Here is a 115,343-nt window from a genome sequence, read left to right as displayed (position 1 = left end):
TTACCGTTGGTTTCCAACCAACGGTATTTAAATAATTCTTTCTATATTAGTAAAACTCATCATTCATTCCCCGAATAAACATAACATCCCGATAAATTTTATTAAAAATTAATGCTTGTAAAAACATACGGGAGTGCTGTTTATGGTGTAAATGCATTAACCATAACCATCGAGGTAAGCATCAGTGGTGGCAACAAATATTTTATGGTTGGGCTGCCTGATAACGCAGTTAAGGAAAGTTTGCAACGCGTAGAAAGCGCCATTCATGTAGCAGGTTTCCGAATGCCCAGGCAAAAAATTGTTGTTAACCTTGCGCCTGCCGACATCAGAAAAGAAGGTTCTGCGTATGATTTGCCTATAGCAATTGGGATTTTAGCGGCTTCAGGTCAAATCCCTGCCGAAGAACTGGAAAACTACTTTATTATGGGTGAGCTTTCTTTAGATGGTGTAATCCAACCTATAAAAGGGGCTTTACCAATTGCCATACAGGCACAGCAAGAAGGTTTTAAAGGTTTTATACTGCCGAAGCAAAATGTTCGGGAAGCTGCCATAGTTGATGGTTTAATTGCTTATGGCGTAGAAAGCCTGGCGCAGGTAATCGCATTTTTTAAAAAAAATGAACCCTTAGAGCAGGTTAAAATAAATACCAAAGAGGAGTTTCTAAAAAACATAGACAATTATGAACACGATTTTGCCGATGTTAAAGGGCAGGAAAACATTAAGCGTGCTTTAGAAATTGCCGCCGCAGGAGGGCATAACGTAATTTTAATTGGCCCACCTGGGGCTGGAAAAACCATGCTGGCGAAGCGCTTACCAACTATTTTACCTCCCTTGAATTTATATGAAGCCTTAGAAACGACCAAAATACATTCTGTTGCAGGCAAGCTATCCGCTGCAGATGCCTTAATGACCATCAGGCCATATCGATCGCCACATCACACAATTTCGGACGTGGCTTTAGTTGGTGGTGGAATGAATCCGGCTCCGGGAGAGATTTCTTTGGCACACAATGGGGTGTTATTCCTCGACGAACTTCCGGAGTTTAAAAGAACAGTTTTAGAGGTGATGCGGCAACCATTGGAAGACAGAAAAGTAGCCATTTCGAGGGCTCGTTTTTCAGTAGAATACCCCGCAAGTTTTATGCTAGTAGCGTCTATGAATCCTTGTCCCTGTGGTTTTTACAATCATCCGGAAAAAGAGTGTGTTTGTGCGCCGGGCGTAGTGCAGAAATACCTGAGTAAAATTTCAGGGCCTTTACTAGACCGTATCGATTTACATGTGGAGGTAACACCGGTAAATTTCTCTGAGCTGGCTTCATCCCGCGAAGCGGAAAAAAGCGAACAGATCAGGGCAAGGGTAATTAGGGCACGAGAAATTCAGGACCATCGCTTTGCCGATAAAGACGATTTGCACTATAACGCACAAATGAGTCCGAAAATTGTGAGGAAAGTTTGCCAAATCAGTGACGCTGGAACATTATTGCTTAAGTCGGCGATGGAAAGACTAGGTTTATCTGCACGAGCTTACGACAGGATTTTAAAAGTTGCCCGCACCATTGCCGATTTAGATGGAAGTGATACCGTTGAACTGGAACACCTTGCAGAAGCCATCAACTACAGAAGCTTAGATAGGGATGGTTGGGCAGGATGAAACCCCGAAATACTATAATCCTCTTGACATAAGCTCCGCCCGAATCTTTTTTATATTGTTAATGTTCACAATTACAATTGGCAGCAGTGCTATAGGTATTACAGTTAAGGCGCTAAAGCCTTTTTTAAAAGCTGTGATTAAGTTGATAACAAATAATAATGCTAAAGCAACCGCAAGTATCGAGGTCATCACTTTTATTGATTTCTCCGTTTTAAGTAAATCTTCATTACTCATTTCAGCTAAATTCTTCTCTTTCATTGTATTTTTTTATTAAGAATTAATTCCATGTTTTTTACCGAACCTAAGGGAGCAATTTTAATCCTTTTACTCCCCTTGGTCAGATAAAAATAATATACACTGTTAACATCAATCAGGTAAACTACTTCAGATTCGCCACCGCTGTAATTTAAAACATGATCATACTTAAGGGTATTGTTATTAATCCGTTTTGCCAATTTTTTCCCTTGTCCAAGGCCAATACCAATAAAGAAAGAAAACAGGCCGCAGGCAAAAAGAACAGCAAAAAAACTTGTGAAATGATTTGCAATCTGCTCTTCACTAAGCGATTCAGCATTTTTTAAACTCGATAATTTTTGCGCCCATTTTTTATCACGTTTTTTAGCTAAAAATGCAGGATAGGCGTACAAAACGATTGCGAAAAGCACGACCCCAACAAACGCAACCAGATTAGATGTTAAGGTTGCAATAGGGCTAATTAAAATATCCATCAGGCTAGAATATTTTAAAATATTAATGTCAATCTGGTAATAAAAAATGCTCTCTTTAAGTATACCCAATACCACAAGGAAAAGGTAGCCAAAGGGAAGTAGTTTTTGTAGGTTTTCTGAGAATTTCATCTTGATAGCGTTTAGATAAAATTGTTAAGGATACCTTAATCAATTCGTATTTGCCCGCAAAATAAAAAATTATCTCAAGCATTTACCTAAGCCTGATTCGCTATCCATTAATCCGAACAGTTTATATCTTTTATCACATTGACCATAAGCTCAATTAACAACCCTATCATAAAGAAATCAAACAACTAATAATCAATATATTAAAAACGTATCCCAGTAGAAATACCCGATGTTCTTGAAGCTAAAATACGCGCTTCATAATTTGCTTGGCACAGTGATTGTAATGTGCCTGTTACATTTAACTAACCGAATCTGGCAACTACCTGGCAGGTTCACTATGAAAAACAAAACATGAAAAAGACAGTTCAAATTTTTAGCATGCTTTTAATAGCATTAACCGTGATGGTATCTTGTAAGAAAGATACAGACCCTGCAGACCGGGATTTCTTTATTGGTACTTACAATGGAACGGTTTCTTACCGAAACAGCGAAACCACAATTAATAGTTCTGACGGGAAGGTAACTGTAAGTAAGGTTGGCGAAACTTATAACTTTTATTTCGGCAGTGGCATTCCTGATATAACCGGAGTGAAGTTTGAAAAAACCGGCGATAACAGTTATGTAAGTATTGGTTCTGGTTTAACCGGTATTAGCATTGATGCCAGCACCTTAAAAATGCTCGTTTCTAAAGACGGCCAAACCTGGACAGCCAACTGTACCAGATAGTAAAAAAACAAAAAAGTCACGGCATTTTACCGTGACTTTTCATTATAACTCATCTTCTTCGTCCTCTTCTTCAGGCACGTAACTTTCAATTGCCTGTCCAATAGCATTTACTTCTTCGTCTTCCTCAAAAATTGGCAGTTCCGTTTTATAATCCATCTTCAGCCAGATTGCCGAAGTATCCTTAATAATCTGAATATATTCTTTGCCATCCTTAAAGATGGTATAAGTATCATTTCCTTCCGGAAAAACCGAATAATTTATTTGGTCTAACGCTATATCAAATGGTTCTTGCATCGCTAATATTTTTCTACGAAGATAATGCTTAAAAGCGTATTATTTAAGCGCTCTTAATTTGAAAAGCAACGGTACAGTATTTCATCGGCTTTACAGTCCCGCCATTCACTTCAATCTTTTTGTTAGCTGTAGTAAATAACCCCCGCAGGTTTTAAAAACCTGCGGGCGTTGAAAGGATATCCGGCAAAAAGTATTTCCGCTGCTGTCGGGTTTATAACGAGCGGTTCGCTCCAGCAAAATGTACTAACTAAAAAATTACCTGCCTTTGCTTAAAATCTGCTTCAATTGTATTACTTTACGCCTAACATTTACCCTACAGAAAGAAAGATGAAGTTAACGTTTTGGGGCGCTGCGCAACAAGTAACAGGAAGTATGCACCTGCTCGAAGTTGGACATTATAAAATACTGATAGATTGCGGCTTAGATTATGAGAAAGAGACCTACCAGGAAGAAAATCAGCAATTCCCTTTCGATCCGGCCAGCATTAACCTCGTTATTTTAACCCATGCACACATCGATCATTCGGGCAATTTACCTACACTTGTACGCCTCGGTTTCGATGGGCAAGTGCTTTGTACACCACCAACTGCCGATTTAACAGCCATATTACTTTTCGATTCTGTTGAGCTGTTCTTAAGAAAACAAAGCCGAAAACCGCGTACTAAACGGGGTAATTTCAGCGGGCCAAAACCCTTATACCTGCACAAGCACGTAATGGATACCATTGATAGGTTCGTAACCATTGCTTTTAACAAACCCTTCAGCATTAATGGCGATATCAGCCTAACATTTATTCCGGTTGGACACTTATTAGGTGCTGCAGCAGTGGTTTTAACCATAAATGAGAATGGCGAAGAAAAGAAAATCGCTTTCTCAGGCGATATTGGACGGGAAAACTATCCGGTTTTAGTTAAACCTGAAGTTCTTCCTGAAGTCGATTATTTTGTTTGCGAATCTACTTACGGTGGGCGTTACCATACAAAAGACCAGACACTGGAAGAAAGACTGGTAAAAGAAATTGAAGAGGCTTGTATCAAGACACCAGGACGATTAATCATCCCTGCTTTTAGCATCGGCAGAACGCAATCGCTGGTTTTTGCATTGAACCAGATTTTCACAAAAAACCTATTACCGCCAGTTCAGATTTTTGTAGATAGCCCAATGGCCATTCAAGCGACCGATGTTTACCGTAAACACCATAGCCTTGTTAACCAGGAAGCAAAGGATTTCTACAAAACAATGGGCGATGAGTTTGAATTTGAGCATCTGGCCTACGTTCAAACCATGAAAGAAAGTAAAGATGTTTCCAATTATTTCGACCCGTGTATTATTATCTCTTCTGCCGGGATGCTCGAAGGCGGACGTATTCAGGATCACCTTTATTACAACATTCAAAATTATTATTGTACAATTCTTTTCATTGGTTACTGTGCTAAAGGAACTTTAGGCTATAAACTGCTAAGCGGTGCACCAATTGTTCGGATAAAAGACCGCGAAATGATGGTTTATGCAACAATCCGCCAGACGGATTTGTTAAGTGGCCACGGCGACCATGACGATTTAGTTAAAACGGTTAAACAAACAGGCCAACCGAAAAAGGTTTTTCTGGTTCATGGAGAGGATAAAAACTTGCAAAGTTTAGCAGCAGCGCTACAAGAAGATGGTTTTAATGTTGTAGCACCCGAAAGAGGGGAGATGTTTGAGATTTAATGTACCTTGTCCTTTTTGAGCATAGCAAAAATCTATAACACAGTTGTCCAAAAACGGTAAGGGACCGGGATAAATTAAAGCCAACTTTCTATCGCTTGCGGATTCTTCATTGCATTTAGAATGACAATAAAATAGACTATTTGCTCCCATCTAGCTCAGCTAAGCAAGAGACGAGCGCAGATCTTCCATTCTCCCTATTACATTTTACCTCATTTCCTTACCTGGCCATCACCTCTTACCACCCATTTATAACTGGTAAGCTCTTCCAACCCCATGGGGCCGCGGGCATGAAGCTTCTGTGTACTTATGCCAATTTCTGCACCTAAGCCAAACTGTGCGCCATCGGTAAATCCTGTTGATGCATTTGCATAAACCGCAGCAGCATCTACTTCATTTAGAAACCTCGTAATATGTTCAGCATTTTCTGTAATAATGGCTTCACTATGTTTTGAACTATAATCAGCAATATGATTCAAGGCTTCTTCAAAGCCATCAACCACTTTTACCGCAAGTTTTAACGATAAAAACTCTGTACCAAAATGTTCTTCAGTTGCGTGGTGTAATAATTCTTGCGGATAAGAGGCGGCCAAAGCTTCATAACTTCTTTCATCAGCAAATAGCTCCACATTCCCATCCGCCAAAGGCGAAAGCAATTGTCCTAAATCATTTAATCTATTTCGATTAATCAGCACACAATCAAGCGAGTTACAAACACTTACTCTTCGGGTTTTAGCATTAAAAATAATAGCTTTTCCCTTTTCCAAATCTCCAGACTCATCAAAATAGGTGTGCACTATGCCTGCTCCGGTTTCAATTACCGGTATTTTGCTGTTTTCCCTAACATAGTTAATCAGCGACTGGCTTCCGCGGGGAATTAGTACGTCAACATAACCCCTTGCAGCTAACAAAGCCTCAGTAGCCGATCTGTCAGGCGGCAATAAAGTTAAAACATCAGGACAGATTTGATGCTTTTGCAGCGCATCTTGAATCACCTTTGCAATGGCCTGATTGGAAAAAGCAGCGTCACTTCCACCTTTTAAAACCGCTACATTTCCTGTTTTAAAACATAAAGCAAATACATCAGCAGTAACATTTGGCCGGGCCTCATAAATTACGCCCACAACGCCTAATGGCACACGAACTTTTTGAATATGCAGTTTGTTTTCTAAGGTTTTATCCGAAAGAACCTCGCCAAGCGGGCTATTTAAACTCACCACATTTTTCACATCACCTGCAATATCTGCCATTCGTTGTGCTGTCAGCTTAAGTCTGTCGTATTTAGGATCTTCACGGGGCATTTTAGTTAAGTCCTTTTCGTTTTCCGTTAAAATCTCAGCCGTTCGTAAAACCAATGCATCTGCCAAATCAGCTAACACCTCATTTATTTTGTGTTTGCTTAGTGTAGCCATTGTACGGCTTGCCTTTTGTGCCTTTTCGAAGTATTGTTCGTAGTTCATTTTGTTAATTATTAACCGCAATGTGCGCTAAATTTTTACAAAGGAAATTAAGATAGGAAACGTGCTCTTTGCTGCATGCGTTGCATTTCCTTGTGGTGAAATTTTTATATCGCCGAATAAAAATAATCGTAATGCACCAGGGCCTTTTGTTTTTTCAGGCCTATCCGCTCTTTTGCCTTATCCGAGCCATACTCTGCTATACCCAAACCAATAAGCTGGTTACTTTCATCAACTATTTTAATAATATCTCCTTTTAAAAAATCCGTTTGTATTTCGATAATTCCCACCGGCAATAAACTTGTGGCCTTACCTGATGTTAAAACCGTTTTCGCACCATCATTAAGTTTTACAATTCCTGTTGCTGAAGTTTCTGAATGGGCAATCCACTTTTTCTTTCCCGATTTTATTTTTTCGGGCACAAAACGGGTATGTACAATTTCCTTATTCAGCAAAGAGGTAAGTACATTATCGGTAGTTCCATTAGCGATATGAACATTAATGCCCAGTTTAGCTACTTTTTGCGCCATGGTTGACTTTGTTATCATTCCACCGCGGCCAAATGACGACTTACCGGTTTGTATAAATGAAGCCAGATTAGAAACCGAACCTGTAATCTCTTCTATAACTGCCGAATCTTTCAGCTTAGGATCACCATTATAAATACCGTTAACATTAGAAAGAATAATCAATGCGTCTGCATTTAGCATTGAGGCAATCAATCCGGCCAGTTCATCATTATCGGTAAACATTAATTCGGTTACTGAAACCACATCATTTTCATTTACCACAGGGATAACATCGTTCTGTAGCAAAATCTGCATACAGTTTTTCATGTTCAGGTAATGCGCCCTGTCGCGAAAATCCTCTTTGGTTACCAAAACCTGGGCACACTTAATTTTATGCGGTTCAAAAAAATTAGCATAGGTATTAATCAGTTTAACCTGACCTATAGCCGCCAAAAGTTGCCGGGTAGTTACTGCATCTTGCTTTTCAGAAACTTTTATTAAACTTCTTCCGGATGCCACTGCACCCGAAGACACCAGAATTACTTCAATACCTTGTTTCTTTATTTCAGCAAGCTGATTAACCAGGTGCTGAATTCTTGATTCGTCGGGCAGTCCGTTTGCCTGAGTTATTACATTCGACCCAACTTTAATAACTATTTTTTTATACCCTAATTTCATTTTATGCCGAAAACATTTGTCGGAGCAATTTAGCATCTATTTTTTTCAATTGAAATGAATATTAATCTGACAACTGATTTTTACGAAAATGGCAAATTAATATGCTGATGTCGGCTTCAAGCAACCGTAATGAATAAAATCTACAAGAAAAAATCATTAAATTGCATTAAACCTTAACCAAACCACCATGATGAAACGTATCTTTCCCTCGCTGATTTTGCTGGGTACAATTTCAGCTTGTAACCATCCACAAAAAGAAGAAATGAAACCAATAAAATGGCCCGATGCCAAACCTCCTATTGCAGCAATTAATCCGCATAAAAGAATTATTCATGGCGATACTGTAATTGACAACTATTACTGGATGATTGACTATTTCAAAAAAGGGCCCGATAGCACAAAGGTGGTCGATTACCTAAAAGCGGAAAATAAATACCTTGATACCATGATGAAAGGAACTGAAAAGTTTCAGGCTGATTTGTTTAAGGAAATGAAGGGCCGTATTAAGGAAAAAGACGAGTCGGTTCCGGTTTTTAAGAATGGTTATTTCTACTACACTCGTACGGAGGACGGACAACAATATTATAAATACTGCCGCAAAAAAGGCAGTTTGACGGCTAAAGAAGAAATTTTACTAGATGTTGATGCGCTTGCAAAAGGGCACGCTTATTATAGTGCAACAGGTTTTAGCGTTAGCCCTGATAATAAACTGCTCGCTTTTGGTGTCGATCAAGTTTCACGAAGGCAGTATACCATACAGGTAAAAAACCTCGAAACAGGCGAAATTTATAAGGATGCCATTGCGAATACCGAAGGTGCGGTGGCTTGGGCCAACGATAATAAAACCTTTTTCTACACCTCGAAAAATCCTGTAACGCTTCTAAGTGAAAAGATTAAAAAGCATGTTCTGGGTACAGATGCCAAAGCTGATGTTGTGGTTTACGATGAAAAAGACAATTCGAATTACATCGGGGTGATGAAATCGAAAAACGGCAAACACATTTTTATTGGTTCGCAGGGGACGCTAACCTCTGAGTACAGGATGATTGATGCTGACCACCCTGAGGCTCCGTTTAAAGTTTTCTCGGCCAGGTCCAAAGATGTTTTGTATGATGTTTTACCTGTTGACAATAAATTTTATATCGTAACCAACTGGAATGCAAAAAATTTCCGCTTAATGGAATGTCCTCTGGATAAAACAGAAAAAGAAAACTGGAAAGAAGTAATTCCAAACCGAAAAGACGTATTGTTGGAATATGGTGAAGAGTTTAAAGACTACCTGGTTTTATCAGAGCGTAAAAACGGATTAACGGCACTTCGCGTGATGAAAAACGATGGAAGCGATTATTACATCAAGTTTGATGAACCAGTATATGCTGCGGGAATAGGTTCAAACCCTGAGTACAACGGTAAAACGCTTCGGTATTCATATACTTCGCTTACCACACCTAACTCTACCTACGATTACGATTTAGAGAAAAAGGATAAAAAGTTAATGAAACAGCAGGAAGTTGTTGGTGGATACAATCGCGATGACTATGCAACAGAACGTGTTTTTGCGACTGCAAAAGACGGCACAAAAATTCCAGTTGCCATTGTTTACAAAAAGGGTTTCGAGAAAAATGGAAAAGCACCATTATTACTTTACGCCTACGGCTCTTATGGCTCAAGCACCGATGCTACATTTTCTTCACCAAGGCTCAGTTTGCTTAACCGTGGATTTGTTTTCGCTATCGCAAACATTCGTGGAGGGCAAGAGATGGGCAGGCAATGGTATGAAGATGGTAAACTGATGAAAAAGAAAAACACATTTACCGATTTTATTGCCGCAGGCGAATATTTAGTTGAACAGAAATATACTTCTAAAGGTCACTTGTATGCCCATGGAGGTAGTGCAGGTGGTTTGTTAATGGGTGCTGTAGCAAATATGGCTCCCGATTTATGGAATGGTATAATTGCCGATGTTCCTTTTGTTGATGTAATAAATACCATGTTGGATGAGAGCATTCCATTAACAACAAATGAATTTGATGAGTGGGGCAATCCGAAGAAAAAAGATGCATACGATTATATGAAGAGTTATTCTCCATATGAAAACGTAGAGAAAAAGGCTTATCCGAATATGCTGGTAACTACAGGTTTACACGATAGCCAGGTACAATATTTCGAACCGGCAAAATGGGTTGCAAAACTTAGGGCAACGAAAACGGATAAAAATGTTTTATTGCTTAAAACCAACATGGATTTCGGACATGGTGGTGCATCAGGCCGCTTCGATTATCTGAAAGATGTATCATTGAGATGGGCATTTTTATTTGCCCTAGAGGGAATTGAAAAGTAGGATTATTAAGTTATTTCTTTTATAACGAATTGCATTGCAATCATCGAACTCAAGGGTCGATGATTGCAATGCTTTATTAAATAAAATGTTAATCGCCCCAAGAACAAGGATCGATCTATAATTTCAGCAAAATCCAGCCCGATAAAGGCTTTTCATTGTCGAGAAGAATGCTATAATAATAAACTCCCTCAGGCAGTAGCTTCCCTTTGTAGGTACCATCCCAGCTAACGGTTTTTACTGTTGACTGGTAAACGATTGCACCATATCGATTGAATACCTTTACATAAACTTTACTATATGAATCTAAGCCCGGAATATTCCATTGGTCATTTACACCATCACCATTGGGCGTTATCCCATTCGGAATGGAAAGCTTTTCATATACTTTTACGTTCATATCATCACTACTAATGCCACAGCCATTTAATGAGGTAATGGTTAGGGTGTAAGTCATATTTTTTGTAGCTGAACAAACCGGATTAAGTACTGTAGGGTCGTCCAGGAAATCAACTGGACTCCAGTTATAAGTTACTGCTTTTTCATTTGTTGTCGCATCCAAAGAAATTGAATTCCCCACTACCAGGCTTTTATCAGGGCCTGCATTGGCGACAGGAAGTTTATTTACAGTTACAGTAACCGTTCCGGTGGCGGGGCAGGCACTACTGGCATCATAAACACTCACGGTATAAGTGGTGGTTACTGATGGAGTAGCCACAGGATTGGCTACGTTAGCATCACTTAAACCTGTTGCCGGTGTCCAGGCATAGCGAACGCCACCGGAAGCAGTTAATGTTGTTGCACTCCCTTCACAAATAGTAACATTTTCACTTATTGCGCTTGCAGGCCGTGTTCCTATGGCTACATTAACATTTGCTGAAGTTTCACATCCATCAGTAGTTTTAACTTTAACTGTGTAGGTACCAGCGTTATTGTCTGTAACGCCAGTTAATGATGGGTTCTGCAGCGCAGATGTAAAATTATTTGGCCCTGTCCAGCTGTAGGTTGATGTAGCAGCACCCTGAGCAACAAGGTTTAGGGTTTCACCTACACATAACGGGCTATTGCTGCTTGGTGCTGGTGCGGGCAAGGGATTAATGTTCACGGTTAAAACAGAAGAGACAATCCGACATTGTGTATTGACAAAATTAGCAGATTCGCCAACAGCAAGTCGGTATAAATAAGTTCCTGAAGCAGCACCTGTTAAATCGACACTTGCTGTGGTATTGGTTGCCCCAGGGATATCTGTCCAGCCAGCACCATTAATATTGCGCTGCCATTGATAAGCCGGTGTAGTATAACCGCCTGCCGATGATACCGACGCCTGTAGGTTAACCACTCCTGTACTTCCTTCACAAAAAGTAAGGCTTGATGAAGCGCCCGAGTTTAATCCGGCCGTAATGCTCGGCCCATACGGACTAAAAGTAATATCATCCAATGCCAAATCGTTTGCGGGTGCACCGCCAGCACTGTTGTTCCGCATTCTTAAAACCACATCAGTTACCCCGGCTGGAGTAGAAAAATTAAAACTTTTCTTAACCCATGTTGGCCCTGACGGCGTTAAAGGAATTTGGCCTGTGGTATAACTCTGGATGATGGTTCCATCTGTTTTTTCAATCGTAAAGGTAATATTAGGCGGGCTGTTATCGCTCGATCGGAGCAAATTAACAACCCAGGCACCGAATTCGTAAGCTGTATTGGGACAAAGATTAGAAACCGTGGTTTTATAGAAATAATCAGTTGTTGATACACTTGCATTAACTACCATCATGTAGCCATAAGTTCCGGTAACACTACCTGTATGATCTTGAGTAGACCACCAGACATTTCCAGATGCAGCCGTACTTTTCATAACCGTGTAAGAGCCATCGTTGGGGAAGGCTTGTGCCACGTAGGTATAACTTGTGGTTCCTGCCGGCAAAGCACCGGCATAAGTTGCAGTTCCTGTCCCAAAATCGATGTTCACAATCGGATCACCAAGCGATTGTGCCCAAACATCAATCGAAAAAAATGTAGAAAATACAGAAAGGATAAAGAGCCGTTTTAAGGTGTACATAATCGGAATTGATTTATAAATATCTCTGAAAGATAGACGCCTACTATAAGTCAGACGACGAATGGAGAATATGTATCGATAAGTAAATCAGGCAATACCAATATTACACCAAAGCGAAAATCAGCTAAGAATAGTTATGTATCTTTGCCCTCCAATGGAATACAACGTTCATACTTTACCCAACGGCATTCGTTTGTTACATGTGCCAACGGCTTCGACCATATCTCATGCCTGTATCATCATCAATACCGGTTCCCGTGATGAGCCTGAACAAAAAGCAGGGCTGGCACATTTTATTGAACACCTTATTTTTAAGCGTACGGAAAAACGAAGTACCAACCAGATTTTAAACCGTCTGGAAAGTGTGGGTGCAGATTTGAATGCTTACACAACCAAAGAATATACCTGCGTTCATGCTTCCTTTCTTAATCCTTATTTAGAACGGACCTTAGATCTTTTCAATGACATTATTTTCCACTCCACTTTTCCTGAAGAGGAGATGGACAAGGAAAAAAGTGTTATTCTTGATGAAATTGCTTCCTATTTAGACCAACCGGAAGAGGCTATAAATGATGATTTCGAAGACATGCTTTTTGCTGGAAACGCCTTAGGTAACAATATCCTTGGCACAACTGAAAGTGTAAACAATTTTACCCGGGAAGACGTAATCAACTTCAGGAAAGCAAATTACCGGACAAACGAAATTGTAATTGCTGTTTTAGGGAACTATAGCTTTAACAGCATCATCAAAAAGGGATCGAAGTACTTTGCAGATGTTGAAGAAAATACTCCAAATTTAGCCAGAGTCAAACCAGCTATTTTAAAGTCGGTTACCACTGATATCTATAAGCCGATTATGCAGTCGCACTGTATTTTAGGTACGCAAACTTATTCCACACACCATAAAAATAAGGCTGGATTAATGTTGCTCAATAATTATTTCGGAGGAAACGGGATGAGTTCGACTTTAAATCTTCAAATCAGGGAAAAGTATGGTATTGCTTATACGATAGAGTCTAATTTTTCGCCCCTCAGCGATACTGGAATATTCTCCATCTATTTTGGAACCGATAAGGAAAAGCATCAAAAAGCATTGTCTTTGATTTTCAAAGAGATGAAAAAATTACGTGATAACCCGCTGAATGATTTACAGTTGCAAAAGGCAAAAAACAAATTTATCGGGCAAATTGCTTTAAGTGAGGAAAACAGAATTGGTTTGATTATCTCAATGGCGAAAAGCCTGATCGACCATGACAAAATTGATTCGCTGGAGCAGGTTTTTGAGAAAATCAACCGCGTAACCGCTCAGGAAGTTGCACAGATTGTTGATGAAGTTTTAGCGCCCGAACAGCTGAATATTTTTACTTTCAGTCCATTACTGGAATAATTGCTATTTTTGTATCGATTTCCATCATTGCGAGGGAAATAAAAAACATAACACATAATGAAATTACCTATAGTTGCATACGGAGACCCGGTTTTAAAAAAAGTTGGGACTGATATAGACAAAGATTATCATGAATTAAAAGAGCTTATTGCAAACATGTTCGACACCATGTATTACGCCAATGGTGTTGGGCTTGCTGCGCCACAAATTGGCTTGCCAATCCGCTTGTTTATTGTTGATACCGGAACCGATGAAGACGGAACACCAGGCTACAAAAAGGTTTTTATCAACGCACAAATTTTAGAAGAAACCGGCGAACCATGGAACTTTAATGAAGGTTGCCTGAGTATTCCTGATATCCGCGAAAATGTTTTACGCAAACCAAATGTTAAGGTAAAGTACTTTGATGAGAACTGGGTGGAACACACAGATGATGTTGATGGTATGCCGGCACGTGTTATTCAACATGAGTATGACCACATTGAAGGGAAGTTATTTACTGATCGGGTAAGTATACTACGCAAAACCATGCTTAAAAGTAAACTCGACGCAATATCAAAAGGAAATATCAAAACAGATTATAAAATGAAATTTCCGAATAAGAGTAAGAAAAGATAAGACTTGAGGGAAGAAATTAAAGGGAAAACGAAAACGTTCTCCCTTTTTTTATTCGTTTTCGCTTCGCTTTCTATCCCCGTCAAATATTTGCTGCATAAGCTTACCCCAGGCAAAAGGATTGAGCAAAGGATTGGTTTGAACCATATTTTTGTTAACCATCCTGTCGAAATTATATCGGTAATTCTGACTGCCAATTTCACCGCCATCTCTCGGTAATGTTTGGATTAAGCCATTAATCGATGATTTGGAAAGATTTCTTTTAGCAATTGCCAAATCATCATCGGCTAGTTTCATCGATAAGAATTCACGGGTAAATTCTTCTGTAGTAGCCCACGGAAAAACACGAACAGTTGGTAAGTTAATTACATCTGCCTTTAATTTAACCATTATGGTATACTTGCTATCGGGTGTACTTTCAGGAATAATCGTCGAAAATTTCTTGTAACCTATTGCCGTAAATAAAATGGTATCGCCCGGATTCACAATAAACGTAAAATAACCTCTATAATCTGCTGCAACTCTTTTACTGTTTGCAGAAAGATTTGTTATAGTAACATATGGAATAACATTGGTACTGTCAATATCTGTTATAATCCCGGAAAACTGTATAAGTTTATCCTTGTCCGCTTTTTGTTGAGCAAAAGTGGTTATGGAAAAAATAAGGCAAATAAGGACAATACAATATCTCATTAAGACAAAAGTAATTTTAATACTTAAAACCGCTTGTTAAATATTGTTAATCTTGTTCTGCCATATTAACGGCAACTACCGAGGTAATTTCAGGAACAGCTTTCATTATTGCTTGCTCAATGCCTGATTTCATGGTCATAAAACTCATAGGGCACGAACCGCAGTTACCTAAAAGCTTTAGTTTAACCACGCCATCTGATGTAATTTCTTCAACAGAAACATCACCTCCGTCAGCAATTAAATATGGTCTGATGGTTTCTAATGCCTGTTCTACTTGTTCTGTTAAATTCATTATGTGCTTTTTAAAATATAAAAATAGTAATTTTTTAGCAATTAGCTACCTGTGCGTTACTTATGGAAATTTGTTGTGCAATTTTACTCGCAATATCTCCAAATATAGTATCCAATACCGGATTTTGATTTAATGTTGCCGGTTTCCCACTGTCTCCGGCTTCGGCAATACTTTGAATAATTGGAATTTCACCTAAAAACGGCACATCAAATCTTTCAGCGAGCTTTTTGCCTCCGCCATTACCAAAGATGTAATACTTATTTTCAGGCAATTCTGCCGGTGTAAAGTAAGACATGTTTTCGACAACACCCAATACCGGAATGTTTATTCCCGGCATGCGGAACATTGCTAAGCCTTTGTGTGTATCTGCAAGCGCAACCTGCTGAGGTGTGGTAACAACCACCGCTCCGGAAATAGGAAAGCTTTGGGTAATAGTAATATGGATATCGCCAGTTCCAGGAGGAAGATCGACAATTAAATAATCCAGCTCGCCCCAGTTAGTATCGTTAAATAATTGTTTAACAGCGTTGGATGCCATTGGCCCACGCCAAGGCACAGGCTGATCAGGATCGGCAAAAAAACCTAGCGACAATAACTTTATACCGTATTTTTCTATCGGAATAATTTTGGTTTTACCGTCGGCGGTTTCAACAGCGCCCGGTTTTGCATCAACCAAATCAAACATGGTTGGTACCGATGGTCCATAAATATCGGCATCGATTAAACCAACTTTAGCTCCATCTTTAGCTAAAGTAACCGCCAGATTACTCGAAACTGTAGATTTTCCAACACCACCTTTTCCTGATGAAACCAAAATGATGTTTTTTATGTTATCAAGTGATGATGAATTGGTTGGCTGGGTTACCCTTGAAGTTACATTGATATTAATTTCAGCTTCAGCATATACAAAATGCTTAATTGCATTGGTACAGGCATTTTTTAACATGTCCTTCATAGGGCATGCCGGGGTAGTAAGTTCGAGTGTAAAGTTTATTTGTGTATCAACTATTTGTAAATCCTTAATCATGTTTAAGGTTACCAGGTCTTTTTTAAGATCCGGATCTTCTACATTTTTTAAAGCATCTAAAACTTGCTGGGGACTAATCTGCATCGTATTAATTTAAATTCAAAATTAACAAAACATAGCCATAAATACTTTTATTTAGGGTTTTAAACTGTAATTTTAACACGAAATAAACATTTAATTGTTACGTTTAAGCAATTAACCATTTTAACGACTGTATGCGCATACCTAAAATTAACATCCCTAAAAAATATTTAAAAATTGGTGCCTGGGTTTTAAGTGTTTTTTTAATTGTTTGCATTGCTCTGGGCGCTATTGCATACAGTAAAAGGGAAGCCTTACTCAAAAAAATGGTTGCCAAAGCAATCACGAAAGCCGATAAGGATTACAACCTAAATGTTAAAATTGGTTCTGCTGGCTTTACCGGCCTAAGCACTGTTAAAATGACTGCGATTTCTGTTGTTCCTAAAGACCGGGATACCCTTACCAATATTTCTGAGCTTAGTGTGGGTGTAAAATTATGGCCTTTACTATTTGGCAACGTAAAACTCGCCGAACTTAAACTTAACAACGGTTTTGTAAGTGTGGTACTTAAAGATTCAACAACAAATATCGATTTCATTTTAAAGAGAAAGAAAAAAGACAGCACGACCACTAAAAGCAAGGTGAACCTTGCTGATATTGCCAGCAACATCCTTAACGAGGTATTATATAAAATTCCTGATGACATGGATGTTAAAAACATGGTTTTTAAGTTTAACGATAATGATACGGCTAAATTAAATTTTGCAACTGTAGCAACAATTGATGGGGGAGACTTAAAATCGACTATTGATGTGAATAATGGAGAAGCTACCTGGCATGTAGATGGAGAAGTTGACCCTGGAAATAAGCAGTTAAGCATTAGTGCTTATGCTGACGGAAAAAAACTGGAATTACCCTACCTGAACAATAAGCTTCATGCAAAACTGAGCTTCGATACCTTACAAACTGAGCTTAAAAATGCTAAATTTAGTGGCGACGATTATAAAATATCGGGCTCATGGTCGGTTAAAAACATGTTGATTAACCAGCCACGTATTGCAAGCAATGATATAATTGTTCAAAGTGCCAAGCTCGACGCAGATGTTCTGGTAGGTCCAAATTATATCGCTTTGGATAGCAGCTCTACAGCTTATTTAAAAAATGCTTCTATTCATCCTTATGTGAAATACACTTTAGGAAAGAACAAGATATATGAGTTAAAGTTAAATGCCGAAGAGCAGGATGCACAGGCCATTTTTCAGGCTTTCCCTCAGGGCTTATTTGAATCGCTTGATGGCTTAAAAGTGCAGGGTAAAGTAAAGTACAACCTGAATTTTTATCTTGATACGGCGATTCCTGACAGTGTGAAGTTCAGTTCGACCTTAACTCCGGTTGATTTTAAAATATTACAATGGGGGAAAACCAACCTGCAAAAGATAAACAGTCCTTTTGTTTACACCCCTTACGAATACGGCAAGCCGATGCGCGATATTACTATCGGCCCGTCTAATCCTAATTTCACACCGCTTAACGCCATATCTAAAAACTTCATTAATGCCGTTTTAACGGCTGAAGATCCCTCTTTCTTTACCCATAATGGTTTTGTTGAAGAGTCTATCCGTAAATCAATAGCAGTAAACTTTAAGGAGAAAAAGTTCAAGCGTGGCGGTAGTACAATTAGTATGCAGCTGGTTAAAAATGTTTACCTCAGTCGCCAGAAAACCCTCGCCCGCAAAGCGGAGGAAATTTTAATTGTATGGCTCATCGAACACAACCATCTGGTAAGTAAGCAGCGTATGCTTGAGGTTTACTTTAACATTATGGAGTTGGGCCAGAATATTTATGGTATTGGTGAGGCATCAAGGTATTATTTCGGAAAACAACCTGCCGATTTAACAATAGGTGATGGGCTTTTCCTGGCCAGCATTGTACCAAAGCCAAAAGCATCGATGTACAAATTTATGGCGGATGGAAGTCTAAAACCTTACATGTTCAACTATTTCAGGTTTATGGGAAATATCATGGCACGAAGAGGTTTAACGCCAGCAGACACCTCCGGTTATGGTTTCTATAATGTTCGTTTAAGGGAAGGCTTACGCCAATACCTTGCGCCAGATACCGCAGTAGTAGATACCACGGCTTTTGACGGTGATGATGATATGGATGTTGCACCTGTGGTAATGCAGGATAAAAGCAAAAACCTTTTCGACAGGATTTTTGGTGGTGGCAAAAAAGACACCTCAAACCGTTCGGCTATTAAACCAGGCGATACCACCAAAACCAGAAAACAGTTAAGACAGGAGCGGAGGGAACAACGAAGAAGAGAAAAAGAGCTGGAGAAAATTCAATAACGGGGCTAAAATTAATAGCCACAACCATACAATTAAATAAATGCATAAAATAAAAGTAGAAGATAAAGAATTTGAAATCTTCTTAGAAAACGACACCATTAGCAAAAGAATCCGCTTACTAGGCATTCAGATTAACGTAGATTATGAAGGCAAATGCCCTTTATTTATTGGCATTCTTAATGGCAGTTTTTTATTTATGGCCGATTTAATTAAAGAAATTACCGTGCCCTGCGAAGTTGCCTTTATGCGTGTTGCATCATATGATGGAACTTCAAGTTCGGGAAAAGTAAAAGAATTAATTGGTTTACCTGATGATATTGAGGGTCGTGATATAATCATTGTTGAAGATATTGTTGATACCGGTTTAACATTAACCCATATTGTAAAAACGATAAAGGAGAAGAATCCAGCCTCATTGAAAGTAAGCTCCCTTTTGCTTAAGCCAACTGCCCTTAAGCACGAAATAGAAGAGCTTGATTACATTGGTTTTGAAATCCCTAACGAATTTGTGGTCGGCTACGGATTAGATTACAATGGCCTTGGTCGTAACCTGACTGATATTTACAGAGCAACCGAAGCATAATTTTTAGATTGTATTAATTTATTTTTCGCACCTTTGCTCAATAATTCCTAACACAATGACCATACACAAAGAAGGCTACACAACTATAGCTTTAAGCATATTATTTATTTTCATCATTAATGCATTTGTTGATTACAAATATTACGATGTAACCTGGCTACGCTGGTTTGTTTATATCTTTTCAGCAGCATTGTTTATTATTGTTTTACAATTTTTCCGTAATCCCAGCCGCAGTTTTTCATCTGGTGAAAACCTTGTAATTTGCCCTGCAGATGGTAAGGTTGTTGTTATTGAAGAAACAGAAGAAGGTGAATATTTTAAAGATAAAAGACTACAGGTATCAATTTTTATGTCGCCTGTTAACGTTCACATTAACCGTAATCCAATTTCGGGTGTTGTAAAATTCTTTAAATACCATCCGGGTAAATACCTTGCTGCATGGAACCCTAAATCATCTACCGAAAACGAACGTACAACAACTGTTGTGGAGCATAAAAATGGTACGCCTGTATTGTTCCGCCAGATTGCCGGCGCCTTGGCACGAAGAATTGTTTGGTATGTAAAAGAAGGCGATCAGGTTGTGCAAACCGAGCAGTTTGGATTTATTAAATTCGGTTCAAGGGTTGATGTTTTTCTTCCTGTGGGCACAAAAGTTAATGTTCAGCTTAATGACGTAGTTAAAGGTGGTATTACCACTTTAGCAACATTAAGTTAATCATACTAAAGAAGACTTACAAAGTTTATCAAGCAGTTCATTTTAAACTTTGTAAGTCTTCTCTCTTCATTCAATTCCCGTCTTAGTCGGTGCTATCATTCCCCACAGCCTTTTCTCCAGCCGAACCTGTAGACTTGTCACTGATTAATCGCTGCGTTGGGTAAGCAAAATCAGATTTATTCCGCATTACAATTTCCATAATCTTAAAGTTAATTTCCTGTTTTATGGCCAAGTAATCGTTATAAGCGGTAATGGAAACAAAATAAATCACTTCAATGTTTAAGGCAGAATCGCCAAAACCCTCAAAGTAAGCATTTCCGTCATTACTGGTATCTTCATGCTCACGAATATATGTCTTTATTTCATCAACAATATTTTTAATGGTTTCCGCATTGGTTTCGTAAGTTATTCCGAAGGAAAATTTTACCCGCCTGAAATTTCTTAAGCTCATATTTTCCAAAACACCATCAATCATTCCCTTATTAGGTATTGTTGCCATTGTTTTTTCTGAAGTACGGATCAAAGTACTTCTAAAGCCCACTTTTTCTACCGTTCCTTCAACACCATCAACTTTTACTAAATCGCCTACTGTAAAAGGCTTATCAAGGAAAATGGTAAATGAACCCAAAAGGTTTTCGAGGCTTTCTTTTGCGGCCAAAGCTATTGCTATACCACCAATCCCCAAACCAGTTATTAACGTTAAAACATTTACCTCAAATACAAAGCCCAGCAGGGTAAAAAAACCGATAAATACAATAATCGTTTTAAAGAGTTCTTTTAAAAAGGGTACAAGTTGGTCATCCGCTTTGCTTTCGGTAAGCGATGCACGATACATTAAAACATGCGAAATGAAGTCGATAATGCGGAGAAAAATCCAGAAGATAGAAAGAATGATCAGGAACAAAAATATCCTATCGATACACTCACCAATGGTTACAGGAATATGCTCCTTTGTTTTTCCAACTAATCGGCTAAAATGAAAAACGGTTACTTCCAGCGGATGTTTTAACTGATTTATAGATAGATAAAGCGTAGAAAACAAGATAAAAACCTCAATAGGTTTTAATAAGAGCGCAACAAACGTATCATCATGAGCTTGTTTCGAAAAGCTTTTAAACAATTTGAAGAGTAACTTACTCAACAGCCTTGAAACGATGGTTCTGAAAATTAATCCCACCAACAGAATCCCACCAAATAAACAATAAGCTTTTACCGAATTACCCCAGAAAACCTGCTCAAAAAAAGATGAATTTAACATAGTGGATTTAAAATTATCTCACAAAGATAGCGTAAACAAAAAAACCTCCACGATTTTGAATCGTGAAGGCTTATATCTTGTAATAAAGAATATTATTTTCTTAAAGATTTAATACGGGCAGCTTTACCAGTTAATGAACGTAAATAGAATAATTTAGCTCTACGAACTTTACCATAGCCATTTACTTCCACTTTCTCGATGTTTGGAGAATTTACAGGAAAGATACGCTCTACACCAACACCGTTGCTCATTTTACGAACAGTGAAAGTTTCGTTTGCACCTGCGCTGTTACGTTGTATAACAACACCTTGGTAAATTTGAACACGTTCTTTATTACCTTCGCGAATTTTATAGTGTACGCTCACTGTATCGCCAGACTTGAACGCAGGAAAATCTTTTTTCGCGATGGCCTGCTCTTCAACAAATTTTACTAAATCCATGATTTTAAGCTATTAAACCAACTTTCTTTACCTTGAAAATCGGATTGCAATATTAGGGAATTTTTTTGATAAAAAAAAGTCTATTTTAATTTTTTCCACAATCTTTTAGAATTCCACATTCGATTAAGCTAAATGCTTCTATTCCAAAAGATCAGGACGGCGCTGCTGAGTGCGTTTTAAGGCCTGTTCATGGCGCCATTCGTTTACTTTTGCCTCATGCCCGCTAAGCAAAACATCAGGTACTTTGTGTCCACGCCAATCGGCCGGCCGGGTATAAACTGGGGCATCTAAAAGCTCACCCTGAAAACTATCTGAAAGCGCAGAAGTTTCATCATTTAAAACTCCAGGAATTAAACGAACCACAGCATCAACTACTATTGCCGCGGGCAATTCTCCGCCACTTAAAACATAATCGCCAACAGAAATTTCTCTGGTTACAAAGATATCCCTTATGCGTTGGTCGATACCTTTATAATGCCCGCATAAAATGATGATGTTTTTCTTGATCGAAAGTTCATTTGCTGTGCTCTGATTTAAGGTAACACCATCCGGGCTCATGAAAATAATTTCATCATACTCCCGCTCCGATTGGAGTTTCTCTATGCATGCCGCAAATGGCTCAATACTCATTACCATGCCACTACCACCACCGTATTGATAATCATCTACGCTTTTTTGTTTGTTTGTGGCATAATCCCTTAAATTATGAACAATAATTTCTGCAATTCCTTTTTTCTGCGCTCTTTGTAAAATGGAGTGGGCAAAAGGACTTTCAAGCAATCCGGGTAAAACAGTTATAATATCGAAACGCATGCTGCAAATTTATTTTTAATTATCCAGATAAACATCGAGTAAGCCTTCGGGCAAGTCAACAGTTACTATTTTTTCCTCATCATCTATTTCTATAATGAAATCTTCATTAAGCGGGAAAAGCACTTCAGTTTCTTTATATAAAACAGTGGCAACAAACTGTTGCGGGTATTCATTAACCGCTAAAATTTCACCAAGCTCACCTAAGTTTTCATCAATAGCAGTAAAGCCCTTAAGATCGGTATAGAAGAATTCATCTTCATCACGTTCAGGCATTTGGGCAATTGGTAAATAAAGCTTTTTTTTCAAAAGTGTTTGCGCCTTATCTACATGATCAACATCATCAAAATTGAAATAACCTGTTTTATTGGCCTGTAATTTAGCTGATTCAACAAAATAAGGAACCAGTTTGCCATTCATATCAGCAAACACAACATCAAAATTAAGTTGCTCATATTCATCGAATTCGAAAAACACCTGAACTTCACCTTTTAGCCCTCTGCTTTTTGTAACGTAACCTATATAAAATGCTTCTTCGTGTTTCATAACGATATTGATTTTGTCATTCTGAGTGCGAAAAACCTGTTGGCATATCCAGATTCTTCGTACCTAAGGATGACAATTTTAGTAAAAAAAATAGCGTTCCGAAACCGAAACGCTATTTCCTGAAACAAAATAATTAAATTATTCTGCTCCTTCTTCTTTTGTAGCTTCAGCTGCAGGAGCTTCCTCAGTTGCTTCAGCCTCAACAGCTGGCGCTTCTTCAGTAGCTTCTTCAACAACCTCTTCTGCAACTGGTGCATTTTTAGCTGCGATTGCTGCTGCTCTATCTTCTTTTTTCTTAGCTTCTGCTGCTAAAGCCACTTTACGTGCATCAGCTTTAGAAGTTGCTAAACCTTCTGTTTTACCAGAAATTTTGTTCGCTTTAGCTTCTAACCAAGCTGTGAATTTCGCATCAGCTTGCTCTTGAGTTAAAGCACCTTTTTTAACACCACCTTCTAAGTGTTTTTTGTATAAAACACCTTTGTAAGATAGGATAGCACGAGCTGTATCAGTTGGCTCAGCACCTTTGTTAACCCAGGCTAAAGTTTTTTCGAAGTTAATTTCGATAGTTGCAGGATTGGTGTTTGGGTTATAAGAACCTAAACGCTCAATGAATTTACCATCACGTGGAGCACGTGAATCTGCTACTACTACGTGGAAAAAAGGTTTTCCTTTTTTACCGAATCTTTGCAATCTGATTTTAGTTGCCATTTTCTCTTTTGTTTATGTATTCAACATATTTCCCGGAACTTCGTGTTGCGGGCTGCAAAGATAACTAAAATACTGTAAATTAAAAACATAGTTTAATTTCTTTGTTTTCTGGATATTTGGCCAAAAATATTTGCAGATACAATATGGAAAGAATTGCCATTGATATGGATGAGGTAATTGCCGATGCCGTTGGAAAATTTATTAAACTTTATAACCGCGATTACAATGTACCGTTAGATTTGAAAATCGATGCCGGAAATGAAATTTACCATCATGTTCCCCAGGATGTAAACCAAAAATGGTTTGAATACATTAACGAGCCCGGCTTTTTTCGAGACCTTGATGTTATTTCCGACAGCCAGCGTGTAATTAAAGCCTTGCAGGAGAAATATGATGTTTACATTGTTTCGGCTGCGATGGAGTTTCGAAATTCGCTCGTTGATAAGTATGATTGGCTTGCTGAACATTTTCCCTTTATAGATTGGCAGCACATTATGTTCTGTGGAAATAAAATTGTTGAGGCTGACATTATTATCGACGACCGAACAAAAAACTTCGTGAATTTTAAAGGCCGCAGCTTATTATTTACTTCTCCACACAATTTATTAATTACAGAATATGAACGTGTAAATACCTGGGAAGAGGTTGCAGGATTGTTACTCTAAGGTTCGAAAGGAAAGCTTATTTAAGAAAGGCTTGCTTTAAAAATGTAACATTTTAAAAAAGTTTCGTTCTAATCAGAAAAAACCTAAGCTATGTTAGTAACAACAACGCCTTCTGTTGAGGGCACAAAAATTGTAAAATATATCGGTCTTGTAACCGGCGAAACAATTATAGGAGCAAATATTTTTAAAGATTTATTTGCCGGGATAAGAGACATTGTTGGTGGCCGCTCTAGTGCTTACGAACAAGTGTTACGTGAAGCTAAAGATACTGCCGTAAACGAAATGCAGCAATATGCTGCCGCTTTAGGCGCAAATGCAATTGTTGGTGTAGATTTAGATTATGAAACTGTAGGGGCCGGAGGGAGTATGCTGATGGTAACTGCAAGCGGTACTGCTGTAATCCTTGAAAACTTATAAATAATTTTCTGGTGAGGAGTAGAATTACTGCTCACCAGAAAAACAGTTTAAAAAGAAAGTATATCAATTAGTTTTAACCAGGTTGTACTTACTTTTTCTGCGTCAATATGCTTTATGGCGTGATCGAATGGCGTAAAAACCATTTCTTTATTAACCTGACCTGCCATAACACTCCGCTGGCCGTTTATTAAACCTTCTACAGCAGAAACCCCAAGTCGACTAGCCAGAACACGATCCATACAGGTTGGTTTTCCACCACGCTGAATGTGACCTAAAACCGAAACCTTAGTATCGTAATGAGGATATTTCGATTGTAAAATTTCACCAACTTTAAAAGCACCACCCGCATCATCGCCTTCAGCAACAATAATAATTTTTGAGGCTTTATCTTTCCGGCTGTGCTCAAGCTTGTGGAGCACATCTTCAACACCCATATTGGCTTCAGGAATAAGAATTGCTTCAGCACCCACACCGATACCACTTCGTAAAGCAATTAAACCAGAATCCCGCCCCATAACTTCTACGATAAAAAGCCTATCGTGAGATTCTGCTGTATCCCTGATTCTGTCAACCGCATCAATTACAGTATTAATCGCCGAATCATAACCTATGGTAAAATCGGTTCCGGCCAAATCGTTATCAATTGTACCAGGCAAACCGATTACAGGAAAATCATGTTCGTTAGCAAAGATATTTGCTCCCGTAAATGTTCCATCACCACCAATAACAACCAAAGCATCTATACCTCTTTTTTTCAGGTTTTCGAAAGCCGTTTTCCTTCCTTCTGGTGTCCTGAAAGCATCACTTCTTGCCGTTTTTAAAATTGTTCCGCCGCGTTGAATAATGTTCGCAACAGATTTACGATCCATCGGCATGCAGTCATCATTAATAAGACCTTCATACCCGCGAAGGAAACCTGTTACTTCGATGTCGTAATAAATGGAAGCCCTGACAACAGCTCTGATTGCGGCATTCATGCCCGGAGAATCTCCTCCGGAGGTTAAAATACCAATGTTTTTTATCTTACTCATTTGTTTGTTTCTTGAAGGCAGCTATTCCGCTGTCTAAAAATTTTATATAGTTTTCGGCATTATAATCTGCTCCCTGAGGTGGCACCAAAACATTTCCATCGCCATCTACAATTACATATTGTGGTTGAGAGTTGCTGTTAAAAGTCGAAGCCTGGAAATCGCTCCATTTTTTCCCAATAGTAGTTATTTTTTTCTTGCTAAAAGTAGAGGTATAATGTTCTTCAACAGGCAGTTCTGTTTTATCGTCGACAACCAATTCTGCCATAACAAAATCGTTTTTTAACCTTCTTGCTACTTCTGAATTTGACCAGACATTGTTCTCCATTTTCCTGCAATTTACACAATTCCATCCGGTAAAATCAATTAAAACTGGCTTGCCTAATTCTTTCGATGCTTGTTTAGCCTGATCGAAATCATAATATGGATCAAAACCTTTTGGTGTAAGACGATGAAAAAGTTCTGCATATTTTTTCTCATTTATTGATCCTTTTGAATTACCAGATGGCTGCGAGGCCTTCAAATTATTCAAATCAAAATCTTGAGTTGCAGTTGGAGGCAAAAATGCGCTAATTGATTTTAGCGGCGCTCCCCACATTCCTGGAATCAAATAAATTACCCAGGCAAAAACTAAAATAGCTAAAAATGTACGGGGTACTGACAAGTAAGGTAAATCACTATCATGAGAGAATTTAATCTTACCCAATAAGTAAATACCCATCAAAATAAATATAGCGATCCAAATGGCTAAGAAAACTTCTCTATCAAGTAAATTCCAATGGTAAGCTAAATCTACGTTTGATAAAAATTTAAATGCAAATGCCAGTTCGACGAAGCCTAATACAACTTTAACGCTATTTAGCCAGCCGCCAGATTTCGGTAATGATTTTAACAATGACGGAAACAATGCAAATAATGCGAAAGGAATTGCTAATGCAAAAGAAAAACCTAACATCCCTATTGCCGGCCCTAACCTGTCGCCCTTAGATGCAGCGTCAACTAATAAAGTTCCAATTAGCGGGCCTGTACAAGAAAATGATACCAAAGCTAAGCTAAAAGCCATAAAAAAGATGCCCATTAAGCCTCCTTTATCTGATTTTGCGTCGATTTTGTTTACAAATGTACTTGGTAAGGTAATTTCGAAAGCCCCCAGAAATGATGCCCCAAAAGCCACTAACATTAAGAAGAAAAAGGCATTAAATATACCGTTAGTAGAAAGTGCGTTTAAGGCGTCTGATCCGAAAACAATGGTTACCAACATCCCTAAAGCAACATAAATAACGATAATGGATAAGCCATAAATTACAGCCTGGCCAACAGCCCTACTTTTTGTGCCTGCTTTTTTTGTGAAAAAACTAACTGTTAATGGTAGCATTGGAAAAATACAAGGCATTAAAATTGCTGCAAAACCAAAAATTAAACCTTGGATAAAAGTTCCCCAAAGTGTTAATTTTTCTGTGCTGGCAGCTTTTACCGAAGTTGTTTCGCTTTTAGTTACCGTATCTTTGGATACCGAATCTTTTACTACACTATTTGCTGCACTGTCCTGAGCGGAGCCTACATCCGTAAACTGAAGATCGTCTGGTACTGTTGCTGTAGTATCTTGCGCAATATTGGCGAAGCTATGTGATGCCGGCAGCGCAATGAACATTGCCGCAAGCATTAGCAAAAATAAAACCTTTTTCATTTTGTGTGTGTTTAAGCTGGCTAAAGTACGTAAAACACATTAATCTAAAAGCAAGCTCAGCATAGATTTTACTTTAAACAGAAAGAGTTCCGCAATTTCGGAACTCTTTCTGTTTTATAATCTTTTCTATTTAACCGGGATACTAAATTCCACTTCTTCCGGTGGCAGGCACTGCTTATCGTTACAAACCATAAACTCAACCTTACCCTTAACCGCGGTAACACCCTTGTTTAACTTTATCTTTTGCTGAAAAATTACCTGATCCTCGAAATAACTAACATTCATTTTAAAGGTATCTTCGTATTTTACAATTGCTTTAGGTTCTGTTGTTTTTCCAACTAAACTAAAATCCTTTGATGGCGAAAAAGTGAATGTAGTTTTTACTGGCCCACCGCTTTTAACATTTTGCGAATAAATATGCCATCTGTCTTCAATAGAAGCCTTTATATAAAGCGTTGCTTCCGTTTTACTGGTCTTTTTAGCGACGTAGGCCCAGGTTACCGGTTTTTCAATTTGAGCAAATGCCCCAGCAATGGTAAAAAGTACCATCGATAGTACTAAAGTGATTTTTTTCATTATGTGTTTAATTTGTGTGTATGTATTCTATTTCTTTAAAATTGAAGGTCTGCATTACTCCGTCAATTTCCATTTTAAGCAAGCCATTGTCTTCAACATCTCTTATATAACCTTCAAAAACCCGACCATTCTTACTGTAGTTAGCCTTTTGGTTATAATTAAGCAATCGCTTGAGGTATTCATTTTTCAAGGCCCCGTATTTACCCGTTTTCAAATGTAGATAGTATTTCTCCATATAAACGAATATTTTTTCCATAACTCGCTCTAAATCTATCTCTTTATGTAAAATTTGAAATACAGATGTTGCTTTTTTGCTCAGCTCATCATTAAAATAAGACTGGTTAATATTCAAACCCACTCCAACAACCGTCGATTTAATGGTAGCACCTGTCAGTGTATTTTCGATTAGTATGCCACCCATTTTCTTTTTATTGTAATAAATATCATTTGGCCATTTAATCACAACCTGTGAAGGCAGGAATGTGGAAAGCGCATCTGAAACAGCCAGACTAACCGCCATATTGAGGTAAAACTGCTTATGCAAGGGCAAAAAGGCTGGTTTGAGAAAAATGCTGGTACTTATATTTTTTCCAGGTTCTGTCTTCCAAACACTCTCTTGTTGTCCCCTTCCGGCAAACTGATGGTCTGCCATAATTACAGTTCCTTCAGGTAATGGCTCGGAATTTGAAGCCAGTTTTTTCAAGTAATTATTAGTAGAATCAACCTCTTTTAATTTGATTAAATTTTGACCAACAAATAGTGTCGAAAAAGTGTTATTTTGCAAGTGTTGAATTTATATTGATTGTAATTCCAAAATTAAAGCATTTTAATGGTAAAAAAGAAAATAGTAGCCCTTTCTACATACCTTTCTGAGTTAGCTGTACACGGCATACAAGAGAAAAAAGGAGAAGATATTGTGCGGTTGGACCTAAAAAACATTCATACATCAGTAGCGGATTATTTTATTATTGCAAGTGCGAATTCGGCCACGCAGGTAAAAGCTATTGCTGACAGCGTAGAAAAAGAAATATATAAAGCCACTCAAACTGACCCGAGACATAAAGAAGGTTTCGAATCGGCCGATTGGATCATTCTAGATTATTTTGATGTGGTTGTGCACATTTTTAAAACTGAAAAGCGCCACTTTTATGGCATTGAAGAACTATGGGGAGATGCCGAGAGCACAAATTACCAGAGCGCCTAACCATAATCATACCTTTTGAACAAGACAATGAACGATAATCAAAATACAAACGAAAACAATAAACCCGGGAAAAAACTACCAAACATCCCTAAAAAGCCACAAAAAGGCTCAAAGTTTAATATCTTTTGGGTTTATGCAGCCATTATAATCGCAATTGTTGCTGCACAATTTTTATTTACAACGGAAGGTGGCAAAGAAGTATCTTACAGAACTTTTGAAACCAATATGTTGCTTAAAGGCGATGTAGATAAAATTATTTCTTATAAATCTGATGATATTGTAAAGGCTGAAGTTTACATCAAAAAAGATAGTTTAAACAAGCCAGAATATAAACAATACAAAAGTACAAGCAGTTTTAATACCAATACAGGGCCAACAGTCTATTTCATTGCCGGCTCTCCTGATGCATTAGACAAATTATTAGCCGATTCTCAAAAAGATATTCCGAGTAATCAAAGAATTTTAGCACAACCAACAACTAAAAACAATCCCTTGGCAAGCTGGTTCTTAACCATTATTGTTCCGGTTTTACTTTTAATTGCTTTCTGGATTTTCATGATGCGCCGCATGGGCGGTGGTGCTGGTGGTGGTGGCCAGATTTTCAACATTGGCAAATCAAAGGCAACACTTTTTGATGAAAAAAACGATGTTAAAACTACATTTAAAGATGTTGCCGGACTTGAGGGGGCAAAAGAAGAGATTCAGGAAATTGTAGAATTCCTTAAAAACCCGCAGAAATATACAGTTTTAGGGGGTAAAATACCTAAAGGCGCTTTGTTGGTAGGTTCTCCGGGTACCGGTAAAACTTTGCTGGCAAAAGCGGTTGCTGGCGAGGCACAGGTTCCTTTCTTCTCTTTATCAGGTTCTGATTTTGTTGAAATGTTCGTAGGTGTTGGTGCTTCCCGGGTTCGCGATTTGTTTAAACAAGCAAAAGATAAATCTCCTTGTATTATTTTTATCGATGAGATTGATGCCATTGGACGTGCCCGCGGTAAAAACGGTGTTATGGGCGGAAATGATGAACGTGAAAATACATTAAACCAGTTATTGGTTGAAATGGATGGATTCGGCACTAACACACACGTAATTATCCTGGCTGCAACAAACAGAGCTGATGTTTTAGACAAAGCATTGTTAAGAGCTGGCCGTTTCGACAGACAAATTTATGTTGACTTACCAGATGTTCGTGAGCGTAAAGAAATTTTTGAAGTTCACCTAAAGCCAATTAAAATGGCCGAAGGTTTAGATACAGAGTTTCTTGCCAAACAAACACCAGGATTTTCGGGAGCGGATATCGCTAATGTTTGTAATGAAGCCGCTTTAATAGCCGCCAGAAAAAATAAATCAGCAGTTGATAAACAAGACTTTTTAGATGCCGTTGATCGAATTGTTGGCGGTTTAGAAAAGAAAAATAAAATAGTAACACCATCAGAGAAAAGGGCTATTGCAATTCACGAAGCTGGCCACGCAACAGTAAGCTGGATGCTAGAACATGCTGCACCGCTAATTAAAGTTACGATTGTTCCACGTGGACAGAGCCTTGGAGCTGCATGGTATTTACCTGAAGAAAGGCTGATTGTTCGCCCTCACCAAATGCTTGATGAAATGTGTGCTACAATGGGTGGTCGTGCTGCAGAAAAGGTAATCTTTGATACAATTTCTACCGGCGCATTAAGCGATTTGGAAAAAGTGAACAAGCAAGCCCGTGCAATGATTACCATTTATGGCTTAAACGATAAGCTTGGAAACATTACTTATTACGATTCTTCGGGCCAGAATGAATACAACTTTAATAAACCGTATTCAGAAGAAACGGCATTGCTTATTGATAAAGAAATCTCAGCATTAATTGAGAGCCAGTATCAAAGAGCAATTAATTTACTTGAAGAAAATAAAGACAAATTGATTCAGCTGGCCGATATTTTAATTGAGAAAGAAGTGTTGTTTAAAGATGATTTAGAAAACATTTTCGGAAAACGTCCTTTCGGTACTGAAATAACCGAAGAGCTGGCAAAAGGTGGCACAAATAATGTTCCTCCAGTAGAAGCTTAAATTTAAAGCTTAAAGAGCTTTTAAAACAAAACATTTATGCATATGTTTGAAACCTCGGATTTATTAAATCCGAGGTTTTTATTTTTAAAGGATGGCCGAGAATACAACTGCGAAAGAACAGATGCTGAAAAAGATAAGGAAAGCGCTTTTAGAAAAGCGTGAAAACCCTTATCCTAATTTGGAAGAAAGCCCCTTATATATTAAAAACATTGATGAGCTTGAAGTATTATTTGCAGAACAACTAACCGCTGTTTCGGGTAATTTTATTTTCTGCGAAGATGGTATCGATTTTATCGAAAACATGCTACATCTGGCCGATAAGTTTAAATGGCGCAAAATTTACTGCTGGGAACCGGAACTTCAAGCGTTTCTTGCAAAATATGAATTTCCTTTTTATCAAACGGATAAAGATTTTGAGCAGGCAGAAGTTGGCATCACCATGTGTGAAGCACTAATTGCCAGAAATGGTAGTGTTATGGTTTCCAATGAAGGTGCAGCGGGTAGAAGATTAAGCATTTTTCCACATCATCACATTGTTATTGCCAGAACAAGTCAATTGGTTTTAGACTTAAAAGATGCCTTTCAGCTATTGAAAAATAAATATGGCCATCAGATTCCGTCGATGATCAGTAATATCACCGGGCCAAGCCGTACTGCTGATATTGAAAAAACATTAGTTTTAGGTGCCCATGGCCCTAAAGAATTATTTGTGTTTTTAATTGACGATTTTTCTTAATTTATTTTCTTTTATAATTTATAAACCATAGTTTTATACTACATACCATTTTAGTATATGGTATTATAATTATGAGCGCAACAATAAATACGGTAATTATCGGAACTGGAAGCTATATTCCTGAGAATATTATTTCCGGTAGCGAATTTTTAAATTCGACTTTTTTTGAGAACGGGAATCGTTTAGATAAAGAGAATGCAGAGATTATACATAAATTCTCCGAAATTACTGAAATCGTTGAACGTCGGTATGCATGTCCGGAATTGTTAAGCAACCACATTGGAACAAAGGCTGCAGAAAAGGCAATCGAAAATGCAGGTATCGATAAAGAAACCTTAGATTACATTATCTTCTGCCATAATTTTGGTGATATTCCGCTAAACAGTAACCGCACCGATGTTTTACCATCACTTGCATCAAAAGTAAAGCAAAGGCTGGGCATATTGAATCCGGATTGTGTGGCCTACGACATTATTTTTGGTTGCCCTGGTTGGGTTCAGGGAAGCATTCAGGCCGATTATTATATTAAAAGTGGCGATGCCAAAAGAGTTCTTGTAATCGGAGCCGAAACCCTTTCTCGTATCATCGACCCTCACGACAGGGACAGCATGATATTCTCGGACGGGGCAGGCGCTGTAATTTTTGAAGGTGTTTCTGATGAACAAAAAAAAGGTATTCTTTCGCACAAAACGGAAACACATGCGGTGAACTACAGCAGCCTTTTAACTATGGGCAAAGGCTCTCATCCTGAAGATGCAACAGGAAACTATTACCTGAAAATGAATGGCCGCAAGCTTTATGAGTTTGCTGTTGTGCAGGTTCCACAGGTAATCAAAAAAGCCATCGATAAAGCCGGATTAACAGTAAGCGATATCAATATTGTATTTGTTCATCAGGCAAATGGCAAAATGGATACAGCTATAATGAAGCGTTTATTTAAACTTTACGGTGCTGATACTGTTCCCGAAAACCTTGTTCCAATGACAATCAGCTGGCTTGGAAACAGTTCGGTGGCAACCGTACCAACTTTACTTGATTTAGTTTTAAAAGAGCAGGTTAAAGGCTACAAAGTAAAAAAGGGCGACATCGCCGTGTTTGCTTCCGTAGGGGCAGGTATGCACATTAATGCTTTTGTTTACCGATTTTAAGAGCCGATTCGTTTTAAACCTGTTTTAGCCTGGCTTTCGATACTATTTTCGTACTCATGATTTTTCATAGAAATCGCAGTATTGAAAGCTTCTTTAGCTTTGGCTTTATTATTTTTCTTTTCGTAAACTTTACCCATTTGTAAAGCTGCGTTTGCTGCGAAGTAATACTTCAGGTTTCTACCCTGATTTATGGCTGCCTGATAATAAACCAGCGCCTCATCATCTTTACCCAAATCATCGTAGATACGGCCCAAGCGATAATTAAATTCCGTTTTATCTTTATCCGAATTGTAATCCGTTGTTTTCTTATCGCCTAATAACTGCGCCGCTTTTGATAAATATCCGCCATCAAATAACAATCTTGCCTTTAACAAATCAAGGGTAGGGGCAGGAGCGCCAGCTTCATTTTGAGCCTGCTTATCCTTTTCATTGTAGGTATAACCCGTGCTTGTTGCTTTTGATACAAGGCTTGAATAGCCGTTTTTATCTCCTTTTAATAAAGCAATCCACGCCAGGTGAAGGTTTGCATCTTTAATGTAATTAGCTCCTTTATTATTTTGTAAAAATTTATTGAAATAGTTTGCAGCCGATAGGTCTAGTTTATTGAGATGAGCCACCCCCTCTAAATAATCAAGGTATGGAAAAGGTTGATAAACTCCTCCTTCAGGTCTTTTAGCCAAAATAGTAATTGCTTCATCATTATGAGCCGTTTTAATGCATACATAACTTTGCAAATAAGATTTTAGCAGACTTGTGTCCGCTATTCGATCGGTATATTTCATTGTTTTAGCATAAGCAGATGGGCTATGAGCAACATCGGCCAGCACATAAGTATAGTAGAAAACCACCTCCTCATAAAATGGCTCATAAGAAGAGGTCTGTAGGTTTTCCGTTAGTTTATCAAGCATTGCCAAACCCGTCTGCATATTTCCTTTTATACCAAAAGTTGCCAGCGCTGTTTTTAAAGCGCCATCTGGAAGATTTCCTAAAACGGTATTTACCAAACCAATACCTTTATTATTTAAGAGGAACTCGGGAAATTTTTTAGCATTATCCTGCAACATAGCATTCGCACGCCTGATTTCCATTGCCGCATTGAAATATTCACCGAAACGGCTCCTTATTAAAGCCCACTGTAGGTTTATTTCAGCTTGTGCATATAAGTAGTATGGCGAATTTTTATCATCGTCGCTTATTTTATTTAATCTCGGCGATTTATTTGACTTTAACCTATCAAAATCGGCTTTACTGCCTGAGGTTATTAATGTAAAGTAATCTACATAATTCTCTAATAGTGGAATAATGGAATTATTTGGTCTCTGTTTTTTCTCTGTAGAAATATATGCCCTGGCATTTCCAAGTTTAAGCTCGAAAATACTTTTATAGGCGTTTAAACAGTTAGCGTTAAAATCAAAATTTGCGAATAGTTGTTGAGGATGGAGAAGCGTTAACAGAAAAAAAACAGGTAGGAATCGTAAGTTTTTAGTCATTGTTGAAGTCGAATTCGGGTGTTGAAATTAGCACACAAATACTGTACCTCAATTAGCATCTGGCTGCAATTAAATGTGAAAAGCCTGTAAACAAAAAAAGTCCCGATTGCTCGGGACTTTTTTATGCTATTTTGAAGATTAAGCTTCAGCAACTTCATGAGTTAATGCCTCATCAACCAGGATACGTCCGCAATGCTCGCAAACAATAATTTTTTTGCGCTGACGGATGTCTAACTGGCGTTGTGGCGGAATCTGATTGAAACAACCAGAGCAAGAATCACGGTCGATTGTTACTACAGCTAAACCGTTAACCGCATTTTTACGTAAACGTTTATAAGCAACCAGCAAGCGTTCATCAATTGTTGGCTCTGCTTTATCAGCTTTCTTAAGTAAATCTTCTTCTTCTTTTTCAGTTTCTGCAGTAATTACTTCTAATTCAGATTTTTTAGTTTCTAAATCTTTCTTTCTGCCATCTAAATCAGCTTTTGCTGCTTCATAGATTTCTGTTTTCGAAGTGATTTCAAAACCATGTTCTTTAATTTTCTTTTCAGAAACCTGGATGTCTAAACCCTGGATCTCAATTTCTTTAGTTAATGCATCGTATTCACGATTGTTTTTAACTTCTTTTAATTGAGTGTCATATCTTTTTATAGCTGCCTGAGCATCTTTAATTGTATTTTTACGGGTTACGATAGCATCTTCCAAATCATCAAGGTCGGCCTTAATTTTCTGAATTCTGGTCTCCAATCCTAACACATCGTCCTCAAGGTCGGCAACTTCCATTGGTAATTCGCCTCTAACCTGACGGATTTTATCGATTTTTGTGTGGATATTCTGTAATTCGTATAAAGCTTTTAGCTTTTGTTCTACGGTTTGTTCCATTAAAACAAGTAATTTATGGGGTTTGTATTTTGCTCCGTTAAACGGATTGCAAAGTTAGTAAATTTTTTCTGAATAATTTCAACCAATAAATTTGAGGTAAATTGTTCAGTTTCAAAGTGTCCGATGTCGGCAATGATAAGTTTTTCCTCTGCATCAAAAAACTCGTGATATTTGAAATCGGCCGTAATAAAAGCATCGGCCCCGGCTGCAATGGCTTCTTTTAAAAGAAAGCTTCCGGAACCACCGCAAACAGCTACTTTTTTTATCCTTTTTGGTAATACACTGGTGTGCCTAACCACTTTTGCTTGCATTCTGTCTTTAACCATATGCAGGAAATCGTAAGCTTCCATATCATATTCAAGCCAGCCAACCATTCCGGAGCCAACAAGGTTATGTTTATTTTCAAGGTTATATAAATCGTAAGCAACTTCTTCGTATGGATGGTTTTCAAAAAGCGCAACCAATATTTTTCTTTCTGATTGAACCGGATAAATTACCTCAATCCGCACTTCCTGTTCGTGGTGGCGAACACCTTTTTCACCTACAAAAGGATCGGCATGCTCATTGCCTTTAAATGTCCCGATGCCATTGGCATTAAAACTTGCTTCACTGTAATTGCCGATATTTCCGGCTCCGGCATAAAAAAGAGCCGAACGAAGCTGTTCCGCTTGCGCCTGCGGACAAAAAGTTACCAGTTTTTTAAGCAGTCCTGATTTTGGAGAAAGCACCTTTATTCCACTTAACCCCAGTTTTTCGCAAATCCTGGAGTTAACACCTGTATGAACAGCATCGAGGTTGGTATGGATAGCATAAAGCGCAATGTTATTTTTAATTGCCTTTAAAACAACACGCTCTACATAGTTTTTTCCATTTAATTTTTTTAGCCCTTTGAAAACAATGGGGTGATGTGTTATAATCAGATTACAACCTGTTGAAATCGCCTCATCAACAATTTTCTCTACACAATCAAGCGCTACCAAGGCTGCCCGGATTTCCATGGCCGGATCGCCAACAATCAAGCCTGAGTTGTCATAATCTTCCTGGTAGTTTAAGGGCGCTATGCTTTCGAGGTAGTTCGTTATTTCTGATAATCTCATGGTATAAAGATAGAAAAATTGAGGATTTTGTTCTTGCAAGATGAATTAACTGTCGGGTTTCTCGTTAGCGTTAAAGAGCATGGGCTTTGGTTAATAAACCCGACAGCAACAAAAAGCCCGCAAACCCGGTTCTTCACCGGGTGCGGACTTGTAGTGTATGGCGGGAGGCAACGTTAAAGATTGTGCTGCCTTTGCTTTTCAAAAAAACGGAATTACTGAAAACCACCCATTCTAACCATTTGCAAACTTTCGAATGCCATTTTCTGATTATGCTCGAAAGCCAGTGTTTTGTGATTGATGATATCGACAATTGAGCCAATGAAACATAAACCAACCGTTAAAAGATACAGAATGCCCATTCCTATCTGGCCGATAATGAATCTTTGCAAACCTGGCACTACGAAAAGGCCGATTAAACAAAAAATCAACATATCTGACGGGTTTTTCCTTTTGCTACTGTAAACCATAAGGAAGTTGCGCAATTGCTGTTCGGTTAAACCGGTAGTTGCTTGTTGTAAATATGAGTATTCCTCTGGTGTTATACCTGGTAACGACATTAGAGGTGATTGATATATATCCATGATTTCTACGTGTTTGTTGTTAAATATTTTTTACTCGTTTTATTCTTTATTAATGTTGTAACTCTATACGCTATAATTATTAAAGCTGGAAAACCTAACCAATGCTCGGAAAAACTCCTGGCAAATTCGCCATGTAAAATATGACTTATCGACCTTCCTAAACCGCAGCCCGGGCACCAATCGGCAAAACCTAAATTCGCCAGCGGACAAAGTGTAAAATGATGCTCGTTAGCGTTTGAGCTTGCCAATAACACTAAAGCCGTTATCCAGAAAAAAAGTTCTAAAGGAAAGCTTCTTAAGTGTTTCATGTTTCGCTTTTTATATAATTTAGAAGTAAAGGAAAAAGTTTTGTTACAGAAAGATACATTAATTCGACCAACCCTAAAAAATAAACGACCAAGTGCTTTTTGGGTTCGAACAAAAATTTTGAAACCATCCAAAATATAGCTGCAAACTTAAAAAAACCTTTACAGAAGTTTGCGGTTAAATATAAAAGATAAGCTTATTTTTGTGCCTTGAATATTCGCGATTTAATAAACAGATACAAAACCGACGATAGGGTAACTCAATTTACCAAGGCGTTGAATGTTGCTAAAAACCCTAAAGTCCAGTTGAAGGGATTAGTAGGTTCGGCAGATGCAATTGTTGCCCTGTCATCTTATTTTATACTGCATAAACCTATACTTTTTGTTTTGCCCGACAGGGAAGAGGCGGCCTACTTTCAGTCAGATTTAGAAAGTGTACTGGATAAGCAGGTTTTATTATTTCCTTCTTCGTACCGGAAATCGTTCGATTTTACACAGGTAGATACAGCAAATGTTTTAGCCCGTGCTGAGGTTTTAAATGAGCTTAACCACAACTCAGAATACGGAAAGTTGGTTGTTTCTTATCCTGAAGCCATTGCCGAAAAAGTTATCGACCGCTCGGCACTAGAGAAAAACACCCTTGAAATAAGTATAGGTGCAAAGCTCGGTATCGATTTTATAAATGAGTTTTTAATTGATTATGATTTCGACAGAAGGGATTTTGTTTACGAGCCGGGGCAGTTTTCTATCCGCGGGGGTATTGTAGATATTTTTTCTTTTTCATCTGAATTACCTTACCGGATTGAATTTTTCGGAGATGAGGTAGAAAGCATCAGAAGCTTTGAAATTGAAAGCCAGCTATCCGTTGCCGATGTTAAATCGCTTACCATTGTTCCAAATGTACAAGCCAAATTTTTAACGGAAAGCAACATCAGTATTCTCGATTATATTGACAGCGATACCCAGCTTTGGTTTAAAGATGTTGCCTTTACGCTCGATATCGTCAAAGCTGGATTTAAGAAAGCCGCTGAGCTCTGGAAAGCTTTGCCGGCGGCAGATAAAACTCAAAATCCGGAATGGATTGACCCAAAATTTGCCTTTAGTGATGAGAAATTACTCGGCGATCATTTTCACGACTTTCCGCTTATAGAGTTTGGTAAACAGTTCTTCTATCAAACAGAAAACCGTGTTGAGTTTGAAACCCGGCCACAGCCTTCATTCAATAAAGATTTCAACCTGCTTATCCATAATTTAAAGGAGAATGAAAAAGCAGGGATTGTAAATTTTATTTTTACGGATTCGCCAAAACAGGTTGAGCGACTTTATGCCATTTTAGAAGATATTGATAAAACGGCAAAGTTTACCCCGATAAACAGCATGTTGCGAGAGGGTTTTGTTGATGCGCAAATTCAAACCGCCTTCTATACCGATCACCAGATTTTCGATCGTTATTACAAGTACAAGCTTAAAAAAGGCTACCAGAAAAGCCAGGCCATTACACTTAAAGACCTCCGTGAGTTAAAATCTGGTGATTATGTTACGCATATCGACCATGGTATTGGCAAATATGCCGGTCTGGAAAAGGTTGAGGTTAATGGCAAAATGCAGGAAATGATTCGCCTGGTTTATGCTGATAACGATTTGCTTTATGTAAATATAAACTCATTAAACCGGATAGCAAAATATAGCGGCAAGGAAAGTGGTGTACCGAAGATGAACAAGCTTGGGACTGATGCCTGGGATAAACTGAAGAAAACCACAAAAAAAAAAGTTAAAGACATTGCCCGCGATTTAATAAAGCTTTATGCTTTACGCAAAACGCAGGCAGGAACTGCTTTTTCGCCCGATGGTTATTTACAAACCGAACTCGAAGCCTCTTTCCTGTACGAGGATACACCCGATCAGTTAAAAGCTACTCAGGATGTTAAGAAAGACATGGAATCACCGCATCCGATGGACAGGTTGGTTTGCGGAGATGTTGGCTTTGGCAAAACCGAAATTGCCGTTAGGGCAGCATTCAAAGCTGTAGCTGAAGGAAAACAAGCTGCGATATTAGTTCCAACAACGATTCTTGCACTTCAACATTTCAAAACATTTTCTTCACGCTTAAAAGATTTTCCGGTTACGGTAGATTATATCAACCGGTTTAAAACCAGCAAACAGATAAAAGACACACTGGCCGAGGCCGCTGAAGGTAAAGTAGATATTCTGATTGGTACGCACCGCTTACTGAGTAAAGATGTGAAGTTTAAGGACCTTGGAATCATGATTATTGATGAAGAGCAAAAGTTTGGTGTTACCGCAAAGGAAAGGTTAAAAGCTATCCGTGTAAATGTAGATACGTTAACACTAACCGCAACACCAATTCCGCGTACACTGCACTTTTCACTGATGGGCGCAAGGGATTTATCAATCATCAGCACCCCACCGCCAAACCGCCAGCCGGTAAATACTGAATTACATGTTTTTAACGACAAGTTAATTCAGGAAGCCGTTCAGTTTGAGCTAGACAGAGGTGGGCAGGTTTTCTTTATTCATAACCGCGTAAACGATTTAATGCAACTTGGCGGTTTGATACAAAAGCTTGTACCAAAAGCACGAATCGGCATAGCACACGGCCAGCTTGATGGTGATGCCCTGGAAGATGTAATGCTCGATTTTATAAATGGGGAAAAAGATGTTTTGGTGGCTACAACAATTATCGAAGCCGGACTAGATATCCCTAACGCCAACACCATCATTATCAACCATGCACATATGTTTGGTTTAAGCGACTTACATCAAATGCGGGGCCGGGTTGGGCGAAGCAATAAAAAGGCTTTCTGTTATCTCCTTTCTCCTCCATTATCTACCCTAACATCAGAAGCAAGGAAAAGATTAAGTGCCATTGAAGAGTTTTCTGATTTAGGCAGCGGGTTTAATGTTGCCATGCGGGATCTGGATATCAGAGGAAGCGGAAACCTGCTCGGGGCCGAACAAAGTGGTTTCATTGCTGAAATCGGCTTTGAAATGTACCATAAAATTTTAGACGAGGCGATTCAGGAACTTAAAGAAGCCGAATTCAAAGGCTTGTTCGAAAATGAGCCATCACGGCCTTTTGTAGGTTTTACTCAAGTTGATACGGACCTGGAACTTTACATTCCTGATGCCTATATTACCAACATTACAGAGCGTTACAATCTTTACACGGAATTATCAAAGCTCGAAAATGAGAATGAACTAAAGAAATTCGAGCAGCATTTGGCCGATAGGTTTGGGCCTGTTCCGCCGCAGGTAAAAACCATGCTTAGTGTGGTAAAGTTACAGTGGCTGGGGAAAAAGTTAGGTTTTGAGAAAATAAGTTTCAAAAAGAATAGCTTGCGGGGCTATTTCCTAAGCGATAAACAATCGAAATATTTCGATTCAGAAACCTTTACTAAAATTTTAACCTTTGCACAACATCACCCTCGAATGTGCAATTTAAAAGAGGTTAAAAATACATTGCGCATCGCATTTGATAACGTAAGCACGGTTGAAGAAGCTATTCAAACTTTAGAAATGATAGATTAATGTTTGATCCAGGTATATTACCCGATTTAGTGAAAATGCAAATGCCTTATGGGAAATACAAGGGTTACCTGATTTGCAATATTCCGGAAAGTTATTTGCTTTGGTATAAGGATAAAGGTTTCCCAAAGGGAAGGCTTGGCGATTTAATGGCAACCATGTTCGAAATAAAGGTTAATGGCCTGGAGTATTTATTAACGCCGCTGAAAAACCAGCACAGGTAATTATTTTCGATAAGTTATCCTTACAACTAACAAAATAATTTAATTATCGGTTGGTGTTTTCACCAACCGATAATTTTTTATCTATAATCTTAGTGAAGTTTGAAGCTAAATTTCACAGCCATTTTCATCGCAAATGGCATCATCGTTTTTATTTAATGAGGTAAGATTTGTTTTGGGCTGCGCCGATTTCCATTCGGTAAAACTTTGTGTTAGAGCATCGGTAAAAGCCTGAACCGGCTGTGCGCCTGAAACACCATATTTTCGGTCCATTACAAAATATGGCACACCACGAATGCCCAGGTTCTGACTTTCATAAACATCGTACCTAACCGCTTCTGCAAATTTATCGCCATCTAAAACAGCCCTTGCTTCATCTTCATCCAGACCAATTTCTATTGCAATTTTTAATAAGGCATCTTCTTCTTCAATGTTTAAGCCATCAACAAAATGTGCTTCAAAAAATTTTTCTTCTGCTTTATCCTGCAGGTTATGTGCAGCGGCTAAATGTATAATACGGTGCGCATTAAAGGAATTTGCCGGAATGCTTTTATCGAAATCAATCGTTAATCCGGCATTTGCGGCCATGTCGGCAACTTGTTTCGTCATTTGCTTAGCCTGTTCAACAGGCATGCCCTTGCTTCTCGAAAGGTACTCGTAAACCGTTTCGCCGTTGGTGTTATGATATTCAGGATTAAGCTGGTAGCTCTTCCATTCAACATCAATTTCATTTTTAAAGGGTAATGCTTCGATCGCCTTTTCAAAATGGCGCTTACCGATATAACAAAACGGACACATTACATCCGACCAAATTTCTACTTTCATACTGTAAAATTAAGCGCAATATTTTCTGTATCAGTAAGCACAAAGTAAAAAGCCACTTTCTTTAAGGATAGTGGCTTAAGTTGGCTTTGGCACTTTCGCTAACCGATAGAAAAAAGTAAAAAGCTAACGTACCAAATGTTAAATTTTTTATATGTTTGAGAAAACAAACAAATTTTAATGATGAAAAAATTTTTATTAACACTCTTAGTGGTAACCGTTTCGTATGCCGCAAATGCGCAGTTTGAAGGCTCTAAGCAAGTTTTTGAAAGCCCAAAACTTAAGACAGAAAAAGCCGGACACAAGATTATTGCAATCCTTCCTTTCGCGACGAAGATTTCTTACAAAAAAATGCCAAAAAACTTTAATGCAGAAGCGAACAGAGATCAGGAGAAAACCATGTCAAAATCAATTCAATCAAGTATGTATACATTCTTATTGAGAAAAGCAGGTGATTATACTGTGGAATTTCAAGATCCTGACAAAACAAATATCTTATTAAAAAAGGCAGGTGTTGCAGACAAGTTGGACGAAATGACAAAAGATGAGCTAGCTAAAATTCTAGGCGTTGATGCGGTATTAGGCGGGTCATTTGAAACTGAACAAACTAAAAGTGAGGCGGGCGCAATTGCCTCAGCTGTTTTATTTGGCGGTTTAGGTGGTAAAACAGGAACCGGTACCTTAACTTTGACTTTAAATAGCGGTCAATCTGGCGACCTACTTTGGCGTTTTTTCAAAACAATGAACGATAACATTACAACCTCTTCTGATGATCTGGTAGAACACATGATGAGAAAGGTTTCCAGAAATTTTCCTTATGCTAAAGGATAAATAATAAAAAAAGCTCCGGTTAAACCGGAGCTTTTTTTATTTATATAATTGGTTAAATATCAACTTAAACGTGCCGTGTGTTTGTGCCCTAAAGGCAATTTCAGGCCCGAAAGCATAAAGTTTTCCTTTTCCAACATTTGCTTCAAAAGCTGTTACACCATCTTGCAAGTATGCCTGCCCCCATGCCCATCCGCTGCGTAGAGGCGTTGCAGAATTAAACCACATCAAAGGCTTTATTTTTCCTGAAGCAATCGCATCGCCGGTAAGTTTAAAAACCGGGCTGTTATCGAAATAAACATCTGCTTCATGTTCCATTCCCCAGTTTGCCTGTTGTTTATTATCTAACTCTACATTAAGAACACTCCCTGGCACATAATACTTTTCATCGGGTAATCTTTTTTCCGTTCCATTTACAATTTCAGTCATCGCATTGCGAACGGGTAGTTGTAAGTGATAAGCAAGATTGGTACTCGAACCAATAGTTACGATTTTACCGCCCTCTTCAAGAAATTTTTTCAACTGAGGCACCGATTTATCGGCAGTGATTCTACCTGTCTGTTTTTTAAATTCATCTGGCACATCTTGTGCATTTGGCGCACCAAAACCACCACCGCCTCTTCCAACGGCGCCTGAAGTTGGTAAAGCAGGGATCGCTCCTCCTACAAAAACAATTACATCGTATTTCGATTTCAGGTCTCCGGCATCAATATCCTGCGGATAAATTACAGTAGCGTTGTAATGGTATTGCTCCATCATCCAACGTACCCAACCCGAAGCCATTGAACCGCCGTAAGTATCCCAAAGTGCTATTCTGCCTGCAGTAATCTTAGTTTTATTTTTGGGAGCAGCCGCCGATTTTAGTTTAACGTTTGCTTTTTCTAAAATGCTTTTGGCACTACCACCCGCCGAAACATAAAAATCGCCATTTTCTGTACCACGATAAACATCAACTTTAGCTTTCAACAAGTCGTTTACAGCGGTGTAAGAATCGTTTTGTGCTGCACTTAAAACATATGCCGAACCCGAGGTAAGTTTGTTTTCTGGCTTTAATAACTGTCCGAACGGAACTCTTTCAAAGGGACCTGAAAAATCATCGAGCAAACGATCGAACTTAACATCCATCATATAGGCAAGCGTCCATCCAGCGGCGTCGTATGGTGGTGTCGGTGCGCTTCCTTCATATTTAAAATCGTTAGGGTGATCTTGTGGTTCAAACATATCAAGAACATGCGGTCTGAAAGCCTGGTCGGTTTTAACAACATAGCTTCCTGCCGGATAGCTCTTGCCCGCAACGCTGAAAGGCGCTGTTGCTTTTTGAACCAAAATACCTGTTCTGATCAAAGCATTTAGAAACTTAATCGCCGAGTTAAAATCAGCTTGATCAGCAGATAAAATATAACCTCTCGGATCACGGTTCAATGGTGCTTTCATTACCGTATCGTAAGCTTTCATACTGATGGCTCCACGACCTCTCGCAAATTCACCTCCAGCACCTGAAGCTGGGGTTGTTTTTGCCGCAGCATTTATTGCATCTATTTTTTTAGGTGAAAACGACCAGGTATCTTTTTTCCCTCTGTCAATAGAGTTTTTTCCCATCTGGTAAATGTTATACAACAATTCATCGTGATAACGTTGTGCATAACCCAAAACGGCATAATTTAAAGAAACTGAATAGTCGATTGAGTTTTTAAAATACCACTTTCTAGGGGTAATCGGGTTTGGCGAATCGCCGCTAGGCAATAATCTGGACGGAACCAATGGGATATCAGAAGGGGTTGGGGTGCCGATAATTTCAGTCAACAAGCCCACCATATTGTGGAAATAGGTTGTTGTTCTTAAACCACCATTGTACCAGGTAGAATAAACAGATCCCCCTCTTTGTGTATAACCTGGTTTGTTTTCAATATTCATTCGGTTGTGCATTGCTGCACCAACGGCATCTAAGCTGGTTAAAATGGTAGGGTCGAAAACATAATTAAACGGATCGCGATAGGGCGGGCCTGCAACAACCGTTCCTGCAGGGCCAGCCTGATGGTGATTATACATAATTTGTGGTAACCACTCTACAAAAAGCTGGCGACCCATGTTTTGTGTTTCTTTAAGATTCAACATAAAGAAATCGCGGTTGTTGTCGTGACCTGCATATTTTTCGTAAAGCCTTGGTAAACCAGATAATGTTCTTTTTTTAGGATCTTTATCCCTCATATACCAGTTGCTCACCAGTTCCTGCCCATCAGGGTTGGCATGGGTAAAAAGGATAATCACGTTATCCAGGATTTTTAGGGTTTCAGGGTCTGTTTTGGAGGCAAACTCGTAAACTGTTTGGATAAGCTGATGTGCGCCTACAACTTCGTTTGCGTGCAAGCCACCATCAATCCAAACCACTGCCTTCCCTTCCTGCGCCAAAGCTTTTGCTTGTTCAGGAGCGATTTCGGCATGTGCCAATTGTTGTGAAATTTCCTTGTAACGATCTAGTTTTTTTAGATTTTCAGGCGAAGAAACAATAAGCATATACTGGCTTCTGCCTTCTTCTGTTTTACCGATATCAACGAGTTTAACCCGTTTCGAGGTTTCTGCCAGTTTTTTAAAATAAGCTTCGGTTTGCGTATAATTTGCCAGCTGGTAATCATCGCCGATGTTGAATCCGAAATGCGACTTAGGTGTCGGCACTTCCTGCGCAAAAACAATTACGCTACTCAACATTAAAAAGGTAAAAAATAACCTCTTAAAGTAGTTTTTAATCATATCCGGGAAAAGTTTGGTTGGTTAATACCAAATATATAACAGAAAGCCGATGATAACATTCCTGCGGCAAATTTGTTACAGTTTAGATTTGCAGCATATCAGCGATTTATTGTTTTTTATTCGCTGAGCCAGTTTTTAAATCAAAATTTTATAATTCTTATTGGAAAAGATATAAGTTTTAAAAGCGCATAAGTTGTAATTTGCATTGTATGGAAACTGAATTTTCTGAAGAACATTTAAAAGAAATTGCCAGGCAGTTAAGCTGTCCCGAGGGAGCAATGGGTTTAAAAACCGGAGAGGTAATGAACATAAACAATATCGGCATGACAACCAGTGCGATTGAAGCTTTATCAATTGCAAAAAATGATATTATTTTAGAGATTGGGCATGGAAATGCTGCACACCTGGCGGATATTTTAACCAGCGCAGATAATGTAACTTATTTCGGAGCAGATATATCCGAAACAATTATTTCCGCAGCAGAGGAAATAAATGCCAGGTATATTGCAGAAAATCAAGCTTCATTCCATTTAACAAATGGCAAAAATTTGCCTTTCGGAAATGAAAGCTTCGACAAAATATTTACGGTTAATACGCTTTATTTCTGGGGAAATCCAATTCAATATCTTAATGAGATAAAACGGGTTTTGAAACCAACAGGTTTATTCGTAATTGCTTTTGCAGACAAAAAATTTATGGAAAGCCTTCCTTTTACAAAATTTGGTTTTGAATTGTACGAAGAGAAAAAAGCTATTGCTTTATTAGATGGAGCTGGTTTTAAGATTATAAAATCGATTATTAAAACCGAAAAAGTTCAAAGCAACGCAGGAAATTTTGTAACAAGAGATTATTTTACCATTACGGCATCGCATTAGTATAAAATCAGGTACAGGTAAGCATAAACAACTGGTGCCGCAAGCAATAACCCGTCAAACCGATCGAGCAAACCACCATGTCCAGGCAAAAGTCCGCCACTATCTTTAGTATCCAGGCTACGTTTTAGCATTGATTCAACCAAATCACCAAGGGTACCAAAGCTGGCAATTAAAATAGCCATTCCGACCCAAACGGTTGGTGTTGTTTCTTTAAAAAGGAAAGATAAACCGTAAGCAACAAGCGCACTTGTAAACATACCTCCGAAAAACCCCTCCCAACTTTTTTTAGGCGAATGTCGCTCGAATAACTTACGCTTTCCATATTTTACGCCAAACATATAAGCCCCTGTGTCATTAGCCCATAGCATCAGTAAAAAAGCCAGTGGTATGTGGAAATTAAATTCATTCCAGTCGCTTAAAAAACCCATTGCATGGAAAAAACAGAAGGGGATGGTTACATAAACAAAGCCAACAAAAGTGTACGAAATGTTAGCAAAAGGGATTTTGTTTTTCTTATAAAGCTCGGTGATAAAAACTGAAAAAATTAAAGGTATACACAGTAAAAGATATTTAACATCATACTTTAAATAGTGTAATCCGGCGGCCATTAAAAAAATCACTGCTCCAGCCGCCAAACCAATGTTTCGGTGTGGTCTGATGCCAGAATTTTTAATCAGTTTGTAAAACTCAAAGAGCGAAAGCACGCTTAAAATCAGGTAAAATGCACTAAAGGTGTAGCTGCCCAGAAATACAGAGCCAAGCATTACAATGGTAAAAAAGAAAGCGGTTATTGCCCTGGTTTTCATGATTTAGGATGGAAAACGATAGATGGATAGTGAATGACGTGTGAACTCTTACTCGATTTCATTCTTAACAATGTATTCAATGGCCTTATTAAAATCGGCCTTGTTTACCAAAACATTAATTTCGCCAATATTATAGGCCGACAGTTGTTTGTTGATTACAACAGCCGGAATATCTTCTTCAATTAATCCTTGCTTTAATACTTCGGCGGCAAATGCATCGCCTGTTGTGTATACTTTAACCCAATTTTCGCTCACGTTGTGCTGTATCTTTAAAAAATTTAAACAAAGCTATGGTTAATATTGCACTAATTAAATAGCCATACCACGGAAAACCTATCGGATCTTCGGCTTTATCTAATGGCATGTTATGTTTCTGCATGTAGAATGCCACACAAACAGCATACGCGTTGTTTATGAAATGGCCCAACATAGCATACCATATGCTTCCTCCAAAATAATAAAGGTAGCCAAAGCCAGCGCCTAAAAGTAATCTTGGCAAAAAACCATAAAACTGCATGTGTATAGCGCTGAAAATTGCTGCAGAAATCCAAATTGCCGCATGAGGATTGTTAAAAGCCCTATCTAACGACCTTTGTACGCCGCCCCTGAACATTAACTCTTCACCAATTGCAGGTAAAACTGCAATCATGATTAGGTTTACAATAAAATCCCAGTTATTCCGAACGGTTAAAAGCTGAATGGTTAATTTCATGGCCAGCTCTTCTTTCTCTTTCATCCAGGCTTCTATTTTTTGAAGGAAACCAGGCAAGATCATTTTTTGATTCCAGATGGCCGTCCATTCCATAAAAGGCATACTTAGAATCATAATTGCCAGCACCAGCAACAATAAATTAATTTTTGGTTTTTTGAAACTGTAAAATGCCGTTATTTTTTTTTGGGAGGTTAAAGCTAACGCTAAAGGAGGCAGAATAAAGGTACCTATAGAACTTAATATCTGAATAATTTTAAAACCATCGATAAATTTAGGATCGCCCGATAAAAGCAAGTTCATATTGCTCACCATACCGAGGCCGTAAATCATTAAAACGATAACAACCGCGATGATTCCGAAAACAACTCCGCCTACAAGTGCGTAAAATAAAAGTAAAAGTAATTGCAGGAAAGGGTTGATTTCTTCCTTGTTAGGTGTTACAACATTCATTATTTGTACCTTTGTATGTTTTATTAATCGTTGAAGATAGAAAATGTCTGTTAAGATAGGAAATATAGATTTAGGTGAGTTCCCATTATTGCTTGCCCCGATGGAGGATGTAAGCGACCCGCCGTTTCGTTTTGTTTGCAAACAGAACGGTGCAGATTTGATGTACACCGAGTTTATTTCCTCTGAAGGATTGATCCGCGATGCGGCAAAAAGTGTCCAAAAATTGGATATTTTTGAATATGAACGTCCTATTGGTATTCAGATTTTTGGTGGCGATATCGAGCACATGCGTGAGGCATCAGAAATTGCTTCGGCAGCCGGGCCTGATTTAGTTGATATTAACTATGGCTGCCCGGTTAAAAATGTGGTTTGCAAAGGTGCGGGTTCTAGTTTACTTCGCGATATTGATAAAATGGTTAAAATGACAGAAGCAGTAGTTAAAGCTTCGCATTTGCCCGTAACAGTTAAAACCCGTCTCGGCTGGGATGATGACAGTAAAAATGTTTATGAAGTAGCTGAGCGGCTTCAGGATGTAGGCATACAGGCACTTACCATACACGGGCGCACCAGGGCACAGCTATATAAAGGCGAGGCCGACTGGACATTGATTCGTGAGATCAAGCGTAATCCGCGTATTAAAATTCCTATTTTCGGAAATGGCGATGTTGACAGCCCCGAAAAGGCCGCTAACTGGCGTATGGAATATGAGGTTGATGGCATTATGATTGGTCGTGCTGCCATTGGTTACCCCTGGATTTTTCGCGAGGTAAAGCACTTTTTTAAAACCGGTGAACATTTAGCAGGCCCAACAATCGACGAACGAATTAACGTTTGCCGAACCCATTTGGAAAAATCTATAGAATGGAAAGGCCCTAAAACAGGTATTTTTGAAATGCGCAGGCACTATGCAAACTATTTTAAAGGTTTGCCCGATTTTAAACCCTACCGTATGCGACTGGTATCGGAAGGTGATATTAGCAACATTTACAGCATTTTAGACGAAGTGGCAGAAAAATTTGCAAACTACGACACGGCCACCCAAATGGCTTGATTTTTGAAATGCTTTTTGTAAATTCGTTAAATTAACATGGTTACAGCAATAACAGATGGCGTTCAGGTTTCAGTAGAAACCGTTTATCAACCGGAATATTCCAATCCGGCCAATGAACATTTTATGTTCGCTTATCGCATAGAAATTTCTAACCTTTCTGATTATCCTGTACAATTAATGCGCCGACAATGGTTCATTTTCGATTCGAACAGTAGCCGTAGAGAAGTAGAGGGAGAAGGTGTGGTTGGTTTGCAACCCATTATAAATCCTGGGGAGAGCCATGTTTATGTTTCTGGTTGTAACTTAAAAACCGATATCGGCAGTATGCAGGGCAAATACTTAATGAACCGCCTTGTTGATGATGCTGAATTTGAAGTTGATATTCCCGAGTTTCAGCTAATCGCTCCTTATAAGCTTAATTAGGCAGGCGCTATAGAAGTCTCCACAGACTTTAAACCGGCCGAAAAACCAAATGCCTTGCTAAATAGCCCCGACATACGCGAAAATACTTTTGGTTAGCCAAACTTCAATAGTTTCAATTTACGTTAACCAAAAGATTGTAGCATTGGCGGGACTGAACTGACCTATTGTTACTGGCATTGCGCTTCCTAGTCTAAGGTTTAGCATTCTTTTAAAGTTCTCTTAAGAATAAATGAAAAAACGGCCGAAAACTTAATTTCGAGCCGCTTTTGATTTTCACAGGTAGATGAAAATTTTTTAGTCTCTGCTTCGTCCAAAAAGCATAGAAGCATAATAAAGTAAGTTCGCCAAAGCACCAATTGCTGCAACAACATAAGTCATGGCTGCCCACCAAAGGGCATCTTTAGCTTGTGTATTTTCTTCCTGGGTTTGCATTACACCCTGGTTATTTTTTAACCAAAGCAAAGCCCTGTTACTGGCATCAAACTCAACAGGAAGTGTTATGATACTAAAGACTGTTATAAGCGCTAAGCCTACCACACCAATTGCTAAAACAACTGGGGTTACATTAACAACCAGCAACATAACGCCAATTAATAACACCCATTGCAGCAGGTTTGATGAAATGCTTACCACAGGAACCATGGTACTTCTTAAATTAAGCCAGCTGTATGATTTAGCGTGCTGAACCGCGTGACCACATTCGTGTGCCGCCACTGCCGCCGCCGCTACGCTCCGGCTATAATAAACATCGGTACTTAAATTAACAGTTCTATCTGTTGGGTTATAATGATCTGTAAGTTGCCCTTCGGTACTCATCACTTTCACATCGTATATGCCGTTATCGTGCAGCATTCGCTCTGCCACTTCTTTACCCGATAAGCCTGAGCTTAATTGCATTTCTGCGTACTTAGAAAATTTATTCCTAAACCGCCATTGTACAAACATGCTCAGCAATAATACCGGGACGATTAATATTAAATAAACTCCCATTTTTCTTTTGTGTATGTTTTTCAATTGGCATTATATCAAAAAGCGTTCCCATATTAAAAAACGACTTATTTGTTTTAATTTTAAATATGGTTAATCTACTTTCTTACTGGGAGAAAACATCGTTTTTTGATTACGATATTATTTTAATTGGTAGTGGAATTGTTGGTTTAAACGCGGCGATTCAGCTGAAGATTTCCGAACCTACTTTAAAAATTATCTTACTAGAAAGCGGGTTTTTACCTGCTGGTGCGAGTACAAAAAATGCGGGTTTTGCGTGCTTTGGAAGCATTTCTGAACTGATAGAACAAGAAAGTATTGCGGGTCAGGATGGGCTTGCCCAGCTAATAGAGAAGCGATGGAAAGGTTTACTTAAGCTAATAGCCATCTTAGGCGACAACACAATTGATTACCAACAATTAGGTGGTTACGAATTATTTAAAAAAGATGACAATTTGCTCTTTGAATCTTGTGTAGCGAAAATTGAACATTTTAATAGCATCATTAATCCAATTATTGGATCAGAAACATTTACTGTAGCCAACTACCAGATTGATAAGTTCGGGTTTAAAGGTGTAGAAACTTTAATCGCTAATCGATATGAAGCACAAATTGACACCGGTAAAATGATGTTTGCTTTAATTAAATATGCTCAGGAACTAGGTGTAAGCATTTTTAATAACTGCATGGTAGAAGATATCCTAAGTGACGATAAAATAGTAGCGAAGACCAAATACGGTAATTTCAGTGCCAAGAAAGTTATTGTTACAACCAATGCCTTTGTAAATAAACTGATTCCAGGTTTGGACGTTAAACCTGGGAGAGGACAGGTTCTGGTAACAAAACCCATCCAAAACCTAAAAATAAAAGGAACATTTCATTATGACAAAGGTTACTATTATTTCAGAAATATAGACGGAAGGGTATTATTAGGTGGCGGCAGAAACCTCGATTTTAAAGCTGAAGAAACAACCGATTTTGGTTTAACACCAAAAGTTCAGCACAAACTTGAAGATCTTTTAAAAGAAGTTATTTTACCCGATACTACTTTTGAAATTGATTATCGATGGAGCGGAATAATGGCTTTCGGAAATCGACTGGAACCGATTATTACAGAAGTTAAACCTAACGTTTTTTGCGCTGTGCGATGCAACGGCATGGGGGTAGCTTTAGGCAGTCAAACAGGGGAAGATGTTGCTAAAGCAGTTTTGAAAACCTTATAGTTATTGCTTAAAAACAATTGTTTTATTTCCGCTTACAAAAACCCGGTCTTCAAAAATCAGCGCCAAAGCTTCCAGTAATACCTTTTTTTCAACTTCTTTTCCTGCCCGTACCATTTCCTTAACGCCAAAGTTATGATCGACATGCGTTGTATGTTGTGTTATAATTGGTCCTTCATCGAGATTATCTGTTACAAAATGAGCGGTAGCACCAATAATTTTTACACCGCGTTCAAAAGCCTGCCTGTAAGGGTTTGCACCTATAAATGCTGGTAAAAATGAATGGTGAATGTTAACTATTTTCCCTGCATAGTCTCTTACAAAATCGGGAGATAGAACCCGCATAAATTTAGCCAGAACGAGGTAATCAATATCAAAACGATTGATAATTGCTTTCAACTCTGCTTCAAACTGGCTTTTATTTTTATCAGCATGGCTAACATAAAAATAAGGAATCCCCATTTTTTCTGTTAAATCTCTTAATTCTTCATAGTTACCAATCACACATCTAACTTTTGCGCCGAGTGTATTAAACTGGTTCTTTATGAGAATTTCGGCAAGACAATGATATTCTTTAGTAACGAGAACAGCTATCTGTTTTTCAGATTGAGTAATTAAATTTACTTCAGCCTTTGGCGGTAAATTTGCCTGCAAACTTAATTTTAATTCTTCAGGTTCAAATAAATCGCCTGTACAGGCAATGCGTGTAAAAAAAGCCTTGTTTGCCTCATCAACAAATTCACGCATGGCCACAATATTTAATTGCTGAGCCGCTAAAAGACGGGTTATATTGGTTACCAGGCCAACCTGATCAGAACAGGAAATTAAAATGGTTAATTCACTCATTATCATAAAAGAAAGTCAATGATATAAAATTTTTACAGCTTAATAAATAAAACGTAAATCATTTTATTCCTGTAGGTTTTTATCTATTCTTTCAAAAGATTGACTTTTATCAAGTTAAAACTAACAAAACCTCTTATTTTTAGTATTATTTAACATACATAATATTTTATTTATGTATTGATAGGTTTAGTTTTACATTATGAAAAAGGCATTCATTTTTGTAATTCTAATTTTAGCTGTTTCGGGCTATAGTACAAAAGCTCAGGATGTAAAGTATATAAGCTTTGCATCAAACACCTATCAATTTAATGGTGATGAAGTTATAGCAGACTTGAGAAATGCGAGATATAGTTTTAATAAGCAGTTAATCAAAAACAAGAAATCAAAATTTGATAATCCGCCAAAACCGGAATATCTTTTTAATAAACCAGGAAATTATACTGTTACTTTCGACGGCGTAGCGTTTGCTTTTATTAACAACAAAATTAAAAGTATAAACGGGCTTATTCCATCTGATAAAAGTTTAGAAATAATAACCGAAAGGTTGATTACTTTAGATCGCTTACAATTCGCCTATAATCAGAATTCGAATCTGGAATATGCCAAATATGAGCGGAATCTTGCAGAAATTAATAAAGCAGACAGGCAGTTTTATGCTACATTAAAAATATTAAACACCACAGTAAAAAAGATTGCGCTTCTTGCCAAATCAAATCAGCGTGATGCTTTTGAGTCGGACATCGCTAATTTGCGTAAACCAAACATAAACGATGCTATATTAAACAAACCGCAGTTAACTTACCCAGGGCTTCTAGCTAAGCAGGAATAATACGAGCAAAGTACCCTATACCAATTTCATAAGCGAATTTTTTTGGTAAATCTATTTAAAATATAGATTTTTACTAAAAAAATTATCATTATGGAAATTGCTGCAATTGCATTATTAATCATTATTTTAATTGTTTTAGTACTGCTTTTCTTCAAAAAACCTCATTCTTCTGTGGGTTTAGTTGCTATTGAAGAGTTTGAAAAAGCGAAGGCAGAGAATGAATCTTTGAAAATAAGTCTTGCAAAAGCAGATGAACGTGTTTTTAACTTATCTGCCGAAAAAGAAAATATTATCATTTTACTAAAGCAAGAACAGCAGCGTTTGGTTGATGAATTGCAAACGGAAAGAGACCGCCTTGCCGATGCTAACCGCGAGCTTGAAGGGACTAAGTCCTTCTATCAGGCGGAAAAAGATAAACTCGCGGAGCAAAAAATTGCATTTGAACAATCGCAGGAAAAGTTGAATAAAGACTTCGAACTGATTGCGAATAAGATTCTGGAAGAAAAATCAACTCGTTTTGTTGAGCAGAACCGAACTAACCTGGATTTGATTTTAAATCCTCTGAAAGAAAATATTAAAGCTTTCGAAGAAAAGGTTGAGAAAGTTTATAAGGCCGAATCGGATGAAAGGAATATACTTAAAGGTGTTATTTCTGAATTACAGGTGCAAAGTAAACTTATTCAGGAAGATGCCAATAACCTTACAAAGGCCCTAAAAGGCGACAGCAAAAAGCAGGGTAATTGGGGCGAAGTTATTTTAGAAAAAGTGCTCGAACGTTCGGGTTTGGTACGCGATCAGGAGTACCGTATACAGGCTTCGCATGTATCTGCCGAGGGTGGTCGATACCAACCAGATGTTGTAATTGATTTACCAGACGATAAACATCTTATTATTGACGCTAAAGTTAGTTTGGTTGCCTATGAGCGTTCTGTATCAGCCGATACGGATGAAGAGCGTGAAGGTTATATAAAACAGCACCTGGCATCAATAAAAAACCATATACAGGAATTATCTTCAAAAAACTACCAGGATTTATACAAAATCAATTCTCCTGATTTTGTTTTGCTTTTTGTACCAATTGAATCATCATTCAGCATTGCGATACAGAAAGATGCCGAACTGTTTAACTTCGCCTGGGATAGACGGGTTGTTATTGTTAGTCCATCAACTTTATTGGCTACTTTAAGAACCATTGCCAGTATATGGAAGCAGGAAAGGCAGAATAGAAATGTAATGGAAATAGCCCGTTTAAGTGGTAGTATGTACGACAAATTTGTTGGTTTTATAGCGGATATGGAAAATATCGGCCGCTACGTTAAACAGAGCCAGGACGCTTATGATAAAGCGCTAAATAAATTATCAGACGGATCTGGCAACCTGGTCAATGCTTCTGAAAAAATTAAAAAACTGGGTGCAAAAGCAACAAAACAAATCGACTCGAAATATTTAGATATTACCGACTAAATTAAGTCGATCCGGAAAAAAGGGGGCGAAGCCCCTCGATTTTTTTTTGGACGATTTTTGATAAAAACAGAAGCTAAAAATTTAGCAAGTTAGTGATTTTTATTTAAAGCCCTACAGACGATTTTTTTTAAATTTTATTTTCGGAATGTATAGCTGCTATTTCAGTCATCGCTCTATTGCGATTAATATCTAATCAGATAAAGAAGTAGAAAAAACCAATAAAAACGTCGTCATTTCGAACGAAATGCAATGAAGTCAAGAAATCTATCTGAAGATAGATCTATCCGTTCCACTGCGTTCCGGTCGAAATGACGACGTTTCGTGCTTTTTAAAAACCTTATTATTTAAAAGCGTTCCATCCTTGGGCTTTCAATTCATGAACGTTATTGGATTTTGAAACCATTTTACAGCCCGAATTTTTATCGGTAACATGGCCAATTACAGTGATATCTACATCATGTTTCAGTTTTTTATAATCATCCTGGCTAATAGTAAATAACAATTCATAATCTTCACCTCCACTTAAAGCACAAACGGTAGGATCTATTCCAAGTTCACGGGCCGTCTCGTAAGTCATTGGATCTAAAGGTATTTTCTCTTCGTAAATGGTAATTCCTTTATCAGATTGCTCGGCAAGGTGCAAAATTTCCGAAGCCAAACCATCAGAAACATCGATCATTGATGTTGGTTTGATATTCATTTCTTCCAAAAGTGCCACAATATCCATACGGGCTTCTGGTTTCAATTGTCTTTCGATAATATAATCCTTTCCTTCTAGATCAGGTTGTATCTGCGGATTTTCGAGGTAAATTAATTTCTCTCTTTCTAAAATCTGAAGACCGAGATATGCGCCGCCTAAATCGCCAGAAACACAAAGTAAGTCATGTTCCTGGGCACCATTACGGTAAGTAACCTTATCTGCATCAGCATAACCAATACTGGTAATACTGATAACTAAGCCTTGCTTACTGGACGAAGTATCGCCACCAATTAAATCGATATTATATTTATTGCATGCCAGTTCAATTCCTTTGTAAAGCTCTTCTACGGCTTCAAGCGGAAATTTACTAGAAATACCCAGCGAAACGGTTATCTGACTTGCTTTACCGTTCATCGCATAAATATCACTCAAATTAACCTGTACAGCTTTATACCCCAAATGAGCTAAGGGTACATAAGCTAAATCGAAGTGAATTCCTTCGAGCAATAAATCGGTAGATATTAAAGTTTGTTTTCCTTTGGCATCTAAAACAGCAGCATCATCACCAACGCCTTTTACCGAATAATCATTTCTGATTTTAAAGTTAGACGTTAAGTGTTTTATTAAACCAAATTCGCCTAATTCATTAATATTGGTACGTTCTTTATTTTCAAACATATTGATTAGTAGGGGCGAAGCCCCCGATTTTATTTTAAATTATAAGCAAGTCCTTCGACAAGCTCAGGATGACATTTTTATTAAGATAATTTACTTTCCATCCACTTTTTTCCTTCTGTAAACCTGGCAATCAACATTGCTGCAACATTATCTCCGGTAGCATTAAGTAAAGTTGCCATCGGATCAACCAATGTTCCGATAATCATTGCCGGGGGCAATGCTTCGGGTGGTAACTGATATGCAGAAATCATTAGTAATTCTCCTATATAACCACCATTTGGTATTCCGCCCTCTACAATACTTACTAAAACTGTTATTCCTAATGCTAAAATTATAGTATCAACATGAGCCAAATCTTTTCCAAAAATGGCGAAAACAACAGCTATTTTTATAATCGAACTAATACTCGATCCGTCTTTATGCAATGTAGAACCCAATGGGATGGTAACATTAGTAATATAGGCCGGAACGCCCATTTTTAAAGTTCCTTCTAAGTTGGCAGGTATGGTTGCAATACTGCTACAGGTTCCTATTGATGTTAAAGATGGAACAATGTTATTTTTCCAGAAAATTTTTATAGCCTTAAAACCACCGGCTACAAAAGCATAAAGCGTAAAAAAAACAATAAAATAAAAAGCACCGACACCATAATACAAACCCAAAGCTTTGGCATAAGTGCCAAATAGTTGTGGACCAAAAACACCAACCTGATAGGCAAAATAAGCACCTAAACCTATTGGTCCGAGTTTCATAATCAGGATGATAAGTTTTTTCATTACCTCATTTCCTGAAACGAGGAAGTTTTTAAAACCTTCGCCTTCTTTCTCTGCATATAATGTAGAAAAGCCTACCAACACAGAAAAAATAATTAGTGCCAACATATTTTTCCGGCTACCTATTTCAAAAAATTCGCCCACAGTTAACAGCTGAGTCATTTGTTCGCCGAAAGATTGAATTTTCTCATTTTCAATTGGTAAAGTACTACTACCCAATTGCTGGTGTATAGGAAAAACCCATGTTGCAACCAATGTTAAAATCGCCGAAATTAAAATCGTTGACAAAAAAACCAGAACCATAATGGTTAAGAGTTTTCCTAATTTCTTTGTCCGATCGATGTTAGCAATGGCCGATGAAACAGCAAAAAATACCAGTGGTATTACAGCGGTAAACAACAGGTTTAAAAATATATCACCTAAAGGTTTAATACTTTCTACACTTTTCCCAAAAACTAAACCAACTATGCTTCCAAAAGTAATACCTGCTAAAAGCCATAATAAGCCTGAATAATTTTTAAGGATGTTGTTTATTTTCATCTATTATTTTTTTAGTCACGGAAACAAGGAATGTACGGAAACTAATTTTATTCCGCTTAAACAGTGCTCGCGTGGCAAACTTTTATAATCCTAATTCTGCTGAAATATCCAACATTCTTTGAATCGGTTTACGGGCTTTTTCTATAATATTTTCAGGTACAGTTACTTCCGGAGAACTATTTTTAAGACATAAATATAGTTTTTCAAAAGTATTTCTTTTCATATACGGGCAATCGTTACAAGCACAACTATTATTCGGTGGCGCCGGAATGAATGTTTTATCCGGACAAGCTTTTTCCATTTGATGAATAATTCCGCTTTCTGTAGCTACAATGAATTCAGTTGCAGGATTACTTATTGCGTATTTCAAAAGTCCTGTAGTAGAACCAATGTAATCGGCCATATTTAGAACTACTTCTTCACATTCAGGATGTGCAATAAATTTAGCGTTAGGATGGCGTTCTTTAAGTTTTGTAATTTTCTCCTGCGAAAAAATTTCATGAACCATACAGGCACCATTCCATAAAACCAAATCTCTGCCAGTTTTCTTTGCTACGTATGCACCAAGGTTTCTATCAGGTCCAAAAATAATCTTCTGGTCTTTAGGTAAACTTTCAACAATCTGAACAGCGTTGGTTGAAGTACAAACAATATCGCTTAGCGCCTTTAACTCTGCAGTACAGTTTACATAAGTAATTACCAGGTGATCAGGATATTTTTCTTTAAACTTTTTGAACAAATGTGGCGGACAGCTGTCGGCAAGTGAACATCCGGCTTTTACATCAGGTAATAAAACCTTTTTATTTGGCGATAAAATCTTTGCAGTTTCAGCCATAAAGTGTACACCTGCAAAAACAATTACATCTGCATCTGTTTTGGCAGCTTCTTGTGATAAACCTAAACTATCGCCAATATAATCTGCTATATCCTGAATATCAGGTTCTTGATAGTAATGCGCAAGTATAATTGCATTCTTCTCTTTTTTTAATTTCTCTATTTCAACAAAAAGATCAAGTGTCGGATCGATATCCTCCTCAACAAATCCCTTTTTATTAATTTCTTCTAAGACATCAATGTTCATTATTAATTTTCCTTTTTTGAATTTAGACGTTGGTCAAAGATAAAGCTTTCCACGTCTCAATAATTAATAAGTATTTTAATTTAAATAAATCTTATTTGTTTATTAGTGTGTTAATATTGTTGGCAAGTTTCAAAAAAATATTCTTTAAGATAAGTTGTTAATCGTTTACTAACATTTGGATTACATTTTTATAATATGATAAGATTGATTTTCAGCACTATCGAAAAATGGATTAATTTTTATCAATATTGGAATGTTAATTGTTTGTAACTGTGTGAAAAGTTAATTACTTGTACAAAGGTGCTTAAAAATTGCTTAAAAGATTGTGGCAAATTGTCTTTTTAGAGTAGCTTTAAACATTCAAATTTATTTGTTAGTAGAATTTATACACAGAGTTAACATTTCTCACATAGTTGTTAACACCGTTGATAAAGTAAATGTTTTTTAGATGAGAAAAGTAGATTTTCTGGTAATAGGTTCAGGTATAGCGGGTTTGAGTTTCGCACTTAAAGCTGCTAAATATGGTAAGGTTTTAATAGTAACGAAATCAAATGAAGATGAATCCAATACAAAATACGCTCAGGGTGGCGTTGCCGTTGTTGTTGATAAAGACGATTCTTTTGAAAAGCATATTGAAGATACACTAATTGCCGGCGATGGTTTGTGTGATAAAAAAATAGTGGAAATAGTTGTAAAAGAGGGACCTCAGCGTATTCAGGAAATCATAGATTATGGTATAAACTTCGATAAAGACAATGCAGGTTTTTATGATTTGGCTAAAGAAGGTGGGCACTCTGAGCACCGTGTTCTGCACTATAAAGACATCACAGGGTATGAAATTGAGCGTGTACTTTTAAAGGAAATTCACACTAATCCTAACATTGAGATATTAACACATTACTTTGCACTGGAGTTAATTACCCAGCATCACCTTGGTGAATTTGTTGATAAACGTACTGAAGATATTAACTGTTATGGTATATATGCCTTTAACACAGAGCTTAACGATGTGGAAAAGATTGTGGCAAATGTTACTGTTATGGCTTCAGGTGGTGCCGGGCATGTTTATTCTGCAACTACTAATCCTGTTATTGCAACAGGAGATGGTATGGCTATGGTTTATCGTGCTAAAGGGAAAGTAAGAAACATGGAATTTATTCAGTTCCATCCAACGGCTTTGTACCATCCAGGAGAGTACCCGTCTTTCTTAATTTCTGAGGCTGTGCGTGGTTTCGGCGGTGTTTTAAGACGCAAGAATGGCGAAGAATTTATGCATGAATATGATGAGCGTAAATCTTTAGCACCTCGTGATATTGTTGCTAGGGCTGTTGATAATGAGATGAAAAAATCAGGAGATGATTTCGTTTACCTGGATATTACCATGCGTAAGAAAGCAGATATTCTGAAGCATTTCCCGAATATTTATGCTAAATGTTTATCAATTGGTATTGATATGACAAAGGATTATATTCCTGTTACGCCTGCTTCTCATTATATGTGTGGTGGTATTTTGGTTGATGAATATGGACGTTCTTCAATTAAGAACCTTTATGCATGTGGAGAATGTTCGTCAACTGGGTTACATGGAGCTAACCGATTGGCATCTAATTCATTACTTGAGGCTACAGTTTTTGCACATCGAATTTATCAGGATGCAATAGAAAATTTTAAAAAGAACATCATTCCTGATCATATTCCGGAATGGGATTCGAAAGGTGTTACACAGAGTAATGAGGATATATTAGTGACTCATAATCTTCGCGAATTGCAGAAAGTAATGGGCGATTATGTTGGAATTGTCCGTTCTGATTTTCGCTTGGAAAGGGCGCACAGAAGATTATTTTTAATTCATCAGGAAACAGAAGAATTTTACAAAAAGAATAAGGTATCGGTTAAATTGTGTGAATTAAGAAATGTAATTCAAACTGCTTACCTGGTTATAAAATCGGCAATGCAGCGAAAAGAAAGCAGAGGTTTACATTTCACAACCGATTATCCTGCACATGCGAAAGAATTAATTGATACCGTTTTTTAGTTAATTAATCATTGTGCTGCATTATTTTCAGCATCTATTAATGAAAGAATAAATTAATAATATAAGACTCTGAAATGAATTCGGAGTGAACTAATTTGTAATTATGCCACTAATACGCCCGGTAAAAGATAAACATCCTCAGATAGGAACAGAAAATTTCATTGCAGAAAATGCAACCATTGTAGGTGATGTGATCATTGGAGATAACTGTTCTGTTTGGTTTAATGCTGTAATTAGAGGCGATGTAAACAGTATTACAATTGGGAATGAATCGAATATACAGGATGGTGCTGTAATTCATGCTACGTATTTAAAAGCTGCTACACAGATTGGTAATCGCGTTTCTGTTGGACATAATGCTATTGTACATGGATGTATAGTAGAAGATAATGTTTTAATTGGTATGGGTGCAATTGTTATGGATCACGCCGTTGTTGAGCAGTACTGTATTATTGCTGCTGGTTCTGTAGTTTTGGAGAATACAATTTGCGAAACAGGATACCTTTATGCAGGCACACCAGCAAAAAAAATAAAGCCCATTACTGATGAGCAAAGGGCTTTATTGAATAAATTGCCTGATAATTATATCATGTATTCTGGTTGGTTTACTAATACTTAGTTACTCTTTGGGTGGGGGCGGAATAATTAAGTTATTTTCTATATCCCAGTTTGGTCTTAGAGAAATTTCATCTTTCGAATACCATATTTTTTCTGGTTGTGAACCGGCTTTTACATTCCCGGTATCCCATTCTCCATTTTTATTTTCATCATAAATTACTCGTATAAGGTATTTAGCTACCGGATAATTATTGAAATGGAGTTTTGCATTTGATTTTATAGGATAAGATCTTATAACACTTTTCTTTTCGTTTAATATTTCTACAATGTAATTGATTGTTGTATCCGGAATAGTAACGTTAAGAAGAAACTGGCTGCCATAGTTGTCAACTCCATCAAGCGTAAATCTTTTTGTAAACTCTTTGTTTTTAGTGTCGAACATCCCTGTAAATGCTCCTGCAGTAAATTTTATATCATATTTTCTTTTGTTTTTCCATGGAAAGACGATGTAATATTTAAGAAAGTCTACACTATCTTTTACAAGTTGAAAATTAGTTCTTTTGATAGAATCGTCGAGCATTATTATTTTAGATGCATCCGAATTAATAATTGGTGACGGAAAATTAAGTGTATATCGTTGAAAAGGGCTTAGCTTTCCGTTTCCTGCATTGTCTGTGGGTGTTAAATCTCTGGAATAATTATCTTTTTTTCCCCTTGTTAAGTTAATTGTTTGAAGTAGTTTACCCTGATCATTAACGGCCACTTTAACAGAATCAAAAGACATATTGCTTAACCAGACTTTGGCCGTATCATTGGTTTTGTTAAACATTACTTTTTTTGATGCATCGAGTGCTGAAGGTTCCGTAATAGTTAATTGTGGCTTTTTAAGTTGCTGTGAAAATGCCAATAAAATACTTCCATCTGCATTGATTTTTCTATCTAAAACCCTAAATAAGGGAGCCGTTTCTTTAAAAACTTTCAAATCAATATTTTCGATATTTTTATCTATTAATAGTGGCGCTTTAATATAACCAACTTCATCAGAACTCTGCTGATAAATCTTATCTCCACCACCGGTCGATTCTTTTAAAGCATAGACTTTGTAAGTACCTTTTCTTAAGTTTTTAAGTGTATAATTTCCTGAACTATCTGTTAAGGTATAAATAGATGGACGTTTTTTGCCAAATAAAGAGTCGCGTTCAACTGGTAGGATAAATACTGTAGCTTCCTTTTCAAATTCCCCCGTTAAGGCATTGGTTACTTTTCCACTTAAACGCAGTGAATCTATTTCGTTACCTGTTGAAAATACGTACGATAAATTTTTGATAACATTACTTTCATTAATGTCGGCAATGGCTTTACCAAAATTTAAAGTGTAGGTAGTATTTTTTTCAAGTGTATCAGGAAGCGTAATTTCGAGCGTTCTTTTTTTGACTTTTAAAATGGGTGCCTTTTCCAACTCTGGTGAAATCGAAAATTCTTTACTCTCATTTTGAATTTTAAAATATTCATCAAACTGAATTAATATTTTCTTGGCCGTAAAATTTCGGGTCTGGTCTTTTGGAAGCATACTCAAAACCTTTGGTGGTTTTGTATCTTTTGGCCCACCTTGTGGCGTTTGAATACTTGCACATCCAAAAAAGAGAAGGGAAGTGAGCACTACCACAAAATTTTGAAGATTAAAATACTGAGGTTTTAAATTTGGCATATTTTAAGCGTTCTGACGAATTTTTATAGTTTTTGGATAAGTAACATTAAAAAATGTTTTTTCTTTCTTATATCGCTTTATTTAAAGTCTATTATTTTTAATTTAAGTAGTTGATTATCAATTACTTATTAATATAAACCATTAAAACTGAAATATCTGATGGTGAAACACCCGAAATTCTGGAAGCTTGTCCTAAAGTACGCGGTTTAATCTTAAATAACTTTTCGCGTGCTTCTTTCGATATTGAAACAATTTTGTTGTAATCAAAATCAGGCTGAATTTCTTTGTCTTCCATTTTTAGCATTTTGGCTACAATTTCATTTTCCTTTTCGAAATAACTTTCATACTTAATTTTAATTTCAGCCTGTTCTATAGTTTCATTATCCAAGTCTAGTGTCGCTGCTGCTAATGGTTTACTTACTTTAATAATATCTTGCAAACCTACATGTGGGCGTCCGACTAAGCTATGGATTTTTACATTCTGATTTAGTGGGCTTGAACCTAAGCTTTCTAGCATTGGATTTGCATCGACCATCTCGATACCTTGTGCTCTTGTAAATTTAACCAAAGCATCAGCTGCTGCTACTTTTTTATTTACCTTTTCTAAGCGCTCATCAGAAATTAGACCCAGTTCATGTCCGATAGGTGATAAGCGAATATCAGCATTATCTTGTCTTAAAAGTAATCGGTGTTCAGCTCTTGAAGTAAACATGCGATAAGGCTCTTCTGTTCCTTTAGTCACTAAATCATCAATTAAAACACCTATATAACTATCCGATCTTTTCATGATCAGCTCATGTTTATCATTTATTTTCTGATGTGCATTTATACCAGCCATGAACCCCTGGCATGCCGCTTCTTCATAACCAGTTGTGCCATTAATTTGTCCGGCTAAAAATAAATTGCTGATCAGTTTAGTTTCCAACGTCAATGATAATTGTGTAGGAGGGAAGAAGTCGTATTCAATTGCATAACCTGGTCTGAACATTTTTGCATTTTCAAAACCTGGAATTAACCTTAATGCTTTAAACTGTACATCTTCAGGAAGAGAAGTTGAAAAACCATTTACATAGATTTCGCAGGTGTTCCATCCTTCAGGTTCTACAAAAATCTGATGTCTATCCCTTTCAGCAAATCGATTAATTTTATCCTCAATAGAAGGACAATACCTTGGGCCTAATCCTTTAATTCGGCCTGTAAACATTGGTGATTTTTCGAAACCTTCTTTTAAAGTTTCGTGAACATCACCATTCGTATAAGTAATCCAGCAACAACGTTGATCAGTTGAAATTTCAGTATCAGTAAATGAAAACTTACCGGGATTTTCATCACCCCACTGTTCTTCCATTTTACTATAATCTAAACTTCTTCCATCAACACGGGGTGGGGTACCAGTTTTCATGCGTCCTGCTTCCATACCCAATTCAACCAGTTGTTCTGTAATACCTGTTGATGCCCTTTCAGCTGTTCTACCTCCTCCAAATTTCTTTTCGCCAATATGCATCACACCATTTAAAAACGTACCGTTTGTGAGTACGACAGCTTTACTTTCTATTTCTATTCCTAAAGAGGTTTTTACACCATAAACAGAGTTATCTTTAACCAGTAAGCTTAAAACACTATCTTGCCAAATATCCAGATTTGGAGTGCGCTCCAAAGCTAGACGCCACTCTTCGGCAAAGCGCATTCTGTCAATCTGTGCTCTTGGACTCCACATTGCTGGCCCTTTTGATTTATTGAGCATTCTGAATTGAATAGTTGATTTATCAGATATTATACCCGAATAACCACCCATAGCATCTACTTCGCGAACAATTTGACCTTTAGCAACGCCACCCATAGCAGGATTACAACTCATCTGGGCAATGGTACCCATGTTCATGGTAATGAGTAAAACAGCGGATCCTAAGTTAGCAGCAGCAGCAGCAGCTTCACACCCAGCATGACCAGCACCAACAACAATCAAGTCGTATTTTGAAAACATTTTAGTATTATATTCTTATTGTTCCACGTGGAACATTGTTTAAAAATTAGTAAGTACAATATTATAGATGAATTTAAATATTGTATTTTATTAATGTTCCACGTGAAACATAACGCGATAACATTAATGAAATTGTTAGTTAAAGCTATTCCGAAAGCTCTAGCCAACGTAAGGTAAAATCATCCAGTTTTATTTTTAAATTATCAATCTCGTTAGAGATTTTCTGAATTTTTAAATAATCTGACGAATCTATTTTTAATAATGATGATGTTAGTTCTGCTATTTTATTTTCTGTTTCAGCCATTCCTCTCTCACTTTCATCAAGTTCTTTTTGTTCCTTAAAACTTAATTTTTTTGCTGTTTTAAGTGCGGTTTGTTCAGCAGGAGCAGGCGTATTTTTCTTTACTTCTGCTTTAACTTTCGGTTGCTCTAAACTTAAGCGGTACTCGGAATAATTGCCATTGTAAATTTTAACTACACCTTCACCTTCCATAATGAAAAGCTGATCACTCATTTTGTCGAGTAGGTAACGATCGTGTGAAACCAACATTAAAATGCCTGGGAAGTTTTCTAGAAATTCTTCCAATACATTTAAGGTGTCAATATCCAAATCATTAGTCGGCTCATCCAATATCAAAAAGTTAGGGTTCTGCATTAAAACCTTCATCAGGTTTAAACGCTTCTTTTCTCCTCCACTTAATTTCTCTACCATGCCATGCTGTTTCTTTGGTGGGAAAAGGAAAAGGGTGAGTAGGGCAGAAGCAGTAATAACAGAACCATCAGCCATCTTAATATATTCAGCATCCGATTTTACAATGTCAATCACACGTTCTTTTGGATCGAATGTTAAGCCGCCTTGCTTATAGTATCCAAAGACTGTAGTTTCCCCAGTATCTACTTTACCACTTTCTGGTTTTAAATTGCTGGTGATAATATTTAGTAGCGTTGATTTACCAGTTCCATTTTTTCCGGCTAAACCAATTCTATCTCCCTTTTTAAAGGTATAGCTAAAATCGTTTATAATCGGGCGACCATCAAAGCTTTGTTTAATGTGTTCCAGTTCAATAATTTTGCCTCCCTGACGAGACATCTTCATTTTTAATGTAACACTTTGATTGTCAGTCTTTTTCTTGGTTTTTTCTTCTAAATCATAAAAAGCATCAATCCTGGCCTGTGATTTCGTTGCACGGGCCTGTGGCATGCGCCTCATCCACTCTAATTCTTTCTTTAATAGTTGTTGGTTCTTGTGTAAAACCGTTGCATCTAGCGCTTCCCTTTCAGCTTTCTTTTCCAGGAAATAGGCATAGTTTCCATTATAGTTGAAAATTTTTCCGCCATCTAATTCTACTATTGTATTGCAAACATTATCTAAAAAGTATCTGTCATGCGTTACCAAAAGGATAGTTTTTTGTCCGGTTGTGAGTAATTTTTCCAACCACTCAATGGTGTCAATATCCAAATGGTTGGTTGGTTCATCTAAAACTAAAATTTCAGGATCTTCTATCAATAACTTTGCTAATGCCAAACGTTTCTTTTGTCCGCCAGATAAGGTTGCAATTTTTTGCTGCAGGTGAGTAATTCCCATTCTGTTTAAAATGGTTTTTATCTCATGCTCATATTCCCATGCATTATGCTCGCTTAGTTCTTCGTAAAGTCTGTTGAGTATTTTTTCGTCTGGATTCGGATTTTCGATGAGTTCCTCATATTCCTTTATAAGCTGTTGCTGTTTGTTCTCCAAAGAAAAAATGTGATCGCTAATTGAAAAGCCTTCTGTAAATTGTGGTTCTTGATCTAAGAAACCAAGTTTTACCGATTTATTTTTTACAATCTTACCCTCCAATGGAGCAAATCTTTCTGCTAATAATTTTAAAAGTGTACTCTTACCAGCGCCATTAATTCCAACCAACGCTACCCGTTGACCAGAGTTAATACCCAGGGTTAAATTTTTAAATAACCATTCATCATGATAACCATGACCTAAGCCTTCTGCCGCAATTAATGTGCTCAATTTTTTTGTATTTCGGATTTATAAAGGAAAATTGCTACAAAAGTAAGTATAAAATATTTGGTAGCAGAAATAGATGTTTCAAAGCCATTATGTATCAGGTAAAAATGGCAAAATATTGATGTTAAGGGCAGCTGGTTACTCCTAGAACAGATACCTGTCTTTTGATATTCTGTTATTTAAAGTTCTTACAATATCATTAAAAACAAAGACAGCGGCTGGACTCGCTCCGCCGCTGCTTCTATCATTAACTAAAACTAAACTTTATCTTTATTGGATGATTAGAAAATAGCTTCCAAAACATCTGTTTTTATATCTTCATTTTTGCCGGCATAGCTTACCATAGGTGCAGCACTAACATTAGTATCAGTTGCAGTAAAATCATTCATGGTAACTTTGGCCACATTGCCTAAAATTGCGTTATAATTTTCTGTAGAACCACTTAATGTCAGGTTAGATTGTCCATTTATACTTGTATTTAAATTCAATGTGTTTGCTTTAATATCTGCAGTTGCATTATCATTTAAAACCACATTTAAGTTTAATAAGTTAAAGTTTCCCGAGGTTTTTACACTAGAATTATTTGATGCTTCAATTGCCGATAAATTATTTACGTGAGCTATAATTGTAAGCGGTTTAGCAGCAAAAGAACTAACCCTCAGTTCGCCATCTTGTTGCTGTACCAAAGCATTTTTTGAGAAATAGTTGTCGTAAACCTCAACACTTTCTTTAGCATCCTGAACCAAAATCAGTTTTACATTACCACTGATTTTAATTTTGCTTATGTTTTTAACCGAAGTTAAATTGGTGTAGTTACTATTATTTTCAGTTGCATTTGCAGCAACACTTGCAGTACCTAAAATTATTGTTGTTAATGCTGCTGCGAATAATGTTTTAATAGCGTTTTTCATCACTTTTTTATCTTAATTTTTTAAAATCTTTTATCGTTTTTTCGAATATAAGACTGCAAGAGATAGAAAAGGTTGCACGCAGATTTGCGTTAATATACCATCAGATACTAATTATCGACGAACGCCCGTAACTATTAGACGAACAGGAATAAAAAAAATGATTTGAAAATCAGGTTTCTGTTAAAATAGGAACAATTAGTCCCGCTTTCCTTACTGCCGGAGAAAAACCGGCATTCATTCAATCGGGTTTATTTAACAGTAGTAAAGTGATTTATCGGAATGGCAGTTTACTTTGCAGGTAGCTAATAATTTAAAAAAGTAGAATAGTTATACTTAAACTAAACCTACTTCACTTCTATAGCCCAGGTATTCGTCTTCTTTTTGAGTCATTAAGGTTTTCGCAGCTTTACCCTTGTCCTTATAACCAAGTAAGTGTAAAGTACCGTGAATCATAATGCGGCATACCTCATCAAAATCGTTTGTTTTGTAGGTTTTTGCATTTTCTTTTACACGTTCAATGCTGATGAAAATATCGCTAACAATCTGCTTTTCTATGTCTGAGTTATCGAAAGTAATGATATCGGTGTAAGTATCGTGATTTAAATATTGCTGATTGATGGCAAGCAGATACTCATCGCTGCAGAAGATAAAATTGAGTTCTCCTAAAGTGAAGCCTTCTTTTTCGATACTTGCCTTAATCCATTTTTTTACCTTAAGCTTTTGAGGTAAGTTGTAAGTAACAGATTCGGTAAAAAAAGAAATTGCAGCCATATTGTATTGAAATGTTTAGCACCACAAACTTAATAAATATAATTTAGCAGTATTGAATGTATTAACAAATAGCCTAAGCACTAATGTAAGTGTATAGTCTGCTGTGAAACTATCTAACCATATTCAATGATTTCAAATACTCCGCAATTTTATTTTTATAGTAATAGTTTAAACTTGGCGGTAATTTTTGCAGCATATCCGTTCCATTTTGCTGCTGTTTTTTAAATTCTTCGACCATTTTCTGGTATGAAGGAGGAAATTCTTTAGCTGCTTTACTTTCACGCTTAGTATCTTCTTCCCGGTCGCGTTCTGCTTTTTCTGCTTCTAATAACTTGGTTAACAGCTCTTTTTGCCTGTTTAAGGTTTCTTGTTGTAAACGTTTATTAACCAGGTCGCTTTCCGTTTGTTTCATTTCCTTTATGGCTTCGTTAAGGTTTCCCATTTTACCCGAACCATCTTTATTTTCTTCACGGTTAATTTTTTCCAAAGCCTGCCGAATCATTTGTTGCTGCTGGGCCATCTTACCGAAATCTTCACTCATCTGTCCTTTGCCTACAGTACCCTGATTACCAGATTTTTGCATCTGTTCGCGAGCTTGCTGCATATTTTTATTCAGCTGTTGCTGCATTTGCGAAAGCTGTTTCATCCCTTGCTTTTTCCCTTTACCACCGCCAGCTTTCGAATTTTTTTGCATATTCTGCAATTGATTAAGTGCTTCACTCAACATCAAACTTAAATTGTTTATCGAAGTCATGGTAAACTGCTGGTAACGATTGGCTTCAGGAGTCCTTCTTTCGCCTAGGCTTTCAAGGCTTTTATCTAGGTTGAAATTAATCTTATTCATCTCCTCATTAACCGTCGATTCGATTTGAGGAACACGTTTGCTTAACGAATATAAACTATCGGCAATGGTTTTAAGGTTATCCTTAATGCTGCGTTGTTTCTGAACATTACTTATGTATGAAGGGTCGGCCTGGTTCATTTTTTTTAATGCCAACATAATTTTCTCTTGTTCGAAAGAAGTATTTAGCAAGTTCTCTAATAATTTTCGCAACTCTCTGACATTCAGGTTATTCTCCATTTCTTCGCCTTGTTGTTGCATATCATTTAGCTTTTTCGAAAGTTTTTCCATCTGTTCGCCTGCTTTTTGCTGTTTCTGGCTGGCGCCTTTCGAATCTTTCTTATCTAAGGCCTCTTTGCTTTCTTGTTGCTCATTCTGAATATCCTGTACATCCTTTTCTGGGTTTTCAAAAGGATTGGGTTTCTCCAAAGCCTGATTTTTTTCTTCAAGTTTCTTTAAATCATCCTTGAGATCGTTCATCTCTTTGTTCAAAGCATCTTGCTTTTGTTTTAACGACTCATTATCCTGTTTTTTTGCAGCGGTTTCTTTGCTAAGTTCCTTTTGTTCCTTCGCTAATTCATTTAAACGGTCAATATCATTCTGAAGGTTTTGCTCAAACTCGAGTTGTTTATAGAGTTCTAAAATCCTGTCCAATTCATTTTTAAGCGTTTTATTATCCAGCTGCATTTTCGAAAGTTCGTTCTTTGTCTGGTCTTTATTACGTTCATTCATCAGGTTTTGCAACTTCTGCAAAAGCTCTTTGGTTTTATCATCGAGGACATTATCGAATAAATCTTTAATCTGTTTTTGCTTTTCTAAAAGTTCTTCAGTTTGTTTCTGATCTTCCTGATGCTGTATATTCTTATCGTTCTGGGCTTTAATTTCTTTTACAGCTTCATCCAGCTGCTTTTGTTTATCCAAAAGGGCTTCTATTTGTTTTTTATCCTCAAAAGAAATCTGCTTTTTATCGATAAGGCTTTCGGCAACTTTCTTGCTTTCCTTTTCGATGGTATTAGCCAAACGAATGGCTGATTGTACTTTTTGCTTAAGTGCCTGGCTGTTTGCATTTACCTGCTCAGCAGCTTCTTTTTTAGTAGGTTGCTTAAAAGTTTTAATTTCCGATCGGGTAACTTTTGCACCGTTAACACCATCATTATCGGCCACTTCAAAATAATACTCGATTTCCTGTCCAGGTTTTGCTGCTGCCGTTTTTAAATCCCAGAAATAGAAAAATGTATTTTCGGTGGTATTTGATTTTATGGGGATATTTTTTGAAACCGTACGAATTACCTGGTTATTTTCTTTGATATTGTATTTGAAAGTCAAGCGACTAAAACCATAATCGTCAGTAATCTGTCCGTTGAAATAAAGTGCTTTATTACTTATCGAATCGGGTTTTTCTTCTACCTGAATTGCCGGAGATTGATCTTTAATTACCGTAATCTGATGAGATAAAGAATCTGTCAAAGCAACAAAGTCATTTTTTGGTGTAATGCTGTATTTTGAATTATTTTTAATTGTTGCACTAAAAATCGACGCATTATCTGAAACGGTTAAAATATTTTCGATACCATTTAAAATGAACAATAGTGAATTACTTTGTCCGGTTTTAAAATTCCATGCCACTTTAGTTCCTTCGGGCAAGAGCATATCACCAACGTTCGAAATTACTTCTGCTTTTTTGCCAAGGTAGGCAGGATAATTTAAGGTAGCAGTAGCACTTAATAACTCCGGACGAGGCTTTACATTTACAGTAAATACGGCAGAGTTAAATCCTCCACATTTAAAAATCAGTTTCTTATCGCTTTGTATGTTTTTAATGCTGTATTTAAACTTGCTTATATTTTCTTTTTCAAGTTTATAAGTATTTTTTCCATCCTCAACATATACATCTGCAGGTATTTCATCACCGGTTAATTTCAGGTTTATGGTAATGTCTTCACCTTGTGTAACTGTTAAATTTTTATTGAGTACGCTAAAACTGAAAGGGGCTTTTGGGGCAATGTATTCATCATATTTAAAGAAACTATTTGTTCCATCCCGTAAAATGGCAGGAGCGATAATTCCAATTAATATGATTATCAAGAGCGGTACGAAAAGATATTTTAAATATTTCCGGTTATCATTTATCCGAACAGCTGTGTAAAAAGGAACAGGTTTTAGTTCCATAATTTTCTGGTCGATACTTGCCAGAATTAAATAATTATTCTCCGACTTTTCTTCTGACAAACGCTGAAGCTGTAACGTATTTAGAAGCTTATCTTTAATGTCTGTGAAATGATTACCAATGATTACCGAAGCCTCATCAAACGATAAATGCTTTCCTAATTTCAGCATGGAAAGCAAAGGTTTAATAATTAAAAAACCAACCAGTAAAAGACAGGTTAACAAATAAGTAAAAAAGATAAACGTTTTTAATCCGGCAGTAGGATTAAGGAAGTAAAGACCTAAAAAAACAATAAGGTACAAAGCAAGCAATATTGCAGCAACATAAATGCTTCCCCGCAAAATCTTATTCAGATAAAATTTACGGATGAACTCATCTATTTTTTTCAGTAGATCGCTGTAGTTATTACTCACCATATCACTGTAAATGTAAAAATTGTTCCAGTCAATTAAAAGAAACCCCGATAAGGTAACGCGTTTATTTCAAATAGTTTATTTAAGCCAGATAATTTCGTCCTAACAAAAGATTTTATGTCTTTCAATACGACAAAAGTTAATTTAAAATTTTTTATCTAGTTTTAGTTAATACAAAGGTTACATAGATTTTAAGTGAGTATTCCAATAAAAATCTACTTTTGATTTTTTGTATAATCATTACCAAATATGAAACAAGCACTTATTTCGACATTAATGTTATTCATTTTTACAACTTCTTTTGCACAGAAATTTAACTGGAATAATAACCAGGTGATTGCGCATCGGGGCGCCTGGAAAAAGAATAATCTTCCTCAAAATTCTATCGCTTCTCTAAATGAAGCTGTTAAATTAGGATGTTATGGTTCTGAGTTTGATGTATGGATGACCGCTGACAATGTTTTGGTGGTTAATCACGATCCTGAATTTCAGGGTTTAACAATAGAAAAGGTAAAGTACGAGGAGCTTTTAACCAAAACAATGAGTAATGGTGAAAAAATTCCTACCCTCGAAGCTTATTTAAAAGCAGGTAAAAAACAAAGAACCACCAAGCTTATTTTAGAAGTTAAACCATCGTTAATCAGTAAGGAACGCGGAATAGATGTAACCAACAAATGTATTGATATGGTTAAGAAAGTTGGTGTTTTAGATTGGACAGAATACATCAGCTTTGATTACGATTATTGCAAGCGTATTTTAGCGGTTTTGCCAAAGGCTAAGGTTGCATACCTGAAAGGTGATGTTAGCGCAGAGCAAATGAAAGCTGATAAGTTAACCGGTGTAGATTATCATTTTAGTGTTTATCAAAAAGATGGCTGGATTGAAAATGCACATAAATTGGGTTTAACAGTTAATGCATGGACTGTTAATACCGTTCCGGAAATCCAATGGTTGCTGGCTCATAATGTTGACTATATTACGACCAATGAACCGGAATTAACTTTCGAAGAAATTAAGAAAACACCCGTTTCCGCTGGATGGAAATTAAAATGGGCAGATGAATTTGATGATGCAGGATTACCTCAAAGCAAAAACTGGAGTTACGATGTTGGCGGAAGAGGCTGGGGGAATAACGAGTTACAGTACTATACTGATGCAGATTCTGCCAACGCGGTTATTAAAAAAGGAAACCTTAACATCAATGTAATTAAGGAGGATAAGGAAAATAGTCATTACACTTCAGCCAGGCTCGTGAGCAAAAATAAATTCGATTTTAAATACGGCAGGGTTGAGGTGAGGGCCATTTTACCAAAAGGAAGAGGTTTATGGCCTGCCATTTGGGCTTTACCAACTATACAAAAATACGGTGGTTGGCCAAAGAGTGGTGAGATAGACATTATGGAACATGTGGGTTACGAGCCTGATAGTGTTTATGGCACTGTGCATACCGAAAAATTTAACCATAAAATACATACTCAGGTTGGTAAAGGTGCTAAGATTAACCCTTATAATGCTTACCATATTTATACAATTGAATGGTATGAGGACCGCATGGACTTTTTTGTTGACGACCTGAAATACCTGAGTTTTAAAAACACCGGAAAGGGCGCTCCGGAGTGGCCATTCGATCAGAATTTCCACATCATTTTAAATGTTGCAGTTGGCGGTGGCTGGGGAGGAAAAATGGGGGTAGATGAATCTATATTTCCTGCAACTATGAAAGTGGATTATGTTCGGGTTTATCAGAAGTAAGTAGAAACGAACAACAACTTGATGTTATATTAATGGATTCACGCAGAGAATTTTTAAAAAAGGCGGCATTATTAGCGGGTTCAACCGGTGCGGCAACAGCTTTGCCAAGTGCTGTATTAAAAGCAATGTCTATTAACGCCGATCCGGGTACAACCTTTCAGGATGCTGAACATATTGTTTTCTTAATGCAGGAGAATCGTTCTTTCGATCATATTTTCGGAACAATGAAAGGCGTAAGGGGATTTAACGATCCTCATCCACATATTCAACCAGATGGAAACAAGGTTTGGCTGCAAAAAGATGGACAGGGTTATACCTATGCTCCGTTTCATGTGGATATTAATAAAACAAAAATTACCTGGCAGGGAGGCTTGCCTCATTCATGGAACGATCAGGTGGCTGCAAGAAATGGCGGCCGCTATGATAAATGGTTTCCGGTAAAGTCGGCAATGACATTATCATACTACGACAGGAATGATGTACCATTTTATTATGCCCTGGGTGATGCTTTTACCGTTTGTGATCAACATTTTTGTTCATCATTAACCGGAACAACACCTAACAGGTTGTTCTTTTTTACCGGAACAATAAGAGGGGAACGAAGCGAAAATAAAGTTGCTGTGGTAAATAACGATCAGGCCGAATCGCAGAATAATGTTTTTGTGGATTGGCCTACATTTCAGGAAACTTTAGAAGATAATGGTGTAGATTGGCGTATTTATCAAAATGAATTATGGACCTCAAAACTTCCTGAAGGTGAAATTGATGATTGGTTAGGAAATTATGGCGATAATCCAGTTGAATATATATCAAGGCATAACGTTAAACTTTCAGCATATTTCCGTAAGAATGGTGATAATACGGTTAAGCCCGCCTTGTCGGCAAAAGAAGTTCAGGCGAAATATGATAAGCTTTCTCAAAGGGAAAAAAATCTTATAGATAAAGCTTTTCAAACAAATAGCAGTCAAAAAGATTATCTGGAACTGGCTCCTTTTACGTTCACCAACGATGAAGGAAAACAAGAAACAATAAATCTTCCTAAAGGCGACATTTTTCATGAATTCAGGAAAGATGTTGATAGTGGAAAGTTACCTACAGTATCGTGGCTTGTGGCTCCTCAGCGATTTTCAGACCACACCAGTTCGCCACTTTACGGCACCTGGTATGTGAGTGAAGCATTGAATATTCTAACCAAAAACCCCGAGGTTTGGAAGAAAACAATTTTTGTTTTAACCTACGATGAAAATGATGGTTATTTCGATCACCATCCGCCATTTGTAGTGCCAAATCCAGATGATGCTTCGAGCGGTAAGGTTTCTCCCGGAATAAATTATGCTACGGATTTTGAGTCAAGAAAAGGAAGCCCTATCGGATTAGGGTATCGTGTACCAATGGTTATCGCTTCACCCTGGAGTAAAGGTGGTTTTGTAAACTCACAGGTTTTTGATCACACATCCTCATTGATGTTTATGGAGAAATGGTTGAGTAAAAAAACTGGTAAAAATATAAAAAGCAATAATATAAGCGATTGGAGACGAAGCATTTGTGGCGATTTAACATCGGCATTCAGACCGTATAATGGTGAGACAATAAAATCTCCCGATCCCTTAAAAAGAGAAACTGTTGTTGCAGAAATAGGTAATGCAAGAAACAAACCTGCACAGGCTGGTCCAACTGCATTAAATAAAACAGAAGTTGCCAAAATTAATAAGTTTGAATCTTTCTCGAGCCAAACATCTGTTCATGCACCAAAACAAGAGCAAGGTGCTAAACCTGCATGTGCTTTGCCCTATCAGCTTACGGCTGATGCAAACCTGATTAACAATGCTATTGAACTTGTTTTTCAATCTGGGAAAACATTGTTTGGAAATGAAACCGAAACGGTTGGGGCACCTTTCACAATGAATACAGTATCAAGTTTTAAAGGCGTTGTGGGTAAAACCTGGGCTTATGCCGTTAAAGCAGGGGATACGATAACTGATAAAATCAGCATGGAGGATTTCGACAATAATGCTTACGATTTTAGAATAACCGGTCCGAATGGTTTTTACAGACATTTTGCGGGAAACAATAAAAATCCTCAGATTACAATCAAGGCCAGGGCAGAGCTAAGTGGACTGCTTACAAAAAAACAATCGGGCAATCTGATTTTTTCGATTGAAAACAATGGAACAACACCTGTTACAGTTCAAATCATTGATAATAAATATAAAGGAGCGATGCAAAATGTAAGCATAAAGCCTAAATCGGCAACAAAAGTGCTTTTAAATCTGTCGAAAAATGCAAACTGGTATGATTTCAGTATTATTAAACCTGGTAATGCAGTATTTAAACACCGTTTTGCAGGCAAAATAGAAACCGGTGAAATTACAACAACCGATCCTTTTATGGGGAATGCGCTATAGTTTCATGACAAATAGAAAAGGCTTCTGAATTTCAGAAGCCTTTTCTATAAAATTTTATTTAGTTAAAATGCAATTGGTAATTCAACCTGCGTTTTATCCCAGGCGGCGATTAGTGAAGCACCTGTTGTAAGCGGACTAAAGGTTATCGAAAAATATTCGATCGGTTTGCTTAAATTTTTAACCGGAACATTAACCCTCACAAGATCTTTCGATTGATCGTAAGTAAAAGCACCCCATCTATCTGTTTGCGAATTTATAATGATGGTCCAGGTATCTTTATTCGGGATAGCAAATAAACTATAAGTGCCAGCCTTAATTTTTTTACCACCAATATTTACTTTTTTAAAGAAGCGGATTTCGGTACTTTCATTTGCGCCGAAACGCCAAACATTTCCAAACTGCTCTAAAACGCCGAAAATATCGCGGCCTTTTTTCTGTGGGCGTGAATAAACAACTTTAACAATCGGTTTTGTTGCATCATCCGCCTTTACTTTAGCGGCATTTAAAGGAAAATAAACAATATCTGCGGGACTTGGATCTGCAGTGGCAAATTTAATCTCCGTGTTTGGTGCTTCCTGAGCTTTGGTTTCAAAACACAATAGGGCAAAAACAAGAATAAATATATTTCTCATTTGCTTTGAAAATTATTTTTTGATTTTTAAGGATGCTAAATTAAAGGGATAATCGTACCAGTTTAAAGCCTAGTATTTTCTGCCTTTAACAATTGCATTTAAAAATAAACCAGCGCTAAGCAAACCTAGAACTCCGCCTAAAAGGGCAAAAACATAATTTTGCGTAACAACAGCGCCAGTAACGATGCCGAAAAATAAACCTAAAGCATAGTAAAGCCAGTTGAAGTTATTGTTGCTATTTTCTTGTACACTCATTTTTTTAATATTTGAGGCAAAGTTAATATTTATTTTAAATTTTGTTTTGTGATAGACAACTTAATGCTTTAATAAATTATTAATTTTCACCAATTCATAGCCATTCTGCTTTAAATAAGTGATTAATTTTGGCAAATAGGTATAAAACTTTTCCTTTCTTCGTCCATCGGTTCCAATATGGAGTAAAAGAATAAACCCGTTTAAACCGTTAGGTTTCGATTCGTTATAATCCACAATTGACTTGAAAATTTCTTCAGAAGTTCTGTAGCTTTTACCAAGTTCCGGGTAAGTATAATCGGCGTTTGAGCGGGTTCCTGGCGTAAAATTAATTAGGTTCAATTCCTGTTCAGCTGTCCAGTTAGAAATGGTTTGATTATACCATTCATAAGGTGGAAGGAAAAAATTAGCCGTTGTTTTTGAAATCCCGAATCGGGCTAATTCCTGATAATTAGCATTTAAATCGTTAATAAATACATTTTTGCTGACTAAAATGCTGTCTCTTTTATTCCAGTCGCAATAGAGGAGGTGTTTATCAGAGTGGGGGCCTAAGTAATGATTATCAGCTTTCAATGTTTTTATTAAAGTGTTAAAATTGTTGTTCCGGTAAAAATTTCCTGTAAAGAAGAAGGAAGCTTTTACATTTTCACGCTTAAGTGTTTTCTCAATCATTTCTCCACCATCAGCAAATTCATCACCCGTAAAAACAAGCGCAAGTTTCTTTTTAGTCGAATCGCCACGGATAACCGCACCTAAAAAATGTGTCTCGCCTCCAGAAATGGAGGCTAAGGCTTTTTTGGCATTAACTGCGCCTCCTTCGCGGCAAGTAGATAAATTAACGAGGCAGTTCCATCCATTGTGGGTTCATTGGTGCTATAGTCGCCATAGTCGTCGTGGTAAACAGCCAGATCGCTTTGAAAATCAGCATACTCATCGGGGTTAGCGAGGGTAATTCCAATAAGATTTTTGTAAATATTGGTATATACAGGTCCATCAACCAAACCACCATCAATTGGATAATTTTTTAAATGCGTGAAAGCAGAGTGTGGGTCGGTAGGTGTATCTCCCCATTCGGGTAACCCATAAATCATACTTGTACCCCATGGATTGCAACCCAAAAGCCAGTCGAAATTGTCCTGTTCCAGTTCGGTAAAAGCCTTATCTCCGGTTAAATTTGCATACCATATGCATTGAATGGCGAAAGACACCGTTAGATTGTTGCTGCACCAGATGAAAGGTATACCGCGGTAAAATGCATTTTCCTTAGCCCTGTTCCAAACCTGCTCAATACCTGTTTTGTAATAAGCTGCTATTTTGTTTTTAGCTGAACCGGTTAATTGTTTGGCCAACTCATTATGTCCGATATTTATGAATGGATAATATTGATAATGAGCGGCTGTATCTTTCTGCATCCAGGGTGTTACTTTTTCCATTTCGGCATAAGCGATCGCATCAGCCCTATTTTTCTGATTTAATTTGTTTTTACCAAATCCAAATGAGGCAACAGCGAGTTCCATATCATCAACCCAGTTATCTTCTGCATAAATGTATGGCGATCTTACTGAGGCGGTTTGTGTAACTCCAGGTTTTTTTAAGGCATATTTAAAAGAGGATTCTGCTTTCTGGGTTAATAGCTTTGCATAATCATTATTTCTACCTTTAAACAGTAAAGCTCCTAAATTGAAAGCGCTGCTAAATTTGGCCGCAGTAGAACTTGTTCCGGTTGTCGCATTTAAAAATTTACCTCTTTGCTGCGGTTCTCCGGTTATGTAATACAGGGGTCGTTCAAATCCTTTACCGTACTGATTGTCTTCTTTCGGAATCCGCATGGTAAGATGGTCGCGGTCGTCGGCAAGCTGATTAAACATAATGTCTTTGCTCGGATGCATTTTTATCAACCAGTCCAATCCCCATTTGGCTTCATCCAAAACATCGGCCATTCCATTTTTTCCATCCAGTCCGTTAGCCTGTTTTTCGTCGCTAAAAACCTGAGGAAAATCACGATAGGCCATTAAAAGATGATAAGTGGCATTAGCCGAAGTTGTTGAATATTGAAGGTAGTCGCTGGCATCGTGCCAGCCGCCCGAAGCATCAAAATGAGTACTGTCTTTTATGCCCGCCTTTGCGCCGTACAAAACATATCCATCGTGCGTGTGGCAACTATCTTTCAAATATGGATTAAAGCCACTTCGTTGCTGGCGCATGTACCTGAGGCAGAAATCTGCCGCACCTTTATAAACGGTGTTACTGATTTTAACCGGTGGAGAGCTGATGTTATTTGCCTTTATAATGAATTTACCACTTTGTTTAAAATCGGAAAAGTTAAGCCTTGCTGTTTTATTAAAAGCACCATATGCACCAAAGGGCTTTATGTTTGATGACTTAAATACAACCTTTCCACTCTCCTCATCAATAAGCTCAAAGTAGGCAGGAAGTTCGTTTGTTTTAGTGGCCCAAATCGCAACTTTGCTTAGTTCGGGCGCATAGCCTAATAAATTGATCCTGATCCAGCTTTGCTGAACTTCTTTTTTATTGCTTTTAAGAGCAGTTGTAACAAACAAAAATATAATCGAAGTTAAAATTAGGAAAGGTCTGTTTTTCATTTTCAGCTACTATTATCTACCTAAAATTAGTGTTTTATCAAGGAAATGTAAAAGATAGCAGGTAACATTTGGAATTTAATCAATCGTTTGATTAATTTTGTGTCATCAAAAGGAAATGAAGACAGAAAAGATAGATAAAAAACAAGCCATACTGGATGCTGCCGAAAAGCTGTTTTGCGAAACAGGCTATGAAGGTACTTCTACCCGTCAGATTGCAAAAGAATCGGGGGCAAACATGGCAATGATTAATTATTATTTCGGTTCGAAGGAAGGCGTTTTTATTGAGATTATGAATAACCGGATAGCCGGATTCGCATCTCAATTAAAAATTATCAATGAAGATAAAATTTCATCACTTGAAAAATTGCACAAAGTGATAGAAGGTTATGCCAACAGAATTTTCTCAAACATCGCTTTTCATAAAATGATGCACAGGGAACTTTCGCTTACCCAACGGCCGGAAATGTACGATAAGATTAAGAACGCAATGAATCAGAACATGTTGCTTCTCGATCGGATAATCATTAACGGAATTGAAGATGGTAGCTTTAACAATGTGGATGTAAGAATGGTTATTTCGACCATTATGGGCACTTTAACAAATGTCGTTATTGCTCCCCACAAAATTGCTCAGGGTACAACCATCGATTTAAGCAATGCCAAAGAAAACAAACTTATTAAAGAGCGAGCTATTGCTCATTTACAAAACCTTGTAACAGTATATTTAACAACAAAAAGATGATACCCAAATCAATTAGATTAGTGCTTGTGGCATCATTAATTCCGGCGGCTTTGTTTGCGCAAACGACGAAGGAATTAAATATTAACCAGGCAATTGAACTTGGCATAGCCAATAGTAAAAACTTAAAACTCTCTCAAAACAAAATAGATCAAGCTGTGGCAAAGCTGGAAGTTGTTAAAGATAACGCGCTTCCTACGGCTAACGCTAATTTCATTTATAACCACGCGGAAATTCCTACTAATACTTTTTCTTTAGGCGGAGGCTCGTCGTTCAACTTACCAAAAAGAGCCGATGCTTTTGTTGGAACGGCAGCAGTACAGGAATTGGTTTATGGTGGCGGTAAATTAAAATATGCAAAAGAATCGACTAAGTTATTGGCCGATGTTGCTCATTTAGATGCCGAAAAAAGCAAAGAGGAAATTACCTATGCCGTAATCAGCACTTATTACAGTCTGTATAAAGTAGAACAAAGCAGAAAAGTAGTTGATCAAAACCTGGAATCGATTGCAGCACAGATTAAACAGGCACAACGTTTCTTCGAACAAGGCATTGTTACTAAAAATGATGTTTTACGTTTCCAGTTACAGCAGGCAAATGTTACGTTAACACAGCTTGATATTGAGAGCAACCGGAAAGTGATTAATTATAACCTTGATATTTTATTAGGCTTACCTGAGGATACAAAGGTTAAAATTACCGATCCGAACGCAGGTTTAAAATCAGCAGGTTCTTTAGGCGATTACATCTCTTTGGCAATGGCAAACCGCCAGGAGCTAAAACAACTTGATGTACAGAATAAAGTAGCCGATTACAACATCAAAACCATAAAAGCAAATACATTACCTACGGTTGGTGTTGGCGCAAATTTATACTATATCAATCCAAGTGGCAGTTTTATTCCGCCAGTAAATCAGTACTTGTTGCCTGTAACAGTGGGTGCAACCGTATCGTGGAATATCGGAAACCTTTGGACCAATAAAAACAAAGTAAGCGAAGCTAAAATTCAGCAAAGCGAAATCACACTTCAGAAAGATATATTATCAGATAATGTGAAAACAGATATCAATAAAAACTTTCAAAGTTATCAGGTAGCCATGAATAAGATTCAGGTACTTGAAACCTCTATAGCACAGGCTACAGAAAACGACAAATTATTGGCATCAAAATATAAAAATAATGTGGCTTCGGTTACCGATAGGATTGACGCCGAAACATTATTATACCAGGCAAAAATAAACTTAGAAATAGCTAAGGCCGATGCAGGATTAGCTTACTATACATTACTAAAATCAACAGGAAAAATAACGCAATAAATACAGCAATGACAACTGAAAAGAAAAAAAAGAATATAGTAGTACCAATTATTTTAGGTGTTTTACTAGTTATAGGTATCATTTTTGGTATCACAGAGTGGAATTATTACAGCAAACACGTTGATACAGATGATGCCCAGATAGATGGCGATATCAGCCCTGTTGTTGCACGTGTTGGCGGTTATGTAAAAGATATCAACTTCGAAGAAAATACACACGTAACGGAAGGCCAGGTTTTGGTTAAACTTGATGACAATGATTACAAAGTGAAATTAGAACAAGCTGAATCAGGCCAAAAAGGCGCAAGTGCGGGTGTTGGTGTGGCTCAATCTCAAATTATTGCTACACAGGCAAATACAAGTACGGCTAAAGCTAATGTTGAGGCAGCAAAAGTTAAATTAAACCTTGCAAATAAGGATTATGCCCGTTATGCAAACCTTGTTAAAGATGGTTCGATAACACAACAGGCTTTCGATCAGGCTAAAGCAACACAAGAGTCTGCACAGGCAGCTTATCAGGCGGCGGTTGACCAATATAATGCTGCTGTTAAGCAAGTAGGTACAACTCAATCGCAATTAGCCGTAAGCAGTAATGTAATCAGTCAGCGTCAGAGTGATATCGATTTTGCAAAACTTCAGTTATCTTATACTGATATTAAATCTCCGGCTACAGGTATTGTTTCTAAAAAGAACGTTCAGAAAGGACAATTGGTTCAGGCCGGACAATCGCTGTTTTCTGTAGTTAACGACGGAAGTTTATATGTTACGGCAAACTTTAAAGAGACACAGCTGGAGAAAATCAAGTCGGGTTCTAAGGTAGAAATCGAGGTTGATGCTTATCCTGAAGAAAAAATCGAGGGCGAGGTATACAACTTTTCTCCAATTACAGGTGCTAAAGGATCATTATTGCCTCCTGATAATGCTACAGGTAACTTTGTTAAGGTTGTACAACGCGTACCTGTGAAAATTAAAATTCATCCATCAAAAGAATTGTTAGCCAAATTACGTCCGGGAATGAGCGTTAAGGCTTCAGTGTCTACTAATTAAAATATAAAATGGCCGAAGTTGGTTTAAAAAAGTGGATTATCACCTTTACGGTTATCACAGCTTCATTACTGGAGCTGATTGATACAACAATCGTAAATGTGGCAATCCCTCAAATACAGGGAAACCTGGGCGCAACACTCGAAGATGTGGCCTGGTTATCTACTGGTTACGCCGTTGCGAATGTTATCATCCTCCCAATGTCGGGATGGCTTGGCAGTCGCTTTGGCCGTAAAAATTATTTCTTAACATCCATTATTGTTTTTACACTTGTTTCCTTTTTGTGCGGTAACGCCACTTCACTAAACGAGTTAATCTTATTCAGGGTTATTCAGGGTTTAGCCGGTGGAGGTTTAATTTCTACAGCACAAGCTATTTTAATTGAAACATGGCCACGCGAAGATGTGGGTATAGCTACTGCTTTATTCGGTTTAGGCGCCGTTGTTGGTCCAACAGTTGGTCCAACAATAGGTGGATATATTTTGGAGATATCAGACTGGCCGTGGATTTTTTACGTAAACATACCCGTCGGAATACTCGCCGCCTATTGTACCTATACGTTTATCCGCGAAACGCCCAAGGATGGACAGGGAAAACCTGTTGATTGGTGGGGAATTGCATTACTGGCGATTGCTGTAGGTAGTTTACAAACCGTTTTGGAAAAAGGAGAAAGCGAAGACTGGTTTGCAGCACCTTATATCATTGCGTTAACAATAGCTTCAATTTTTGGGTTGCTACTATTTATCTGGAGAGAAACAAGTACCGACCACCCGATTGTAAATCTTCGTATTATGAAGAAACGAAGTTTCTCTATTGGGATGTTCACTTCGTTTGTGCTGGGATTCGGCTTGTATGGTTCGGTGTTTGTGTTCCCGGTATTCGCACAAAACCTTTTGGCTTTTACGCCACTACAAACCGGTAAATTGTTTATTGCTGGAGGTATTTGTACAATTGCAATGATGCCTTTTATTGGTATTATGCTTAAAAAAGGTATACCTGCACAGTTTATGGCAACAGGAGGGATGTTTTTATTCTTCGTTTTCTGTTGGATGCTGAGCAAATCGACCTTGGCTTCGGGTACGGGAGATTTCTTCTGGCCGCTGGTAATTAGAGGATTTGGAATGGCCTTGTTATTCGTTCCTTTAACAACCTTAGCCATGCAGGATTTATCGGGTCCGGAAATAGGACAAGGGTCTGGATTGAATAATATGAGCAGACAATTAGGAGGTTCATTTGGTATTGCGGCTTTAACAACATTAATCCACATTCGTGCAGGTTTTCACAGAAGCAATTTATTATCTAATATCAACGAATACAATCCGGCGTTTGTTCAAAAGCTAAACGGACTGATTCATAATTTTATGGCCAAAGGATCATCTTATTTAGATGCAAAATTAATGGCGATGAAAGCAATTGAAGGCTCGGTAATTAAGCAAACCATGCTGTTAACTTACAATGATGCATACTGGGTTGCAGGACTGATTATGTTATGTTCAATTCCGTTATTATACCTTCAGAAATTTAAGAAAAATGCAAACGTTGTGACCGATGCTCACTAAAATTTGCAAAGAATTGGCTAAATAAATGCCAAAAAACAAAAACAGCCGGTGTATTTTTATACATCGGCTGTTTTAACCCAAAAAATTAACAATCAATGCAATGCCCTTAAACATTGCAAATGTTCTTAGTCAGCTACCAGGTAGCCAAATAAGATTTTAAAATTAAAATTTATTCTACAATTTTCCAAATTGTAAGCCTTAGAATTTTAATACCTTACGCATTTTTTGTAGTATTACAATATACAAAACTACTGCTTAAGCTATGCCTAAACTCCGTTTGACAACTCAACGAGAATCTATTTTTAACAACGAGGTTATCTCTAAATTTGAGCTTTATAATAGCCTGTTTTTAACGCTGCCATTTTATAAAATTAAGGATACAGGAACATTATTGCCATTATTCTTTAAGAGCTGCGAAGAAGGTATTGCAAATGGCCAAACGCCGGCACAAATTATTGAAGAATTTTTTGCCAAATATACTAGTTACACGGAGCGTAAAGACATCATTGATTTACTGTTCCGTTTTATCCAGTATATAGAGCGTCAGGTTGTGCTTTTTGATGCGGTTGAAGATGCTTCATTTAACAAGCTAAACACTACAGATGAGCAGAGTACGCTTGCTTTTATCCTGAAAAAAAATTCTGATAACAAGCCAATGCTGGCAAAAATCGAAAAGTTAATAGACGAGCTATCACTACGCTTGGTTTTGACTGCGCACCCAACACAGTTTTACCCTGGAAGCGTTTTGGCCATTATTACTGATTTGACCAAAGCTATCCGTGATAATGATATCGTTTCGATGAATTCATTATTGCAACAATTGGGTAAAACGCCCTTTTTTAATAAGAAATCGCCGACACCTGTTGATGAAGCATTAAACCTAGCCTGGTTCTTAGAAAATACTTTTTATTTCGCTGCGGCAAATATCCAGGAGGAGATTGATCAGAACCTTGATGAATACAACCTGGAAACAAAGAAGATTTTAGAACTTGGTTTCTGGCCGGGTGGCGACCGCGATGGAAATCCGAATATCCATGCTGATACAACCTTGGAGGTTTCAAAAATGTTGCGCCAAATCCTTTTCCGTTGCTACTATCGCGATTTCAGGATGATCAAACGTAGGATTACCTTTAGAGGGGTTGAGGATAATCTCAATTATTTACATGATGTACTCTACAAAAATGCCTTCGACCAAACCTGTGAATTACATGATATTTCGGATGAATTAAGAGAACATTTGAATAAAATCAAGGATGTACTTTTAAAAGAGCACGATGGCCTGTTTGTTGATTTGGTGAACGATCTGATACGTAAAATTGATTTATATGGTAATTATTTTGCTTCGCTAGATATACGCCAGGATAGCCGTGTATTAAGAAAAGTTCATGCTTATCTGCGTCAAAATAAGCCTATTTCTTCGCTTTATCCGGCCGATTACGATAAGCTTTCTGAAGAAGAAAAACTGAAATTGATTTCTTTTAAGGAAGCGAATCCTGTTTTCACTACTGAAGCTGATGCGCTTATCGAAGATACGATACAGACGATTAAAGAAATAAAAGGAATTCAGAAACGTAACGGCGAAAAAGCCTGTCACCGTTTTATTATCAGTAACTGCCAGCAGGCCAGTGATATTTTACAACTAATGGAACTTTTCCTTTGGAATGGCTGGAGCAAAGATGAACTGACCATTGATTTTGTTCCTTTATTTGAAACGGTAAATGACTTAAAAGGCGCTGCCGCAATTATGGATACCTTGTATAGCAACCCATTTTATAAAGCACATTTAGCCAGTCGTGGAAATAAGCAGGATATTATGCTTGGCTATTCAGACAGTACAAAAGATGGTGGTTATTTAATGGCCAACTGGTCTATTTTTAATGGTAAAACAACCTTATCAGAAGTCTCAAAAAAACACAATATTCAGCTGGCATTTTTTGATGGTCGGGGAGGCCCACCAGCTCGAGGTGGAGGTAAAACTCACCGTTTCTATGCCTCTATGGGCAAAGAAATCGCTAACAAAAATATTCAGCTCACTGTTCAGGGGCAAACCATCAGTTCGCAATACGGCTCTGTTGAAAGTGCAGAATTTAATATCGAACAACTCATTAATGCAGGTATTTCATCAGGCTTAAAAGAGAAGCACAACGTACTTTTAGATCCGGAGAATAAGGCTTTGCTAGATGAAATGGCTGAAGATGGCTATAAAGCTTTTGTTGATTTACGTGAGCACCCGCTTTTTGTAAGTTATCTTGAAAAACTTTCTCCATTGAAATTATTATCTCAGGCGAACATCAGTAGTCGCCCGGTGAAGCGTAATGGCGGAGGGGAAATGAAATTAGAAGATTTGAGGGCGATTAGTTTTGTAACGGCATGGAGTATGCTAAAACAAAACGTTCCAGGTTTCTACGGAATGGGCACGGCACTTAAAAACCAGGAAAATGCCGGAAACTGGGATAAAGTTGTGAAAGCTTATGAAGATTCCGATTATTTAAAAACCATCGTTGATAATTGTATGATGAGTATGAGTAAGTCGGACTTTGTGATTACAGCTCATTTAGCCAACGATAAGGAATTTGGTGCGTTTTGGACTCAACTACACGATGAGTTTAAATTAACGAAGCAGATGCTTTTAAAACTATCGGGACAAGAAGTTTTGATGGCTAATTACCCTATCGATAAGAAATCGATTGCTACCCGAGAAAAGATTATTTTACCACTGGTATTGATTCAGCATTTCGCCTTAGAAAAATTACAGCATGATCATGATGAAAATGTTCAGCATGCACTTGAGAAATTAGCTGTAAGAACTGTATTCGGTATTGTAAATGCCGGAAGGAATTTGGCCTAACCTCATCGCGCTGCTAAAACATAAAAACCCCTCGCAAATTTTAATCTGCGAGGGGTTTATTTTTTTAAGCTTGATTAAAGAAATTATCTATCAATCGAGCCCATTACTTTTTGACCAAAAGCGTTTAGTGCATCTTTTTCAGCAGCACCCTCGCTTACCATTTGGTGAACTTCAAGCGCACCGCAAATATTGGTAATCATTTCTCCGGCCACATCTACTTCATGTTCGCTTACGCCTCTGAATTCGCAGAAAGCTTCTAAAACTTCTAAAGTAGTTTCCAATTGAGCTGGAGTGGTGTTTTGAAATAATTGTCTGATAACCGGAATTTTCATTATTTAATCTTATTAAATAGTTCAATTAAGCCTTCCGCTTTGTTGGTTTGTACCTGATCTACCAAATTACCGCCTTCAAATGCTGCAAAGGTTGGTAAATTATCAACGTTTGCAAATTTGCGTGAGTTTGGAAGTTTTTCAGCATCAACAATTAAGAAAGCAACATCTTCATTTTCGGCAGCAAGCTTTTTAAACTTTGGTTTCATGATTCTGCAGTTACCGCACCATGATGCAGCATACTGAACCATAACTTTTGAGTTATCTGCTAAGTACTGTTGAAGATTGTCTTCTGTTAATTCTAAAAACATAACGTTTTATTTAATTAGTTAGCGGCTAAATATTCAGCAACACCAGTTCTGTTCGCGTTCATTGCTTCTTTTCCTTCTTCCCAGTTTGCAGGACAAACTTCACCGTGTTTCTGAACGTGAGCATAAGCATCAATTAAACGTAAATATTCTTTAACGTTTCTACCTAGTGGCATATCGTTAACACTTTCGTGGAATACTTTACCAGTTTCGTCGATTAAATAAGTCGCTCTGAAAGTTACGTTTGAACCAGAGAAAGATTCATTTCCTTCTTCATCATAATTAACTTCCTGATCTAAAATATCAAGGATACCAGATAATTGTCTGTGTGTATCAGCTAAGATTGGATAAGTAACACCTTCAATACCACCGTTATCTTTTGGTGTATTTAACCATGCAAAGTGAACTTCATTAGTATCGCATGATGCACCAATTACAATTGTATTTCTTTTTTCGAATTCAGGTAATGCAGCCTGGAAAGCATGTAATTCTGTTGGGCAAACGAAAGTAAAATCTTTCGGATACCAGAATAATAATACTTTGCTATTTTTATTTACAGCCTCTTCAAATACGTTGATTTTCAAGTCATCACCCATGTCTGACATTGCATCAATACTAACACTCGGAAATTTTTTACCTACTATTGCCATAATTTTTTGTCTTTAATTTTGTGCCACAAAGGTAAGGCTAAATCAATTCTCAATCAACCCGGATTTGGTAATAGTTAATCGTATTTATTGATAGTGATATAGTCAAAAACTATAATTCTTGATAAGTGTATAGTGTTTTGCTATTTTAGTTATTTGGACTGTCATGCTGAGGAACGAAGCATCTGTTTCATTGATTGCAGATGCTTCGTTCCTCAGCATGACAGTTTTATTAAAAGATTCTGCTATTAAAAGCATTTCCTTGACGGTCGTGCTTCAGCCTATCGAGAAAAGTTCTATTTCTTCAGTGTATTCTCATACAATTTAAAGATCCTTTTATACTCATCCGTCCAGCTGCTCGGTTCAATAAAGCCATGGTCTTCTACCGGATAAACGGCGAGTTCCCAGTTGTTTTTTCCGAGTTCGATAAAGCGTTGCGATAAACGAACAATATCCTGAAAGTGTACATTCACATCAACCATTCCATGTGCCATTAAAAGGTTTCCCTTTAGTTTATCGGCAAAGTAAATCGGTGAACTTTGTTTGTAAGCTATCGGATCGTTAAATGGTTCGTTTAAAATATTCGAAGTATAGCCGTGGTTGTAATGCGCCCAATCGGTAACAGAGCGTAATGCGGCGCCACTGGCAAAAACATCTGATTCATTAAACATAGCCATTAAGGTTATAAAACCGCCATAAGAACCGCCGTATAAGCCAACATGTTTTGGGTTAACACCGTACTTTTCAACTAAAAACTTTACACCATCTGCCTGGTCTGTTAAATCTTTACCACCCATGTGGCGATAAATACCCGTTCTGTGGTCGCGGCCATAACCCGAACTTCCTGTATAATCGATATCAATAACAGTGTAACCGTTATCGGCCAGCATATTATTAAACATATACTCACGGAAGTAAGTACTCCATCCGAAATGGACATTTTGCAGGTAGCCGGCGCCGTGAACAAAAACAACCGCAGGATGATTTGGGTGCGGATTATCTGACTTATAAACCCTGGCATAAACATCAGCACCATAACGGTTTTTAAAAGTTACCATATCTGGCTCTCGCCATTTGTACGAATTAAATTCAGCGGAAGTTGAGGTGGTAATTTTAATCGGTTTTGCGCTAGCCTTATTGTCCTGAATGTATAACTCACCCGGTTTATTCATGTAAGAATAGCTAATGGCAAGGTATTTTTCGTCAGGAGAAAGGGTGATGTCATTTAAACCCTTCATCTTGGTTAATTGAACAAGCTCGCCTCCGTTAACTGAAATTTTAAAAAAATTGGTAATTCCCGGATGTTCTTTATTCGTTTCTAAATAAAAGGTGCTTTTATCTTTCGAAAGCTGAACAGACTGAACTTCCCATTTGCCCGAAGTAAGTTGTTTTTTATCGCCGGTTGTAGTATTTACAACATATAAGTGCGAATACCCTGTAGCCTCGCTTTGGTAGTAAAAGCGACTGTTATCAATCCAGCCAGTACTTCCCTGGAAGAAACCACTGATGCCAGGTCCGCCAATCCATGCTTCATCATGCTGACGGTCAATTAAATCAAACTTACCTGTTGTCGCATCTAATTTTAGAATCCAACGGTCTTTGTTGTCAGCAGATGTTGCAACCATAATTCCTGTGCTGCCGTTCTCGTTCCAAAGGGGGCCAAAAAAATTAACTAGCCTGTCGGCATTTTTCTTTTTTAAAGTATCAAGCGCTTTTGGGTAGTCTTTATAAAAATCAGGAATATCTTTTATGCCTGGAATTGTTGCAGTTTGAATCGTATAAACAGAGTCTTTCTGCGTATCATAAATGAAACCTTGCGATACACTTTCGTTTTCGCCAACTTTTGTTCTGCCAGGAATATCTTCAGTATAACCAGATGAAGTAACATAATTGGGAACAATTGTATTATGGTTGTTTTGCGCAGGGGCAGTGAGTTTGTAAGTCACATAACGGCCATCAGGACTAATTATGACACCGTTTAAAAACCGTTCATCAGTATAGAGTGATTTTAAGGATTTATTATCAGCTGATTGCATGCCAAAACGACCTCTGCCGCCACGCATACCGCCACCACGTGTTTCTGCATTTCTTTTTTTTATGATGTCGAAAAGCTCTGTTTGTTGCGCTTTTAACCAATTATCTTGCTCAGTAACCGGCTTTGCTGCGGTTCTTCCTGCTGCTTTTCCCTTAACAAAGTTTGTTATTTGTTTAGTTTCTGCGGTTTTTAAATCCAGTTGAAAGAGATTATCACCGAGTTGATAAACTATATCTCCATTGGTTAAGAAAACCGGATTGCTTTCTCTCTCCATTGTGTTTGTTAACCGGGTTTCTTTTTTAGTTTTGAAATTCTGAAGGTAAATGTCGCCACTTTTCTCAACCAGGCCTAACGATTTATCCTTGTTATAAACATAGTTCGCTCCCAATAACTTTTCATCCTCCTTGTCCGCTGCTTTCAATGGTTTAGTTGAAGATGTGGCTATTTTAAACAGCTCTTCTTTTGGCTTATTATCTGGATTCCAGTTGAAGTATAAAGTTTTGCTATCGGCTGTCCATCTGAAATTAGACGGTGATGTTCCCATCCATTTTGGGTCACGCATAATTTTTTCGACAGTAAGGGGCGCTATTTGTTGCGCAAAAGCGTATTCGCCTGAGCACAGCAAAAGGAAAAGTAAATATTTCTTCATGAATTTGAGTTTGGATACTGCAATTTAGATAATGCGGAAACTAAATTGACAAGGAAATGGAAATGTTACAACGCTACAATCTATTCAAATTAATGTTTACCATAGCTTTTTGCCTAATTAAGAAAGTGAAAACAGTAAAAAATAATGTTTATGGCTTGGCTTATCGAATTACCCTTCCGGTTCTATCTACGTTAACATCATCAAAGGGCTTTAAGTATTCGTTAACAATAAGGGAAAATTCTCTACGTGTCAACACCTTTTTTAAATCATATTTCGAAGATAATTTATAGTTCTTTTTCCATTTCTTTTCTATTTCTGCTTTAGTTGCATCAACGGCCTTATTACCAACATAGCAAACCATTGAAATGGTATTTTCTAAATTAACAGGAATATGCTGATGGTCATCAAACCAGATTTGTGCCTTGTAATAATAGTCTTTAATCGGCTGCTTTATTTCATCATAAGTAACTTCCTTTTCCGGATTGAAAAAAAGCTTATCGTTCTTTAACTCAGCTTTTAAAATTCCGGTAATTCCTATTTTTTGTATTGCCAGCCAATTTGAATCGGCAATTCTAACATCATCAAAAGGGATTAATGAAAGTTTATAACTCAAGAGCTCGCCCTGAATGCGCTTTAAATTTGATAGGCTTGTTTTAGTCCGAAAAAATGCTGCGTAGGCTGCTGTCGCACCGGCGGCCTGGCCAACTTCTGAAAAACCAGGATTGATATACAATATGTTTTCCTGGTTTGGAATGAGTAAGCTATATAGAGAAAGGAAGTTTAATGTTCGATCTATGCCTCCAACGGTAGTTCGGTATAAGTTTTCTGAATAATTAAGTGTATTATTTTCCGCAGGTTTTAAGCTCGATATTTTTAACTCAGGAAGAACCTTTTCGATATGGTCGGTTACAATCAGAATTTTGGCTTTGATGCTTTTTTCTTTGGTTAATTTTAACTCCCAGCCACTCCCTGAACGTTTTATCTGGTAGTAAGGTGCATTGTTAATTACATCAAAAAGTTTAGAACTATCTGACCAGTTTTTGATAACTGCATTTATAACCTGATTGGTCATTTCGGGTAGAGCAACACTATCAGCAAGTTTCAACGATTTTCTTGCTCTTTTTTCAAAAGCTTTCGTAACGCCACTTTGTGGCCAGCCTTTAAAATCACTTAGCTTAAAACCATCATTTTGTGTTAAAACAATAGCATTTACACCTGATTCTGAAGCTTGAACACCTGCAGCTAAAGCGGCATCAGAATTGCCTAACACAAGTACATCCGTTTTAATGGTTTGGGCATGGATTAGTACAGGGATTAACAAGGTGAAAACCAAAATCAACTTCTTCATTGGTGAGATTTAAAATCGCCGCAATATGCTTTAAATGAATGAATTTTTAATGAAATGAATTGATTTTAACTAAATTTAACTGACAGCTCATCAACATTAACCTGAATTTGCAAAAGGTTTATGTGTTGTACAATAAGCTCATGATGGGTGGAAATAATATGGAAGAAAAAATAAAATCAGTTTTCGATTTACAGCAACAACATAAATTCGAGTTAAGAAAAACGGACGCCAAGACCCGTGTTCAACAACTTAAAATGCTTAAACAGGCTTTAGAAAATTCGGAAGAGGAGATTTTTACCGCTTTGGAATTGGATTTGAGAAAAAACCGTTTCGAAACGGCTGTAACGGAGTTGTATTTTACTTATGCCGAAATCGATCATGCGATAAAAAAACTGTCGGGTTGGATGAAGCCCAAATCTGCAGCAAAGACAATAAGCAATTTTTTTGCAAGCAATAAGTTATACTACGAACCAAAAGGCGTTTGTTTAATTATTGCACCCTGGAATTATCCACTACAGCTGATCATGAGTCCACTTATATCAGCCATTGCTGCCGGAAATTGTGCGATTTTAAAACCTTCGGAGTTGAGTGCGTATACGGCTTCGGTTATTGGAAAAATAATTTCTGAAACTTTTAACGAAAAAGAAATTGCCTGTTTTGAAGGCGACGCTGAAATTTCTGCAATCTTACTTAAGCTACCTTTCGATCATATCTTTTTTACAGGAAGTACAACCATCGGAAAGCTGGTTATGGAGGCCGCGGCTAAAAACCTCACTTCAGTAACCCTGGAGTTAGGAGGGAAGTCGCCCGTAATTATTGATGACACAACAGATTTAAAAAAAGCTGCCGAAAAAATTGCCTGGGGCAAACTGGTTAATGCCGGACAAACCTGTATAGCGCCCGATTATGCTTTGATTGATGAAAAAATTGAAACAGAATTTATAACGCATTATAAAACTGCAACCGAAAAAATGTTCTTTGATGGAGCAACCATAAATAAGTCCGTTTATGGAAAAATTATCAATAAAAACCACTTTGATCGATTAAACGGTCTGATTAAAAAGGCGGTGAACAAGGGTGCTAAGCTAGCATGGGGAGGTGAGATTGATGAAAAGGATTTGACTATTTTCCCAGCAATATTAAATTCAGTAAGTGCTGATAATCCAATTATGCAGGAAGAGATTTTTGGCCCGGTTTTACCCATTGTAAAATATAAAAACCTGCAAGAGGCTATTGATTTTGTAAACGCTAAAGATAAGCCACTTGCGCTTTATATTTTTTCAAACAACACTAAAAATCAGGAAAAAATCATCTTAGAAACCAGTGCCGGCGGAACCTGCATTAATGATGTATTGGTACACATCAGCAATCCAAACCTGCCTTTTGGTGGTGTAAACAGCAGTGGAATTGGCAGTTGTCATGGTGTTTTCGGTTTTAAAAATTTTTCTCACGAAAGAGCCGTGGTTTTTCAATCGAAGCTTGGGCTCACAAAGCTGATTTATCCTCCATATAAAATGGGATTATTGAAATGGTTAAAGAAACTTATGTAGTTAATTATAAATAATTAGATCGATTCAGAATTTTCATTCGATGAAAATGTGGGTTTCTGGGGGTGAAAAATAATCACCTTAACGGTTCAAAATTTACTATTTTTCCATCATGGATTTGGAACAACTTAAATACCCTATCGGACAATTTTCAATGCCAGCAATTTTTGATAAACAACAGGCAGCCGTCTGGATTTCGGAAATTGAGGCTTTGCCTGCTCAAATTATTAAAGCAACTGCAAAACTTAGTGACGAAGAACTGAACCAAACTTATCGGCCGGAAGGCTGGACGTTACGACAGGTTATTCACCATATTCCCGATAGCCATATGAATGCTTACATCCGTTTTAAACAGGCAATTACTGAGGATATTCCTATCATCAGGCCATATTATGAAGAACGCTGGGCAGAAACTGAAGAAGCAAAAAATGGCAATATTGAAATGTCTGTTCTTCTTCTACAGCACCTGCATCAAAGATGGGTTGCCTTTCTTAAAACCTTAAATTTTGAAGATTACGAGCGAAAATACATTCATCCGGCAGTTGGGAAAGAATTAACGCTAGCCAATATGTTGGGCATGTATGCATGGCACGGTAAACATCATCTGGCACACATCACCAATACGGTTAAGCTATAAGCTCTAATTTATAACATTCCTTATATGGTAAAATCGACTATATAAGGAATGTATCTTAATCTACATCAGTACCAGCATTGCAGCACTCATTGCAATCATAATTGCGTCTTCAACAATGGTTACTGTACTCATTGGTAAATTGAATACTGCACCAAGGCAAGCGCATTGGATTTTCTTCTTGTTCAGCACGCTTTCCAAAACTCCCAGAATACTAATGGTCATTACAATTAAGGTTATCCAGTTTAGGATAACAGGAGATAAATTAAGTGCAAAACTTAATCCTAACCCAAGTTCAATGAAAGCATAGATATACCCCCACACACTGATTTTTTTGGCTACGATATCATACATCGCATAACTTTCGGCAAAGGCTTTTAAATTAAGCATTTTAAAAAACGAAAAAGTTAAGAAGAAACCAGCCATGAAAATCCGCATGAAAACCATAAAGTTTATGCTGCTGTTTTCAAAAGATATAATTAAGGAAATAGCGGTTACATAACCGAATATTAAGAGAATAGGCTTGTAAGTTGCAGCCCAGGACTTTGCTTCCTCAATTGTTTCGCTATGTGTATTGGCTGTAATCTGGTATTTGCTGTCTTTACCACCCAAAGCATCCTGAAGCGTATTTAAAGCGATGTGATTATCCATGCTGATGGTTGCGCTGTTAGTATCTTTTGAAAGCTCTACAGCGGTTACATCAGGCAAAATTAAAAGATTATTTTTTACTTTATTTTCGCAACTGCTACAGGTCATACCCGTAAGTTGATAAGTGTGTGTCATGATAAATATTTTAAGCAAATTTACCTATTGACTTACCGATAATCGTTACAGAATAATCATAAAATTTTATAGAATTTTCAAGATGATTATCCAACCAACACCGAAGTCATAGTAAGTGAGCCACCAACAGCTTTATCATTAAAAAACAAAAGGTCTTCTTTATCGTTTTTCAGTCCTAAAGTGTAAATCAAAGGTAAGTAGTGTTCGGGCGTGGGTATTGCCAGCATTGCTTCTGAACCCAAACTACGGTAGTCAATCAAGGGTTTATGGTCGCCGTTAGCAATAAGGTTTTTGAATTTATCATTCATTTCATTAGCCCAGTCGTAACCACCACCATTAATCATTTCCCAGCTGAGCATACGTAGGTTATGCACCATATTTCCGCTACCAATAACCAATATTCCCTTTTTACGTAGGGCATAAATTTCACGGGCAATTTCGTAATGTTGTTCCGGTGGTTTTGTATAATCGATACTTAATTGCAAAACAGGGATGTCCGCTTCGGGGTACATGTGCCTGATGATGGTCCATGCGCCGTGATCCAGGCCCCAGTCATGGTCTAAGCCTACATTTGCGGAATGAATTAAACCAGGAATTTCAGCTGCTAGTTTAGCATCTCCAGGTGCAGGATATTGTACATCAAAAAGTGCTTGAGGAAATCCGCCAAAGTCGTGAATGGTTGTAGGAAAATCCATTGCTGTAACAAAAGTTCCGCGGGTATACCAGTGCGCAGAAACCACAAGCACTGCTTTTGGTACAGGAATATTCTTTGCCAAATCTGCCCAACTCTGGCTAAACTCATTGTTTTCGATACCATTCATTGGCGAACCATGGCCAATAAAAAGCGTTGGCATTAAATCCGTTTGTGGCAAACGTTGAGTAAAATTTCTGAATTGTGATAATGTTGACATGATAGTGTTTTTTCGTCATTCAGAGCCCGTCGAAAAACCAGAGATGGCTTCGATGGGCTCTATACGACAGTTGTTCTATTTTGCCTGAGCAAATTCTAAATTTAATTTGATGGTAACATCTTTAGCAACGCCAGCACCAGTTGGGTCGTATTTAATGTTATAATCTAAGCGATTAATGGTAGTAGTAGCGCCAAAACCGGCTTTAGTATTACCCTGCTGGTCTTTCGCTGTTCCGCCATAAACAACTTCAAATTTTACATCCTTTGTTACGTCGCGGATCGTTAATTTTCCACTTAGCTCATAATTGTTTCCATTTAATTTTTTGAACGAAGTGCTTTCAAATTTCATTGCCGGAAATTTCTCTGCATTGAAAAAATCGTCGGTTTTTAAATGACCATCTCTCATATCAACACCAGTAGTAATGCTGTTAACATCTACAGTGAAGTTAATTTTAGCATCAGTTAAATCTGGTTTTGCGGCGGTAACGGTACCATCGAATTTTTTGAAAGAGCCATCAACGAAAGAAATACCCATGTGCTTAACTGAAAAGTTAACAAATGAGTGCATCGGGTCGATTTTCCAGGTGGTTTGTGCGAAAGATGCTACACTGATTGTGGTAGCAACTAAGAAAAGGAATAATTTTTTCATAACTTTTAATTTTTTTAATTGCTATGAAACTTGTGTAAGTCTAGCTTCCACAGGATTCATGTCTTGCGAGTTTTTTTATTTAACAAAATTACACCGAGCTATAGGTTTGGGAATTGATGTATGTTAAGAAAAATGCTTGCTGGGTGCAACCATTGATAGACACTCCCCATTGGGTTGGATTATTCTTTACCGTCGACTTTAGTCGACGGCAGGTTAACAATCAAATTTCATCCAAAGTTTTTCTTTTTTCTGATGACTGGGCTTTGTAAGCCGAGGGGGTTAATCCGGTTACTTTTTTAAATTGTGCTGAAAGGTGGGCAACACTGCTGTAATTAAGCTGATAGGCAATTTCACTTAAAGTAAGTTCGCCATAAGTAAGTATTTCTTTTGCTTTTTCAACTTTTTGGGCAATGAGGTATTTCTCGATTGTTTGATTTTCCACTTCAGAAAATACAGCGCTGAGTTGTGCATATTCAAGGTTGAGCTGATCACTTAAATAAGCAGATAAATTGATCTTCAGTGGCTCTTTATTGTAGTGAATCAGATTTATAATTAAGGTTTTAATCTGTTCTGCAAGTTGTGTTTTTTTATCTTCCAATAACTCAAAACCAAAATGACTGAGCCCTTCAGAAATTCTTGATTTATCCTCCGCAGAGATGTTTTCGGCCAATGAAACTGCACCTAATTCAACCGAAATGGGGTTAAAGCCAAGCTTTTCTAGCTCGGCTTTAACTACCATTTTGCAACGGTTGCAAACCATATTTTTGATATAGAGGTTCACTATTTCGATTTTATCGTTTCAGTAACATCGCCACAATCGAACATCATACTTCCGTAATATGGGTTTTCAATGGCTTCTTTTTCATTTAGCCAACTCGCTTTTGCCATTGGGCAATGTTGAACGTAAACAGTTGCGGTATTAAACTTAATGTTTCTTAGGGTTTTAATCATAGCGTAGGAAATTCCTTCGAAAGATTTTCTTTGCGATTTGATATCTTTTCCGGCAGCTAATTCTGTTGCCTTTGCTTTAATAATTTTTGATTGCTCCATCCATAAGTTGTGTTGTGCAGATGGTAAATCTTTATGCGGAATAGCATCAACCTTGGTTGATAATGTTTTCACTTTTTCAACTGCCAAATCTTGTTTGTCGGCAGCTAAAGCATTTTTTACATCATAATATGCTGTTAACAATTGGTTAAAAGCGGCATCTGTTTTACTTTGTGCAAAAGTTAGTTTTGTCGTTGCGATGGCAATCAAGGCCATCATTATCATTATTTTTTTCATTGTGTTCTTATTTTAAAGCATTAAAAAAATTAAATTCTGCCCTTAAAAGGTACATGTTTTTAGTATATCTGTTTACCATATTTCCAGTTGCCTGAAAACGATAACCTAAATCAATTCTTGTCCGGCTGTTTAAAATTACCTGAACGGCAGGAGCTAAATCCAGGTACGACTGGCCGGTTCCCGGGTCGGTTTTACCCAAAATTTCGAAGTAAAGATTAAAATTAGGCTCTTTGTAGTCTTTATAAACTACGGGTAAAAGTAAATAACCGGAGGATAAACTGTAAGATAGCATTTTATCGGGCTGTGGTGTATTTAGCCGTAAAACTTTGTCTGTTTTATCAAAAGCATCCGAATAACCAAGAGTAGCTGATAGGGCCAGTTTATGCAAAAGCTGTGTAAATATTAACCCGGTTTGCCAGCCACTGTTATCGCCTTCAAAGTTGATATCCCTGGAAAATCCAGGTCGTTTACTGGTGCTTATTCTTCCGAAAGCTGCCGCCCGGAAATGACTTTGCGCTTCATCAATTGAAAGAAAACGATATTTTGCATACAAGCTTCCGCCCTCCAGCCGAAAACGACCATCCATGTCAGATAAAAAGCCTTGAGCATGCATCATCAGGTTTTTATTAAAACCAAACATCACTTCTGGAATGGTTCTGCTTACAAAACCAGGATTGTTAAACATGCCCTCATTTGTTAATCGAACACCGATTGATTTCGTTGGCATGTTACTGGCAGGTTCAGTAAAAACATAAAGCTCCTGTGAAAACGCAGTAGTATAAGCCCCGATAAAAATCAGGGCTATCGTTATAACTCTTTTCATGTTTTAAGAAAGCACTAAGTGGTACACACGTGTTTTCTTTCCGTTAACAACGGCAGTTCCGCTTGCATAAGCATCTGAATTTATCGAACCGGCTTGTTTTTTAAATGCGGCACCAGAAATGAAGTTTTTGTCAACCACCGATGCTTTTACAGTACCATTAAGGGTTTTGTTTTTCGCATTAACAAAGCGATAAACGTTTCCGTCAACAATTGCCTGGCCTTTATCATCAACTTTAATCTGATTAAAGGTAAAATCTGCAGTTAAGCCACCAACAGAGAAGCCAGCATCCTGTACCTTTTTACGTACCAAATCCAAGTTGATGTCGGCACCTTTTTTAAAGGTTAAAACGAAAACGTTTTTGTTTAAATCTGGCTTTACAGAATTGATGAAACCTAATGTTTCTAAAGATTTTTGTGTCGCGTTAGAACACATTGAACAAGTTAAACCTGTTACCTGTAAATTAGCCGAGGATATTTCTTGTGCCGAAGCCTGTACGGCAAAAAATAGCATGATAATGCTGAATAATTTTATTGTTTTCATGATTTTCTTGAATTGGAATTTTTGAATACTCGTCATTTCGACGGAGTTTTTCTTGATAGAGAAAAATCTAAATTGATAGCACTTTCTCATTCCGTTACACTTCTTTCGAAATGACGGGAAATAACAATCCTAATTCCTAAAAATACAATTGAAAACGTGCAAAGCCACTCGTGTGGATAGTGGAGGCGCTTTGTTTGTAATTTTGTTTAAAAAAGCCGGCCGCACGTTAGCAAGAAATGCTAAAACCGGTGGATGTAAGAAAAGTTGAATGGAAAACAACTTTGGCATTTGTATCTGTGCCTCGGTTTGATGACTATCTTTTACCTTAACCGTAACCTGGGTGTTTTTGCAACAGCCATCATCTTTTATCTTTTCAGCAGGAATATCTTTGCAAAATTTACAGGAAACCGCATTGCTAAACAGCTTTACGTTTTCCAGCTTACCTCCGCAAAAATGCAAACTTAAAGCCAAACCCATAACACTAACCATATAAAATACGGCTAAAGAAAGTGCTATTTTTTGTTTTAACTTCATTATCACAAAGGTAAAGCAAAAAAAGCCTAATAACATTGCCTTTTATTTATTGAATTTCATTTTTTAGCTTAATTTAGCCTCAAACACCATTCTAATGAAGAAATTATTGCTATTTATATGCACTTTTTCCATGCTTTCGGCCTTTGCTGCGAAACCAAAAAACCAGTATATACGCATAAAAACTGCTTATGGCGAATGCATCATTAAGTTATATAATGAAACACCATTACATCGGGATAATTTTTTAAAACTGACCAGGGAGGGTTATTACAACGGTACTTTGTTTCACAGGGTGATTAAAGACTTTATGATTCAGGGAGGAGACCCAGATTCGAGAAATGCGAAGCCTGATTCCTTATTAGGCAACGGAGGCCCCAAATATACTATACCGGCTGAGTTTAATGATAGCTTGTTTCATAAAAAAGGTGTGCTTGCTGCGGCTAGAGAAGGAGATATGGTTAATCCGCAAAAAGCATCAAGCGGGAGCCAGTTTTACCTCGTGCAGGGAAAAGTTTTTACAGATGAGCAATTGAACAGTGTTGAAGAAAAAAGATTGAAATTTAAGATTCCTGAGTGGCAACGCCAGGTTTATAAAACATTGGGCGGTACGCCACATTTAGATAGAAACTACACCGTTTATGGAGAAATTGTTATTGGCCTGGATATGGTAGATAAAATTGCTGCAATGCAAACGGATAAAAATAATCGACCAAAAGAAGATGTAAAGATGGATGTATCCATTTTGAAGAAAAGAGAGGCAAAGAAGCTGGAAAAACAGCTTGCCCAAGGTTTATTGAAAGATAAAATGGTTATGTAATCCAAATGAAAATTATCTCCTACAACGTAAACGGTATTCGTGCAGCAAGCACAAAAAACTTCTTTGGCTGGTTGCAGGCTACTAATGCAGATATGGTTTGTTTGCAGGAAGTGAAAGCCATGCCTTCTCAAATACCGGAAATTATTGCATTGATTGAACAATTAGGTTATCACCATTATTGGTTTCCTGCCGAAAAGAAAGGCTACAGTGGTGTGGCAATACTTGCCAAGGTAAAACCAAATCATATTGAATACGGCTGCGGCGAAGAATGGATCGATAAAGAAGGAAGAATTCTGAGAGCAGATTTTGATGATTTCTCGCTGATGAGTCTTTATATGCCATCTGGCTCAAGCGGTGATGAACGACAGGTAAAAAAATATGAATTTATGCGCTTTTTTGATGCGTATATAGGCGAACTACGTAAGGAAATACCTCATTTGATTGTTAGCGGCGATTATAATATCTGTCATACTTCAATCGATATCCATAACCCAAAATCGAACGCCAACTCGTCTGGATTTTTACCTGAAGAACGGGAGTGGATGCAGCTATTTTTAGATAATGGCTTTATTGATACTTTTAGATATTTTAATAAAGATCCACATCATTATACCTGGTGGAGTTATAGGGCCGGATCGAGGGGTAAAAATTTAGGTTGGCGGATAGATTACCACTTGGCAACAAAACCCATGGAAAACCGGTTGAGAAACGTAAGAATTTTACCTGACGCCATTCATTCAGACCATTGTCCGGTTCTGCTGGAAATGGAATGATGGGTTATAATCTGACAGATAATCAAAACTAATCAAATGCTAATCACAAATATTAAGGGCCTGGTAGGGTTACATCCAAAAGATAAATTAGTTCTTCGCGGAAACGAGATGGATTATTTGCCGGTTTTGGATGAAGCATGGCTTTTAATAGAAGAGAACCTGATTAAAGATTTTGGAAAGATGGTCGAAATCCCGGCATCCTTTTCTAATTATCAGGTGATTAATGCGAAGGGGCGTTATGTTTTTCCGTCTTGGTGCGATAGCCATACGCACATTGTTTTTGCGGCTTCTCGCGAGGAAGAGTTTGCACTTAAAATCCAGGGTAAAACCTATGAAGAAATTGCTGCGGCTGGGGGTGGTATTTTAAATTCGGCAAGTAAGCTTCAAAAAGCAACTGAAGATGAGCTGTTTAAAAGTGCATCGGTGCGTTTAACGCAAATGATTAAGCAAGGCACTGGTGCTGTGGAAATTAAAAGTGGCTATGGTTTAACGGTGGCTAGCGAGCTGAAAATGCTCCGTGTGATCAAAAAACTGAAACAAGCTTTCCCTATACCTGTTAAGGCCACATTTCTGGCGGCGCATGCTTACCCACTTGAGTTTAAAACCAATCATCAGGGCTATATCGATTTGATCATTAATGAAATGCTTCCGGCAATAGCAGCAGAAAACCTGGCTGATTATATTGATGTTTTTTGCGAAAAAGGATTCTTCTCTGTTGATGAAACCGATCAGCTACTTAAAGCCGGCGCAAAATACGGGCTGAAGCCGAAGATCCACGCAAATCAGCTTTCTGTTTCAGGGGCTGTAGAAGTCGCTTTAAGAAATAATGCAATTTCAGTCGACCATCTTGAGGAAACCAATGATGAAACCTTAAATAATCTAAAAACAACTCAAACAATTGCCACCCTATTACCTTCATGCTCATTTTATTTAGGCATCCCGTTTGCTAATGCTAAAGGCTTGATTGCGCAAAATGTTCCTGTTGCACTTGCTACTGATTTTAATCCAGGATCTACACCTTCAGGAAATATGAATTTTGTGGTTTCGCTGGCTTGTATAAAACTGAAAATGCAGCCTGAAGAAGCGATAAATGGCGCTACTTTAAATGGCGCTGCAGCGATGGAACTTAGTGAAAATTACGGAAGTATAACCGTTGGAAAAAAGGCTAATTTATTTATCACAAAACCAATGTCTTCCGTTGCCTATTTGCCCTACAGTTTTGGCGAAACACAAATAGAGACAGTTATTTTAAACGGGGAAATTTATAATGGATAGGCTTAATATATATTCGCGAAGTGATGTTGATAATTTAATTATTTACCGCGGGGGCGAAACTAAACTTGGAGAAAAGGTTGAAATATACGCTGATACCGAAGCGAATTTTTCATCAGGAGATTCGATATCAATAGAAAATCTGGCAAGTAGTAAAGCTAAGTTTGTTCTGCTAGGTATCCCTGAAGATATCGGCGTTAGGGCAAATTCAGGTATTTCGGGGGCATCTACCACCTGGCGGCCGGCACTTATGGCCTTTTTAAATATTCAGAGTAACCAATACCTTTCAGGTGCCGAAATTATGGTTCTTGGCCATTTTGAAATCGAAGAACCCGCAGATTCATCTGTAGCAGGCTTAAGAAAGAAGGTTTCGGAAATAGATGCCCTGGTTTATCCGATTGTCGAAAAAATCGTAAAAGCAGGTAAAATACCAGTTGTTATTGGAGGCGGACATAACAACGCCTATCCGATTATAAAAGGAGTATCCAAGGCAAAAGGACATTCCATAGATGTGCTAAACGTAGATGCTCATGCTGATTTACGTGATAAAGAAGGCAGACATAGTGGAAATGGATTTACCTATGCTTTAAGCGAAAACTATCTGGATAATTATTTTATGTATGGTTTGCATCAGAATTATAACAATGAGGTAATTTTAAACCAGATAGCAACCAATCCAAAACTTAAAGCGGTATTTTTTGATGATATTTTAAAAGGTCTCGACTCTTCTTTTCCCAAAAAGATGATTTCTTCGGGTTTGGAAATAGATTTAGATTGCATTCAGAATGTGCTTTCGAGTGCGGAAACACCATCAGGCTTTGCGGTTAATGATATCCGTAAGCTAATTTTAACAAGTGAAAAGGCTTTTTCTTATCTCCATATTAGTGAGGGCGCTACTAGGTTGCTTGATGGAAGATTTAGCAAATTAACGTCAAAACTGATTGCTTATCTGATAAGTGATTTTGTTAAAGCGCAGCTCAATAAGTTTTAGCAAAATGTTAATTACAAATGCTCTGATTCGTATTTTTCTCCAGCCTTCAGCATTAACTCGATTTGTTTTAAATCATCGGCGGTAAGCTCCTCTTTTTCCTGTAACTCAAATACGGCAATCATATTGTCTTCGTATTGTTTTTCCGTTTTGATAACGATTTCTTTTGGCATGATGGACAGGCTTAAAATTTGATTGTTTCTGTTGGTGTAATACAAAAATCCAGCCTGATGTCATGCTCATTTACATCATCAATGCTATCAATTGCAGGCGACAAAGATAAGCCTATTTTTTTAGCATTTAAATTCTTAAGAAAACGATCGTAAAAGCCTTTTCCATAACCAACCCTGAACCCATTTTTATCGAAAGCGAGCAATGGGATAATAACCATATCTACATCTCCGGTATGCAATGCTCCTTTTTGTGGTTCGAGGATGTTATAAAGGTTTTTCGCGAGGTCAGCTTTACCAAGGTATTCATGATTAGTCATTAATGCAGTTTCAAAATCAGCTTTTGGAACAATAATTTTAATTTCAGGGTGATTTTCTGTTAACCAATCAATGAACCGGAAGGTATCTGGCTCCCTTTTCTCTAAAATTGGCAAAAAGATGTGAATCGTTTTTATATTTTTGAAATCGAAATTAACAAACTGTTGCAACAGTCCTTTATTTAGCGATTCTATTTTGATTTCGCTACTGGCCAGCCGGTCTTTTAAAGCGTTCTTTCTGATTTCTGATTTGAACATAGCACCCAATTTAACGAAATAATTAAAATATTTTCCCTGTAAATCCTTTTTTCAGGGGCAGGTTTTTAAAACAGAAAAGCCCTTAAAAATGAATTTAAGGGCTTTTCTGACAATGAAAAATATTATTTTACACGCTCAACATATTCGCCTGTACGTGTATCAACTTTAATTTTATCGCCCTGGTTTACAAACATTGGCACTTTAACCTCAACACCGTTTTCAAGTGTTGCCGCTTTTAATGCATTTGTAGAAGTATCACCTTTCACAGCAGGCTCAGAGTAAGTAATTTCAAATTCAGCAAAATTTGGCAACTGGCCCATAATTGCTTCTTCACTTTCCATAGAAACAATGATGCTCATGCCTTCTTTCAAGAACTTGATGGCAGAGCCAAACAAAGTTTTTTCAACATTAAATTGCTCGTAGGTATTGTTATCCATCACTACCAGATAATCACCATCTTCATAAAGATATTGATAATCGTTGGTTTCAACACGGCAAATTTCAACAGCTTCGTCAGTATTCATACGAGCTTCTACAATTCTACCTGTTTTAATGTTACGAAACTTACCTGTGTAAAAAGCACCGCCTTTACCTGGTGTACGGTGATTCCATTCATCAACAGTAACCAACTCATTGTTTACACGCAGAATGTTTCCTGTTTTAATTTCTGATGCTTTAGCCATATTATTTTATCCTGTTTGGATTTATATTTTCAGTTTTTTAGTGACGGCAAAGGTAAAATTATTTTAGTAAAAACCTATAAAGGTTTAACTGATAAGGTTTATGCTTTGTTCTTTAAAGAACTATTTTACCCTTTCCATATAGTCGCCAGTTTTTGTGTCAACTTTTACCTTATCGCCCTGGTTAATGAATAAAGGAACCCTTATTTCGGCGCCAGTTTCAACAGTTGCATATTTTTGTGCGCTCGTAGAAGTATCGCCTTTTACGGCAGGTTCTGTATAAGTAATTTCCAGTTCAACGCTATTTGGTAATTGGGCTACAATCGGTTCTTCACTTTCGAAGGCAATTGTTACATTCATGCCCTCTTTCAAAAATTTAATGCTATTTCCAAAAAGTAGTTTTGGGATATTGTATTGTTCGAATGAAGTATTGTCCATTACAACAAGATAATCGCCATCCTCATATAAATACTGGTAATCATTGGTTTCTACGCGACAAATTGTAACCTCCTCATCGGTACGGAAGCGGTATTCGACAATCTTGCCGGTTTTTACATTGCGCATGCGAGCTTGATAGAAAGCCCTTAAGTTGCCTGGAGTACGGTGAATGTATTCTTCTACGCTTACTAATTCCCCGTTGAAACGAAGAACATTACCACTTTTTACTTCTGATGCCTTTGCCATTTTAAATTGAAATCTTGTTTTGCTGTTTTTTGAACATCAAAGTTAAAAAAATCAATTTTTATTTGAAAAGCAATGCTTGTATAAAATCAGTTGCGCCAGCGATGTTTGAATTTTTACTATATTATTGGAACGAAGAATCGCTAAGGCTATCCCGGAAAATCTTTGTATAAAAGAAATGCCTTTGGGAACCACTCCAAAGGCATAATCAACCTAAACCTCAAACTAAACTATGAAAAAATTTTTCGCCTTGCGGCTTTTATATTTTTGATTCTGCAATGCAGATATTTTATCCTCTCTTCTCGATTGAAATATAATATTTCTCTATCGTTTTGGTGGTGCAAAGGTAAGAACTATTTATCAATTACAAAATATTTTTTTAAAAAAATATTTATAATACAAAATAATGACAAAAGGGCTACTTAGTACAATGTTACAATGGCTAATAATTTACTTATAATCAGCGATTTGAATTCGTTTGTTGCAGAAATCGTATTCTGAAATCTGATTAGATCCGATGATGGTTAACCTATCTTTAGTAAAATTCTCGATTAATTCTAAGTACCAGTTTATTCCCTGAACGTCTAAATTGCTTGTGGGTTCATCTAAAAATAAAATTGGTGAATCTGAACAACAAGCCAATGCAAGTTTGGTTCTTTGCTTCATTCCCGATGAAAAATATTTTATTTCTTTGTTAGCTGATTTTTCGAGCCCAAGGATAGAAACCAGTGATTGCGCATCAACGCCTGGTGCAAAATTTTTAAACTTAAAATGAAAATTAATGATTTCTTTAAGGGTAAAAGTTTCTAGTAATTCCAGGTAAGGAGCAGCCAGACTGATATGTTTATAAATGTCTTCTACAGGGATATCTTTAGGGTTAGAAAACGATATTTGTCCTTCTGATGGTGTTAAGCTCCCTGTTAAAACGCTTAATAAGGTCGATTTTCCAGAGCCATTAGACCCCAAAATGGCATAGCTGTTTCCGGATACAAATTCTGTACTTAAATTTTTAAATATCCATTCCTTGTTAAACCTTCGGCCAACATTATTTAGGGTTACTTTCATGAAGCGTTATTACTAAGCCGTTTTTCCATGCAGACGCTATTTTCAACACCGATGTATTGCCCATAATTTGGTGTGATCAGGAAACCTGCTTTTTGATATAAATTAATAGCTTCGGGTTGTTTTTTGCCTGTTTCTAAAACACATTTGGTATAACCTATTGCTGAAGCCCATTGCTCTAGCTGGTTTAAAACTTTAGCTGCGATGCCCCGATTTCGGTAATCAGGGCAAACAAACATACGTTTAACTTCGGCTGTGTGCTCAGCAAATGGCTTTATTGCGCCACAAGCTACCGGTGTTTCACCATAATAAGCAACCACAACTTCTTTAATAGCGTCAACCTTATTAAACTGGGCATAAAAAACACTTTCTTCGCCATCTCTTATTGCCAGATCCTTATCAAGGAGTGCAACTAATGCCCTGAAATCAACATTATCTGAATTGGTTCTGATTAGCGATAGTTCACTCATTAATTTTGTTCTAGGCTTTGATCGGCATGCTTAACTTCCCATGCCGAAGCCTTTCATCACACCACGGTTAGAGTTGCGGATAAAATCTACAATTTCATCACGGATTTCAGTTGGTTTGAATTCGGCTTCTATCATATCCAGGGCTTTGGTTACGTTATTATGTTTCACAAAAAGCACCCTATAAATTTCTTGGATCTCATCAATTTGTTCATTTGTATAACCTCTTCTACGCAAGCCTACGGAGTTAATGCCGGCATAAGAAAGGGGTTCACGGGCAGCTTTAACATATGGAGGAACATCTTTACGGACTAAGGAACCGCCCGTTACGAAAGCATGAGAACCAACTTTAACAAACTGATGAATGGCTACTAAACCGGCCAATACAACGTTATTGCCAATGGTAATGTGGCCTGCAAGGGTTGTGCTGTTTGAGAATATACAGTTATTTCCTACTTCACAATCATGTGCAATGTGCGAATAAGCCTGGATTAAACAATTGCTTCCAATTACGGTTTTCCATTTATCTTTTGTGCCACGGTTGATGGTTACACATTCTCGGATGGTTGTATTGTCGCCAATTTCTGCGGTGGTTATCTCGCCAGCAAATTTCAAATCCTGAGGTTCACCAGAAATAACTGCTCCTGGAAAAATGCGACAGTTTTTTCCGATACGTGCACCATCCATAATGGTTACGTTCGAGCCAATCCATGTTCCTTCTCCAATCACAACATCTTTATGTATTACTACAAATGGTTCGATTACCACATTTTCGGCAATTTTTGCCTGAGGGTGTATGTATGCTAAAGGTTGTATCATTATTGAGCAGGTTCTGTTTGTTTAACTTTAGAGATTTGTGCCATCATTTCAGCTTCTACTACAATTTTCTCGCCAACCATACCAACACCTTTCATCTGAGCAATACCTCTTCTGATTGGTTCGAGCAAGTCGCAGCGGAAAACGATAGTATCGCCAGGAAGAACCTGAGCTCTAAAACGAACATTATCTATTTTCAAGAAATATGTCAGGTAGTTTTCAGGGTCAGGGACGGTACATAAAACCAGTATCCCGCCAACCTGAGCCATCGACTCGATTTGTAGTACGCCAGGAAAAACCGGGGCACCTGGGAAATGACCTTTGAAAAACTCTTCGTTCATGGTAACGTTTTTAACGCCTACAACATGGTTTTTAGAGAGCTCGAGAATTTTATCTACAAACAAAAAGGGTTGACGGTGCGGCAGTATTTCCATAATCTTTACCACATCAAATAATGGTTTGGCACTTGGATCGTACACCTTCTGGATTTTCTTGTTTTTTTCTTTTTTAATTGCAGCCTTAATTTTTTTAGCAAAGGCAACGTTTGCTGCGTGGCCGGGGCGGGCAGCCATAATATGACCTTTAAGATGCATACCAACCAAAGCCAAATCGCCAATCATATCAAGTAATTTATGACGGGCAGGTTCATTCTGGTAACGTAATTCCATATTGTTCAAGATTCCCTGAGGAGCCACGTCAATATCTTTACGGTTGAAAAGCTTGGCCAGATGACTCAACTCATCTTTAGTCACCTCTTTATCAACAATTACGATGGCATTATTTAAATCGCCACCTTTAATTAAATTATGGGAAAGCTGGTACTCCAGTTCATGTAAAAAGCAAAAAGTGCGGCAAGAGGCAATTTCTTTTTTAAATTCTGAAATGGTGTTTATACCGGCGTGCTGACTACCTAAAACAGGTGAATTATAATCAATCATGCAGGTAAAACGATAGTCATCTAATGGCATTGCCACGATTTCTACTTTTCTGTCTGCTTCTGTATAGGTAATGTTGTGCGGAATGGTAAAGTATTCACGGTCAGCATTTTGCTCAATCGATCCTACCTCTTCCAATAAATCAATAAACTGAATAGAGCTACCATCCATAATTGGTGTCTCGGGTCCATCAAGTTTTATTAAAACATTATCCAGGTCCATACCTACAAGTGATGCCATTACATGTTCAACAGTGCTAACACTAGCGCCATTTTGGGTAATGGTGGTACCACGAGAAGTATCCGTAACATTATCTGCATCTGCATCGATAATCGGATGGCCGTCTAAATCAACCCTTTGAAATTTAAAGCCGTGATTTTCAGGTGCAGGGCAAAAAGTTAAGGTAACATTGGCTCCGGTGTGTAAACCAACACCCGAGGCAGATATTTCTCTTTTAATCGTTTTTTGTCTAACGTTCATTGTTTATTGTATTCTTTTCCAGTTCTGCTGTTAGTTTTTTGAGCGCTTCTTCGAGTACGTTAATTCGTTTTTCAACATCAGGCAGATGTTTGAATATTACCGAGGCCCGCATCCAGTTTCTTAGTGGCTGTGCAGGACTGCCGTGCCATTGTTTATTTTCTTCTGTAATATTAAAATTAATTCCGGCCTGGGCACCAATCTGGGTTCCTTTGGCCAAAGTTAGGTGGCCGGCAATGCCTACTTGCCCTCCGATAACGCTGTTTGGACCAATTTTAGTGCTTCCAGATACACCTGATTGCGCTGCAAGAACGGTATTCTCACCAATTTCTGCATTATGTGCAACCTGAATTAGGTTATCAATTTTGGCACCTTTTTTAACTATAGTAGAACCCATTGTTGCCCTATCGATCGTTGTATTGGCTCCGATTTCAACATCACTTTCAATAATTACATTACCGATCTGCGGTATTTTATTGTAAGTGCCGTCTTTTTGTGGTGCAAAACCAAAACCATCACTACCAATAACAGTATTCGAGTGGATGGTTACCCTATCGCCAATGGCAGAATTGTGGTAAATTTTAACACCAGGATAAAAATTACAACTTTCACCAATTTTAGAGTGGGCCCCGATATATACCTGAGGATTAACTTTTGTTCCTGAAGCAATTTCAACGTGTTCGGCTACATAAGCGAAAGCGCCGATAAAAACGCCGTTGCCAATTTTAGCCGTAGGATGAACAAATGCTAATTTATCAATACCCGATTGTTCTGTTTGTGCATTTACTGCTTCGTTATACTTATCCAGTAAAATAGTAAAAGAACTGTAAGGGTTTTCGACACGGATTAATGTGCTGGTGTAATCCTGAGTAGGGTTAAAATCTTTTGAAACGATAACAACAGATGCCTTAGTAGAGTATAAAAAGTTCTCATACTTAGGATTTGAAAGAAAAGACAACGAGCCTTCTTTACCATCTTCTATCTTGGAGAGTTCAGAAACAGTTGCATCGGGGTTCCCATCAATGGAACCATTTAAAAACTCGCTTATCTGCTTGGCAGTAAATTGCATCGTACAAAGGTAAATGTTAAATTGATATGAACAAAAAAACCTGTCGTGGTTAAATTGTGTAAATTTTACACAATAATAAGACTTAAAACGGCTCTAAAAATTAAATATTTTGTTAAATAAACTTAAATTCCCCTAGGGTAACAAAGGATATATTTTTCTACAGTTTTTTGTAACGACTCCAAATTTGATAAATCTGATGCCTTTGCAATATCAACAATATCGTTATTTTTCATTAAAATCTTAATGTTTCCTACGCCTGCATTGTAAGCCCTGTTTTGTATCGAATCAGTGAAAACAAAATAGCGGGCTTCTTCAGGCTTAATCCCGAGCAAATTAACTGCAGCACTTTGTAGAAAATCTATACGCTCTTTGTTTGCTTTTTGATTATTCATTTCCACTTTATACAAGTTTCGGGAAGTGAGCATCTGGCAAAGAGTTGATAAAATTTTATCAGGATGTTTAACCCAAACTTTCACGGCAGCATAAATATCCTGATCATCGAGATTTGTAAAATGCTCGAGGTTTTGATGCTCTGAAAAGAAATTACTTTCATTAATGTCATTTTTGAGGAAGTGACTAAGCGATGGAGCGGCAAACAGCGCTTCACCAGCCGCCGATAATTCTTTGGCACGCTCAAGAAGTTTAACCAGAATCATCTCACCAGAAATAACCGTTTTATGCAAATAAACCTGCCAGTACATTAACCTGCGGGCAATGAGGAATTTCTCAATAGAATAAATGCCTTTTTCTTCAATTACCAGATCATCGTCGAAAACGTTAAACATTTTAATAATCCTGTCGAAACTGATCACGCCTTCACTAACACCAGTGAAAAAGCTATCGCGGTTTAAATAATCCATTCTATCAAGGTCAAGCTGACCTGATATTAATTGGTTCAGGAACCTTTTTGGATAAGTGCCATTGAAAATTTCGATGGCATGTGTTAGTCTTCCTTCAAAATGCTGATTTAAATCCTGCATCAGCTTTGCTGAAATATCTTCATGCCTGATGCCAGTTACCAGCGAATGTTCTAAAGCGTGTGAAAAAGGGCCATGGCCAATATCGTGCAGTAAAATAGCCAGTATAGCCGATTCTTCTTCACCTTCGGTAATTTCATGGCCTTTACTTCTTAACAATCCTATTGCCAGGCTCATCAAATGCATTGCACCCAAAGCATGGTGGAAACGCGTATGTAAAGCGCCAGGATATACCAAATGTGTCATCCCCAGCTGTTTAATGTACCGTAAACGTTGAAAGTACGGATGTGCGATGACATCGTAAACCAATGCCGAATGGATGCTGATGAATCCGTAAACCGGATCATTTATTATTTTCTTCTTATTCAATCGTTAAAAATAGTTAAATAGACAGATACGGTACAAAAATTGCTATTTTTATTTATAGTTTAATTACCCGTTAGAAGATAAGGGGAAATACATACCTATTTTTACAAAAAAACATGCAAGAAACTAAAATATTGTGGGCCGACGATGAAATTGACCTGCTTAAACCACATATTCTTTTATTAAACGATAAGGGTTATAATGTAACTACTTTCACCAACGGAAACGACGCTCTCGAAGCTTTTGGAAAAACACATTTCGATCTGGTGTTTCTAGATGAAAATATGCCGGGAATGAGTGGGATTGAAACGCTTTCGGCCATTAAAAACCTAAATCCTGATGTGCCGGTTGTATTAATTACAAAAAGCGAAGAGGAAAATTTGATGGAAGACGCCATCGGCAGTAAGATTGATGACTACCTGATTAAACCTGTTAACCCGAAGCAGGTTCTTTTAACAATTAAAAAACTTATCGATAAGAAACTGCTGGTTAGCGAAAAAACATCGATGGCTTATCAGCAGGATTTCAGGAAGCTGGGTATGACATTGGGCGACCGGTTGAATTATGATGAATGGGTGGATGTTTACAAAAAGATTGTTTTCTGGGAGCTTGAACTGGAAAAGCTTGACGATCCGCAAATGCATGAAATTCTCACCATGCAAAAACAGGAAGCCAATGCACAGTTCTCTAAATTTATAGAAGAACACTATCTGGATTGGATAAAAAATAAAGACAAAGCGCCGCTATTTTCTAACGAGTTATTAAAGAAAAAGGCCTTTCCGCATATAAATGATACTACGCCGGTGTTTTTTATTTTGATTGATAACCTTCGTTACGATCAATGGAAAATTATTAATCCACTGATTTCTGAATATTTTAGGATCGATGAAGAAGACATGTATTCGAGTATTTTGCCTACGGCAACACAATATGCCCGTAATGCAATCTTTTCGGGATTGATGCCGTTAGATATGGAAAGACGTTTCCCTGGATTGTGGCAAAATGACGATGATGAAGGCGGAAAAAATATGCACGAGGAAGCTTTTCTTGCCGATAATATTAAGCGTAGTTTACGCAAAGACTGTAAATTCAGCTACAATAAAATTTTAACTTTTGAGCAGGGTAAGGAGCTGGTTGAGCAAACAAATAACCTGTTGAAAAACGATTTTAATGCAATTGTTTTCAACTTTGTTGATATGTTGAGCCACGCACGTACGGATATGCAGATGATTCGTGAACTCGCGAATGATGACGCGGCTTACCGTTCGTTAACCTTATCGTGGTTTGAACATTCTCCTTTGTTCGATTTATTGAAAAAAATAGCACAGAAACAGGTTAAAGTAATTATTACTACCGACCATGGAACAATTCGTGTTAAAAAACCAGTTAAGGTAATTGGCGATAGAAGTACGAACACCAATTTAAGATATAAACAGGGAAGAAACTTAAACTTTAATGCAAAAGAGGTTTTTGCAATTAAAAACCCTCACGATGCTTTATTACCCAAAATTAACATTAGTAGCAGTTATATTTTTGCAAGGGAAGACAGCTATTTCGTTTATCCGAATAATTACAACCAGTTTGTAAACTACTATAATGAAACTTTTCAGCATGGTGGTATTTCTTTGGAGGAAATGGTTATTCCGGTAATTACTTACTCACCAAAATAGCTCATTCCCGTCGTTCCGATTGAAACGAGCGATATAACGATAATAACAAGGCAAAAGCAATGCAAATATGTATTACTTTTGCCTTTTATCTTTTTGTAGCAATGAAGATTCAGATTAATAGTTTAGCCGATTTACCCGAAGTTGCTGATAAACTTATAGCCTTCGCTGGCGATGAGCAGATTTTTATTTTCGATGGAGAAATGGGTGCAGGTAAAACAACCTTCATAAAAACTTTTTGTAAGATTTTAGGGGTGGAAGATGTCGTTTCAAGTCCAACTTATTCCATTGTAAATGAATACTTAGGGGCGAAAAAAACGGTTTATCATTTCGACTTTTATCGTATAAAAAATATCCGGGAGGCTTACGATTTAGGTTACGAAGAATATTTTTATAGTGATAGTATTTGCCTTATTGAGTGGCCTGAGCGGGTAGAGGAACTCTTACCTGAACATTATGTTAAAGTAGAAATTTCCATCTCAGGTGATAACGACAGGGTTTTCAGTTTTTCGAAAATCTGAATTTCAGATGTGATTTGATATCAGTATTTTAAGAGATTTTCTGTATCTTGAACAACCTTAAAACCAAAATATTTTTTATACATCATGGCTACAGGATTACGCGAAGGAATGGCCGATATAGCTCGTCAAGGTTTATTGCAAACTCAGGAGGCGACGCTCGAAACCAGAAACAGAAAGAATAACCTCAACATAGGCATACCCAAAGAAATCTCTTTTCAGGAAAATAGAATTGCACTAACGCCACTATCTGTTGCATTACTTGTAAACAATGGTCACAGGGTT

At 37.5% G+C, this 115,343-nt stretch carries 108 protein-coding genes (1 of these 108 cut by a window edge); 42 read left to right on the top strand and 66 right to left on the bottom strand.

The features are described 5' to 3' along the window. The first annotated feature begins 111 nt into the window (after positions 1-111). Positions 112-1,650: a YifB family Mg chelatase-like AAA ATPase gene (locus R2R71_RS06415; protein ID WP_316830428.1), complete on the top strand. Its 1,539-nt coding sequence runs from the start codon at positions 112-114 to the stop codon at positions 1,648-1,650. Positions 1,651-1,662: 12 nt separating this feature from the next. On the opposite strand, the gene R2R71_RS06410 is transcribed toward R2R71_RS06415, so the two are convergent. Then, complete coding sequence (locus R2R71_RS06410; protein ID WP_316830427.1) at positions 1,663-1,908, bottom strand: redox-active disulfide protein 2; 246 nt, start codon at positions 1,906-1,908, stop codon at positions 1,663-1,665. Further along, positions 1,905-2,507, bottom strand: coding sequence for a hypothetical protein (locus tag R2R71_RS06405; protein WP_316830426.1), 603 nt, complete (start codon positions 2,505-2,507; stop codon positions 1,905-1,907). The genes R2R71_RS06410 and R2R71_RS06405 overlap by 4 nt, the downstream gene beginning before the upstream one ends. 351 nt (positions 2,508-2,858) lie before the next feature. On the opposite strand from R2R71_RS06405, the gene R2R71_RS06400 reads away from it, so the two are divergent. Then, complete coding sequence (locus R2R71_RS06400) at positions 2,859-3,233, top strand: hypothetical protein (RefSeq protein ID WP_316830425.1); 375 nt, start codon at positions 2,859-2,861, stop codon at positions 3,231-3,233. 42 nt (positions 3,234-3,275) lie between these two features. Here R2R71_RS06400 and R2R71_RS06395 read toward each other — a convergent pair whose 3' ends face one another. Then, entirely contained in the window at positions 3,276-3,527 is a 252-nt protein-coding gene (locus R2R71_RS06395; RefSeq protein WP_316830424.1) for a hypothetical protein, read from the bottom strand. Positions 3,528-3,854: 327 nt separating this feature from the next. On the opposite strand from R2R71_RS06395, the gene R2R71_RS06390 reads away from it, so the two are divergent. Beyond that, positions 3,855-5,237, top strand: coding sequence for an MBL fold metallo-hydrolase (locus R2R71_RS06390; RefSeq protein ID WP_316830423.1), 1,383 nt, complete (start codon positions 3,855-3,857; stop codon positions 5,235-5,237). A gap of 209 nt (positions 5,238-5,446) precedes the next feature. Here R2R71_RS06390 and R2R71_RS06385 read toward each other — a convergent pair whose 3' ends face one another. Continuing rightward, complete coding sequence (locus R2R71_RS06385; RefSeq protein ID WP_316830422.1) at positions 5,447-6,694, bottom strand: glutamate-5-semialdehyde dehydrogenase; 1,248 nt, start codon at positions 6,692-6,694, stop codon at positions 5,447-5,449. 104 nt (positions 6,695-6,798) lie between these two features. Continuing rightward, positions 6,799-7,878, bottom strand: coding sequence for a glutamate 5-kinase (proB, locus tag R2R71_RS06380; protein ID WP_316830421.1), 1,080 nt, complete (start codon positions 7,876-7,878; stop codon positions 6,799-6,801). Positions 7,879-8,068: 190 nt separating this feature from the next. Between proB and R2R71_RS06375 the strand changes: the two genes are divergently transcribed. Then, complete coding sequence (locus R2R71_RS06375) at positions 8,069-10,219, top strand: S9 family peptidase (protein WP_410478214.1); 2,151 nt, start codon at positions 8,069-8,071, stop codon at positions 10,217-10,219. Positions 10,220-10,334: 115 nt separating this feature from the next. Here R2R71_RS06375 and R2R71_RS06370 read toward each other — a convergent pair whose 3' ends face one another. Beyond that, complete coding sequence (locus R2R71_RS06370) at positions 10,335-12,272, bottom strand: gliding motility-associated C-terminal domain-containing protein (RefSeq protein WP_316830419.1); 1,938 nt, start codon at positions 12,270-12,272, stop codon at positions 10,335-10,337. A gap of 154 nt (positions 12,273-12,426) precedes the next feature. Here R2R71_RS06370 and R2R71_RS06365 point away from each other — a divergent pair, with 154 nt between their 5' ends. Then, on the top strand, positions 12,427-13,659 hold the full coding sequence (locus tag R2R71_RS06365) for a pitrilysin family protein (RefSeq protein ID WP_316830418.1): 1,233 nt from the start codon (positions 12,427-12,429) through the stop codon (positions 13,657-13,659). 57 nt (positions 13,660-13,716) lie between these two features. Next, positions 13,717-14,277, top strand: coding sequence for a peptide deformylase (gene def, locus R2R71_RS06360; protein ID WP_316830417.1), 561 nt, complete (start codon positions 13,717-13,719; stop codon positions 14,275-14,277). 48 nt (positions 14,278-14,325) lie between these two features. On the opposite strand, the gene R2R71_RS06355 is transcribed toward def, so the two are convergent. From R2R71_RS06355 to R2R71_RS06345, 3 genes are read right to left on the bottom strand one after another with little or no spacing between them, the layout of a single operon-like run. After that, positions 14,326-14,967, bottom strand: coding sequence for a hypothetical protein (locus tag R2R71_RS06355; protein WP_316830416.1), 642 nt, complete (start codon positions 14,965-14,967; stop codon positions 14,326-14,328). A gap of 46 nt (positions 14,968-15,013) precedes the next feature. Continuing rightward, positions 15,014-15,259 carry a NifU family protein gene (locus R2R71_RS06350; RefSeq protein WP_316830415.1) on the bottom strand — a complete coding sequence of 82 codons (246 nt, stop codon included), beginning with the start codon at positions 15,257-15,259 and terminating at the stop codon, positions 15,014-15,016. Between the two features lie 34 nt (positions 15,260-15,293). Further along, a complete protein-coding gene (locus R2R71_RS06345) occupies positions 15,294-16,370 on the bottom strand; it encodes an Mrp/NBP35 family ATP-binding protein (RefSeq protein WP_316830414.1) in 1,077 nt (358 codons plus the stop codon). 131 nt (positions 16,371-16,501) lie between these two features. On the opposite strand from R2R71_RS06345, the gene R2R71_RS06340 reads away from it, so the two are divergent. Genes R2R71_RS06340 through R2R71_RS06330 form a run of 3 tightly spaced genes read left to right on the top strand, consistent with a single transcriptional unit; the run spans position 16,502 to position 19,956 of the window. Next, a complete protein-coding gene (locus R2R71_RS06340) occupies positions 16,502-18,658 on the top strand; it encodes a biosynthetic peptidoglycan transglycosylase (protein WP_316830413.1) in 2,157 nt (718 codons plus the stop codon). A gap of 40 nt (positions 18,659-18,698) precedes the next feature. Then, positions 18,699-19,241 (top strand): hypoxanthine phosphoribosyltransferase, encoded by a 543-nt coding sequence (gene hpt, locus R2R71_RS06335; protein WP_316830412.1) that lies wholly within the window; start codon positions 18,699-18,701, stop codon positions 19,239-19,241. Positions 19,242-19,296: 55 nt separating this feature from the next. Then, positions 19,297-19,956, top strand: coding sequence for a phosphatidylserine decarboxylase family protein (locus R2R71_RS06330; protein WP_316830411.1), 660 nt, complete (start codon positions 19,297-19,299; stop codon positions 19,954-19,956). 82 nt (positions 19,957-20,038) lie between these two features. Here R2R71_RS06330 and R2R71_RS06325 read toward each other — a convergent pair whose 3' ends face one another. The 5 genes from R2R71_RS06325 to R2R71_RS06305 all read right to left on the bottom strand — a co-directional run bounded on the left by R2R71_RS06325 (position 20,039) and on the right by R2R71_RS06305 (position 23,718). After that, a complete protein-coding gene (locus tag R2R71_RS06325) occupies positions 20,039-21,214 on the bottom strand; it encodes a mechanosensitive ion channel family protein (protein WP_316830410.1) in 1,176 nt (391 codons plus the stop codon). Between the two features lie 92 nt (positions 21,215-21,306). Continuing rightward, positions 21,307-21,654, bottom strand: coding sequence for a 50S ribosomal protein L19 (gene rplS, locus R2R71_RS06320; RefSeq protein WP_410478205.1), 348 nt, complete (start codon positions 21,652-21,654; stop codon positions 21,307-21,309). Between the two features lie 138 nt (positions 21,655-21,792). Further along, positions 21,793-22,467 (bottom strand): tRNA (guanosine(37)-N1)-methyltransferase TrmD, encoded by a 675-nt coding sequence (gene trmD / locus R2R71_RS06315; RefSeq protein WP_316830409.1) that lies wholly within the window; start codon positions 22,465-22,467, stop codon positions 21,793-21,795. Positions 22,468-22,482: 15 nt separating this feature from the next. Continuing rightward, positions 22,483-23,010, bottom strand: a complete 528-nt coding sequence (rimM, locus tag R2R71_RS06310) for a ribosome maturation factor RimM (protein WP_316830408.1) — start codon at positions 23,008-23,010, stop codon at positions 22,483-22,485. A gap of 138 nt (positions 23,011-23,148) precedes the next feature. Continuing rightward, positions 23,149-23,718: a 30S ribosomal protein S16 gene (locus R2R71_RS06305; protein ID WP_316830407.1), complete on the bottom strand. Its 570-nt coding sequence runs from the start codon at positions 23,716-23,718 to the stop codon at positions 23,149-23,151. A gap of 143 nt (positions 23,719-23,861) precedes the next feature. On the opposite strand from R2R71_RS06305, the gene R2R71_RS06300 reads away from it, so the two are divergent. Next, positions 23,862-24,383 (top strand): 5' nucleotidase, NT5C type, encoded by a 522-nt coding sequence (locus tag R2R71_RS06300; protein WP_316830406.1) that lies wholly within the window; start codon positions 23,862-23,864, stop codon positions 24,381-24,383. A gap of 90 nt (positions 24,384-24,473) precedes the next feature. Further along, the gene (locus R2R71_RS06295) at positions 24,474-24,800 is read left to right on the top strand and encodes a heavy metal-binding domain-containing protein (RefSeq protein ID WP_316830405.1); all 327 of its coding nucleotides are present in this window, start codon (positions 24,474-24,476) and stop codon (positions 24,798-24,800) included. 47 nt (positions 24,801-24,847) lie between these two features. On the opposite strand, the gene pfkA is transcribed toward R2R71_RS06295, so the two are convergent. The 4 genes from pfkA to R2R71_RS06275 all read right to left on the bottom strand — a co-directional run bounded on the left by pfkA (position 24,848) and on the right by R2R71_RS06275 (position 28,875). Next, positions 24,848-25,831, bottom strand: coding sequence for a 6-phosphofructokinase (gene pfkA, locus R2R71_RS06290; RefSeq protein WP_316830404.1), 984 nt, complete (start codon positions 25,829-25,831; stop codon positions 24,848-24,850). Beyond that, positions 25,824-27,515, bottom strand: a complete 1,692-nt coding sequence (locus R2R71_RS06285) for a protein-disulfide reductase DsbD family protein (RefSeq protein ID WP_316830403.1) — start codon at positions 27,513-27,515, stop codon at positions 25,824-25,826. Before R2R71_RS06285 ends, pfkA begins: the two co-directional genes overlap by 8 nt. A 126-nt stretch (positions 27,516-27,641) precedes the next feature. Further along, positions 27,642-28,091: a protein-disulfide reductase DsbD domain-containing protein gene (locus tag R2R71_RS06280; RefSeq protein ID WP_316830402.1), complete on the bottom strand. Its 450-nt coding sequence runs from the start codon at positions 28,089-28,091 to the stop codon at positions 27,642-27,644. Between the two features lie 7 nt (positions 28,092-28,098). Next, on the bottom strand, positions 28,099-28,875 hold the full coding sequence (locus R2R71_RS06275) for a biotin--[acetyl-CoA-carboxylase] ligase (RefSeq protein WP_316830401.1): 777 nt from the start codon (positions 28,873-28,875) through the stop codon (positions 28,099-28,101). A 45-nt stretch (positions 28,876-28,920) separates the two neighbouring features. On the opposite strand from R2R71_RS06275, the gene rsfS reads away from it, so the two are divergent. The 4 genes from rsfS to R2R71_RS06255 all read left to right on the top strand — a co-directional run bounded on the left by rsfS (position 28,921) and on the right by R2R71_RS06255 (position 33,231). Next, complete coding sequence (rsfS, locus tag R2R71_RS06270; RefSeq protein WP_056086338.1) at positions 28,921-29,295, top strand: ribosome silencing factor; 375 nt, start codon at positions 28,921-28,923, stop codon at positions 29,293-29,295. Positions 29,296-29,322: 27 nt separating this feature from the next. Next, positions 29,323-31,347, top strand: coding sequence for an ATP-dependent zinc metalloprotease FtsH (gene ftsH, locus R2R71_RS06265; RefSeq protein WP_316830400.1), 2,025 nt, complete (start codon positions 29,323-29,325; stop codon positions 31,345-31,347). Between the two features lie 91 nt (positions 31,348-31,438). Continuing rightward, positions 31,439-32,083 carry a lactate utilization protein C gene (locus tag R2R71_RS06260; protein ID WP_316830399.1) on the top strand — a complete coding sequence of 215 codons (645 nt, stop codon included), beginning with the start codon at positions 31,439-31,441 and terminating at the stop codon, positions 32,081-32,083. Positions 32,084-32,154: 71 nt separating this feature from the next. Beyond that, on the top strand, positions 32,155-33,231 hold the full coding sequence (locus R2R71_RS06255) for a ketoacyl-ACP synthase III (RefSeq protein ID WP_316830398.1): 1,077 nt from the start codon (positions 32,155-32,157) through the stop codon (positions 33,229-33,231). On the opposite strand, the gene R2R71_RS06250 is transcribed toward R2R71_RS06255, so the two are convergent. The 5 genes from R2R71_RS06250 to R2R71_RS06230 form a co-directional block, all read right to left on the bottom strand. Continuing rightward, positions 33,228-34,721: a tetratricopeptide repeat protein gene (locus R2R71_RS06250; RefSeq protein ID WP_316830397.1), complete on the bottom strand. Its 1,494-nt coding sequence runs from the start codon at positions 34,719-34,721 to the stop codon at positions 33,228-33,230. The genes R2R71_RS06255 and R2R71_RS06250 overlap by 4 nt on opposite strands. A gap of 138 nt (positions 34,722-34,859) precedes the next feature. After that, complete coding sequence (locus R2R71_RS06245; protein ID WP_316830396.1) at positions 34,860-35,603, bottom strand: zinc ribbon domain-containing protein; 744 nt, start codon at positions 35,601-35,603, stop codon at positions 34,860-34,862. Beyond that, entirely contained in the window at positions 35,603-36,700 is a 1,098-nt protein-coding gene (locus R2R71_RS06240) for a Nif3-like dinuclear metal center hexameric protein (protein WP_316830395.1), read from the bottom strand. Before R2R71_RS06240 ends, R2R71_RS06245 begins: the two co-directional genes overlap by 1 nt. A 212-nt stretch (positions 36,701-36,912) precedes the next feature. After that, positions 36,913-37,281, bottom strand: coding sequence for a TM2 domain-containing protein (locus tag R2R71_RS06235; protein WP_316830394.1), 369 nt, complete (start codon positions 37,279-37,281; stop codon positions 36,913-36,915). 5 nt (positions 37,282-37,286) lie between these two features. Beyond that, entirely contained in the window at positions 37,287-37,589 is a 303-nt protein-coding gene (locus R2R71_RS06230; protein ID WP_316830393.1) for a DUF2752 domain-containing protein, read from the bottom strand. Between the two features lie 207 nt (positions 37,590-37,796). Between R2R71_RS06230 and mfd the strand changes: the two genes are divergently transcribed. Next, on the top strand, positions 37,797-41,135 hold the full coding sequence (gene mfd, locus R2R71_RS06225) for a transcription-repair coupling factor (protein WP_316830392.1): 3,339 nt from the start codon (positions 37,797-37,799) through the stop codon (positions 41,133-41,135). After that, positions 41,135-41,356, top strand: coding sequence for a DUF3820 family protein (locus R2R71_RS06220; RefSeq protein WP_316830391.1), 222 nt, complete (start codon positions 41,135-41,137; stop codon positions 41,354-41,356). Before mfd ends, R2R71_RS06220 begins: the two co-directional genes overlap by 1 nt. Before the next feature lie 105 nt (positions 41,357-41,461). Here R2R71_RS06220 and R2R71_RS06215 read toward each other — a convergent pair whose 3' ends face one another. After that, positions 41,462-42,178: a DsbA family oxidoreductase gene (locus R2R71_RS06215; RefSeq protein ID WP_316830390.1), complete on the bottom strand. Its 717-nt coding sequence runs from the start codon at positions 42,176-42,178 to the stop codon at positions 41,462-41,464. A gap of 177 nt (positions 42,179-42,355) precedes the next feature. Here R2R71_RS06215 and R2R71_RS06210 point away from each other — a divergent pair, with 177 nt between their 5' ends. Then, a complete protein-coding gene (locus R2R71_RS06210; protein WP_316830388.1) occupies positions 42,356-43,006 on the top strand; it encodes a hypothetical protein in 651 nt (216 codons plus the stop codon). Between the two features lie 36 nt (positions 43,007-43,042). Here R2R71_RS06210 and R2R71_RS06205 read toward each other — a convergent pair whose 3' ends face one another. Next, positions 43,043-45,751, bottom strand: coding sequence for a M14 family metallopeptidase (locus tag R2R71_RS06205; protein WP_316830387.1), 2,709 nt, complete (start codon positions 45,749-45,751; stop codon positions 43,043-43,045). Positions 45,752-45,960: 209 nt separating this feature from the next. Between R2R71_RS06205 and R2R71_RS06200 the strand changes: the two genes are divergently transcribed. Beyond that, positions 45,961-46,626, top strand: coding sequence for a class I SAM-dependent methyltransferase (locus tag R2R71_RS06200; protein ID WP_316830386.1), 666 nt, complete (start codon positions 45,961-45,963; stop codon positions 46,624-46,626). Here R2R71_RS06200 and R2R71_RS06195 read toward each other — a convergent pair. The 3 genes from R2R71_RS06195 to R2R71_RS06185 are packed head-to-tail and all read right to left on the bottom strand — an operon-like array spanning position 46,623 to position 48,594. Continuing rightward, on the bottom strand, positions 46,623-47,432 hold the full coding sequence (locus R2R71_RS06195; protein WP_316830385.1) for a phosphatidate cytidylyltransferase: 810 nt from the start codon (positions 47,430-47,432) through the stop codon (positions 46,623-46,625). The two genes, R2R71_RS06200 and R2R71_RS06195, sit on opposite strands and share 4 nt — an antisense overlap. Before the next feature lie 48 nt (positions 47,433-47,480). Further along, positions 47,481-47,687 carry a putative signal transducing protein gene (locus tag R2R71_RS06190; RefSeq protein WP_316830384.1) on the bottom strand — a complete coding sequence of 69 codons (207 nt, stop codon included), beginning with the start codon at positions 47,685-47,687 and terminating at the stop codon, positions 47,481-47,483. Then, positions 47,668-48,594, bottom strand: a complete 927-nt coding sequence (locus tag R2R71_RS06185) for a CPBP family intramembrane glutamic endopeptidase (protein WP_316830383.1) — start codon at positions 48,592-48,594, stop codon at positions 47,668-47,670. The genes R2R71_RS06190 and R2R71_RS06185 overlap by 20 nt, the downstream gene beginning before the upstream one ends. A 43-nt stretch (positions 48,595-48,637) precedes the next feature. On the opposite strand from R2R71_RS06185, the gene dusB reads away from it, so the two are divergent. Both dusB and apaG read left to right on the top strand, forming a co-directional pair. Continuing rightward, positions 48,638-49,645 (top strand): tRNA dihydrouridine synthase DusB, encoded by a 1,008-nt coding sequence (gene dusB / locus R2R71_RS06180; protein WP_316830382.1) that lies wholly within the window; start codon positions 48,638-48,640, stop codon positions 49,643-49,645. A gap of 36 nt (positions 49,646-49,681) precedes the next feature. Continuing rightward, positions 49,682-50,068: a Co2+/Mg2+ efflux protein ApaG gene (apaG, locus tag R2R71_RS06175; protein ID WP_316830381.1), complete on the top strand. Its 387-nt coding sequence runs from the start codon at positions 49,682-49,684 to the stop codon at positions 50,066-50,068. A gap of 294 nt (positions 50,069-50,362) precedes the next feature. Here apaG and R2R71_RS06170 read toward each other — a convergent pair whose 3' ends face one another. Beyond that, on the bottom strand, positions 50,363-51,058 hold the full coding sequence (locus R2R71_RS06170; RefSeq protein ID WP_316830380.1) for a zinc metallopeptidase: 696 nt from the start codon (positions 51,056-51,058) through the stop codon (positions 50,363-50,365). Between the two features lie 86 nt (positions 51,059-51,144). Here R2R71_RS06170 and R2R71_RS06165 point away from each other — a divergent pair, with 86 nt between their 5' ends. Beyond that, a complete protein-coding gene (locus tag R2R71_RS06165; protein WP_316830379.1) occupies positions 51,145-52,278 on the top strand; it encodes an FAD-binding oxidoreductase in 1,134 nt (377 codons plus the stop codon). Here the strand turns inward: R2R71_RS06165 and purU are convergent, their stop codons facing one another. Next, entirely contained in the window at positions 52,279-53,121 is an 843-nt protein-coding gene (purU, locus tag R2R71_RS06160) for a formyltetrahydrofolate deformylase (RefSeq protein WP_316830378.1), read from the bottom strand. A 199-nt stretch (positions 53,122-53,320) separates the two neighbouring features. On the opposite strand from purU, the gene R2R71_RS06155 reads away from it, so the two are divergent. After that, positions 53,321-53,950, top strand: a complete 630-nt coding sequence (locus tag R2R71_RS06155) for a hypothetical protein (protein WP_316830377.1) — start codon at positions 53,321-53,323, stop codon at positions 53,948-53,950. Positions 53,951-54,040: 90 nt separating this feature from the next. Next, positions 54,041-55,414, top strand: coding sequence for a DNA recombination protein RmuC (locus R2R71_RS06150; RefSeq protein WP_316830376.1), 1,374 nt, complete (start codon positions 54,041-54,043; stop codon positions 55,412-55,414). Positions 55,415-55,754: 340 nt separating this feature from the next. Here the strand turns inward: R2R71_RS06150 and thiL are convergent, their stop codons facing one another. The 3 genes from thiL to nadA form a co-directional block, all read right to left on the bottom strand. Then, positions 55,755-56,792, bottom strand: coding sequence for a thiamine-phosphate kinase (gene thiL, locus R2R71_RS06145; RefSeq protein WP_316830375.1), 1,038 nt, complete (start codon positions 56,790-56,792; stop codon positions 55,755-55,757). A gap of 80 nt (positions 56,793-56,872) precedes the next feature. Then, on the bottom strand, positions 56,873-58,105 hold the full coding sequence (locus R2R71_RS06140; RefSeq protein ID WP_316830374.1) for a dicarboxylate/amino acid:cation symporter: 1,233 nt from the start codon (positions 58,103-58,105) through the stop codon (positions 56,873-56,875). An 82-nt stretch (positions 58,106-58,187) separates the two neighbouring features. Next, positions 58,188-59,186: a quinolinate synthase NadA gene (gene nadA / locus R2R71_RS06135; protein ID WP_316830373.1), complete on the bottom strand. Its 999-nt coding sequence runs from the start codon at positions 59,184-59,186 to the stop codon at positions 58,188-58,190. 448 nt (positions 59,187-59,634) lie between these two features. On the opposite strand from nadA, the gene nadB reads away from it, so the two are divergent. After that, on the top strand, positions 59,635-61,221 hold the full coding sequence (nadB, locus tag R2R71_RS06130; protein WP_316830372.1) for an L-aspartate oxidase: 1,587 nt from the start codon (positions 59,635-59,637) through the stop codon (positions 61,219-61,221). A 103-nt stretch (positions 61,222-61,324) separates the two neighbouring features. Further along, positions 61,325-61,840, top strand: coding sequence for a gamma carbonic anhydrase family protein (locus R2R71_RS06125; protein WP_316830371.1), 516 nt, complete (start codon positions 61,325-61,327; stop codon positions 61,838-61,840). Here R2R71_RS06125 and R2R71_RS06120 read toward each other — a convergent pair whose 3' ends face one another. From R2R71_RS06120 to R2R71_RS06095, 6 genes are all read right to left on the bottom strand, one after another. Next, entirely contained in the window at positions 61,841-63,487 is a 1,647-nt protein-coding gene (locus R2R71_RS06120) for an Ig-like domain-containing protein (RefSeq protein ID WP_316830370.1), read from the bottom strand. A 121-nt stretch (positions 63,488-63,608) separates the two neighbouring features. Further along, positions 63,609-65,471, bottom strand: coding sequence for a tRNA uridine-5-carboxymethylaminomethyl(34) synthesis enzyme MnmG (gene mnmG / locus R2R71_RS06115; RefSeq protein ID WP_316830369.1), 1,863 nt, complete (start codon positions 65,469-65,471; stop codon positions 63,609-63,611). A 145-nt stretch (positions 65,472-65,616) separates the two neighbouring features. After that, positions 65,617-67,479 carry an ABC-F family ATP-binding cassette domain-containing protein gene (locus tag R2R71_RS06110; protein ID WP_316830368.1) on the bottom strand — a complete coding sequence of 621 codons (1,863 nt, stop codon included), beginning with the start codon at positions 67,477-67,479 and terminating at the stop codon, positions 65,617-65,619. 278 nt (positions 67,480-67,757) lie between these two features. Continuing rightward, positions 67,758-68,387 carry a GIN domain-containing protein gene (locus R2R71_RS06105; protein WP_316830367.1) on the bottom strand — a complete coding sequence of 210 codons (630 nt, stop codon included), beginning with the start codon at positions 68,385-68,387 and terminating at the stop codon, positions 67,758-67,760. Between the two features lie 333 nt (positions 68,388-68,720). Further along, a complete protein-coding gene (gene ybeY, locus R2R71_RS06100) occupies positions 68,721-69,158 on the bottom strand; it encodes an rRNA maturation RNase YbeY (protein WP_316830366.1) in 438 nt (145 codons plus the stop codon). Positions 69,159-69,267: 109 nt separating this feature from the next. After that, positions 69,268-72,582 carry a DUF4175 family protein gene (locus tag R2R71_RS06095; protein ID WP_316830365.1) on the bottom strand — a complete coding sequence of 1,105 codons (3,315 nt, stop codon included), beginning with the start codon at positions 72,580-72,582 and terminating at the stop codon, positions 69,268-69,270. Between the two features lie 246 nt (positions 72,583-72,828). Between R2R71_RS06095 and R2R71_RS06090 the strand changes: the two genes are divergently transcribed. After that, the gene (locus tag R2R71_RS06090) at positions 72,829-74,331 is read left to right on the top strand and encodes a glycerophosphodiester phosphodiesterase family protein (protein WP_316830364.1); all 1,503 of its coding nucleotides are present in this window, start codon (positions 72,829-72,831) and stop codon (positions 74,329-74,331) included. Positions 74,332-74,363: 32 nt separating this feature from the next. Further along, the gene (locus tag R2R71_RS06085) at positions 74,364-76,736 is read left to right on the top strand and encodes a phosphocholine-specific phospholipase C (RefSeq protein WP_316830363.1); all 2,373 of its coding nucleotides are present in this window, start codon (positions 74,364-74,366) and stop codon (positions 76,734-76,736) included. Positions 76,737-76,798: 62 nt separating this feature from the next. On the opposite strand, the gene R2R71_RS06080 is transcribed toward R2R71_RS06085, so the two are convergent. The 4 genes from R2R71_RS06080 to R2R71_RS06065 form a co-directional block, all read right to left on the bottom strand. Beyond that, complete coding sequence (locus tag R2R71_RS06080; protein WP_316830362.1) at positions 76,799-77,368, bottom strand: DUF2911 domain-containing protein; 570 nt, start codon at positions 77,366-77,368, stop codon at positions 76,799-76,801. Positions 77,369-77,437: 69 nt separating this feature from the next. Further along, positions 77,438-77,623, bottom strand: coding sequence for a hypothetical protein (locus R2R71_RS06075; protein ID WP_316830361.1), 186 nt, complete (start codon positions 77,621-77,623; stop codon positions 77,438-77,440). Positions 77,624-77,683: 60 nt separating this feature from the next. Further along, entirely contained in the window at positions 77,684-78,292 is a 609-nt protein-coding gene (locus tag R2R71_RS06070) for a polysaccharide deacetylase family protein (RefSeq protein WP_316830360.1), read from the bottom strand. 113 nt (positions 78,293-78,405) lie between these two features. Then, positions 78,406-80,223, bottom strand: coding sequence for a glycoside hydrolase family 9 protein (locus R2R71_RS06065; RefSeq protein ID WP_316830359.1), 1,818 nt, complete (start codon positions 80,221-80,223; stop codon positions 78,406-78,408). 115 nt (positions 80,224-80,338) lie between these two features. On the opposite strand from R2R71_RS06065, the gene R2R71_RS06060 reads away from it, so the two are divergent. The 5 genes from R2R71_RS06060 to R2R71_RS06040 all read left to right on the top strand — a co-directional run bounded on the left by R2R71_RS06060 (position 80,339) and on the right by R2R71_RS06040 (position 87,728). Next, positions 80,339-80,965 carry a TetR/AcrR family transcriptional regulator gene (locus R2R71_RS06060; protein WP_316830358.1) on the top strand — a complete coding sequence of 209 codons (627 nt, stop codon included), beginning with the start codon at positions 80,339-80,341 and terminating at the stop codon, positions 80,963-80,965. Beyond that, positions 80,962-82,278 carry a TolC family protein gene (locus R2R71_RS06055; RefSeq protein ID WP_316830357.1) on the top strand — a complete coding sequence of 439 codons (1,317 nt, stop codon included), beginning with the start codon at positions 80,962-80,964 and terminating at the stop codon, positions 82,276-82,278. The genes R2R71_RS06060 and R2R71_RS06055 overlap by 4 nt, the downstream gene beginning before the upstream one ends. Before the next feature lie 8 nt (positions 82,279-82,286). After that, entirely contained in the window at positions 82,287-83,324 is a 1,038-nt protein-coding gene (locus tag R2R71_RS06050; RefSeq protein ID WP_316830356.1) for an HlyD family secretion protein, read from the top strand. 8 nt (positions 83,325-83,332) lie between these two features. Next, positions 83,333-84,880, top strand: coding sequence for a DHA2 family efflux MFS transporter permease subunit (locus tag R2R71_RS06045; RefSeq protein WP_316830355.1), 1,548 nt, complete (start codon positions 83,333-83,335; stop codon positions 84,878-84,880). A gap of 262 nt (positions 84,881-85,142) precedes the next feature. Next, positions 85,143-87,728, top strand: coding sequence for a phosphoenolpyruvate carboxylase (locus R2R71_RS06040; protein ID WP_316830354.1), 2,586 nt, complete (start codon positions 85,143-85,145; stop codon positions 87,726-87,728). Positions 87,729-87,811: 83 nt separating this feature from the next. Here R2R71_RS06040 and R2R71_RS06035 read toward each other — a convergent pair whose 3' ends face one another. The 5 genes from R2R71_RS06035 to R2R71_RS06015 form a co-directional block, all read right to left on the bottom strand. Then, on the bottom strand, positions 87,812-88,060 hold the full coding sequence (locus R2R71_RS06035; protein WP_010599336.1) for a DUF6952 family protein: 249 nt from the start codon (positions 88,058-88,060) through the stop codon (positions 87,812-87,814). Then, entirely contained in the window at positions 88,060-88,368 is a 309-nt protein-coding gene (locus R2R71_RS06030) for a thioredoxin family protein (RefSeq protein WP_010599335.1), read from the bottom strand. The genes R2R71_RS06035 and R2R71_RS06030 overlap by 1 nt, the downstream gene beginning before the upstream one ends. A gap of 14 nt (positions 88,369-88,382) precedes the next feature. Continuing rightward, positions 88,383-89,015: a peroxiredoxin gene (locus R2R71_RS06025; RefSeq protein WP_039479644.1), complete on the bottom strand. Its 633-nt coding sequence runs from the start codon at positions 89,013-89,015 to the stop codon at positions 88,383-88,385. A 293-nt stretch (positions 89,016-89,308) separates the two neighbouring features. Continuing rightward, positions 89,309-91,696, bottom strand: a complete 2,388-nt coding sequence (locus R2R71_RS06020; RefSeq protein ID WP_316830353.1) for a S9 family peptidase — start codon at positions 91,694-91,696, stop codon at positions 89,309-89,311. Between the two features lie 160 nt (positions 91,697-91,856). Next, positions 91,857-93,044 (bottom strand): hypothetical protein, encoded by a 1,188-nt coding sequence (locus tag R2R71_RS06015; RefSeq protein ID WP_316830352.1) that lies wholly within the window; start codon positions 93,042-93,044, stop codon positions 91,857-91,859. A 158-nt stretch (positions 93,045-93,202) separates the two neighbouring features. On the opposite strand from R2R71_RS06015, the gene R2R71_RS06010 reads away from it, so the two are divergent. Further along, positions 93,203-94,594, top strand: coding sequence for an aldehyde dehydrogenase family protein (locus R2R71_RS06010; RefSeq protein ID WP_316830351.1), 1,392 nt, complete (start codon positions 93,203-93,205; stop codon positions 94,592-94,594). 109 nt (positions 94,595-94,703) lie between these two features. Continuing rightward, positions 94,704-95,228, top strand: a complete 525-nt coding sequence (locus R2R71_RS06005) for a YfiT family bacillithiol transferase (protein ID WP_316830350.1) — start codon at positions 94,704-94,706, stop codon at positions 95,226-95,228. 60 nt (positions 95,229-95,288) lie between these two features. Here R2R71_RS06005 and R2R71_RS06000 read toward each other — a convergent pair whose 3' ends face one another. The 8 genes from R2R71_RS06000 to R2R71_RS05965 all read right to left on the bottom strand — a co-directional run bounded on the left by R2R71_RS06000 (position 95,289) and on the right by R2R71_RS05965 (position 100,748). Beyond that, positions 95,289-96,008 carry a heavy-metal-associated domain-containing protein gene (locus R2R71_RS06000; RefSeq protein ID WP_316830349.1) on the bottom strand — a complete coding sequence of 240 codons (720 nt, stop codon included), beginning with the start codon at positions 96,006-96,008 and terminating at the stop codon, positions 95,289-95,291. A gap of 86 nt (positions 96,009-96,094) precedes the next feature. Continuing rightward, entirely contained in the window at positions 96,095-96,919 is an 825-nt protein-coding gene (gene ygiD / locus R2R71_RS05995; RefSeq protein WP_316830348.1) for a 4,5-DOPA dioxygenase extradiol, read from the bottom strand. Between the two features lie 75 nt (positions 96,920-96,994). Then, positions 96,995-97,567, bottom strand: coding sequence for a YceI family protein (locus tag R2R71_RS05990; protein WP_316830347.1), 573 nt, complete (start codon positions 97,565-97,567; stop codon positions 96,995-96,997). A 220-nt stretch (positions 97,568-97,787) separates the two neighbouring features. Then, a complete protein-coding gene (locus R2R71_RS05985) occupies positions 97,788-98,306 on the bottom strand; it encodes an AraC family transcriptional regulator (RefSeq protein ID WP_316830346.1) in 519 nt (172 codons plus the stop codon). A gap of 41 nt (positions 98,307-98,347) precedes the next feature. Then, a complete protein-coding gene (locus R2R71_RS05980) occupies positions 98,348-98,851 on the bottom strand; it encodes a DUF3347 domain-containing protein (protein ID WP_316830345.1) in 504 nt (167 codons plus the stop codon). A gap of 7 nt (positions 98,852-98,858) precedes the next feature. After that, positions 98,859-99,674, bottom strand: a complete 816-nt coding sequence (locus R2R71_RS05975) for a hypothetical protein (RefSeq protein ID WP_316830344.1) — start codon at positions 99,672-99,674, stop codon at positions 98,859-98,861. A 3-nt stretch (positions 99,675-99,677) separates the two neighbouring features. After that, positions 99,678-100,214, bottom strand: a complete 537-nt coding sequence (locus R2R71_RS05970) for a heavy-metal-associated domain-containing protein (RefSeq protein WP_316830343.1) — start codon at positions 100,212-100,214, stop codon at positions 99,678-99,680. Between the two features lie 129 nt (positions 100,215-100,343). Next, positions 100,344-100,748: an HYC_CC_PP family protein gene (locus R2R71_RS05965; RefSeq protein WP_316830342.1), complete on the bottom strand. Its 405-nt coding sequence runs from the start codon at positions 100,746-100,748 to the stop codon at positions 100,344-100,346. A 94-nt stretch (positions 100,749-100,842) separates the two neighbouring features. Here R2R71_RS05965 and R2R71_RS05960 point away from each other — a divergent pair, with 94 nt between their 5' ends. The 4 genes from R2R71_RS05960 to R2R71_RS05945 are packed head-to-tail and all read left to right on the top strand — an operon-like array spanning position 100,843 to position 104,601. Then, entirely contained in the window at positions 100,843-101,565 is a 723-nt protein-coding gene (locus R2R71_RS05960) for a peptidylprolyl isomerase (RefSeq protein WP_316830341.1), read from the top strand. 5 nt (positions 101,566-101,570) lie between these two features. Next, positions 101,571-102,338: an exodeoxyribonuclease III gene (locus R2R71_RS05955; RefSeq protein WP_316830340.1), complete on the top strand. Its 768-nt coding sequence runs from the start codon at positions 101,571-101,573 to the stop codon at positions 102,336-102,338. A gap of 36 nt (positions 102,339-102,374) precedes the next feature. Next, positions 102,375-103,613 carry an imidazolonepropionase gene (gene hutI / locus R2R71_RS05950; protein ID WP_316830339.1) on the top strand — a complete coding sequence of 413 codons (1,239 nt, stop codon included), beginning with the start codon at positions 102,375-102,377 and terminating at the stop codon, positions 103,611-103,613. Beyond that, on the top strand, positions 103,606-104,601 hold the full coding sequence (locus R2R71_RS05945; RefSeq protein WP_316830338.1) for a formimidoylglutamase: 996 nt from the start codon (positions 103,606-103,608) through the stop codon (positions 104,599-104,601). Before hutI ends, R2R71_RS05945 begins: the two co-directional genes overlap by 8 nt. Before the next feature lie 11 nt (positions 104,602-104,612). On the opposite strand, the gene R2R71_RS05940 is transcribed toward R2R71_RS05945, so the two are convergent. The 10 genes from R2R71_RS05940 to R2R71_RS05895 all read right to left on the bottom strand — a co-directional run bounded on the left by R2R71_RS05940 (position 104,613) and on the right by R2R71_RS05895 (position 112,876). After that, entirely contained in the window at positions 104,613-104,771 is a 159-nt protein-coding gene (locus R2R71_RS05940; protein WP_316830337.1) for a hypothetical protein, read from the bottom strand. 11 nt (positions 104,772-104,782) lie between these two features. After that, on the bottom strand, positions 104,783-105,343 hold the full coding sequence (locus R2R71_RS05935) for a 5-formyltetrahydrofolate cyclo-ligase (RefSeq protein ID WP_316830336.1): 561 nt from the start codon (positions 105,341-105,343) through the stop codon (positions 104,783-104,785). Between the two features lie 122 nt (positions 105,344-105,465). After that, positions 105,466-106,026: an elongation factor P gene (gene efp / locus R2R71_RS05930; protein ID WP_316830335.1), complete on the bottom strand. Its 561-nt coding sequence runs from the start codon at positions 106,024-106,026 to the stop codon at positions 105,466-105,468. 120 nt (positions 106,027-106,146) lie between these two features. Beyond that, on the bottom strand, positions 106,147-106,707 hold the full coding sequence (efp, locus tag R2R71_RS05925; protein ID WP_316830334.1) for an elongation factor P: 561 nt from the start codon (positions 106,705-106,707) through the stop codon (positions 106,147-106,149). A gap of 447 nt (positions 106,708-107,154) precedes the next feature. Further along, a complete protein-coding gene (locus R2R71_RS05920; protein WP_316830333.1) occupies positions 107,155-107,769 on the bottom strand; it encodes an ABC transporter ATP-binding protein in 615 nt (204 codons plus the stop codon). Continuing rightward, entirely contained in the window at positions 107,766-108,236 is a 471-nt protein-coding gene (locus R2R71_RS05915; RefSeq protein ID WP_316830332.1) for a GNAT family N-acetyltransferase, read from the bottom strand. The genes R2R71_RS05920 and R2R71_RS05915 overlap by 4 nt, the downstream gene beginning before the upstream one ends. Before the next feature lie 30 nt (positions 108,237-108,266). Further along, positions 108,267-109,052, bottom strand: a complete 786-nt coding sequence (gene lpxA, locus R2R71_RS05910; RefSeq protein ID WP_316830331.1) for an acyl-ACP--UDP-N-acetylglucosamine O-acyltransferase — start codon at positions 109,050-109,052, stop codon at positions 108,267-108,269. Beyond that, positions 109,052-110,464: a bifunctional UDP-3-O-[3-hydroxymyristoyl] N-acetylglucosamine deacetylase/3-hydroxyacyl-ACP dehydratase gene (locus tag R2R71_RS05905; protein WP_316830330.1), complete on the bottom strand. Its 1,413-nt coding sequence runs from the start codon at positions 110,462-110,464 to the stop codon at positions 109,052-109,054. The genes lpxA and R2R71_RS05905 overlap by 1 nt, the downstream gene beginning before the upstream one ends. Further along, positions 110,454-111,530 carry a UDP-3-O-(3-hydroxymyristoyl)glucosamine N-acyltransferase gene (gene lpxD, locus R2R71_RS05900; RefSeq protein ID WP_316830329.1) on the bottom strand — a complete coding sequence of 359 codons (1,077 nt, stop codon included), beginning with the start codon at positions 111,528-111,530 and terminating at the stop codon, positions 110,454-110,456. Before lpxD ends, R2R71_RS05905 begins: the two co-directional genes overlap by 11 nt. A 122-nt stretch (positions 111,531-111,652) precedes the next feature. Beyond that, positions 111,653-112,876 (bottom strand): HD domain-containing protein, encoded by a 1,224-nt coding sequence (locus tag R2R71_RS05895; RefSeq protein WP_316830328.1) that lies wholly within the window; start codon positions 112,874-112,876, stop codon positions 111,653-111,655. Between the two features lie 113 nt (positions 112,877-112,989). Between R2R71_RS05895 and R2R71_RS05890 the strand changes: the two genes are divergently transcribed. From R2R71_RS05890 to R2R71_RS05880, 3 genes are all read left to right on the top strand, one after another. Beyond that, a complete protein-coding gene (locus R2R71_RS05890; RefSeq protein ID WP_316830327.1) occupies positions 112,990-114,543 on the top strand; it encodes a PglZ domain-containing protein in 1,554 nt (517 codons plus the stop codon). A 101-nt stretch (positions 114,544-114,644) separates the two neighbouring features. Beyond that, entirely contained in the window at positions 114,645-115,061 is a 417-nt protein-coding gene (gene tsaE, locus R2R71_RS05885) for a tRNA (adenosine(37)-N6)-threonylcarbamoyltransferase complex ATPase subunit type 1 TsaE (RefSeq protein ID WP_316830326.1), read from the top strand. A gap of 84 nt (positions 115,062-115,145) precedes the next feature. Beyond that, positions 115,146-115,343, top strand: the beginning of a protein-coding gene (locus R2R71_RS05880) for an alanine dehydrogenase (protein WP_316830325.1). Its footprint extends 1,032 nt past the window's final position; only the first 198 of its 1,230 coding nucleotides appear in the window; it begins with the start codon at positions 115,146-115,148; its stop codon lies off the right edge, out of view.

The organism is Pedobacter aquatilis (assembly GCF_032678405.1).
GTDB lineage: Bacteria > Bacteroidota > Bacteroidia > Sphingobacteriales > Sphingobacteriaceae > Pedobacter > Pedobacter aquatilis_A.
The sequence above is the reverse complement of the archived record's forward strand: the minus strand, read 5'-3'. Positions and strand labels throughout refer to the sequence as shown.

Excerpts from the sequence above, each read along its gene's own strand:
- R2R71_RS06415 (WP_316830428.1), top strand. The coding sequence starts at position 112 with ATGCTTGTAAAAACATACGGGAGTGCTGTTTATGGTGTAAATGCATTA.
- R2R71_RS06410 (WP_316830427.1), bottom strand. The coding sequence starts at position 1,908 with ATGAAAGAGAAGAATTTAGCTGAAATGAGTAATGAAGATTTACTTAAA.
- R2R71_RS06405 (WP_316830426.1), bottom strand. The coding sequence starts at position 2,507 with ATGAAATTCTCAGAAAACCTACAAAAACTACTTCCCTTTGGCTACCTT.
- R2R71_RS06400 (WP_316830425.1), top strand. The coding sequence starts at position 2,859 with ATGAAAAAGACAGTTCAAATTTTTAGCATGCTTTTAATAGCATTAACC.
- R2R71_RS06395 (WP_316830424.1), bottom strand. The coding sequence starts at position 3,527 with ATGCAAGAACCATTTGATATAGCGTTAGACCAAATAAATTATTCGGTT.
- R2R71_RS06390 (WP_316830423.1), top strand. The coding sequence starts at position 3,855 with ATGAAGTTAACGTTTTGGGGCGCTGCGCAACAAGTAACAGGAAGTATG.
- R2R71_RS06385 (WP_316830422.1), bottom strand. The coding sequence starts at position 6,694 with ATGAACTACGAACAATACTTCGAAAAGGCACAAAAGGCAAGCCGTACA.
- proB (WP_316830421.1), bottom strand. The coding sequence starts at position 7,878 with ATGAAATTAGGGTATAAAAAAATAGTTATTAAAGTTGGGTCGAATGTA.
- R2R71_RS06375 (WP_410478214.1), top strand. The coding sequence starts at position 8,069 with ATGAAACGTATCTTTCCCTCGCTGATTTTGCTGGGTACAATTTCAGCT.
- R2R71_RS06370 (WP_316830419.1), bottom strand. The coding sequence starts at position 12,272 with ATGTACACCTTAAAACGGCTCTTTATCCTTTCTGTATTTTCTACATTT.
- R2R71_RS06365 (WP_316830418.1), top strand. The coding sequence starts at position 12,427 with ATGGAATACAACGTTCATACTTTACCCAACGGCATTCGTTTGTTACAT.
- def (WP_316830417.1), top strand. The coding sequence starts at position 13,717 with ATGAAATTACCTATAGTTGCATACGGAGACCCGGTTTTAAAAAAAGTT.
- R2R71_RS06355 (WP_316830416.1), bottom strand. The coding sequence starts at position 14,967 with ATGAGATATTGTATTGTCCTTATTTGCCTTATTTTTTCCATAACCACT.
- R2R71_RS06350 (WP_316830415.1), bottom strand. The coding sequence starts at position 15,259 with ATGAATTTAACAGAACAAGTAGAACAGGCATTAGAAACCATCAGACCA.
- R2R71_RS06345 (WP_316830414.1), bottom strand. The coding sequence starts at position 16,370 with ATGCAGATTAGTCCCCAGCAAGTTTTAGATGCTTTAAAAAATGTAGAA.
- R2R71_RS06340 (WP_316830413.1), top strand. The coding sequence starts at position 16,502 with ATGCGCATACCTAAAATTAACATCCCTAAAAAATATTTAAAAATTGGT.
- hpt (WP_316830412.1), top strand. The coding sequence starts at position 18,699 with ATGCATAAAATAAAAGTAGAAGATAAAGAATTTGAAATCTTCTTAGAA.
- R2R71_RS06330 (WP_316830411.1), top strand. The coding sequence starts at position 19,297 with ATGACCATACACAAAGAAGGCTACACAACTATAGCTTTAAGCATATTA.
- R2R71_RS06325 (WP_316830410.1), bottom strand. The coding sequence starts at position 21,214 with ATGTTAAATTCATCTTTTTTTGAGCAGGTTTTCTGGGGTAATTCGGTA.
- rplS (WP_410478205.1), bottom strand. The coding sequence starts at position 21,654 with ATGGATTTAGTAAAATTTGTTGAAGAGCAGGCCATCGCGAAAAAAGAT.
- trmD (WP_316830409.1), bottom strand. The coding sequence starts at position 22,467 with ATGCGTTTCGATATTATAACTGTTTTACCCGGATTGCTTGAAAGTCCT.
- rimM (WP_316830408.1), bottom strand. The coding sequence starts at position 23,010 with ATGAAACACGAAGAAGCATTTTATATAGGTTACGTTACAAAAAGCAGA.
- R2R71_RS06305 (WP_316830407.1), bottom strand. The coding sequence starts at position 23,718 with ATGGCAACTAAAATCAGATTGCAAAGATTCGGTAAAAAAGGAAAACCT.
- R2R71_RS06300 (WP_316830406.1), top strand. The coding sequence starts at position 23,862 with ATGGAAAGAATTGCCATTGATATGGATGAGGTAATTGCCGATGCCGTT.
- R2R71_RS06295 (WP_316830405.1), top strand. The coding sequence starts at position 24,474 with ATGTTAGTAACAACAACGCCTTCTGTTGAGGGCACAAAAATTGTAAAA.
- pfkA (WP_316830404.1), bottom strand. The coding sequence starts at position 25,831 with ATGAGTAAGATAAAAAACATTGGTATTTTAACCTCCGGAGGAGATTCT.
- R2R71_RS06285 (WP_316830403.1), bottom strand. The coding sequence starts at position 27,515 with ATGAAAAAGGTTTTATTTTTGCTAATGCTTGCGGCAATGTTCATTGCG.
- R2R71_RS06280 (WP_316830402.1), bottom strand. The coding sequence starts at position 28,091 with ATGAAAAAAATCACTTTAGTACTATCGATGGTACTTTTTACCATTGCT.
- rsfS (WP_056086338.1), top strand. The coding sequence starts at position 28,921 with ATGGTAAAAAAGAAAATAGTAGCCCTTTCTACATACCTTTCTGAGTTA.
- ftsH (WP_316830400.1), top strand. The coding sequence starts at position 29,323 with ATGAACGATAATCAAAATACAAACGAAAACAATAAACCCGGGAAAAAA.
- R2R71_RS06260 (WP_316830399.1), top strand. The coding sequence starts at position 31,439 with ATGGCCGAGAATACAACTGCGAAAGAACAGATGCTGAAAAAGATAAGG.
- R2R71_RS06255 (WP_316830398.1), top strand. The coding sequence starts at position 32,155 with ATGAGCGCAACAATAAATACGGTAATTATCGGAACTGGAAGCTATATT.
- R2R71_RS06250 (WP_316830397.1), bottom strand. The coding sequence starts at position 34,721 with ATGACTAAAAACTTACGATTCCTACCTGTTTTTTTTCTGTTAACGCTT.
- R2R71_RS06245 (WP_316830396.1), bottom strand. The coding sequence starts at position 35,603 with ATGGAACAAACCGTAGAACAAAAGCTAAAAGCTTTATACGAATTACAG.
- R2R71_RS06240 (WP_316830395.1), bottom strand. The coding sequence starts at position 36,700 with ATGAGATTATCAGAAATAACGAACTACCTCGAAAGCATAGCGCCCTTA.
- R2R71_RS06235 (WP_316830394.1), bottom strand. The coding sequence starts at position 37,281 with ATGGATATATATCAATCACCTCTAATGTCGTTACCAGGTATAACACCA.
- R2R71_RS06230 (WP_316830393.1), bottom strand. The coding sequence starts at position 37,589 with ATGAAACACTTAAGAAGCTTTCCTTTAGAACTTTTTTTCTGGATAACG.
- R2R71_RS06220 (WP_316830391.1), top strand. The coding sequence starts at position 41,135 with ATGTTTGATCCAGGTATATTACCCGATTTAGTGAAAATGCAAATGCCT.
- R2R71_RS06215 (WP_316830390.1), bottom strand. The coding sequence starts at position 42,178 with ATGAAAGTAGAAATTTGGTCGGATGTAATGTGTCCGTTTTGTTATATC.
- R2R71_RS06210 (WP_316830388.1), top strand. The coding sequence starts at position 42,356 with ATGATGAAAAAATTTTTATTAACACTCTTAGTGGTAACCGTTTCGTAT.
- R2R71_RS06205 (WP_316830387.1), bottom strand. The coding sequence starts at position 45,751 with ATGATTAAAAACTACTTTAAGAGGTTATTTTTTACCTTTTTAATGTTG.
- R2R71_RS06200 (WP_316830386.1), top strand. The coding sequence starts at position 45,961 with ATGGAAACTGAATTTTCTGAAGAACATTTAAAAGAAATTGCCAGGCAG.
- R2R71_RS06195 (WP_316830385.1), bottom strand. The coding sequence starts at position 47,432 with ATGAAAACCAGGGCAATAACCGCTTTCTTTTTTACCATTGTAATGCTT.
- R2R71_RS06185 (WP_316830383.1), bottom strand. The coding sequence starts at position 48,594 with ATGAATGTTGTAACACCTAACAAGGAAGAAATCAACCCTTTCCTGCAA.
- dusB (WP_316830382.1), top strand. The coding sequence starts at position 48,638 with ATGTCTGTTAAGATAGGAAATATAGATTTAGGTGAGTTCCCATTATTG.
- apaG (WP_316830381.1), top strand. The coding sequence starts at position 49,682 with ATGGTTACAGCAATAACAGATGGCGTTCAGGTTTCAGTAGAAACCGTT.
- R2R71_RS06170 (WP_316830380.1), bottom strand. The coding sequence starts at position 51,058 with ATGGGAGTTTATTTAATATTAATCGTCCCGGTATTATTGCTGAGCATG.
- R2R71_RS06165 (WP_316830379.1), top strand. The coding sequence starts at position 51,145 with ATGGTTAATCTACTTTCTTACTGGGAGAAAACATCGTTTTTTGATTAC.
- purU (WP_316830378.1), bottom strand. The coding sequence starts at position 53,121 with ATGAGTGAATTAACCATTTTAATTTCCTGTTCTGATCAGGTTGGCCTG.
- R2R71_RS06155 (WP_316830377.1), top strand. The coding sequence starts at position 53,321 with ATGAAAAAGGCATTCATTTTTGTAATTCTAATTTTAGCTGTTTCGGGC.
- R2R71_RS06150 (WP_316830376.1), top strand. The coding sequence starts at position 54,041 with ATGGAAATTGCTGCAATTGCATTATTAATCATTATTTTAATTGTTTTA.
- thiL (WP_316830375.1), bottom strand. The coding sequence starts at position 56,792 with ATGTTTGAAAATAAAGAACGTACCAATATTAATGAATTAGGCGAATTT.
- R2R71_RS06140 (WP_316830374.1), bottom strand. The coding sequence starts at position 58,105 with ATGAAAATAAACAACATCCTTAAAAATTATTCAGGCTTATTATGGCTT.
- nadA (WP_316830373.1), bottom strand. The coding sequence starts at position 59,186 with ATGAACATTGATGTCTTAGAAGAAATTAATAAAAAGGGATTTGTTGAG.
- nadB (WP_316830372.1), top strand. The coding sequence starts at position 59,635 with ATGAGAAAAGTAGATTTTCTGGTAATAGGTTCAGGTATAGCGGGTTTG.
- R2R71_RS06125 (WP_316830371.1), top strand. The coding sequence starts at position 61,325 with ATGCCACTAATACGCCCGGTAAAAGATAAACATCCTCAGATAGGAACA.
- R2R71_RS06120 (WP_316830370.1), bottom strand. The coding sequence starts at position 63,487 with ATGCCAAATTTAAAACCTCAGTATTTTAATCTTCAAAATTTTGTGGTA.
- mnmG (WP_316830369.1), bottom strand. The coding sequence starts at position 65,471 with ATGTTTTCAAAATACGACTTGATTGTTGTTGGTGCTGGTCATGCTGGG.
- R2R71_RS06105 (WP_316830367.1), bottom strand. The coding sequence starts at position 68,387 with ATGAAAAACGCTATTAAAACATTATTCGCAGCAGCATTAACAACAATA.
- ybeY (WP_316830366.1), bottom strand. The coding sequence starts at position 69,158 with ATGGCTGCAATTTCTTTTTTTACCGAATCTGTTACTTACAACTTACCT.
- R2R71_RS06095 (WP_316830365.1), bottom strand. The coding sequence starts at position 72,582 with ATGGTGAGTAATAACTACAGCGATCTACTGAAAAAAATAGATGAGTTC.
- R2R71_RS06090 (WP_316830364.1), top strand. The coding sequence starts at position 72,829 with ATGAAACAAGCACTTATTTCGACATTAATGTTATTCATTTTTACAACT.
- R2R71_RS06085 (WP_316830363.1), top strand. The coding sequence starts at position 74,364 with ATGGATTCACGCAGAGAATTTTTAAAAAAGGCGGCATTATTAGCGGGT.
- R2R71_RS06080 (WP_316830362.1), bottom strand. The coding sequence starts at position 77,368 with ATGAGAAATATATTTATTCTTGTTTTTGCCCTATTGTGTTTTGAAACC.
- R2R71_RS06075 (WP_316830361.1), bottom strand. The coding sequence starts at position 77,623 with ATGAGTGTACAAGAAAATAGCAACAATAACTTCAACTGGCTTTACTAT.
- R2R71_RS06070 (WP_316830360.1), bottom strand. The coding sequence starts at position 78,292 with ATGATTGAGAAAACACTTAAGCGTGAAAATGTAAAAGCTTCCTTCTTC.
- R2R71_RS06065 (WP_316830359.1), bottom strand. The coding sequence starts at position 80,223 with ATGAAAAACAGACCTTTCCTAATTTTAACTTCGATTATATTTTTGTTT.
- R2R71_RS06060 (WP_316830358.1), top strand. The coding sequence starts at position 80,339 with ATGAAGACAGAAAAGATAGATAAAAAACAAGCCATACTGGATGCTGCC.
- R2R71_RS06055 (WP_316830357.1), top strand. The coding sequence starts at position 80,962 with ATGATACCCAAATCAATTAGATTAGTGCTTGTGGCATCATTAATTCCG.
- R2R71_RS06050 (WP_316830356.1), top strand. The coding sequence starts at position 82,287 with ATGACAACTGAAAAGAAAAAAAAGAATATAGTAGTACCAATTATTTTA.
- R2R71_RS06045 (WP_316830355.1), top strand. The coding sequence starts at position 83,333 with ATGGCCGAAGTTGGTTTAAAAAAGTGGATTATCACCTTTACGGTTATC.
- R2R71_RS06040 (WP_316830354.1), top strand. The coding sequence starts at position 85,143 with ATGCCTAAACTCCGTTTGACAACTCAACGAGAATCTATTTTTAACAAC.
- R2R71_RS06035 (WP_010599336.1), bottom strand. The coding sequence starts at position 88,060 with ATGAAAATTCCGGTTATCAGACAATTATTTCAAAACACCACTCCAGCT.
- R2R71_RS06030 (WP_010599335.1), bottom strand. The coding sequence starts at position 88,368 with ATGTTTTTAGAATTAACAGAAGACAATCTTCAACAGTACTTAGCAGAT.
- R2R71_RS06025 (WP_039479644.1), bottom strand. The coding sequence starts at position 89,015 with ATGGCAATAGTAGGTAAAAAATTTCCGAGTGTTAGTATTGATGCAATG.
- R2R71_RS06020 (WP_316830353.1), bottom strand. The coding sequence starts at position 91,696 with ATGAAGAAATATTTACTTTTCCTTTTGCTGTGCTCAGGCGAATACGCT.
- R2R71_RS06015 (WP_316830352.1), bottom strand. The coding sequence starts at position 93,044 with ATGAAGAAGTTGATTTTGGTTTTCACCTTGTTAATCCCTGTACTAATC.
- R2R71_RS06010 (WP_316830351.1), top strand. The coding sequence starts at position 93,203 with ATGGAAGAAAAAATAAAATCAGTTTTCGATTTACAGCAACAACATAAA.
- R2R71_RS06005 (WP_316830350.1), top strand. The coding sequence starts at position 94,704 with ATGGATTTGGAACAACTTAAATACCCTATCGGACAATTTTCAATGCCA.
- R2R71_RS06000 (WP_316830349.1), bottom strand. The coding sequence starts at position 96,008 with ATGACACACACTTATCAACTTACGGGTATGACCTGTAGCAGTTGCGAA.
- ygiD (WP_316830348.1), bottom strand. The coding sequence starts at position 96,919 with ATGTCAACATTATCACAATTCAGAAATTTTACTCAACGTTTGCCACAA.
- R2R71_RS05990 (WP_316830347.1), bottom strand. The coding sequence starts at position 97,567 with ATGAAAAAATTATTCCTTTTCTTAGTTGCTACCACAATCAGTGTAGCA.
- R2R71_RS05985 (WP_316830346.1), bottom strand. The coding sequence starts at position 98,306 with ATGGTAGTTAAAGCCGAGCTAGAAAAGCTTGGCTTTAACCCCATTTCG.
- R2R71_RS05980 (WP_316830345.1), bottom strand. The coding sequence starts at position 98,851 with ATGAAAAAAATAATGATAATGATGGCCTTGATTGCCATCGCAACGACA.
- R2R71_RS05975 (WP_316830344.1), bottom strand. The coding sequence starts at position 99,674 with ATGAAAAGAGTTATAACGATAGCCCTGATTTTTATCGGGGCTTATACT.
- R2R71_RS05970 (WP_316830343.1), bottom strand. The coding sequence starts at position 100,214 with ATGAAAACAATAAAATTATTCAGCATTATCATGCTATTTTTTGCCGTA.
- R2R71_RS05965 (WP_316830342.1), bottom strand. The coding sequence starts at position 100,748 with ATGAAGTTAAAACAAAAAATAGCACTTTCTTTAGCCGTATTTTATATG.
- R2R71_RS05960 (WP_316830341.1), top strand. The coding sequence starts at position 100,843 with ATGAAGAAATTATTGCTATTTATATGCACTTTTTCCATGCTTTCGGCC.
- R2R71_RS05955 (WP_316830340.1), top strand. The coding sequence starts at position 101,571 with ATGAAAATTATCTCCTACAACGTAAACGGTATTCGTGCAGCAAGCACA.
- hutI (WP_316830339.1), top strand. The coding sequence starts at position 102,375 with ATGCTAATCACAAATATTAAGGGCCTGGTAGGGTTACATCCAAAAGAT.
- R2R71_RS05945 (WP_316830338.1), top strand. The coding sequence starts at position 103,606 with ATGGATAGGCTTAATATATATTCGCGAAGTGATGTTGATAATTTAATT.
- R2R71_RS05940 (WP_316830337.1), bottom strand. The coding sequence starts at position 104,771 with ATGCCAAAAGAAATCGTTATCAAAACGGAAAAACAATACGAAGACAAT.
- R2R71_RS05935 (WP_316830336.1), bottom strand. The coding sequence starts at position 105,343 with ATGTTCAAATCAGAAATCAGAAAGAACGCTTTAAAAGACCGGCTGGCC.
- efp (WP_316830335.1), bottom strand. The coding sequence starts at position 106,026 with ATGGCTAAAGCATCAGAAATTAAAACAGGAAACATTCTGCGTGTAAAC.
- efp (WP_316830334.1), bottom strand. The coding sequence starts at position 106,707 with ATGGCAAAGGCATCAGAAGTAAAAAGTGGTAATGTTCTTCGTTTCAAC.
- R2R71_RS05920 (WP_316830333.1), bottom strand. The coding sequence starts at position 107,769 with ATGAAAGTAACCCTAAATAATGTTGGCCGAAGGTTTAACAAGGAATGG.
- R2R71_RS05915 (WP_316830332.1), bottom strand. The coding sequence starts at position 108,236 with ATGAGTGAACTATCGCTAATCAGAACCAATTCAGATAATGTTGATTTC.
- lpxA (WP_316830331.1), bottom strand. The coding sequence starts at position 109,052 with ATGATACAACCTTTAGCATACATACACCCTCAGGCAAAAATTGCCGAA.
- R2R71_RS05905 (WP_316830330.1), bottom strand. The coding sequence starts at position 110,464 with ATGAACGTTAGACAAAAAACGATTAAAAGAGAAATATCTGCCTCGGGT.
- lpxD (WP_316830329.1), bottom strand. The coding sequence starts at position 111,530 with ATGCAATTTACTGCCAAGCAGATAAGCGAGTTTTTAAATGGTTCCATT.
- R2R71_RS05890 (WP_316830327.1), top strand. The coding sequence starts at position 112,990 with ATGCAAGAAACTAAAATATTGTGGGCCGACGATGAAATTGACCTGCTT.
- tsaE (WP_316830326.1), top strand. The coding sequence starts at position 114,645 with ATGAAGATTCAGATTAATAGTTTAGCCGATTTACCCGAAGTTGCTGAT.